The organism is Falsiruegeria litorea R37 (genome assembly GCF_900172225.1).
Classification (GTDB): Bacteria; Pseudomonadota; Alphaproteobacteria; order Rhodobacterales; family Rhodobacteraceae; genus Falsiruegeria; species Falsiruegeria litorea.
Genome location: NZ_FWFO01000004.1, coordinates 56,137 through 166,594, shown reverse-complemented (window position 1 = coordinate 166,594; position 110,458 = coordinate 56,137). Strand labels below are relative to the sequence as shown.

Below are 110,458 nucleotides of genomic sequence, written 5' to 3'. Positions count from 1 at the left end.
TGAACGCCAACTCGATCCCCATGATGAACAGACACAGTGCCACCACGACGGGTGGCAGCGGGTTGACCGCTTGGGGGTTGGGATTGCTGCTCATGATCGGGCCTCCTTTACGGGGGACTGTTGACGTCCTTTGGCCTCATGGGTAAGCGACATGGGCCTATTATTCCAGACGGGAGTTGTCTGACATGTCCGAGACCCAATTCACGCCGCGTGTGTTTTCCGGCATCCAGCCTTCGGGCGGTTTGACGCTGGGGAACTACCTGGGTGCGATCAAACGCTTTGTGGACATGCAAGGTGAAGAGTTCGAAACCGTCTATTGCATGGTCGACCTGCATGCGATCACGGCCAAGTTTCTGGAGCCCGAGACGCTGCGCAAGAACACGCGTGAGCTCTGCGCCGGGTTCATCGCCTCCGGTATCGACCCGGAAAAATCGATCCTGATCAACCAGAGCCAGGTGCCCGAACACGCGCAGCTGGGGTGGATCTTCAACTGCGTCGCCCGGATGGGCTGGATGCAGCGGATGACCCAGTTCAAGGACAAGGCAGGCAAGAACGCGCAGAACCAGTCGCTGGGGTTGTTTGCCTATCCTGCGCTGATGGCCGCCGACATCCTGATCTACCACGCCACCCATGTGCCGGTGGGCGAGGACCAGAAACAGCACGTCGAGCTAACCCGCGACATCGCAGCCAAGTTCAACCACGACTATGGCGTCGATTTCTTCCCAATGGCCGAGCCGGTGATCGAAGGTGCGGCAACGCGCGTGATGTCCCTGCGTGATGGGTCCAAGAAGATGTCGAAATCCGACCCGTCAGATGCCAGCCGCATCAACATGACCGATGACGCAGACGCCATCGCCAAGAAGATCCGTAAAGCCAAGACTGACCCTGATGCCCTGCCATCCGAAGCCAAAGGCCTGGAAGAGCGGCCCGAGGCGCGCAACCTGGTCAACATCTATGCCGCCTTGAGCGAGCAATCGGTGGACCAGGTGCTGACCGAGGTGGGCGGCAAGCAGTTTGGCGAGTTCAAGCCGATGCTGGCGGAATTGGCGGTCGACAAGCTGGCCCCGATTTCCAGCGAGATGGCGCGTCTGATGAACGAACAGGACGAGATTGACCGCATCCTGACCCGTGGCGCCGAGCGCGCGAGAGAGATCACGGCCCCGATCCTGCGCCAGACCTATGACATCGTTGGCATGGTCCCGCCTGTACAAATCTGATCCAACGCCAGCTGACAATCACCGGTCGACTTTCAAAGGTCGGCCGGTTTTCTTTTGCCCTGTCGTTATCACGATTGCATTGCAGCCCCCACACAGGTCTGGACTTCTGACCCATTCTCACCCAAGTTTCACAGTGAGAGAGGGAGACAATCATGGCAACCGGCACCAACATCCGCACCTATTTCGAAGGCACCTGGCATGATGGCAACGTCCCGATCATGCGCGCGGCCGACCATGGCGCCTGGTTGGGGTCAGGGGTGTTTGACGGCGCCCGGTTCTTTGACGGTCTGACCCCGGATCTGGACGCGCATTGCGCCCGTACCAACCGTTCAGCCGAAGCGTTGATGCTGACCCCCACAGTTTCGACCGAGGAGATGGTCGAGATCGCCCGCGAAGGGCTCAAGGCTTATGGCAAAGACACCGCCGTCTACATCCGCCCGATGTACTGGGGCATCGACGGCGACCCGACCGCGATTGTTCCGCAGCCCGACTCGACTGGTTTCGCGCTATGCCTGGAAGAGATCCCGATGGCCGCGCCCGAGGCCTCGGTCACGCTGACCACGACCCGCTTTCGTCGCCCCGTGCTGGAAGATGCCGTCGTCAATGCCAAGGCTGGATGCCTGTATCCCAACAACGCCCGGATGCTGAAAGAGGCACGCGCAAAAGGGTTCAACAACGCGCTGGTGGCCGACGCCATGGGCAATGTGGCCGAGACCGCCACCGCCAACATTTTCATGGTTCGTGATGGCGAGGTGTTCACGCCGATCGCCAACGGCACCTTTCTGGCCGGGATCACGCGCGCACGTCACATCAAGAACCTGCAGGCCGATGGCGTAAAGGTTCACGAGGCCGTCCTGTCGTTCCAGGATTTCCATGACGCGGACGAGATTTTCATGTCCGGCAACATGAACAAAGTGACGCCGGTGACGGCTCTGGACGATACGCAATTCCAGATTGGCCCTATCGCCCGCAAAGCACGTGCGCTTTATTGGGATTGGGCGGCGTCAGCCGGGTAAACCTCTGGACCGAATAAGAAACCCTGTTATTGCAAGCCCTCGTCCCGTAATGCATGATCCGGTGAAAGAGGATAATTGCCCATGCGTAAGTTTCTTGTCGTCCTGGATGACAGCCGTGAATGTCTGAATGCCATGCGTTTTGCTGCGATGCGCGCGTCGCACACCGGCGGCGGCGTGGCCGTTCTGTCGATCATTCCGCCGGACGAGTTCAACCACTGGATCGGCGTCGGTGAGGTGATGCGCGAAGAAGCCCGCGAACGCATTCACGCGCATTTCGAGGTGTTCGCCAAATGGATGCGCGACAAGCAGCATGTTGAGCCTGAGTTGATCATTCGCGAAGGCGAAGCGGTGAACGAAATCATCGCGCAGGTTCAGGAAGATTCCGAAATCGGCGTTCTGGTTCTGGGCGCAGGCACCGACAAAAAGGGGCCTGGCCCGCTGGTGTCACAGCTCAGCCGGTCGTCCGGATCACTGCCGATCCCGATCACCATCGTGCCCGGCGATCTGAGCAAGGAAAAACTTGAAGCGATCACCTGAGGGCGGGCTATGACGGGGCGCATTCAATTCTGGTTCGAATTCGCATCGACCTATTCCTATCTCAGCGCCATGCGGATCGAAGATGCCGCCGCGCGTCATGGGGTTGCCGTTGACTGGCAGCCCTTTTTGCTTGGGCCGATCTTTGCGGCGCAGGGCTGGGACAACTCTCCCTTCAACATCTATCCCGCCAAGGGTCGCTATATGTGGCGTGACATGGAGCGCCTATGTGCGGCGCGCGATTTGCCGTTTGTGCGGCCCGATCCTTTTCCGCAAAACGGGCTGATGGCAGCACGGTTGGCGCTGGTGGCAAAGCAGCAGGGTCGGATCGGGCCCTTTGTTCGAGCTGTTTATGCAGCGCAGTTCGGGCGGGGCTTGCCCATTTCGGACGCCGGGGTTCTGGCCGAATGCTGGTGCGCGGCTGGTTTGCAAGCAACCCTGATCCAGGACGCAAGCGCCCCCGAGACCAAAGCCGCGTTGCGCGCTCAATCCGACAAAGCGCAAAAGCTGGACCTGTTTGGTGCCCCAAGTTTTATCGCGGGGGACGAGCTTTTTTGGGGCGATGACCGATTGGACGAAGCGCTAATGCACGCCGCATCAATTTAGAACGGTTCCAATTATTGACTTCCCGCGCCCATGACCGCATATCAGATGCACGCATCATGGAGGCTGCTCATGTTCATTCAAACCGAATCGACGCCGAACCCGGCGACGTTGAAATTCCTGCCCGGCCAGACCGTGCTCGAAATGGGCACCGCAGACTTCCCCTCGGCCGAAGCGGCCACCAAATCCCCCCTCGCTGCGCGCATCTTTACCGTCAGCGGCGTGACCGGTGTGTTCTTTGGCAACGACTTTGTCACCGTCACCAAAGACGACGCGGTTGAATGGGATCATATCAAACCCGCCATCCTGGGTGCGGTGATGGAGCATTATCAATCCGGTCAGCCCGTGATGGCAGACGATGCCCAAGCGGCCTCGGGCCACGCAGAACACACCGGCGAAGACGGCGAAGTTGTCGACCAAATCAAGGAACTGCTCGACAGCCGTGTGCGCCCTGCGGTGGCACAAGACGGTGGCGACATCACGTTCCACGGCTTTGATCGCGGCGTGGTCTATCTGCATATGCAAGGCGCCTGCGCTGGTTGCCCCTCGTCAACCTTGACGCTGAAAATGGGCATCGAGAACCTGCTGCGCCACTACATCCCCGAGGTGACCGAGGTGCGCCCCGTTGCGGTCTGACCCGTGACCAGCTTGACGCATAACCCCAAGACACTGTCAGGGCGCTGCTATTGCGGCGCCCTTTGCATTCAGGCCCCTGCCCCTGCTCAGGTCGTTACCTACTGCCATTGCAGCGACTGCCGCCGCGTGACAGGCGGGCCGGTTGCGGCTTTTGCTGCCTTTGCGCCGGAAGTCATTGAAATCCTGCCGACTTGGCCAGATCCGGTTGAGATCAACCCCGGGATCAAACGCTGGTTCTGCCGTACCTGCGGCTCGGCCATGGCCGCGTGGTTCGATTACCTGCCAGACCAGATTTACGTACCGCTTGGCGTGATTGATCAGATCGAAGATCTGCAACCGGCATTGCACTGTCACGCGGATAATGCACCCCACTGGCTGCACCTGGACGATGGTTTGCCGCGTGACAATGGCTCGGGGCGGGATTATCTGCACGCCCAATCTGCCCCAGATACAGGACCCACCGAATCATGAGCACTCTCATTCTAGCGTTTGATACGTCGGGGCCGTTCTGCGCCGCGGCCTTACTGCGGGATGGCGATGTGCTTGTAGCGCGAAGCGAAGAAATGAAGCGCGGGCAGGCAGAACGCCTGATGCCACTGCTGGAGGAGGTCCTGGCCGAAGGTGGGGCCACGTGGCAGGACTTGACGGCTATCGGAGTGGGTACGGGCCCCGGGAATTTCACCGGCATCCGCATTTCGGTTTCGGCGGCACGGGGTTTGGCCCTGGGATTAAAAGTGCCTGCTGTCGGCGTGACCGGTTTCGAATCCCTTGATGCTATCGCACCAGAGGGCACCTTGCCGACGATTCCCGCCCCGCGCGATCACGTCTATGTCCGTCGCAACGGGCAAGAGGCAGAACTCTTGCCGCGGGCTGATCTGGAAGCAACTGCCAAGCTGTATCTCGTACCAAGCGGGTCGGAAACGGCCGTTTCCATCGCCCGAATTGCAGCGGATCGCTTTGCTCAGGCGAACACGCCACCCGCCCCTTTCTACCTTAGACCGGCTGACGCAGCCCCCTCTCGCGACGTGCCGCCTGTACTGCTGGACGAATGACGAACGCCCTGACCCCAGCTCAAATGGCCGTCACCCACAAGGCGGCGTTCACCCAGTCACGTCCTTGGAGTGAAACAGAATTTTCCGATCTTCTGTCCAACCGATTCACCTTTGCCATTGGCGACAAACGGTGTTTTGCCCTGATCCAGCTGATCGCCGGAGAGGCCGAGTTGCTGACCATCGCAACCCACCCCGGCCACCAACGTCAGGGTTTGGCAGCAATGGTCATGACGGCTTGGCATGAGCAAGCGATGCACCAGAACGCCGAACGTGCGTTTCTTGACGTGGCGGCCGATAACGCTCCGGCCATTGCGCTTTATCGCAAGTGCGGATATGCGCCCCACGGCCGCAGACACGGCTATTACAAGCGTTCCGCCAAGGAGAGTATCGACGCCATCGTGATGCAACGGGCCTTGCCCTAACGGAAACCCCGCGATTCTTGGACCATCCGGTCAAAAAGCGGTTGATTCTTTGGGCTGGCTCCGTCCTTAATTGCCGGTATCATTGCAATTCTGAACGAATGCACGGCCCCGGCACAGACTGGGCGTCCGAAACAAAAACCAACGGGAGTACAAAATGACCCTCATGAAATCGCTGATGGGAGCCGCAGCCTCGCTGGCGCTGACCGCAGGGGCCGCTCTGGCCGAACCCGCGCTGATCTTTGACCTGGGTGGCAAGTTCGACAAATCCTTTAACGAAGCGGCCCACAACGGCGCGTCTCGTTGGGCCGAAGAGACCGGCGGCAAGTACCGCGAAATCGAGCTGCAGTCCGAAGCGCAGCGCGAGCAGGCCCTGCGGCGCTTTGCCGAAGCTGGCGCCAACCCGGTGATCACCATGGGCTTTGCCATGGCCGACCCGCTGAGCGCTGTTGCGGCTGATTACCCCGACACCAAGTTCGTTGCGGTTGACGTCACTTGGCTGGATGCCCCGAACGTGCGTCAGATCGGTTTTGCTGAGCACGAAGGGTCGTACCTGGTTGGTATGATGGCCGCGATGGCTTCGAAATCCGGCACCGTGGGCTTCATCGGTGGCATGGATATCCCGCTGATCCGTCACTTTGGCTGCGGTTATGCCCAAGGCGCCAAGGCTGTGAACCCCGACGTCAACATCGTGGCCAACATGACCGGAACCACCCCGACCGCATGGAACGACCCGGTCAAGGGCTCGGAGCTGACCAAAGCGCAAATCGCGCAAGGTGCTGACGTGATCTATGCTGCTGCTGGTGGCACCGGCGTTGGTGTTCTGCAGACCGCAGCCGACGAAGGCATCCTGTCGATCGGCGTGGACAGCAACCAGAACCACCTGCACCCCGGCAAGGTCCTGACCTCGATGCTCAAGCGCGTGGACGTGGCCGTTTATGACGCGATGAAAGCAGGCGCGGACGTTGAAACCGGTGTCTTCACCATGGGTCTGGCCGAAGAAGGCGTCGGCGTTGCAATGGACGACAACAACGCCTCGCTGGTCAGCGATGACATGAAGGGCGCAGTTGAAACTGCACGTCAGGACATCATCGACGGCAAGACCACAGTTGTCAGCTATTACGAAAATGACAGCTGCCCTGCTGTAAGCTTCTAATCGCTTATCCGCGTGGGCCGGTGACACCACCGGCCCGCCTTTCACCTCCCCCGCGCGCCTATGGCGACAGATCGCCATTCCGTTCGCGCCCCTCTTCGGCCATCGAGGTTAAATCATGACCGTCCCAGCCATCGAGCTAAAAGGGATTTCCAAATCCTTTGGCCCCGTCCAGGCAAACAAGGACATCTCTATCAGCGTCGCCCCCGGTACGATCCATGGGATCATCGGTGAAAACGGTGCGGGCAAATCCACGCTGATGAGTATCCTTTACGGATTCTACAAAGCCGACAAAGGCGAGATCTGGATCAACGGTGCAAAGACCGAGATCCCGGACAGCCAAGCCGCCATCGCAGCAGGCATCGGCATGGTGTTCCAGCACTTCAAACTGGTCGAGAACTTTACCGTTCTGGAAAATATCATCCTGGGTGCCGAAGATGGCGGACTGCTCAAGCCGTCGCTGGCCAAGGCGCGGAAAACGCTCGAGGAGTTGGCAGCCGAGTATGAGCTGAACGTGGACCCCGACGCCGTGATCGAAGAGATCGGCGTCGGCATGCAGCAACGGGTCGAGATCCTGAAGGCGCTTTATCGTCAGGCGGATATCCTGATCCTGGACGAACCCACCGGCGTGCTGACACCCGCCGAAGCCGATCAGCTGTTTCGCATCCTGCACCGCCTCAAGGATGAGGGTAAAACCATCATCCTGATCACGCACAAACTGCGCGAAATCATGGAGGCGACCGATACCGTCAGCGTCATGCGGCGCGGGCAGATGACGGCAACGGTCAAGACATCCGAGACCAACCCGCAGCATCTGGCCGAGCTGATGGTGGGCCGCAAGGTTCTGCTGCAGGTGGACAAGGTGCCTGCACAAGTCGGCAAACCGATTCTGGAGATCGAGAACCTGCATGTCACCGACGAAAAAGGTGTCGAGCGGGTGAAAGGCATCAACCTACAGGTCCGCGCGGGTGAAATTCTTGGCATTGCGGGCGTTGCTGGAAACGGGCAGTCCGAACTGCTTGAGGTTCTGGGCGGCATGCGTCCGGGCACCGGCAGCATTCGGTTGAACGGCGAGCCACTGGCGCTCAGTGGTCCGGGGTCGGATGCGCGCACCCGTCGGGCACAGCACATCGCCCATGTCCCCGAAGACCGGCAACGCGAGGGTCTGATCATGGACTTTCACGCGTGGGAAAACGTGGCCTTTGGCTATCACCACGACCCGGCCTATCAGAACGGGATTTTCATGAACAATGCCGCCTTGCGCGCCGACACCGAGCGCAAGATCGAAAAGTTTGATGTGCGCCCGCCGGACGGCTGGCTTGCGGCCAAGAACTTCTCGGGCGGAAACCAGCAAAAGATCGTGGTCGCCCGCGAGATTGAACAGAACCCCGACCTGCTACTGGTTGGTCAACCGACCCGTGGCGTCGACATCGGCGCGATTGAATTCATTCACCAGCAGATCGTTGCCCTGCGCGATAAGGGCAAGGCGGTTCTGCTGGTGTCGGTGGAGCTGGAAGAGATCTTTTCCCTATCCGACCGCATCGCCGTCATGTTCGACGGCCACATCATGGGCGAACGCCTGCCCCATGAAACGGACGAAAAAGAACTGGGCCTGCTGATGGCAGGCGTTGATGGAAAGGCCGCATAAGATGGACAAGATGCCCAAATGGGCCGACGTGGTCCTTATTCCCGTCATCAGCCTGATCCTGGCCGCAATCCTGTCGGCCCTGGTGATTTTGGCCATCGGTGAAGACCCGGTTGAAGCGGTGAACCTGATGGTCACCGGCGCGCTCGGTTCGACCTATGGCTGGGGCTATACGCTCTATTATGCCACCAACTTCATGTTCACCGGGCTGGCGGTGGCCGTGGCGTTCCATGCACGCATGTTCAACATCGGCGGCGAAGGTCAGGCGATGCTGGGCGGGCTTGGTGTGGCCATGGTTTGCCTTTATGTGCCATGGCCACATTGGTCATTGGCGTTGCTCGCCGCTTGTGCCGGCGCGATGATCTTTGGCGCGGCCTGGGCTGCGATCCCAGCCTATCTGCAAGCCAAGCGCGGCAGCCACATCGTGATCACCACCATTATGTTCAACTTCATCGCCGCTGCGGTGCTCAACTACATGCTGGTCAACGTGATGCGCCCCGAAGGGTCGATGGACCCTGCCTCGGCTCGTTTCCCTGAAGCGGTCCACTTGCCCACGTTGCACGAGCTGCTGGCCCCCATCGGCATCAGCTTTTCCAAGGCGGCACCAGCCAACGTCTCGCTTCTGGTCGCCGTTCTGGCGTGTTTCATCGTCTGGGCACTGATCTGGCGCACCAAGCTGGGCTATGAGATCCGCGCCTACGGCCATTCGGAAACCGGCGCGCTGTATGCTGGCATCTCACCGGTCAAGATCACCATGATCGCCATGCTGATTTCGGGTGCCTTGGCGGGGCTGATGGCCACCAACAACGTCATGGGCGAAGCAGAGCGGCTGGTTCTGAACTCGACCGAGGGCGCGGGATTTATCGGTATCGCCGTGGCCCTGATGGGGCGCAGCCATCCGTTTGGTGTGTTCCTGGCCGCGATCCTGTTTGGGTTCCTGTATCAAGGGGGCGCAGAACTGGCTCTGTGGACGTCGATCCCGCGCGAATTGATCGTGGTAATCCAGGCCTTGGTGATCCTGTTCACCGGAGCACTGGACAACATGGTGCGTATGCCGCTTGAGAAACTCTTCCTGGCCCTGCGGAAAGGCAAAGCGTGATGGATTTCCTGACGATCATCCAAGTTCTCGATTCGACGGTTCGCTTGGCCACACCGTTGCTGCTGGCCTGTCTGGCGGGGCTCTATTCCGAACGCGCGGGCATTTTTGACATCGGGCTTGAGGGCAAGATGTTGATGGCCGCCTTCTTTTCGGCGGCTGTTGCGGCGGTAAGTGGATCTGTTTGGCTGGGTCTGCTGGCCGGTATCGCCGCGTCACTGGTGTTGAGCGGACTGCATGGCCTGGCTTCGATCACGTTCCGGGGCAATCAGTTGATTTCCGGTGTTGCAATCAACTTTCTGGCGGCAGGACTATCAGTTCTAATTGCACAAAGCTGGTTCAAGCAAGGTGGACGCACCCCATCCCTAAAGAATGAAGCTCGCTTCGAAGGCTTGGAATGGCCATTTGCTATCGGCCCAACTGATGCGGAGCTTGCTGAAAAGCCGGTATCCGAACTCATTGCCGCAGCGCCTCCGGTTCATCAAGTTTACTCTGAGTTTCTATCAGGGCACTCTTTGCTCGTGTACCTGGCCTTCCTGATGGTCCCCGCAACATGGTGGGTTCTTTATCGGACCCGCTTTGGCCTGCGCCTACGGGCCGTGGGTGAAAACCCTGCCGCTGTGGACACAGCCGGTGTTTCCGTAGTGGGACTGCGATATGCGGCTGTCGCCATCTGCGGTGTTCTGTGTGGCATTGCTGGAGCGTATCTGGCCACGGCGCTACAGGCGGGTTTCGTCAAGGACATGACGGCTGGACGCGGGTTCATCGCCCTGGCGGCGCTGATCTTTGCCAAATGGCGTCCGTGGCAGGCAATGTGGGCTTGTCTGCTTTTTGGTCTGCTCCAAGCCATTGCGCTGAGGTTCCAGAATATCGACCTGGGCGGCGTGGTGATTCCCGTGCAGGTGATGGATGCCCTGCCCTATATCCTGACCGTGGTGATCCTGGCCGGCTTTGTCGGCAAGGCCATTCCGCCGCGCGCGGGCGGCGAACCCTATGTAAAGGAACGCTGATAGGTCCAGTTGGCTGCGGCAAATCAGTCCTGATTTCTGCAAAGCAGCATGGGCGGTTGATTTCGCCCCTTGCCGCAGTCTAACAGTATTCATGCAGATTTACCTTCCCATAGCCGAAGTGTCCGTTAACGCCTTTCTTTTGTTGGGCCTTGGCGGCATGGTCGGAATCCTGTCGGGCATGTTTGGTGTCGGCGGCGGGTTCCTGATGACGCCATTGTTGTTCTTTATCGGTATTCCGCCCGCTGTTGCGGTTGCCACCGAGGCCAACCAGATCGTTGCCTCGTCTTTCTCGGGCGTACTTGCGCATTTCCGACGAAAGACCGTGGACTTGAAAATGGGAACGGTGCTTTTGGTCGGGGGCCTTACCGGGGCCGCCCTTGGTGTGGTGGTCTTCAACTACCTCAAAAGCCTCGGCCAGGTCGATCTGCTGGTCAAACTCTGCTACGTCGTCTTCCTTGGCATCATCGGCAGCCTGATGTTTGTCGAGAGCCTGAACGCGATCCGCAAGGCGCGCGGTGCCGCTGGAGGTGCTCCTGCAAAACGCCGTCAGCGCACATGGGTTCACGCGCTTCCGATGAAAATGCGCTTTCGCACTTCGGGCCTGTATATCTCGGTCATTCCACCGCTGATCGTCGGTGTCTTCGTCGGTATCCTGTCGGCCATCATGGGTGTTGGCGGTGGCTTTATCATGGTGCCTGCGATGATCTATCTGCTGGGAATGCCGACCAAGGTGGTTGTTGGGACGTCGCTGTTTCAGATCATCTTTGTGACCGGATTTACCACCATGCTGCACGCCACCACGAACTATACCGTGGACGTGGTTCTGGCGGTTCTGCTGCTCGTCGGCGGCGTGATCGGCGCCCAGATTGGCACAAGGATCGGCGTCAAGATGAAGGCCGAACAGCTGCGCGTGCTGCTGGCTCTGATGGTTCTTGTGGTCTGCGGCAAGCTGGCGCTGGATCTGCTTCTGCAACCCACCGAGCTTTACTCGCTCGGCGCAGCCGGAGGTCACTAAGCCATGTTCCGCATCTTTCTGACTCTGCTGTTCCTGATCCCGACACTGGCTTCTGCCGAAGAGGTTGTGCTGGGGCTGAGCAAAGACAACGTCGCCATCACCACCAGCTTTGACGGCTCGGAAATTCTGATCTTTGGCGCTGTCAAACGCGAAGCGCCCATCGATCAATCTTCGCCGCTTGAGGTGGTCATTACAGTCGCTGGTCCGTCCGAACCCGTCGTTGTGCGCCGCAAGGAAAACGTATTCGGGATCTGGGTGAACACCGATGCGGTCGAAGTTGACGCGGCCCCCAGCTTCTATGCCGTGGCAACGACCGGACCGATTGATCAGGTGCTGTCCAACACAGAAGACCTGCGCCAGAAGATCACCATCGACAACGCCATCCGCTCGGTCGGGGCACCTGCGAATATCACTGATGCCGAAAGCTTCACCGATGCCGTCATTCGCATCAAGCAAAGCCAAGGTTTGTATCAGACACTCGAAGGTCAGGTCGCTCTGGATCAGCAGACGCTGTTTCGCACGTCGATCGATATGCCCGCTGATCTGACCGAAGGCGACTATGCCACGCGCATCTTCCTAACGCGCGACGGACAGATTGTTGGCGACTACGAGACCTCGATCGCGGTTCAGAAAGTTGGGCTGGAACGCTTCCTGTTCAACATGTCGCGCGAACAACCCGTCTGGTATGGTCTGATGTCTCTGGCCATTGCCATCGCTGCAGGTTGGGGCGCATCTGCTGTCTTCCGCATCTTCCGCGCCGGATAAACCATGACGCGGCTGACGTCGTCAGCCGCGTCCGATATAGGGCATGGTGGTGGCCATCACCGTCATGAACTGTACATTCGCTTCGAGCGGCAGCTCGGCCATATGCATAACCGATTTCGCTGCATCTTCGACAGCCATGGTGGGATCGGGGTCTCGTCCTTCGGCTGCTGCCCTATCATTCAAGCCCTGCACCATCGCAGTTCTGGCATTTCCGATGTCAATCTGACCACAGGCGATCCCCAGGTCCCGGCCATCCAGAGACAGGCTCCGGGTAAGCCCCGTGATCGCATGTTTCGTTGCCGTGTAGTGAGCCGAGTTCGGCCGAGGGACATGCGCCGCGATCGAGCCATTGTTGATGATCCGACCACCTTGCGGATCTTGGTTCCGCATCGCTGAAAAGGCAGCACGGGCAGCCAGGAACATTCCGTTCAAGTTCACGTTGACGGTTTGATACCAATCATCCAACGCGATCTCGTCTATCGTTCCGCCAGGCGCGAAAACGCCCGCATTGTTGAACAGTACGTCCAAACGACCAACTCGGCCAACGAAAGCGTCAAACGCAGTTTGCACCGCTTTGGGGTCTGTCACATCCGCCGCCAAAGAGATCGCTTTGGGATTGTCGCCCGCCACCTCGGTCAAGGCGCCCTCTCGACGGGCCAACAAACCGACAGTCCAGCCGTGCTCCAAGAAAAGCTCTGCCGTTGCCCGTCCGATCCCGGAGCTTGCTCCGGTCACAATGATACTACTCATGTGCTCTCTGCCTCCAAGGTCAGGGCCGCTGCGGGTTTGGCACGCAGGTCGTCAACGCGCAGCGGATATGTCGGTTTGGACAAGCGATTGCGCACCACCCAGATCAACCGCTCCTGCGCCCGTGTGATCGCCACATAGGCCAGCCGTTTCCACAGGGGCTGTCCCGCCTCGACCCGGCCCATTCGGGCGGCCACATAGATGTCAGGGGCAAAGACTTGGACCGTGTCCCATTGCGAGCCTTGTGCTTTGTGTATGGTCACCGCTGCCCCGTGCAAGAACGTGGCCCCCATTCTCGCGGCGAACGGAATAAAGGGCTCTTCTTCGTCCGGTATCTCGATCTTGACAATAGATGCCGCGCTGACCTGCGGGTCTTCGGCCCCCATCACGTGAAGACGAGAAAACCCCGCCTTGCGGCCCGGCCCCAGATAGATCACCTGAGCGCCTTTGATCAGGCCGCGCGCTTCAAGATCTAGGCGCTTTTTACGATGCTTCAGCGGCAGTTCCAGTCCGTCGCAGATGAGCGGCTCTCCTTCCAGCAACTCTTCTTCGGGCGCGCCATGGACCGTGCGGAACGCATTGATCAGACGTATTCGGGTGGCATTGCGCCAAACCAGGACGGGACTACGCGCCATCAGATCAACTTCGACTCGTTGTCCCCACACGACTCGTTCATCGCGTTTGGCGGTGTCTTCGATCATCCGCTCGAAATCATGGAACTCAAGCTGGGGATCAGCCAGGGCATGGGCCAGATCAAGGATCGGGTTGTCGGCCTCTTGTCGGTGGATGCGCTGCAGCTCAAGCTTGCGCGGTTCGGACAGGCCATCAAAGACCATCGCGCCTGATTGGTTGACTGGGGCCAATTGGGCCGGATCGCCAAATAGAAGTAGGGTAGGAAAGATCTCTTTTAGATCCTCGAATTGCCGGTCGTCCAGCATCGAGGCCTCATCGACAAATCCGATATCGAGCGGCTCGTCCCGCCGTTTCCATCCGGTGATGAAATCCGACCCCCGCAGGCCTGCGGCGGCCAAGGCGCCAGGTATCGACTTGTTCTTTTCATAGAAGGCGGCCGCGCGCGCCAGTGCCTCGTCTGTCAGCCCCTCAACCTCGGGCTTTTCACCGTTTCCGGCCAGCCATTCGGCAATGCGTTCGTATTCGGGATCATAGACAGGCGTGTATAGAATGCGGTGGATGGTTGTTGCGGGCACGCCACGCAGGCGCAGGACACTGGCGGCCTTGTTCGTTGGGGCCAGGATCGCCAGCGTGCGCTTGTCACGGTTCTTGCGCCCTTCGTAGTCGCCCGACACCACCTGAACACCCGCAGTCTCAAGCGCCTTGTACAGTTCGGACAAAAGCAGGGTCTTTCCCGATCCCGCCTTTCCGATTACGGCCATCACCCCGGCCTCGCCCCCCGCAGGTGGCTTCAACAAAGCTTCGTCTTCAAGGTCGACACCTGAACTGCGCAGCAGGTCAGTTACGGCATCAAATGCAGCAGCTTGATCTTCGGAGAAAACAACGGGGGCTTGAGTCATATCGCGACCCTATAGACAGGCCTCAGGCACCACCAGATGCCCAAGGCGCTGTTTGTCGAATTTTATCCAGCCTTGGCGAAACGGGTGGTCTTGACCGTGCCAAACGCAGAGCTGAACCACAGACGCGACAGTTCGGGTGGGATACCTGCGCGCTTGGCCACCCGTTCACGGGCTTCAGGCGTGAATTCCCACAAGCCTACCGAAATTCGATCGCGCCCTGTCCCCTCCGAACCCAGAACTTCGGGAGAAGAACCAATCGCTTTGTAAATCCGAACCATCCGAGCATCGAACACGCCGGCAAAATGGCGAATACCAAATCCGGTCATGATCTCTCCGCCTCCTAACATCAACGCGGCCGCCACATTCGGGCTAGCATCACGCGCCAGACAGAACCGAGTGCATTCCCAAATCAGAGGGCTGCAAATCGGAGCCCCACCAGTGAGATGACCAAACACTTCGTTCACCATCACCGGCCCGGTGGTCGGCAAGAAACGCATGGATCCACCATGACGGCCATCCGCCTCTTCCCAAATGACATAGAGAGGGTTGAGATCATCGTATTGGTCCCGCTCTTCGCCGTTCTCGTCAACAGAAACTTCCCAGCCCAGGCGGGTCTTAAATTGGTCTGCCCGATCCCGGAACATGGAATTGGCAAGTTCGGGAAAACGATTCAATTCGTCTGCATAAATATAGCGCAACATCTGCTGGTCCCCTTTTTCGTCCGTCGCTGGAACAAAGGGAGTACAGAGCAATGGTTAATATCTGGTCAGGAAGACGAACGAGGGCTTAAACCACGATTAACCCTCGACTCATGGCAGTCGCTATCGCATGGGTTGTATTGAGCGCTCCGAGCTTGAACCGTGCGCTTTCGATGTAAACGCGCAGAGTGTGTTCCGAGATGGACAAGCTGTGCGCCACCTGAGCCCTGTTATACCCCATCGCAAGTAAGGTCATGGCGTCCACCTCGCGTGGGGAAAGCGCCCGCGCTTGTTCAGGTTTCCGGTCCGTTTCAAAGTCCAAGGCCTTGCGGTTGAAGTAGTGCGCAATCAACAAAAGATCCCTACCATAGGCTTCGGTGAACGCCGCCCATTCATCATCACGGCAATTGTGGTTTGCCGTGAACAGTGCGAACTGCCCGTTTGGCCCCCGGATCGGAATCGAATACCCTTGGTTTCCCACCCCGTGTTCCAAGGCGTCCGCCAACATCATCTTGGCCGCCTTGCCAGACCAGTCCATCCGCTTCCAGTCGACCGGATGAAACCGTTGGAAACAGCCTAAAATAACGGGGTCGATGCGATGATAGTTCTGCTCGACATAGCGCTGCACCCAAGTGTCTGGATAGGTGCCACACCCATATTGATCCCCTGCGCTATCCACCCAGTGATAGACGATGTGGCGGATATCCAAGGCATCCCTCAATGCCTCGGATATCGCCTGTAATTCCTCAAGCCCGTTGGTAGCGTCCAACGCCTCCAACACTTGATCCAAATTGGCCGTGTTCCCCATTCGCCTGCGCGCGTGCCTCTTCTTTCTGGGACGCGATTTCGGCGGCGGCAACCAGCGTGGTGTCATCCAGCTGCTCAGCCAATTTCCCCAACCCGTTCGCGGAAGCGAAAGTCTTGAGATCCGCCAGAACGTCCAAAATCCAGTCATTGTGCGCCATCAGAGTCTCTCCGAAACAGTTAACGAAAGGTTAACACAACTATAGCATGTGCGATTTGCGTTAGGAAATTCACTTCTTTCTACTCCCCATAAACAGCGAGGTCACAATTCTTAACCCACTGATACGTCAAAAGTAGCCATCCTACACAAAGAAGCCCACGAACCACAGTGGTGATTCGCGGGCCAGTTTGTCAGCTTGATTCTGCAGGTAAGGTTAATTGCCTGCTTCCAGAACCTCTTCCAAAGTGCGCAGACCGGTTTTGGGGGCCTGAACCAGCACAGACATATTGCCTGGCAGGTGCTCGTTGCGACGCATTTTCATGTGCGCTTCGGGCAGATCGTCCCAGGTGAACACTTCGGACATGCACGGATCCAGACGACGCTCGACCATCAGCTGGTTTGCCGAGGATGCTTGCTTGAGGTGGGCAAAGTGCGAGCCCTGCAAACGTTTCTGGTGCATCCACATGTAACGCACGTCCAAGGTCAGGTTGTAGCCGGTAGTACCCGCGCAGATCACAACCATACCGCCCTTCTTCACGACGAAGGTCGAGACCGGGAAGGTGCTTTCGCCGGGGTGTTCGAATACCATGTCGACGTTGTTGCCCTTGCCGGTGATTTCCCAGATGGCCGCGCCGAACTTGCGAGCCTCTTTGAACCATTCGGCATATTCCGGCGTGTTCACTGTGGGCAGCTGACCCCAGCAATTGAAGTCCTTGCGGTTCAGAACACCCTTGGCACCCAGACCCATCACAAAGTCACGCTTGCTTTCGTCCGAGATCACGCCGATCGCATTGGCACCGGCGGTGTTGATCAGCTGGATCGCATAGGAACCCAGACCACCCGACGCGCCCCAAACCAGAACGTTCTGGCCTGGCTTCAGATCGTGCGGCTCGTGGCCGAACAACATGCGATAGGCAGTTGCGAGCGTCAGGGTGTAGCAGGCAGCCTCTTCCCAAGTCAGGTGCTTGGGACGCGGCATCAACTGCTGAGCCTGAACGTTGGTGAACTGAGCGAACGAACCATTGGGGGTTTCATAGCCCCAGATACGCTGGCTGTTGGAATACATCGGGTCGCCGCCGTTGCAGTGCTCGTCGTCGCCGTCGTCCTGGTTGCAGTGGATGACAACCTCATCACCAACTTTCCAGCGGGTCACTTTCGAACCCACTGCCCAGACGATGCCCGCAGCATCAGAGCCGGCAATGTGGTAGGGTTGCTTGTGGACGTTGAACATGCTGATCGGAACACCCAGCGAGGCCCAGACACCGTTGTAGTTCACGCCAGCGGCCATAACCAGGACCAGCACCTCATGGCTGTCAAGCTCGGGCACGTCGACAACTTCGACCTGCATCGCCTTGTTTGGCTCGCCTTCACGCTCCTGACGGATTGCCCACGCGTACATCTTCTTGGGCACATAGCCCATGGGGGGGATTTCACCCACTTCGTAGAGGTCTTTTTCAGGCGCCTCGTACGACGCGACGCCGCCGTTAGTGTCCAAAGCCATATCGGCCTCCTTTTTCTTAAATCTCGCCGCAACGCAGAATCGCGGGCTTGGAGACTGGATACAAACGGCCACGCAACATTGCAACACCATTTAGGGCATTTTTGAAATTTTATGACCCCGCAGTCGCAGCATCAATTTCCGCACCTGCATCATCATCGGGCATTTTGGGCTTTAGTAGATGATCGACAGAAGCCGCATAATAACGCAGCAAGTCAGGCCGCTCCGGGCCAACGGCATATGCGTCACCTTGCTCGATCAGAATTCTTCGGTCTGTGAGTTGCGTCAAACCTTCTTCGATCAGTGACTTAACCACGGGCGAAGAACGTGCCGGGTTCCATTCTATCAACGCTTGTTCCAGTTCCATACGGGTCATCGGTCCGGCACCATTGATATGCCAAGATACAAAGGGAACCGGCAAAATGGGCACTGCCCCGCCAATCCTAGACATCAACTCTCGTGCCAAGGGAACCGTTAAATCGTCTTCAGTCGTGTTGTGAAAGGCCCGCAGAGACAGCGGCTCGCCGTATCTAACTGCGGCGTAGCCAAATCGCTTGTAGCGACCAGTGATCCGACGCCAGATTTGTTTCAGCACCCACCCCATTATGACGCCGATCCGGGCGCGGAAACGCCGCTCGGATCGGTTTGCGGCCGTGGTCAGGATCGTATCTTCGAGCACACGGTCATAATTCAAAGCCACTGGAACAAATACGACGTCGCGCTTTTCCGGGTCGCTCCCGTCAATAATGTACTTCAGTAACCCCAACTTTGGACGCCCAAGCGTCCCATTCAAACTCAACCCTCCTTCGGGGAACATGGCCTGGGTCACGCCGGCCTCAGTCGCGTGGCGCACGTAACAGGCCAGAACCTGGCGGTACAAATCGCTGCCCGACTTGCGGCGTATGAAATAAGCGCCCATAGCCCGGATCAAGCGACTGAGTGGCCAGACCCGCGCCCACTCTCCCACCGCATAGGACAAGGCAGATCGCTGCGCCGCAAGATATGTGATCAGCACGTAGTCCATATTACTGCGGTGGTTCATCACAAAGACGACCGTGGCGCTTGGGTCGATGCCCCTGACAGCAGCCTCGTTCTGATAGTCCAATCGCACATTGTAGAATGCGTTGCTCAGAAACCGAGCCAGTCGGATCGCAAAGCTGAAATATGTGAACGCGGAAAAGGATGGCACAATCTCGCGCGCATAGCGACGCGCCTGTTCAAAGGCCACCGCCTCAGGGATGCCTTCGGCAACTGCATGGTCGCGCACCGCCTGCCCCACCTGCGGGTCATAGATCAGGCGTTGGATCATGTCGTGACGTCGGGCCAATTTGAACGGCTGAATCGGGCGCTCCAGACGCTTGTTCAACCGAGCAACAGCACGCTCCAGGCGATGACGGAAAAACCACCGCACGGATGGGAACAGAAAATGCGAAGCAAAGGTGACCGCAGCGAACAACACGATCAGGACAAAAAGCCAAAGCGGGAGTTCTACAGTCTGCGTCATTTGCGCAACCTGCCACTAATTGGCCCGTGTCACAATCCATTCGCGTAACAACACCTCGCCGCAACGCAGCGAATTGACATGTGCTGAAAATTACGATTTAGAACTCATCGACGAAATATTATTGCCCACCCGACTCGCGAGGCCCACTATGACGCAGACGCAGAAAGATCGCCCCTGGCTCATCCGTACGTATGCCGGTCACTCCACGGCAAAAGCTTCGAATGCGCTGTACCGCAGCAACTTGGCCAAAGGCCAAACCGGTCTGTCCGTCGCCTTCGATCTACCGACACAAACGGGATATGACAGTGACCACGTTTTGGCACGGGGCGAAGTTGGCAAAGTGGGCGTACCGGTTTCTCATCTGGGTGACATGCGTACACTGTTTGACCAGATCCCTCTGGAACAGATGAACACGTCGATGACGATCAACGCCACGGCACCCTGGTTGCTGTCGTTGTACATTGCCGTAGCCGAGGAGCAGGGTGCTGACATCTCGAAACTGCAAGGCACCGTTCAAAACGACCTGATCAAGGAATACCTGAGCCGCGGTACCTATGTCTGCCCGCCCAAACCTTCGCTCAAGATGATCGCTGATGTGGCGGAATATTGCTACACCAACGTGCCCAAATGGAACCCGATGAACGTGTGTTCCTATCACCTGCAAGAAGCGGGCGCCACGCCCGAGCAGGAATTGGCCTTTGCCCTTGCCACGGCAATCGCCGTTCTGGACGAGCTGCGCCCGCGCGTTCCGGCCGAAGATTTCCCGGCGCTCTGTGGACGTATCTCGTTCTTTGTGAATGCAGGCATCCGGTTTGTGACCGAGATGTGCAAGATGCGCGCCTTTGTGGACCTGTGGGACGAAATCCTGGTCGAACGCTATGGTGTGACCGATCCTAAATCGCGCCGCTTCCGTTATGGCGTCCAAGTGAACTCGCTTGGTTTGACGGAACAGCAGCCGGAAAACAATGTCTACCGCATCCTGATCGAAATGCTGGCCGTGACCCTGTCGAAAAAGGCCCGTGCGCGTGCGGTTCAGCTGCCTGCATGGAACGAAGCGCTTGGCCTGCCGCGCCCGTGGGATCAGCAGTGGTCGATGCGGATGCAGCAGATTCTGGCTTATGAGACCGACTTGTTGGAATTCGACGATCTGTTCGATGGCAACCCAGCGGTCGACGCCAAGGTCGAGGAATTGAAAGACGGGGCACGGGCCGAACTGGCTAACCTGGACTCGATGGGTGGGGCCGTGGCCTCGATCGAATACATGAAGTCGCGTCTGGTGGATTCCAACGCCGAGCGTTTGAACCGCATCGAGCGCAATGAAACTGTGGTCGTCGGTGTAAACAAATGGACCCAGGGCGAGCCCTCGCCCCTGCAGACCGAAGACGGCGGTATCATGGTCGTTGATCCGGCGGTCGAACAAGAACAGATCGGTCGTCTGAACGAATGGCGCAGCCAACGTGATGACGCGGCGGTTACAGCCGCTTTGGCCGCGCTGCGTGAAGCAGCCCGCACCGGGGCCAATGTCATGGAGCCCTCGATTGCTGCAGCCAAAGCCGGTGTAACCACCGGTGAATGGGCCGAGGAAATGCGCAAAGCATACGGCACCTATCGTGGCCCGACCGGCGTATCCGGCTCGGTATCGAACAAAACCGAAGGTCTGGATGACATCCGCACACGTGTGGATGCGGTCAGCGATCAACTTGGGCGCCGGTTGAAATTTCTGGTCGGCAAGCCGGGCCTTGACGGTCACTCCAACGGCGCTGAGCAGATCGCATTCCGCGCACGTGACTGCGGCATGGACATCTCGTACGAGGGCATTCGCCTGACCCCTGAGGAGATCGTCACCGCAGCAATCGATGACGAAGCACATGTGATCGGCCTGTCGATCCTGTCCGGCAGCCATTTGCCGTTGGTCGAAGATGTTCTAATCAGAATGAAAGCCGTCGGCTTGCAGAACGTTCCACTTATTGTTGGCGGAATTATTCCAGATGAAGACGCGGAAAAGCTGAAATCAATGGGAGTATCGAAAGTCTATACACCCAAGGATTTCGAGCTAAACACGATAATGACCGATATTGTGTCGCTTGCAGATCCAAGGGATATTGCAGCCGAATAAATATCGATCTGAGATTGAAACAATCTCTGGAACTCCCTGAAAAAAACACTAAAGTGGCGTATTGGGCGCCACCTTTTTGGTGCTTGAATTGCAATGGGAGTCACAAAATGGGAATCAACCTAAGCGCTATGTCGCGCAAGGAACTGCTGGATCTGCAGTCCAACGTGGAAACAGCACTGAAAGACGCAGAACAGCGGGAACGCCGTGAAGCTTTGGAAGCTGCTGAAAAGGCGGCCGCCGAATTTGGTTTTTCGTTGGCTGAATTGTCGCCAGATGCGAAAAAGGGCGGCAAGTCAGGAAAAGCAGCTGCGAAATATCGCAACCCGGCAAATCCGGAACAAACCTGGTCAGGCCGCGGACGCAAACCGCAATGGATTCACGATGCTTTGACATCGGGCGCCGATATCTCGGACCTGGAAATCTGAAAATAGGCTTTCATCAATGACAATCCACATTGGCGCCAAATCCGGAGAAATTGCAGAAACAGTTCTTTTGCCCGGCGACCCTTATCGCGCAAAATGGGCGGCGGAAACGTTTCTGTCGGATGTAAAGCTGGTCAACGAAGTTCGCGGGATGTTGGGGTATACCGGAACTTGGAACGGCCAGCGGGTCACCATTCAGGGCAGCGGCATGGGCATGCCGTCCCTGTCGATCTACGTCAACGAGTTGATCCGGGACTATGGCGCCAGAACCCTGATCCGCATTGGGTCTTGCGGCGGGATGCAGGACAAAGTTGCGGTCAGGGATGTCATTCTGGCGATGACAGCCACAACGCTCAGCACACCATCGCGGGGTATTTTCAAAGAGGTGAACTTTGCGCCTTGTGCGGATTGGTCCTTGCTGAAGGCGGCCGCTGACGCCGCGCAAGCCAAGGGAACAACGACACATGTCGGGGGCATCTATTCCTCGGATGTGTTCTATGATGAACGGCCCGATCTCAACGAACAGATGGTGCGTCACGGCATTCTTGGCGTCGAGATGGAAGCGGCCGAGCTTTACAATCTGGCGGCCCGTCACGGCTGCCGGGCCTTGGCGGTTCTGACGGTGTCCGATCACCTGCTGACGGGAGAGGCGCTGCCCAGCGACCAGCGCGAGCGCAGCTTCGGCGAGATGGTCGAGATCGCGCTCGAAGCCGCGTTTTCCGAGGTGCCTTAACCCTCGGATTTCACCCGATACCCCGCGTGTGACATGCGTACACCAAGCGTGCACTACCCGTGCACGGGTGGATACACTTGTGATCAAACGTCAATGCCCCGGGCGAAAGTTACTTCTTCGCCCGGGGCATTAACATTCTGGCATTGGATTTTGCTGGGAAAATGGCACGAAACTGTGGCGCGCTTTGATGTGCATGGGATGGTCTTTCGTTGAATGCGTGGCGCTTTGACAGCTCGAAGCACTCCCGCCCGTCGTCGATTTTCTTGGCAGAGTAACCTCCTCCTGTTGGGCCCGGCGCCGCGCTTCGCACGGCGCTTGGCGTCCAGGTGCAACTTTCCTGCAATGCAGTATCCAGGTCTTTTCCTGGATTTGTTGCAGCGGTACATCTGCCACAGAACGCAACCGCGCCGCGCGAAGCGCGGCGCCCGGCCCAAGGCCGCCAGAGATTTCGGCGCAGCCGAAATCAGCGCGGGCGCGGGAGCACCTCCCTCTTTCTCCTCTGTCTGTGCTGATCCGTCCTCAACGTCCGTGACTGCCATCATATTGATTGGCAGCAGGGCTGCACCACGCGTCCAGTGTGCCATCTTCCGGGGCAAAGATCTCGACCAAAAGCGGGTGGCAGGCGGCCGTATCCGAGGAATGCTCGGACGAGCAATCCCCGCCGGGGCAGGCGCTGAGATTGCCCAGCAAGTCGATCTCGGCAAAAAACTCAAGATAGTCGCCCGGACGGACGGGTGAGGCTTTCATGAAGTACTGTCCCGTGTCGCGGGTAAATCCCGTACACATGAAAACGTTGAGCACATCATGCACCAGCGTCTCGGCCTCGTGCAGAGACACGCCCAGATGATCGGCCAACGACCGGGTCAAGTTCGAATGACAGCAGTGATGATACTGCGTGTCGGCCAGCAGGTTACCCGTATAAGGGTCACAGCGGGTGCCGATCACGTCGTGAACCGAACCGCCGAATTCATCAATTCCATACCAACTCAGTGTATCCTCGGTGATTGTCGCCATGGGGCGCATATGTGGAAAGCTGCTCCACATCCGTTCCCCGGTGGTGATATGGGTGCCGTGCAGCGCACGGGTTTTACCGGAATAGAACCGCTCGGTCACGTCACTCAGGCTGTGCAGGTTCAGGTCGCCCACCTGCGGCCCTTCGACCGAGGAGATACGAACAAAATGACCCGCGGGCGCGGTAAAGCACCGCGCATCGCGGGCGGGCACCAGCACCTCGTCGGTTTTGATCGCTGTCTCTCGGGCTGCGCGATAAAGATCCAGCGGCGGCTTGGGCAGCGTTTCGTTCGGATAGCAGATCACCGGGGCGATGGCGCGGCGAGCGGCGGCGTCTGTGGGGGCGTTTGTCATGTTGTCGTCTCCTCTTGCCTTACACATGGACACAAGAGGCCCGGCAGATGCAAGAGGTCAGCCGGAGCGGTTTGCGCCACAAAAGCGAGGCGGCTCTTCGCCTTGCACCATGGCTCCGCAAGAGGCGCAGCGCCAAATTCCCTCGGTCCGGCTCTGACGCCAGCGGCAATTGCGTGTCAGGCTTGACGTCTTCGCACGCCACGCAAAGTAGGCAAGCACCATAAGAGCGAGCAGAAGAAGCAGAACCGGCATGTCAGTGGCATAACCCATCCCGCATCCAACCGAAACACCCCAGCAACCGACGCGGCAGGCGGTGGCGCGCCGCGCGCCCGCGCGGCGCCGGGCCCAACGGGAGGAGGTTTTTCTGCCTAGAAAAATCGACGACAGGCGGGAGCCTTTCCTTAACCCCTCAACCCTGCTCTCAAACCGCGCTGGCGTTTTGAATCAGATCAGGCTGCTCTTCTCATGTCCATGGCATGGGGACCCACGCGGAATGGCTCTGCGTTCGCCAAAACTGCCATCAGGGCATGCAGAAAACACTAGCGCTCACCCGATGATCATATCACCGGCCAATCCCAGGGCGAAGCCGCAGACCGCGCCCAGGGCGGGCGACCAATCTCCATCCACATGCGCCTCGGGCGCGATGTCCTGAAACAGCAGATACAGGATGCCTCCAGCGGCGAAGATCATGATCGCGCCCAGGGTTTCCGGGTCCGTTGACAGAAAATGGAACCCCACAGCGGCGCACAGCGGTCCAAGGGCGGCGAGACCGATGAAAATCAACAAGATTTGCCAGCCCGGCGCCTGACCCCGGGACCAGATCTCTCGAAAGGCCGAAAATCCCTCAGGCAGGTTCTGCAGAAAGATCATCGCCGCGAGCAGCTTGGCCGTGGCCGCCTCGGTTGTCAGCAGCGCCCCAAGGGCCATGGCTTCGGGTAGGAAATCCAGCAGCATCGCGAGCAGCAGTGCCCCGCTGCCACCCGCGCGGGCCAGCAGTTTGTCGACAACGTAGAACCCAAAGCCGCCCGCCAGTAGCAGCGGAATGGCAACGGTCACCGGTAGTGCCTCGGCTCCGCGCGGCACCAGCACCAGTGCCACCGCTGACAACAGCGCGCCACCACCAAAGGCCGTAACAGAATGTATGAGACGGGATTGGATCCGTTTATCCCGCACATGTTCATAGCGCGCCAGCAACCCGCCCAGGGGCATGGCAAGACCGGCGAAAGTGGCCAGAAGCAAGGCATAGGTCAGATTGCTCATGCGCCGATCTAAATCGGAATTTCCCGATTTGCCAAGAACGCAGATCGGCGTGCTTGTCCGGTGCCGTCGCCTGCACGGCGCAGTCTTCGCCTATGGGGCTGTCCGCATCCAGACTGATGCGCTAGCATTTTCTTTGAGAGGAGTATGTCATGAATCCCAAGACTGCGGGGGACACGCCTCCGGGTGACCTGACGCCGCAACCGATACCCAAGGTCAACACGGTGACGGCGGATGATATCAGAGCCGCGCTCAAGTCCGGGTTTTCGGACTTTCTGGCACGCCCGATCCTGAGCGGTTGTTTCGGCGTGTTTTACGCAGCAATTGGCCTTCTGTTTGTTTGGTGTCTGGTCTGGCTAGATCAAACCTGGGTGATCATTCCTGCCATCGCAGGCTTTCCGCTGGTCGCGCCCTTTGCCGCCGCCGGACTGTATGAAATGTCCCGAAAGCAACAAAAGGGTGAGGATTTCGGTTGGGCAGACATCCTTACGGTCGTGGCCAATCAGAGAAAACGCGAGATGGGGTGGATGGCCTTTGTCACTCTGTTCATGTTCTGGATCTGGATCTATCAGATTCGACTGTGGCTGGCGGTCATCCTGAGAGATGCATCGTTTTCCGGGTTTGATGGCTTCCTGAACACCGTGTTTTTCACGCCCGAAGGCTGGGCTTTTCTTGCGGTTGGCACCTGCGCCGGGGCGCTGCTGTCGGCGGCCTTGTTCACTCTGACGGTTGTTGCCATGCCCATGCTGCTCGACCGGGACGTCGACTTCATCACGGCCATGTTGACGTCCATTCGCGTCGTCAAGGACAACCCTGTCGTCATGCTGGGATGGGCGGCGATCATTTCGGTCACGATGTTGGTGTCGCTGGTGCCCGCGTTTCTGGGCCTGATCTTCACCCTGCCGATCCTGGGTCACACTACATGGCATCTCTATCAACGGGCTGTCGAACCAGAAGACAGTTGATCAGACCTAAACGAAAAGGGCCGACCCAATGGGTCGGCCCTGTTAAATTCACTCAACTGCGGCCTTAGACGGCGCGGTCGACCATCATCTTCTTGATCTCGGCGATGGCCTTGGCCGGGTTCAGACCCTTGGGACAGGTTTTGGCGCAGTTCATGATGGTGTGGCAACGATAGAGCTTGAAGGGGTCCTCCAACTCGTCCAGACGCTCGCCCGTAGCCTCGTCCCGGCTGTCGATGATCCAGCGATACGCGTGCAGCAGCGCGGCCGGGCCAAGGTAGCGATCGCCGTTCCACCAGTAGGACGGGCAGGATGTCGAGCAGGATGCGCACATCACGCATTCATAGAGACCATCGAGTTTCTTGCGGTCGTCGATCGACTGCTTCCACTCTTTCGCCGGGCGGTTGGTCTTGGTTTCCAACCACGGCATGATCGAGGCGTGTTGCGCATAGAAATGCGTCAGGTCGGGGATCAGGTCCTTGACCACCGGCATGTGCGGCAGCGGGTAAATCTTCACGTCGCCTTTGATCTCGTCCATGCCGTAGATGCAGGCCAGCGTGTTGATGCCGTCGATATTCATGGCGCAGGATCCGCAGATGCCTTCGCGGCAGGACCGGCGGAAGGTCAGCGTCGGGTCGATCTCGTTCTTGATCTTGATCAGCGCGTCCAGAACCATCGGGCCGCATTGGTCCATGTCCAGGAAATAGGTATCCACGCGCGGGTTCTGACCATCATCGGGGTTCCAGCGGTAGATCTGGAACTTGCGGATGTTGGTCGCCCCTTCGGGTTTCGGCCAGGTCTTGCCCGTGGTGATGCGCGAATTCTTGGGGAGGGTCAGTTGTACCATTTCTCTCTCCTTAGAATGTCCGCGCCTTGGGCGCGATTTTCTTCAGGCTGATGCCGCCTTCGGCTTCGGTCGACAGCGGATCGGTGATCACCGGGCGATAGCTGAGATCGCATTTGGTGCCGGTCTCGTCGATGCGGCTGACGGTGTGGACGCGCCAGTTTTCATCGTCACGCTCGGTGTGATCTTCGTGAGCGTGAGCGCCGCGGCTTTCTTTGCGGGCCTCGGCGCTGACGATTGTGGCAAGCGCCGATGGCATCAGGTTGGTCAGTTCCAGCGTTTCCATCAGATCCGAGTTCCAGACCAGCGATTGGTCGGTGACCTGAACATCGCCCATCTTGCCAGCGATTTCGGTCATGGCCTCAACACCTTCGGCCATGGTCTTGGCGGTGCGGAACACAGCCGCGTCGCGCTGCATGGTTTTCTGCATCTCCAGACGCAGCTCTGCCGTCGGGATCGCGCCTTTGGTGTAGCGCAGGCTGTCGAAGCGTTCGAAGACCTTTTCGACCTTGTCAGCCGAAGCCTGAGGCACAGCAGTGTTCGGGTCGACCACTTCGCCGGCTTTAATGGCCGAGGCACGGCCAAAGACCACAAGGTCAATGAGCGAGTTCGAACCCAGGCGGTTGGCACCGTGCACCGAGGCACAGCCAGCTTCACCCACGGCCATCAGACCAGGGACAATCGCGGTTGGGTCTTCGGCGGTGGGGTTCAGAACCTCACCCCAATAGTTGGTCGGGATGCCGCCCATGTTGTAGTGAACCGTCGGCAGAACCGGGATCGGCTCCTTGGTCACGTCAACACCTGCAAAAATCTTGGCGCTTTCCGAAATACCCGGCAGGCGTTCGGCGAGAGCCTCGGCCGGCAGGTGAGACAGGTTCAGGTGGATGTGATCGCCCTCGCCGCCCACACCGCGACCTTCGCGGATTTCCATGGTCATGGAACGGCTGACATAGTCGCGCGGTGCCAGGTCCTTGTACTGGGGCGCGTAACGCTCCATGAACCGCTCACCTTCGGAGTTGGTCAGGTAACCGCCCTCACCCCGTGCGCCCTCGGTGATCAGGCAGCCCGAGCCATAGATGCCGGTGGGGTGGAACTGCACGAATTCCAGATCCTGCATCGGCAGGCCTGCGCGCATCACCATGCCACCGCCGTCGCCGGTGCAAGTGTGGGCCGAGGTGGCCGAGAAATAAGCACGGCCATAGCCGCCAGTGGCCAGAACGACCATCTTGGCGTTGAAGACATGCATGGTGCCGTCATCCAACTTCCAGCAGACGACACCCTGACATTGGCCGTCATCGCTCATCAGCAGGTCGATGGCGAAGTATTCGATATAGAACTCGGCGTTGTTTTTCAGCGACTGACCATAGAGCGTGTGCAGGATCGCATGGCCGGTCCGGTCGGCGGCGGCACAGGTGCGCTGCACGGCGGGGCCTTCGCCGAATTCGGTGGTGTGGCCACCAAACGGGCGCTGATAAATCTTGCCCTCTTCGGTGCGCGAGAACGGCACGCCGTAGTGTTCCAGTTCATAAACCGCCTTGGGAGCTTCACGCGCCAGATATTCCATCGCGTCGGTGTCGCCCAGCCAGTCCGAGCCTTTGACGGTGTCGTACATGTGCCACTGCCAGTGGTCGGGGCCCATGTTGGACAGCGAGGCGGCGATACCGCCCTGTGCCGCAACCGTGTGCGAGCGGGTCGGGAACACTTTGGTCACGCATGCGGTGCGCAGGCCCTGTTCGGCCATGCCAAGGGTTGCACGCAGACCTGCACCACCTGCGCCTACGACGACGACGTCGTAATCGTGGGTTTCATATTCATATGCTGCTGTCATTGTTCTTGTTCCTTACCGCGCGTCTCAGAGGGCCAGCTTCACAAGGGCAAACAGCCCCGCAACGATGAGCGTGTAGGCAAACGCCTTGGTGGCAACCAGGGTGAGCTTTTCTTTGACGCCGTGGATGTAATCTTCGATCGCCTCGTTCGCCTCGTGCATCAGCTGGGTCAGGCCGACGATCAGCGAAAGCGCGATGATGATCGCGGGGATCGGCTGGCTGTAGTATGCCAGCGCCTCTTCATAGGTGCCGCCCAGGCCCATGCCAAAGGTGATCAGGAACAGCGGTGTGATGACGACCATGATCATCGAACGCACCATCATCTGCCAGTGGCCTTGGGTGCCCGAGCCACCGGCCCCCAGTCCAACTGCACGTTTGCGGTCTGTCAGGTAACGCATGCCATGTCCTCCTTATACGACCAGGATGGTGATCACGGTCAGAACCGTGGCACCAATGAACATGGCGCGGCCCATGTTTTCGGATGTGTTGACGTCCAGGCAATAGCCGAAATCCCAGATCACGTGACGCAGGCGGCCCAGGGTGTGGTACCACAGCGCCCAGATTGCGCCGGTCAGGACCAACTTACCGAACCAGCTGCGCAGCAGGCCGTCGATGACAGCAAAGGCGCTTTCGGACGTTGCCAAGGCCAGCAGCCACCAGACCACGAGGGGGGCGAGCACCAAAAGAGCAAGGCCGGACATCCGCACCATGATCGATGATATGGAGGTCATCTGTGGGCGGTAGATCATAATATGTGGCGAGAGCGGGCGGTTGCCCCGATTGACATCGGCCATGGTGGCTCCTTTCCGGTTGGCTGCGCTTGGTTTTACCCTTTTTTGCCGGTCTGTCACGTAGAAGGGTCGTAAAAAGGCGCGGTTTTTTGGCGCGGCAGCGCAGAAATGCGAAATTGTGATCACGCCAAACCAGTGCGTGATCACAAAACCCCCGAAGTTACATGAATGTTAACGATATCGCAGGCATATGGATGTGATCACGAATCCTGAAATGCGGATTGGAACTGTTGATTGGCTTGAAATCCAAGCGCCCAACACAAGCGCGCAACAAAGGGGCCCCTCCCGCACCCGAGCGTTCCTGGCTTCGCCAGCACCGCTAGCGGCTTTGGGCCGAGCGCCGCGCGGAGCGCGGCGCGTGCCCACTTGGGGCACCTGTTGTGCCCCCCAACCGCCGAGCGCAGCGAGGCCCGGCCCAACGGGAGGAGGTGTTTCGTCAGAAACATCAACGACGGGCGGGAGGGGCCCCTGCTCCAACCTGACTTCAATCCAACACGGCTGTCTGTTGGGTCACTTCGCGCAAGAGCTTCTTTCGGATCCGCTCGGGGTAATCCAGAAACCCGGCGGCCGAGACCACAAAGGCGCCTTCACCTACAATGACGTTTTCAAAGAAATACGCCGTCAGATCCGGTTCGCTTTCCTCGATTGCGATAGCGTTCACCGTGATTCCCGCTGCGCGCAACTCAGGGTGGACAGTGGTGGGCTCGAGACCTTCATTGGAAAACCCATCGCCCGACAGGTCGATCAGGTGGCGTTTGCAGTCCGGCACCTGAGCAAAGGTGTCCATCGTCGCCTGTAACGCCTCGCCAATCGCGGTGGAAAAATTGCGCCAGACCCGGATGTCCTGTTCGACCGCCACGGCAAAAGCATCAATGGCGTCGAAACTGTCGATGCGGGTCCAGGGGATGGTCACCTGCTGACGCGATGCCCCGGTCCATTGCACCAGCATCAAACGGCTGTCACCGCGCACCAGCGCCTCGGAAATGATCGGGTCGCGCAGGGCGTGGGCCAACCCGTTCATCTGGATGCCGTATTCGCGACTGTCGACTGAACCGGACACATCCACGGCCAGCGCCAAGGCCAGGTCACAGGCATGGGTTGGCAGGGTCATGGCCGCAAAGGCCAAGGCAGAGATCGCGGTGCGCCACATGAGACCACCTTACGAGAGGCAGCCGCAAAGTCACGTCACGAACACATCATTTTTTGTCAGGACGATAGGCCAGGATTTCGTTGCGATAAGCACCGTCCTGAATACGAAAGAACGTGTGGCCGATCTCATCGAACCCCTGCCGGGCATAAAAGGCGCGGGCACCTGTGTTCTCGGCGTTCACCATCAACCAGGGGTTGGTTGCGCCCAGGTCGGTGCAAATCTCGAGCCCACATTGCAACAGGGCCTGGCCGATCCCCTGCCCGTGGTGGCGGGGTTGCAGATAGAGCGTGGCAATCTCGACGTCCGAACACCCCCGGACTTCGGCGGGTTTGTCCTCGCTGATGCGGATAAACCCGTCGATTCCCTGCCCGCGTTCCGAGACCACGATATGGTCCTTTGGGTCCGCGATCAGGGCGCCAAAGGCGTCGGGCGTCAGATGCTCGAACACGTAATCGGCAAAGAACCCGGACACACCGTCACGCAGATAGGTGCCGACCCAGACCTCGATGGCGATGGCCGCAAGGCTGGAGGCGTCCTCGGCCCGCGCCGGTCGCAAGCTCATTCGGGGGCCCAGGCGGTCAGGTTGTCGGCAAATTCGGTGCACATGGTGATTTCTCGGACTTGGGGATCGTAAAAGGCGTTGGGTTCGCCACATGGCAGGATTGAGACGGTCAGTTCTGCGGGCAGCCGAAAGTCCTGATTGAGCGCTTCGACCTCGGCTTCGATCACCTGGGCGGTGAAGTCGCCTCCGTCGGTGTCGATCTCGAACTGCCCAGACGGATGCTCTGGGCAGGATGATCTGTCAGGATCTCTTCCAACGCCACCCCCCAGCTGTGGTCCGCTTGATCGTATTCGTCAGGGCAATACTCGGCGCGGTCGGCGGGCAGGCCCAGATCGTCGGCCACGTCGGCGCGCTCATCGGGGTTGGCGCCAAAAAAGATGCAGACAAGATTGAAATAGCGCTGCAGGTCGGGGCCGTGGACGTCCCAATAGGCGGGCAATTCGTTTTCAGCTTCGCGCTGTTCGACCTCTCCCAGAAAACCGAAGGCAGTGCCATATGCCAGATCCACGGCACTTTCTTCTTCATAGAGCGCATCGATCAGAAAGACGGACAAGACGTCGGCCGCATCCTCTTCCTGACCAAAGATCGGCAGGTCGAGCATGTCGATCAGGGCGTGACCAAGCTCGTGATAGAAGATCCCCAAAAGATTGGCCTCGACATAGGCTTGCGTGGCCTCATCCGCGTCGAATGAGAATTCGGCGGTGGCGGGTGCGGTCAACCCAGCCAGCAGGCCAGTGGCCAGGACATAGGACTTGAAGCGTGTCATGGGGCGGACGCTATCACAGCGAAATTAGAATGACAGGGTTTCCATGGGCGCCCATTGGCTGAGCGCAGTCCAACTGTCGGGATCAAAGGCGAACCAGTGCCCGCCGCCGGTCTGGTCCCATGTCCGGTCGATGGGTTTGCCCGCAAGATCGCAATAAAGCAGCGTGCCGACACCGCCGTGACCGCAAAACAGGATGTGGTCATCGAGATGGCTGTTCACCGCACGCCGCACCTCGTCCGCGATGCGGGATTGGGCGTCGATGGCTCGCTCCCAGCCGCGGATGGATTGGTGCGGGGTCGCAAAGAAGGCATCTGCTGCGGTTTCGAACTCCGGTCCTGGCAAGAAGCCGGTGGCCGAGCGGTCGTTTTCGTGCATGCCAGGGCGAACAGTGACGGGCGTGCCAAAGCGTGCAGCCAAGGGCCATGCGGTCTCTAACGCCTTGCGTTCGGCGCTGGAGATGACCTGTATCGGGGATTGCGGCAGTCTAGCCGCAAGCGTCGCAGTCCGTTCCGCGCCTACCGGGGACAAGCCCCAGTCCGGCACGGGGATGGCGGGATCGATCACGACCTCCGCGTGGGTGAGGTAGATCGCGATCCGGCCAGCGTGGGTCATTGCGGCATCAGTGCCCAATAGTCGAGGTCCAGCAGGACGTCCGGCTTGTACTTGCCGTTTTCATCCTTGAGTTCAAACGGCTCACCGCCTTTGGTCGCGACCAGACGCAGGCGGATGGCGCCCACACCCGGTGCGGGCGTGTCGGCCTTGTCCAGCACTTCGGTCCAGGCTTTGACGGTGGTGCCCGCGAAACAGGGGTTGGCATGCGCGCCACCGTTAAGGCCCACGATCATCTGCGCGTTGGCCAGACCGTTGAACGACAGGGCACGCGCCATCGAAATGACATGCCCGCCGTAAATCAGCCGCCCGTCGGGACGGAAGGTCAGGTCGAAATGCACCTTGGCCGTGTTCTGCCACAGGCGCGTGGCGATCATGTGCTCGGCCTCTTCGATGGTGACGCCGTCGACGTGATCGATGGTTTCGCCAATCTCGTAGTCACCCCAGCGGTGAGGTTCACCGGCCAGATCGAAGTTGTAGTTGGAGAAATCCAGACCATCGGGGATGACCAGTTGCTCTGCCGGGACGACCTTGGTCAGGTCCGGCACAACCGTTTCCGGCGCGGGCGCATCGAGGTTGTTTTTGCGCACCATCACCCAACGGACGTATTCCATCACGACCTCATCGCGCTGGTTCAACCCACGGGTGCGGACATAGACAACGCCGGTCTTGCCGTTGGAGTTCTGCTTGAGGCCGATCACCTCAGATTCCGAACGCAGCGTATCGCCAGGATAAACCGGCAGCAGCCAGCGGCCTTCGGCATAACCAAGGTTGGCAACCGCGTTCAACGATACATCGGGGACGGTCTTGCCAAAGACGACGTGGAACGCAGCCAGATCGTCGATAGGGCTGGCGGGCAGACCACTGGCCGAGGCAAAGGCATCAGACGAATAGAGCGCGTGGCGCGCCGGGTAGAGCGCGTGATACAGCGCGCGTTCGCCGCCCGAGACGGTGCGTGGCACGGCGTGGGTCAGGATTTGACCGACAGAATAGTCTTCGAAAAAGCGGCCGGGGTTGGTTTTTGCCATCATTGCTGTCCTAGTTTCATGTCGGGCGCATAGTCGGCGTCGACCTCTTTGGTAACGGCCTGACCGCAGCGCATGACGTTGTTTGCCTGGTCAAATGCATAGGTGGGATCGCCATACAGCTCCCACCCCTTTGCAAGCGCCTCGCTGACCTTGTGGCAGAAGGCGGATGTGTCTTCCTCGGTCAGGAGGCGATAGAGTTTGGCCATGGTGTCAGCTCCTTAGCCGGGGAATGGGGATGGGCCAACCAGCCCGTGGATGTAGCCGATGATGGCCAGCAGCACGATGGATGCGACAAAGAACATAGCGTCCTTGGCCAGCGTGCCAGGTTCGCCCGGCGTCCAGTCGGGTTCGGATTTGTTGATCACGATCACCTCGACCACGGCCCATGCGAGCAAACCACCGAAGAGGATGATCGAGGCCAGATCACCGTTGACCAGCAAGTGCGCCAGCGCCCAGGCCTTGAAGCCCGCCAGCATCGGGTGCCGGACTTTGTTGAGCAGCAGACCCTTTTGGCCAGCGGGGCTCATCATCCAGATCGCGATCAGCACGAGCAGGTTGTTGATGTGCACCATGAAGCTGGGCGGTGCCCAGACATAGATGAAGTCGGTGGCGCGATAACCAATCACCATCAGCACGATCGAGACGACCAGCGCGAGGGCCACCATTCCACGTCCGGCATTGCCCATTGCGGCGCGCTGTTCGGGCATGACCCGCTTGAACAGATGTGGTGCCCACCAAAGGGCCACACCCAAAATCAACAATCCAAAACCCATTGCTTGCTCTCCCGGCTAGCTCGCGCTCTGTCAGGATGCCAGGGCTGCGATTGCTTCTGCTTTTGCCAGAATTTCGCGGGCGGTGGCAACGTGAAGGTTTTCCACGATCTTGCCGTCGACCACGGCGACGCCCTGGCCTGCGGCTTCGGTTTCTTCAAATGCGGTGATCTGGCGGCGGGCCAGGTCGATTTCTGCGTCCGAGGGCGCGAAGGCTTCGTTTGTCACGTCGACCTGTGCCGGGTGGATCAGGGTTTTGCCGTCAAAACCCATGTCGCGGCCCTGTTCGCACTCTGTCCGCAGGCCTTCGTCGTCCTTGAAGGCGTTGTAAACGCCATCAACGATGATCAGCCCTTCGGCCTTGGCCGCGAGCAGGCACAGACCCAGAGAGGTCTGCAGCGGCAGGCGGTCGGGACGGAATCGGGTTTGCAGCTCTTTCGCCAGATCGTTGGTGCCCATGACAAAGCCCTGCATCTGCGGGTGGGCCGCAATCGAGGGCGCGTTCAGCATGCCGCGCGGGGTTTCCATCATCGCCCAGATCGGCAGATCGCCGGTGACTGCGGCCAGCGCGTCCAGATCATCGGTCGAGCCGACCTTGGGCAGCAGCACCACATCGGCGTCCATGTCGGCCACGGCGGCAGCATCATCGCGACCCCAGGGTGTGTCGAACCCGTTGATGCGCACGATTTTGACGCGATCTCCATAGCCGCCTGCGGCCAAGGCCGCCTTGAGCGTCTCGCGCGCATTTTCTTTTTCATCGACCGACACGGCATCTTCGAGGTCAAAGATGATCGCGTCCACAGGCAGGGTTTTGGCCTTTTCCAAAGCGCGCTCTTTCGAGCCGGGAATGTAAAGGACCGAGCGGTAAGGGCGTTGGCGTGCGTCCATGGGGGAAACCTCATGCGAAATAATGTTGCGTGGAAAGGGGCATTTTTAGCCGGAAAGTTCAAGAGGGAATCGCCGCGATGCAGCATAATCACGCAGCGTATGCGTGTGTATACCACGGAAACACCCGGTGCGAACGGTCCGTTAACCTGTTTGCAGCACAGTTGTCGCAGGATTTCCTGCATCAGATCGGAGACGAAACGCCACAAGATCAGATCACCTGACGACAAGAGCGCCCCCTCCGACACTCGTCAAATCAAGGCCGCTTTGCCGCGGCACCGACGGGAGAAGGTCGACTTCGCAGCAAAGGGGAAATGTCATGATGAAGCAAATGTTCAAACTCACGATGGGGCTGGGTGTGATGGTACTGGCCGCCCAAACCGTGAACGCACAAGGCCAGAACTGTGCGCCGCGCCCTGCCGTATTGGAGCGCCTGACCGAGAAATATGGCGAAACACGTCAGAGCATCGGTTTGGCCGCCCAAGGATCGGTGGTCGAGGTGTTCGCCTCGCAAGAGACCGGCAGCTGGACGATCACGGTCACCATGCCCAATGGGCTGACCTGTCTGGTCGCATCGGGACAATCGTTCGAAACCCTGGCCGAGGCCCTGCCCGCCAAAGGGAACGACGCCTGATACCGATCGAGTGGTATCAGGCCAAGGGCCGCTTGCTCTCTCTTTCCCTCAGAGAGCAAGCGGCCTTTTTGTATCAATTCAATGCGTCCCAGATGAGTTTGCCGCCTGTGGCCGAGAGCAGCACATATGTGACGCCAAAAAACAGGCGTTCTGAGACCATATGATGCGCTTTGACGCCCAGCCACGCGCCCAACAGTGCGAAAGGGGCCAGCATCAGGTTGGCCAGCGTGGTTTGCATCGTGAACAGGCCAAGCCAAGCATAGGGGATGAACTTGGCGATATTGATGATCCAGAAAAGCAGAACCGTGGTGGCCTGAAACTGGGTCTTGGTCAGACGTTGGGACAACAGGTAGACAGCCGCCGGGGGCCCCCCTGCGTGGCTAACGAAGCTGGTGAAACCTGCGACGATCCCGGCCAGAACTCCGGCAGAGGCGGGCAAGCGGTGTAAGGCCTTTGGGGGCTTCATCATCTGCCAGGCGACAAAGGCGAGCGAGATGGCCCCGATGAGCAGCCGCAGCACGTCATCATTTGTGACCTGAAACAGCCAGATCCCCAGCACCACCCCCGGCACGCCACCCAAGATCAAAACGCGCGCATCCGGCCAGCTCCACCTGCGCCAATAAGGACGCAAAGTGGCCACGTCGATCAGCATCAAAAGCGGTAGCATCAGGGCCAGCGCCTGCGTCGGCGTCAGGATCAACGCCAGAATCGAAGAGGACGCAAAGGCCACGCCTGAGCCAAAGCCACCCTTGGAAATGCCCGCAAACACCGTTGCCGGGATCGCCACCGCGAAAAACAACAAATTGAATTCCAGCATCCCTGCAGCCCCGATCACCCTTATTCCATTGAACGTTAGCGCACTCGGACCGGGCACAACAGCCTGTATGCGATAGCATGCCGCGCCGCAGAACCCTTGCGCGGTGACGCATTAGCGACTAGCAAACGCGCGATTTTCATTCGGATCGGAGAACTTTCCAATGGCCAGACCCAAAATCGCACTTATTGGTGCAGGGAACATCGGCGGCACACTCGCGCATCTCGCAGCAGTCAAGGAATTGGGCGACGTTGTCCTCTTTGACATCGCAGACGGCCTGCCCCAGGGCAAGGCGCTGGACATCGCCGAATCCGGCCCGTCCGAGGGTTTCGACGCCGCAATGTCGGGCACCAGCGATTACGCTGACATCGCAGGCGCAGACGTCTGCATCGTGACCGCCGGTGTGGCCCGCAAGCCGGGCATGAGCCGCGACGACCTGCTGGGCATCAACCTGAAGGTCATGAAGTCGGTTGGTGAAGGCATCGCCGCCCACGCCCCCGACGCATTCGTCATCTGCATCACCAACCCGCTCGACGCGATGGTCTGGGCTCTGCGTGAATTCTCGGGCCTGCCCCACAACAAGGTCTGCGGCATGGCCGGCGTTCTGGATTCGGCACGTTTCGCGCACTTCCTGTCGGAAGAGTTCGGCGTTTCGATGCGTGACGTGACCGCGTTTGTTCTAGGCGGCCACGGCGACACCATGGTGCCTTCGGTTCGTTATTCGACCGTTGCCGGTATCCCACTGCCCGATCTGGTCGAGATGGGCTGGACCACACAGGACAAGCTGGACGCCATCGTGCAGCGCACCCGTGACGGCGGTGCCGAGATCGTTGGCCTGCTGAAAACCGGTTCGGCCTACTACGCGCCTGCCACTTCGGCGATCGAAATGGCCGAAGCCTATCTGAAAGACCAGAAGCGCGTTCTGCCGTGCGCCGCATATTGCGACGGCGAACTGGGCGTCAAAGGCCTGTATGTTGGTGTCCCGACGGTGATTGGCAAAGGCGGCGTCGAGCGCATCGTCGACATCAAGCTGAACAAAGACGAGCAGGCCGGTTTCGACAACTCGGTCAACGCTGTCAAAGGCCTGATCGAAGCCTGCAAAGGCATCGACGGCTCGCTGGCCTGATCCCAGCACCACGCGACATTTGCCAAGGCCGGGTGCTCTGCGCCCGGCCTTTTGCGTATCTTCGGCGCCCCAGCGGGCGTGTCAGGTGCGCGTGTCGTGGGCAAGCACTGGGCACGAAGCCGAGTAACCCGCTGTGTTTTACCCTTCGGGTTCCAACGCTTTGGCGGCTGAGTCGCGGCTGAGCTGATACCACCGCCGCCGCTCGCTGGGCAGTTCGGCCTCCCAATCTCCGAGCCGCTCGTCAAAGGCCATGATCCGCATGTCGATCCTGTCAGACAGCCCCAGCCGCCGCACCGCCCTGAGCGGGTGGATCGTGCCGTGGCAAATCAAGCCCAGACGATCCAGCCGTTGAATGTCGTCGGGGTGCAGCGTCTTTAACCTTTGATGCAGCTCGAACAGGGCGTCGACTTTGCCCTCGTGTTGGATCACATAATGCAACTGCTCGCCACGCGGTGTCCCCAGCAGATCGTGCCTCCCGCGTTTCGACATCTGATTGAAGTACAGACGCCGCAGTTTCATCACCCAATGCAGCCCGGTCAGACCATCATAGTGATACACATTTACATTCACCGCATAGATGGCCCGCGCCTTGCGCTCCATCCCTTTTGACGACCGGGGCGAATGAATGCCCGGCAGCAGCCCGACACCGGTCCGCATGATCGCCTTGCCGGAACTGTGGCCCGGCAGGCCGCGCCGCAAGAACGGCGAAACGCTGTCGTCCAAGATGCTGTCCTGCTCGGCCCAGCCCCGCGGCACCGGACGCCGAATGACCCCATCGAACAGCCGTTTCTGTGGCTGCGTTCGATCAAAGACACGTTCGGCATTTGGCACCGCAACATAGTCGACCTCGGTCGGGACCGCCCCAAGCAGGGTGGCAAGATCCAGTTCGCATTGCAAAAATTCATCCGCATCCAAATGAGCAAGCCAGTCGAGATCCGTTGTCTCGTAGATCCGCTGCGCGTTGAGGATCTGCCGTTTTTCAATCGCAACGGGCGGCGCGCCATCGACCATGTCCTGCCAATAGGCCTCGTCGCAGTTGATGATCTCGCATTGGGGGTGATCGCCAAACAGATCCCAGACTTCGGGGTTGGGCTGATCAAGGTAAAGTGTGACCCGGCTGGCCCCCAGAACGATATGATGCGCAACAAACGCCGCGATCAGGGGCGTCGGTTCAGCACAGGTGCACACCACGCCCCACGTGGGTCTTTCCGTGCCAGGTGACTTGAAAAACATGTGGGCTTGTCCAACAGAAACCGCGAAAAATACTTAAGCAATTGTTAGCCAACCGGTGCCTAAGATTCAACGATCAGGGGGCACACATTCAATTCAGGCATTTTCTTGTGGCGTTATCAACACTGTCGAAGCCGACTTATGACAGGTCGGTTTCAACACCTTTACGTCAAACTTATCGCGATTCGCAATATTGTGATCACAGCCCAGATGCGTGTGATCACAAACCGATAAAATCTTCGCGAAAAACCGCAAAACGTCAAAAAAGCCTTTAACCTATGGGCGTACACACCCCTATATCGTAGCAATCGTAGTCAGACGGGACAGTTTCAAATGAACATCCACGAATACCAGGCCAAGGCCCTTCTTCGCACTTATGGGGCCCCTGTATCGGACGGCCGCGTTGTGCTGAAAGCCGAAGACGCCAAAACCGCAGCCGGTGAACTGGACGGACCGCTTTGGGTCGTCAAGGCACAGATCCACGCAGGTGGACGCGGCAAGGGCTCTTTCAAAGAGGCCGACGCCGGTGAAAAAGGCGGCGTGCGCTTGGCCAAATCGGTCGAGGAAGCGGCTGAAGAAGCCAAAAAGATGCTGGGCCGTACCCTGGTGACGCATCAGTCCGGCGCCGCCGGCAAACAGGTCAACCGCATCTACATCGAAGACGGCTCGGACATTGAGCGTGAGCTGTACCTGGCCCTGTTGGTGGATCGTCAGACCAGCCGCGTGTCGTTTGTCTGCTCGACCGAAGGCGGCATGGACATCGAAGAGGTGGCCGCAGCCACCCCGGAAAAGATCCTGTCGTTCTCCGTCGATCCCGCGACCGGGTATCAGGCGTACCACGGCCGCCGTATTGCGTTTTCTCTGGGCCTTGAGGGCGCACAGGTCAAAGAATGCGTGAAGCTGATGGGCATTCTCTACAAAGCCTTCATCGAAAAAGACATGGAGCAGCTGGAGATCAACCCGCTGATCGTCATGCCCGGCGGCAAGCTCAAGGTGCTCGACGCCAAAGTGGGCTTTGACAGCAACGCCGTGTATCGCCACCCCGACGTGGCCGAGCTGCGCGATGAGACCGAAGAAGACCCCAAAGAGCTGGAAGCGTCGAAATACGACCTGAACTACATCGCTCTGGACGGTGAGATCGGCTGCATGGTGAACGGTGCCGGTCTGGCGATGGCCACCATGGACATCATCAAGCTGTATGGGGCCGAGCCTGCCAACTTCCTCGACGTGGGCGGCGGCGCGACCAAAGAAAAGGTCACTGAGGCGTTCAAGATCATCACATCCGACCCGCAGGTCAAAGGCATCCTGGTCAACATCTTCGGCGGCATCATGCGCTGTGACGTCATCGCCGAGGGCGTTGTCGCCGCGGTGAAAGAGGTCGGCCTGAAGGTTCCGCTGGTTGTGCGCCTTGAGGGCACCAACGTGGAAGCCGGCAAAGAGATCATCAACACCTCGGGTCTTGATGTTATCGCAGCGGACAACCTCAGCGACGGCGCCGAAAAGATCGTTAAGGCGGTTAAAGGCTAACGGATGTCGCTGATCATGCCTAATGACTGGTTAGAGTGGCATTCCACGCGCAATGCGCAAGACAATGCTGTTCGTCTACTATTGGCATGTTCGGCGGTACTCCCGTCTGACAAGAATCTCGCACTTCTAGTTGAGGAGCAAGTTGTTTCCGACTTGGTATCCTTTGCCGTTCATGGGCGAAGAACTATGGAACGAAACGGGCAAAAGTCCGCGACCGTTGGAGACGACCCGACTTGGCCACCTTCAAGCGCTTCAAAACTTGATGGCAATAACCTTTGGCATGTTTTTGGAGTGATAATTCACGCCACAAAGATTCAGATCGTTTGGGAGAATGCAGATATGCAACCCAACCCTTTCAAAGGACGTGAGCCAAAATTTGCCGGCAGTGTTGAGGTCAGCTCAGACAGCGAGAACATGAAACTTTCGATAGGCTCGTTGGTCGCATCGTTTTTTGGAAACGTGCTCAACAAAACGAGCGAGAAAAAGCAAAAGGAAACTGTTTAATGGCAGTCCTCATCGACGAAAACACCAAAGTCATCTGTCAGGGCCTGACCGGCTCGCAGGGGACGTTCCACTCTGAACAGGCCATCGCTTATGGCACCAAAATGGTTGGCGGCGTGACGCCGGGCAAAGGCGGCTCCGAGCACCTTGGCCTGCCCGTCTTCAACTCGGTCCACGAAGCCAAGCACGTGACCGAAGCCAACGCATCCGTGATCTATGTGCCGCCGCCCTTCGCGGCCGACTCGATCCTCGAAGCAATTGATGCCGAGATGGAGCTGATCGTCTGCATCACCGAAGGTATCCCGGTTCTGGACATGATGAAGGTGCAGCGCGCCCTCGAAGGGTCCGCAAGCCGTCTGATCGGCCCGAACTGCCCCGGTGTCATCACGCCGGACGCCTGCAAGATCGGCATCATGCCCGGCCACATCCACCAGCGCGGCTCGGTCGGCGTTGTGTCGCGTTCGGGCACCCTGACGTATGAAGCGGTCAAGCAGACCTCGGACATCGGCCTGGGCCAGTCCACTGCTGTTGGCATCGGCGGCGACCCGATCAAGGGCACCGAGCACATCGACGTGCTGGACATGTTCCTGGACGATGATGAAACCCAGTCGATCATCATGATCGGTGAGATCGGTGGTTCCGCCGAAGAAGAAGCCGCCGAATTCCTGGCCGGTGAGCGCAAGAAAGGCCGCTGGAAGCCGACCGCTGGTTTCATCGCGGGCCGCACAGCCCCTCCGGGCCGCCGCATGGGTCACGCCGGTGCGATTGTTGCCGGTGGCAAAGGTGGTGCCGAGGACAAGATCGAAGCCATGAAATCGGCTGGCATCGTCGTGGCAGACAGCCCCGCCGGTCTGGGCGAGGCTGTGCTGAAGGCCATCGGCTAAATCAGGTATCGGCTCCGGCACAAACGCCGGGGCCGAATTTTCCAGAGGGGCGAGGCACATGACGTTCAACCAAGCCGTTAAAACATGTTTCTCTAAGTTCCTGACGTTCTCGGGGCGTGCGTCGCGGCCTGAGTATTGGTTTTTCTTCCTCTTCATCGTGATCTGGAACGTCATCGCCGGGGTCATCGACTGGCAGATGTTCACGCAAGTGATCGAAACCGAGGTGGATGGCGTCAAGACCATCACCGCCACCTCGAGCCAACCGGTGCAAAGCCTGGTTGGTCTTATCGTTTTCCTGCCCCACCTCGCCGTCGCCTGGCGGCGAATGCATGATACCGGTCGCAGCGGGATTTATGCCCTGCTCCCGATCCTGCTGATGGTGGGCGCTTTTGCCGTGCTGTTCTTTGGCATCGGCATCGCGTCGAGCTTTGCCTCTGGCGGCTCTCTCGACATTCTCTTTACCCGCGCCACGCTATTGGTGCTGGTTCCGACGATGCTTGTGCTCATCGTCTCTCCGCTGCTGGTCCTGTGGTGGCTCACCCGCCCCAGCCAGCCCGGCACAAACCAATACGGTCCCAACCCAACAGAGGTACAATCATGACCGAACATACACCCAATGACGTGTTCCACGCCTCAAGCTTCATGCAGGGGCACAATGCCGAGTATCTAGAGCAGCTGTACGCTCAATACGCCAATGACCCCAACGCGGTGGATGCCGCATGGGCCGAGTTTTTCCGTCAGATGGGTGACGCGGAGCTGGACGTAAAGGCCGAGGCCGCTGGCCCGTCCTGGGCGCGTCCCGATTGGCCGCCGATGCCGGATGGTGATCTGATGGGTGCGCTGACCGGGGAATGGCCTGCTGGCGAGACGCAGGCGGCCGGCAAGAAGATCAAAGACAAGGCCGAGAAAGCGGGCGTCGAGGTGAGCGACGACCAGATCAAGCGCGCGGTGCTGGATTCGATCCGGGCGCTGATGATCATCCGGGCCTATCGTATTCGCGGCCATCTGGTGGCCGATCTGGACCCGCTTGGCATGCGTTCGGGCACGCCGCATCCTGAGCTGGACCCCAAGACATACGGCTTTACCGACGCCGACATGGATCGCCCGATCTTTATCGACAACGTGCTGGGGCTTCAGGTCGCCTCGATGCGGCAGATCGTCGAGATCGTAAAGCGGACCTACTGTGGCACATTCGCGCTGCAATACATGCACATTTCTAACCCCGAAGAGGCCGCCTGGCTGAAAGAGCGGATCGAGGGGTTTGGCAAGGAAATCTCATTCACCCGCGAAGGGCGCAAGGCGATCCTGAACAAGATGGTCGAGGCCGAAGGGTTCGAGAAGTTCCTGCACGTCAAATATATGGGCACCAAACGCTTTGGCCTGGATGGTGGCGAAAGCCTGATCCCCGCGATGGAACAGATCATCAAGCGCGGCGGCGCATTGGGCCTGCAAGACATCGTGGTGGGCATGCCACACCGGGGCCGTCTGAACATCCTGGCCAACGTGATGGCCAAGCCCTATCGCGCCATCTTCAACGAGTTTCAGGGCGGCAGCTTCAAGCCCGAGGATGTTGATGGGTCGGGCGATGTGAAATATCACCTCGGCGCCTCCAGTGACCGGGAATTTGACGGCAACTCGGTGCACCTGTCGCTGACCGCCAACCCCTCGCACCTCGAGGCGGTGAACCCGGTGGTTCTGGGCAAGGTGCGCGCCAAGCAGGATCAGTTGAACGACACCGACCGCACCAAGGTCATGGCGATCCTCCTGCACGGCGATGCGGCCTTTGCCGGTCAGGGTGTTGTGGCCGAAGGGTTCGGCCTGTCGGGTCTGCGCGGTCACAAGACCGGCGGCACCATGCATATCGTGGTGAACAACCAGATCGGATTCACAACCGCGCCGCACTTTAGCCGTTCGTCCCCCTACCCCACCGACATCGCTCTGATGGTCGAGGCGCCGATTTTCCACGTCAACGGCGATGACCCCGAGGCGGTTGTACACGCGGCCAAGGTGGCGACAGAGTTCCGCCAGAAGTTCCACAAGGACGTGGTTATCGACATCTTCTGCTATCGCCGGTTTGGTCACAACGAGGGCGACGAGCCCATGTTCACCAACCCGATCATGTACAAGAAGATCAAAACCCACAAAACCACGCTGTCTCTGTACACCGAGCGTCTGGTCAAGGACGGGCTGATCCCCGAGGGCGAAATCGAGGACATGAAGGCCGCCTTCCAAGCGCATCTGAACGATGAGTTCGAGGCCGGGAAAGACTATAAGCCCAACAAGGCCGACTGGCTGGATGGGCGCTGGTCACATCTGGACAAGAACAAGGACGAATATGTTCGCGGCGAAACATCGATCACACCCGAAACGCTGGCCGAGGTCGGTGCCTCGCTGAGCAGCGTCCCCGATCGGTTTCCCATGCACAAGACCGTGGGCCGCTTGCTGGACGCCAAGAAAAAAATGTTTGAAAGCGGCGAGGGCTTTGACTGGGCAACCGGTGAGGCGCTGGCCTTTGGCTCGCTCTTGACCGAAGGCTACCCCGTGCGCTTGTCGGGTCAGGATGCAACGCGCGGCACCTTCTCGCAGCGCCATTCCGGTATCGTGAACCAGGAAACCGAGGAGCGGTACTATCCGCTCAACAACATCCGCGCCGGTCAATCCCAGTACGAGGTCATCGACTCGATGCTGTCGGAATATGCGGTGCTGGGCTTTGAATACGGCTATTCACTGGCCGAGCCCAACGCGCTGACCCTGTGGGAGGCGCAGTTTGGCGACTTTGCCAACGGTGCACAGATCATGTTCGACCAGTTCATCAGCTCGGGCGAGAGCAAATGGCTGCGGATGTCCGGTCTGGTCACCCTGCTGCCGCATGGGTTCGAAGGGCAAGGCCCCGAGCACAGCTCAGCGCGTCTGGAACGCTTCCTGCAGATGTGTGGTCAGGACAACTGGATCGTGGCGAACTGTACGACGCCTGCGAACTACTTCCACATTCTGCGCCGTCAGCTGCACCGCACCTTCCGCAAGCCGCTGATCCTGGTGACGCCCAAGTCGCTGCTGCGCCACAAGCTGGCCGTTAGCCGCGCCGAAGAATTCACCACCGGCTCTAGCTTCCACCGGGTGCTGTGGGACGACGCACAGCATGGCAATTCGGACACCAAACTGGTCTCGGACGACAAGATCAAGCGGGTCGTTCTGTGCTCGGGAAAGGTCTACTATGACCTGCTCGAGGAACGCGACGCGCGTGGGATCGATGACGTCTATATCCTGCGGATCGAACAGTATTATCCGTTCCCGGCACATTCGCTGATCAACGAGCTCGAGCGCTTCAAGGGTGCCGAGATGATCTGGTGTCAGGAAGAGCCCAAGAACCAGGGCGCCTGGTCCTTTATCGAGCCCAACATTGAATGGGTGCTGACCCGGATCAAAGCCAAGCACACACGGCCGCGCTATGTCGGTCGCGCCACATCGGCCTCGCCTGCGACAGGTCTGGCCAGCCAACACAAAGCACAACAAGAAGCGCTGGTGAACGAAGCGCTGAGCATCGAAGGAAACTAAAGCATGACAACCGAAGTTCGTGTCCCCACGCTTGGCGAATCCGTGACCGAGGCCACCGTGGCCACCTGGTTCAAGAAACCCGGCGACGCCATTGCCGTGGACGAGATGCTCTGTGAGCTGGAAACCGACAAGGTCACCGTCGAGGTGCCTGCCCCTGCCGCTGGCGTCATGGGCGAAATCGTGGCCGCCGAAGGCGCCACCGTTGGCGTCGACGCCCTGCTGGCGACTATCACCGAAGGCGAAGGTGCGGCCCCTGCCCCGGCAGCTGCTCCGGCAACTGCGCCCGCTGCATCAGGTGGCGACAGTGTTGACGTCATGGTGCCCACACTGGGTGAATCCGTGACCGAGGCGACTGTGTCGACCTGGTTCAAGGCCGTGGGTGACACCGTCGCGCAGGATGAGATGCTCTGCGAATTGGAAACCGACAAGGTGTCGGTCGAAGTTCCTGCCCCGGCATCTGGCGTTCTGGCCGAAATCACCGCGCCCGAAGGCACAACCGTGGATGCGTCCGCCAAGCTGGGTGTGATTTCCGCCTCGGGCGCAGTGGCTGCGGCCCCTGCTGCTCCAGCGGCGGCTCCGGCTGCGGCGTCAGGCAAAGACGTCGCGAACGCCCCATCTGCCGAGAAGGCAATGGCCGAAGCAGGCCTTAGCGCCGCTGCCGTCACAGGCACCGGTCGCGATGGTCGCATCATGAAGGACGACGTGGCCCGTGCCGTTGCTGCGGGGGCTACGGCCCCAGCGCCTGCGGCGGCTGTGCCCGCCCCCGCTGCCCAGGCCCCTCGCGCTCCGGTATCAGCGGATGATGCCGCGCGCGAAGAGCGGGTCAAGATGACCCGCCTGCGCCAGACCATCGCCAAGCGTCTGAAGGACAGCCAGAACACCGCCGCCATGCTGACCACCTATAACGAGGTGGACATGACCGAGGTGATGGCCCTGCGCAATCAGTACAAGGGCGAGTTCGAAAAGAAGCATGGCGTGCGTCTGGGCTTTATGTCGTTCTTCACCAAGGCCTGCTGTCACGCCCTGAAAGAAGTGCCCGAGGTCAACGCCGAGATCGACGGCACCGACATCGTCTACAAAAACTTTGTTCACATGGGCGTGGCCGCCGGCACCCCCACGGGTCTGGTGGTTCCGGTCATTCGCGACGCGGATGCGATGTCGTTTGCGGACATCGAAAAGGCGATCGCCGAAAAGGGCAAGCGCGCCCGTGACGGCAAGCTGTCGATGGCCGAGATGCAGGGCGGCACCTTCACAATCTCGAATGGTGGTGTCTATGGCTCGCTGATGTCCTCGCCGATCCTGAACCCGCCGCAGTCGGGCATCCTGGGTATGCACAAGATCCAGGACCGTCCGATGGCGATCAACGGTGAGGTGGTGATCCGCCCGATGATGTATCTGGCGCTGAGCTATGACCACCGCATCGTCGACGGGAAAGGCGCCGTGACCTTCCTGGTGCGCGTCAAAGAAGCGCTGGAAGATCCGCGTCGTCTGTTGATGGATCTGTAACTCGATGCCATTGCTTGCAGCCACTGACTTCGAGGATTTGCCTTCGGACGAAATCGATCGGTGGCTGCGTTTGCGCGAGCTGCTGGAACATCGAGTAGACGAAAGCGAGGACCACCAAAATGGCTACTCGCGCGCTACTCTTTTAGAATACACGCAACTAATCAACGCAATCGCAACCGAATTGGGACTTGGTACTATCGCCGAAGCACCAACGGGCAACATTCATGAAGTGATTGATGACTTCAGAGCTGAAGTCGCTGCAGTTGCTGCTAGGTTCAGCCTTAGGGCGAACAAACGAAAACTCGCTTCAGCCGCCTCCGTAACACTCTCTGGTGATGTCAAAGTCAGATTGAGTGAAGAAATCGCAAAGCTCAGAATTTTCGTACATGAAGCAGAACTTACTGAGCAAAAAAAATCTAAGATCCTCAATCGGCTTGATGACCTGCAAAAGGAGATTGATGAAGATCGAGTCAGGCTGAAATCAGTGATGACTGCACTTGCTCTTTGCGCGGCTGGAATTGGCGGTACTACTTCTTTCTTGGCAGATGCGCCTGAAGCGGCACAAACAATTGCAAACGTTTCGCAACTGGTCGGCTTACAGAAGCTAGCAAATGAAGAAAAAGCTGAAGTACTGAAGTTGCCGTCTGAACCTGCGGTCCCTTCGCTGCCCGCTCCACCTAAGCAATTGCCTAAGCCAGAATAAGAAGATCACCTGTTCCAACGATAGCAACGAACCTCATAATGACCCCCGAACTCCTAACCCTCACACTCGCCGCCCTGCTTTGGGGCGTGCAGTTCTTTCTCTACCTGGCCTCCGGCCACGGCTCGGTCGACCTGAACGCCGCCATGGGGCCTCGGGATGTGCCGTTTGATCGGCCACCGATCTGCGCGCGCATGCATCGGGCGCTGAGCAACCACACCGAGGGGTTGGTGCTTTTTGCCATTGCGGCAGTGGTGGTCACTGTCACCGATCAATCCACCGGTTTCACCGTCGCTTGCGCCTGGATCTATCTGGCCGCGCGGGTGCTTTATGTCCCGGCCTACGCATTCGGCTGGACGCCGGGGCGTACAATCATCTGGATGGCCGGTTTCTTTGCCACCATGGCAATGCTTGTGGCGGCCCTGATATGATCTTTCACCCTTTCCCAAATACTCCGGGGGAGGCCCAAAAGGCCGGGGGCAGCGCCCCCTCTTGCCCCTCGGCGCCTTTCGGTTTCTTGAGCCGGATCAAAGCGCCCATGCTTTGTATCGCTAAACCCTGTCGGAACGAATGAAAGGGACAAGACCGATGGCAACACATGTACTCTGGCAAGCTGACGTGGCTGATTTCGACGCCTGGCTGACCGTGTTTCGGCAGGACAAGGCCAATCGAAAGGCCGCAGGGATCACCGATCTGAATGTCTGGAGCGACCCGGACCAGAAAAACCACGCTGTGGCGCTGTTTGCGATCACGGACCTGGACAAAGCCCGCGCGTTCTTTGGCTCGGAAGAGCTGGCGATGCATCTTGAACGCGACGGGGTCACTCATATCTCGATCAAACTGTTGACCCCGGTCTGATCACTCATCCACTATCCCTGAACCCGCGCCTGGCAAGGCACATCCGGGGCCAAAAAAGGAAAACAGCCCATGTCCCAATATGACGTCATTATCATCGGCGCAGGCCCCGGCGGCTATGTCAGCGCCATCCGCTGTGCTCAGCTGGGCCTGAAAACCGCTGTGGTCGAAGGGCGCGAGACCCTGGGCGGCACGTGCCTGAACGTGGGTTGCATCCCGTCCAAGGCGCTGCTGCACGCGACCCATATGCTGCATGAGGCCGAGCACAACTTTGCGGACATGGGCCTTAAGGGCAAAACGCCGTCGGTCGATTGGGCGCAGATGAAAAGCTATAAATCGGACGTGGTTGGCCAGAACACCGGCGGCATCGAGTTCCTGTTCAAGAAGAACAAGATCGACTGGATCAAAGGTTGGGCCTCAATCCCAGCGGCGGGCAAGGTGCAGGTCGGTGATGACGTGCATGAGGCCAAGAACATCGTGATTGCGTCGGGCTCGGTGCCATCCTCGCTGCCCGGTGTCGAGATTGACGAAAAGATCGTCGTGACCTCGACCGGGGCGCTGGAGCTGCCGAAGGTTCCGAAAAAGATGGTCGTGATTGGCGCGGGTGTGATCGGGCTGGAGCTGGGCTCGGTTTACGCGCGTCTGGGGTCCGAGGTGACTGTGGTCGAATACATGGATGCGGTGTGCCCCGGTATGGACAAGGACGTGCAGCGCACGTTCAAGCGGATCCTGGAAAAGCAGGGGCTCAAGTTCATCATGGGCGCCGCTGTTCAGGGGGTCGAGACCACCAAATCCAAAGCCAAGGTCAATTACCAGCCCAAGAAGGGTGGCGATGAAGAGGTGATCGACGCCGATGTGGTTCTGGTCGCCACCGGCCGCAAACCCTATGCCGAGGGGCTGGGTCTGGATGCGCTTGGCGTCAAGATGACCGAGCGTGGACAGATCGCAACCGACGCGCAGTGGCGCACCAACGTGCCGGGCGTCTATGCCATCGGCGACGTGATCGAAGGCCCAATGCTGGCGCATAAGGCCGAGGACGAGGGCATGGCCGTCGCCGAGGTGATTGCGGGCAAACATGGCCACGTGAACTATGGCGTGATCCCCGGTGTCGTTTACACCACACCTGAGGTGGCCACCGTCGGCGCGACCGAGGATGCGCTGAAAGCTGAAGGTCGCAAGGTGAAGGTCGGCAAGTTTAACTTCATGGGCAACGCGCGTGCCAAAGCGGTGCATCAGGGCGAAGGCTTTGCCAAGATCATCGTGGACGCGGAAACCGACCGTGTGCTGGGCGCCGCCATCATCGGCCCTGCAGCGGGCGACATGATCCATGAGATCTGTGTTGCGATGGAATTTGGTGCATCCGCCGAGGATATCGCACTGACCTGCCACGCGCACCCGACCTACTCCGAGGCCGTGCGCGAAGCGGCCCTCGCTTGTGGCGACGGTCCGATCCACGCCTGATTTATTTGGCCCTGGCGGTTTCAGGTTGCCGGGGTCAGCCACGCGTTCAGATAGACCTCGAGCCTGTCTGAAAAGTTCTGTGCGCTGTGCAGGGCGCAGTATTTCAATGACATGGATTGAATCGCAAAGGCCTGCACGCCTTCGGCCAGCAGCTCGGGCGTGATGTCCGTGCGGGTATCGACGTTTTCCATCCAAGCCTCGACCATGCGGAAATATCTCTCAAAGCAGTATGCAATTGGGCCAATCTCGGCGACGGCAGCGGCGCCGGAATAGCGGATGATCAGATCGAAAACATAGCGTTCTGACGTCATGAACTGATGTACAGGCTCAAGCGCATTGATCAAATCGGGCACGGTTTTTGGTGTGCCATAGCTCTCGGCCTGGGTCAGACAGGTGTTCAGCTTTTCGCCAATCAGGATTTCCATCAGCGCGTCCTTGTCGCGGAAATGCGCAAAGAACGTGCCCTTGGCGACACCAGCGGCCTGAACAACCTCTTCGACCCTCAGGGCCTCATATCCACCCTTGGCGATCACCTCTTCAGACGCGGCGATCAGCTTGGCGCGGGTTTTCAGCGTTCGTTTTTGAATTGTCTTCTGCATAAGGCTGAATCGCATATTTTTTGACCATGGTCAAATTTATTATTGACCATGGTCACTTTTTAGCCCTATTTAGTGACCACGGTCATTTTTGGAGATTCCCGATGCAAACCAAGAAAATTCTCGTCCTTGACGGACATCCCGCCGAAAGCAGCTTGTCGCGCACATTTGCCCAAACCTATGGCGACGCCGCCCGCGACAAGGGGCATGATGTTCGCTTTGTTCATCTGAGCGACTTGGACTTTGACCACGATTTTGGTCAGGGCAATTATCACGACTTCAAACCGCTGGAGCCTGTTCTGGAACAGGTGTTGCAAGACATCGAATGGAGCGATCATCTGGTTCTGACAACGCCCATGTGGTGGGGCGGATTGCCCGCCAAGCTGAAAGGTCTGATTGATCGGATGTTCATTCCGGGCCGCACCTTTGACACCCGAAAAACCACGCTGGCCGGGTTGCCAGCCCCGATGCTGACCGGGCGCACGGCTCGGGTCATCCTGACGTCGGATACGCCGGGATGGTTCATGCGGTTGGTCTATCGTCAGGCGCTCATCCGACAGATGCGCGGTCAAATCCTGGGCTTCGTAGGCTTCAAGCCAACCCGGTTCACCTATTTTTCCGGGGCAAGCGCGCCGAAACCCGGTCGCGTGGACCGCTGGATATCGCAGGTGTCAAAGATCGGTGCGGCAGCGGTTTGACCGCTGCCTCTACCACATCGTCGCGGCAGCGCGCACGCCCCATTCGGCGTCATACCGCTCGCCGCCTTCTTCGCCATTGCTGACCTCGGCCAGGATCTGGCCGACGGTCGGCAATTCGGCGCTCTGGTCGCCATCCGTCCAGGTGCCCGCCCGCATAAGGGCGCGGGCACATTGCGTGTAGATCTCGGCGATCTCGATCACGATGACAGTGGCTGGGTGTTTGCCCCTCTGTTCGAACCGGCGACGCAGCCCCTCGTCCGCCGTCAACCTGGCTTTTCCATTCACGCGGACCACATTGTTCGATCCGGGAACGACAAACATCAATGCGACACGTGGATCGCGCACGATGTTGCGCAGGCTGTCGAGGCGGTTGTTGCCGCGCCAGTCTGGCATCGCCAGCGTGCCGGGGTCCAGCTCCAGCACCGCCGGGCCATCGTCGCCACGCGGGCTGCCATCGGTGCCTTCGGGGCCAACGGTGCTGAGCACGCATAGTTTCGAGGTCATGATCCACTTGCGATAAAGCGGGGTCATCCGCCGGGCCACCTTGCGTGTTGCGGCGGCACCCGGCGTGCCGTACAGCGCCTCTAGCTCGTTTATGTCGTCAATGTACTGCATCGGGATCAAACCCCACTTCGCGCATCAATTCATTCGATTTGGTCTCAATCGACGTCTCCAGGCGTTTCATGAAAGTATTCTTCGCGACGCCTGGTTCGATCGGATCAAGGAACTCAACGATTGCCAGCCCTGGCTTGCGCAGGATGCCGGTGCGGGGCCAAAAGACACCCACATTGGCGGCGACGGGCACACAAGGATCACCTAGACCCTCGTACAGGACGGCAGTGCCAACTTTATACGGTTTCTGTGCACCCGGGGCGACGCGGGTGCCCTGCGGGTAGATCACCAGCTGTCCGGGTTCTTCGAACTCGGCCGCCACATCCTTGACCATCTTGGAGATCGCCGCGCCCTTTTTGCCGCGGTTGACCGGGATACAGCCCAGGCGTTTGGCATAAAGGCCTATCACAGGCGTCCAGAGCAGCTCGCGCTTCATGATGAACTTGCCGTGGGGAATGGCGTTGAAAATAAGCAGGATATCAAAGAACGACTGATGCTTGGCCGCGATCAGCACTTGCTCGGTGGGCGGGGTGCCGCGCACCTGGGACCGGATTCCGACCATCCAGCGCGCCATCCAGATCGTGGTGCGGGCATAGGTCTTGCACGCATTCAGCGCGCCCCGTTTCGAGATGATGGCGTAGGGCAGAAACAGGATGCCCAGGATCACCATCCACGCATAGATCACGATCATGAAAATCAGCGAACGTAGCCATTGAAACGCTGTGGCCATCAGGTCAGCTCCTTGAGTGTTCTACGGGCCGCAGCCCAGGTGGCGGCAAAAGCAACAGCCGCGCCCATGATCGGGATAGCAAGTGGCAGCAACCAGCTTGCGCCCTGAAAGCCCAGACCGGTCAGGAAACCGCCCTCTTGCGAAGCTTCCGGGAGGAGCAATACGCCACCCATCCCAAGTAACACACCCACGCCCGCGCCGAGCAGCGTGCGCAAGGTAAAGCGCCGTACAAAAGCGCCAGCGATGAACCGGTCCTGAGCGCCCACAAGGCGCAACACCTCGATCACCTGGGCATTGGCTGCCAATGCGGCGTTGGCCGCCAAGGTGATCATCGCGGCCGTTGCACCACCGATCAGCAGAATCGACACCAGCGCAAGCCGACGAAGAGAATTGGCCGCAGCGACAAGCGGGTCGCGCCAACGCGTGTGGTCATCCAGAACCGCACCCGGCACCTCGGCGCTGAGCCGCAGGCGCAGACCGGCCTGATCATAGCCGTCATCGTTTTCCGTCACCTCGATCAGTTGCGGCACCGGCAGGGTATCGATCGGCAGGTTCGGTCCGAACCAGGGGGACAGCAGCGCGGTTTGCTCTTCGATGGTCAACGCGCGGGCCTCGGCCACGCCGGGGGTTTGCCGCAGGATCTTGAGCGCCATCATCGTCTGATCCGCCATCTGGTCGGCAGGTGCATTGATCCGCAAGGTGGCCGAGCGGGCAAGTTCGTCCGCCCACCGGTCCGCCAATCGGCCAGAGGCCAACGACAAGGCCAAAGCAAAGACCGCCAAAAACGCCATAGCACCAGAGACGAACAGGGTCAGCCGCGCAGTAAAGCCGGTTGGGGGGACGACTCGGTCGGCCTGTTTGTCACCCAACACCAGGCTGCGAATGGTTCCAGCACTCATAGGTCTGCTCCTGCCAATTGCAGGCGGCGGTTCGAAATCCGCAACACGCGAGCTTGCACCTGAGATTTGGCGGCGCGGATCAAAGCCAGGTCATGGCTTGCGATCAGCACCGTTTTGCCCATGCGATTGAGTTCCACGAGCAGTTTCAGAAGCCGCTGCGACATCTCCCAATCGACGTTGCCCGTGGGTTCGTCCGCGATCACCACGTCTGGGGACATGATCACCGCACGCGCCAGCGCCGCACGCTGGCGTTCACCGCCCGACAGCTCGGGCGGTAGTGCATCGGCACGTGGCGCCAGCCCCACCCATTTCATCAATTCGCGCAGGTTTTCCTCTTCCCCGTTCAGGTCTTTACCAGAAACCAACAAAGGCAGGGCGATGTTGTCAGCCAGCGGCAAGTGATCCAGAAAGCGGCAGTCCTGATGCACAACACCGATCCGGCGACGCATGATCGCCATCTGGTCGCGATCCAGTTTGCGCATATCCTGATCAAAGACGCGAACCTGCCCTGCGGTGGGCTGCAGCGCGCCATAACACAACTTGAGCAGCGTGGTTTTCCCCGCCCCTGAAGGGCCCGTCAGAAAATGGAATGACCCCGGCGCCAATTGGACCGAGACGTCGCCCAGCAACTCGCCACCGCCATAGCTGTAGCCGACATTATCCAGCTCGATCAAAATTGCCCCCTGACGCTTATGGGGGTTCTTGTGCCTCAGCCTGCGGACAGTTTCAATGCCCCGAACCGAGTCCGCAAGGTGACACTTGGTTTGAACTGCACAGAACGCCCTTTCCGAAAAATACTTAACGGCATATGATCGCTTCAAAAATAACGACTGACCAGCCATGGTCCGGGAGGCAGCATGCGTCTTACATGTCCGAACTGCGGTGCCCAGTATGAGGTGCCCACCGAGGTGATCCCTACGGAAGGCCGAGATGTGCAGTGTTCCAACTGCGGTGACACTTGGTTTCAAACGCATCCCGACGCGGAACCGATTGAAGTCGAGCCGCAGCCACAAATCCCTGATCCAGAACCTGACGACCTGCGCGCGGCTCTGACCGGACAGGAACGATCAGAGCCCGCTCCGGAGCCTGAACCTGAACTGGATTACACTGACGAGATGTATGACGACGAACAAGACGACGTCGTCTACGAAGATGATCCAATGCCTCCCCCCACCGAGGAACAGGGGCGCGGCGTTGATCCGGCTGTCGCCAACATCCTAAAGGAAGAAGCCGCACGTGAGGCCGAGTTGCGGGCAACCGAGACTTTGGAAAGCCAGCCCGATCTTGGCCTCGATGATTTGCCTGCTGACGAGTCCACTCGCCGTGCCAAAGAGGCGCGCGACCGTATGGCTGTCATGAAGGGCGAAGATCCAACCAAAACCGATATGCCAACAGATGGCTCACGTCGCGGATTGCTGCCAGACATCGAAGAAATCAATTCGACGCTACGCAGTGGCGAACAGGCGGATGGCGCAGGTGCCACCACGGCTGTTGCACCCGGCCCGGCCAAACGCAAGCGCAAGGGCGGGTTCATGCGCGGGTTGACCGTGGCGATTCTGTTCGGTGCGCTGCTGGCGTTGATTTATGTGAATGCCCCGCAGATCGCCCAAAGCGTGCCGCAGGCCGATCCGATGCTCAGTGCCTATGTGGCTTTGGTGGATCAGGCGCGCGTGTGGCTGGATGCGCAGGTCGCGGGACTGGCCGCGCAGCAATAAATCGTTGATCAGAACCGTTCGAGCAGACGCTTGAGGTATTCCAACTCGGCCTCGGGGCGCTCGCCCTCGCCTGCGCGGCGGCGGATTTCGTCCAGAAGCTCGCGCGCCCGACGATAAACGTCGTCGCCTTGCAGCATGTTGTCTTCGCTGGAAATGGATCCGGTCGAGCCCTGTTGACGGCCCAGGGGGTCGCGGTTCTGGGCGCGCATGTCACCCTCTTCACTGCCTTGGCCCGGCTGCGACTGGTTCTGCTGCGCCATAGCCTCACCCAAAGAACGCATGCCCTCGCGCAAGGCCTCCATCGCTTCGGATTGTTGATCGATCGCCTCGGCCATGTCGTTCTGGCGCAAGGCGTCTTCGGCGTTTTCCATGGCCTCGCCAGCACGCCCCAGCGAGTCGCGTGCAGCGTCTCCTTCGGGCGTGCCCGCGCCCGGTAGGTTGTCCTGCTGTCGCTGCAATTCGTTGCGCAGGGCCTGTTGTCGATCAGCCAAAGTGCCCTGATCCCCGGCCCCCGGCTGCCCCTGTTGCGCCTGACGGTCGCCGTTGCCTTGGCCCTGCCCCTGCTGGCCCTCGTGGCTTTGCCCGCGACCCTGACCACCGTTGCGGCCCTCGTTCTGCTGGCTCTGGCCAGACTGACCGCCCTGGTTGAACTGTTCCTGAAGGTCACGGAAAGCCTGATCGCTGAGGCCCTGTTGATTGCGCAGCGTTTCGGCAAGCCCTTCCATCGCCTGCTGACCCTCGGATTGGCCCTGACCCTGCTGCCCTTGCGCCATCTGCATGTTTTCCATCATCTCCTGGAACTCACGCAGGGCTTGCTCGGCCTCGGCCATACGGCCTTGTTCCATCAACTCCTGGATGCGGTCCATCATGCGCTGGAGATCGTCCTGGTTCAGCGTCATCTGGTTTTCGGCGTTCTGCTGATCCTGCGGCGATTGCTCACCGTTGTTCTGGGCCTGGCGTTGCAACTGTTGCAGATATTGTTCGGTTGCCTCGCGCAGCTCTTGCATCAGCTCGGCAATCTCCTCATCCGAGGCACCGTTTTTCATCGCCTCTGCAAGCCGTTCACGGGCTTCGCGCAGCCGTTCCAGGGCGTCGCCCAAGGTGCCGTCTTCGATCATCAACGCCACATCCCAGAGCGACTGGGCAATCTCGTCACGCTGTTCGGGGCGCAGGCCAAATTCGGTGAACGTCTCAAGCCGCCGCAGGGTGAAGCGCAAGCGCAGGTAGACAGTTTCCGAACGAAACACATCTTCGGGGCGGTGCGAAATGGCGCGCAAAAGCTGGGACACGCGTTTGGCGTTGTCGCGTGTCCAAAGCAGATCGCGCCGTTGTTCGATGATCGCCGCAGCCAGCGGATCAAAGAAGCGTCTGCCCGGCAACGAGGCGCCATATGGCATCGCCTCGCCGGTGTTTCCCTTGGCGTCTTCGGCTGTCAGTGTGATGGACACGGGCAGGTTTGCCCAAGGGTGGGTCGAAAAATCCTCAAGAAAGTCCTCGGTGAACATGCGCCGGTCGCCCGCGATCGGCATCGGCAGGTCAACAACCAGCGTCTCGCGTTGTTCCGGGTCACCTGTCAGACCATAGCGGCGGTCCACGCCTGCCAGATCAAGCTCGATCCGGGCCTTGCCGGACACAACGCCGTAATCATCGCTGGCGGTGAACGGCAGGCTCATCTGACCGCCCGCCTCGGCCTCGATCACGCCCGCGACGGATATTTGCGGCGCTTGATCGGTGATCATCTGAATCGCCCAGGCCTTGCCGCCCGGCCCATCGATTTGAACCGAACCGGATTTCGCAACGATCAGGTCGTGGGACACAGCGTCGCCCTCTCCCTCAACCGGGGCGCTGGTGATCGTCTCGGCCAAGCCAAGCGCGCCAACCTCGCCATAGAAACGCAGGGTGATCCGACTGCCTTCAGGCACCTGCAGCGTGTCCTGGTCCAAATCATTGAGATAAAGTGATGGCAAACCGGTGTAGCGAGGCGGCTCTACCCAGCCCTCCCACGAGGGTCCATTCGCCAACGCCGCGCCACCTGGGGCAAGTTCAGTCACGGATTTGACATGCCAGACCGAGCCGAAAAGCACGCCGACCGACGCAAGCAACAGCGCTGCATACCGCAGGGCAAAGGGATCGCGGGCCGCGAGATTGAGGTTCGGTTTTACCGGTTCTGCTTGCGCGGCCCGTTCCGACATGCGTCGCTGATGTGCCTGCCAAAGCGCCACCGAGGCCGGGTCTGACGCGCCAATGGTTTGCGCATCGGTCAGCGCCTGGATCGGTCGGCCCGGAAGCGATTCATCAAGCCGTGCCAGAGCGTCCCGTCGTGTAGGCCAGTGAAACCGGCGTGCGCCCCAGGCCAATGCGACGGCGGCGCTGAGCACGGCACCAGCACCAGCGGTCCAGACAGCTTCGATCGGAACCAGATCATGCAGCCCCAGCAACAACGCCGCGAGCGCTGTCATCACAACAGAAAACATTGGCCAGAACGCCCGGACCCCCTGTTCGGCAATCATGCCAAGATGCGTCGCCAACAGGGACAGTCGCGGGATAGGCAGATGCATGGACGGTTTGGCGGTCAACAGATCACTCCCCACGGGGTCGCATGAAGCGGCCCACGCGGGAACGCGTCAGAGCCACTCTGGTATGGTATCGCGGTTTATGATTTCGTCAAAGGTTGGACGTGGGCGAATAACCGCGAATTGATCACCATTCACCAAAACTTCCGGAATCAGGGGGCGGGTGTTGTATTCGCTGGACATGACCGCGCCATAGGCACCCGCACTGCGGAACGCGATCAGATCGCCGGATTTCAGGGGCGGCATGTTGCGTTGTTTGGCAAAGGTATCACCGGATTCGCAGACGGGGCCGACGATGTCATAGGGCTGCATCTCGGTTCCCGGCGCGGGTTCGTTCACGGCGACGATGTCGTGGTGCGCCTCATACATGGCGGGGCGGATCAGATCGTTCATGGCCGCATCCACGATCAGGAAATCACGGCCCTCGCCCGACTTCACATAGATCACGTCCGACACCAGCAAACCGGCGTTGCCCGCGATCAGACGGCCGGGCTCGATCTCAATCTCGCAGCCCAGATGACCTAGGATGTCCTTGATCAACTTCCCATATTCCACCGGCAGCGGCGGCGCCTCGTTCGAGCGGGTGTAGGGGATGCCCAAACCGCCCCCCAGATCGAGGCGGCGGATGTTGTGCCCCTCGCTGCGCAGCTGCTCGGTCAGTTCAGCCACTTTCTCGTAGGCCAGGCGAAAAGGCTCCAGTTCGGTCAGCTGCGAGCCGATGTGGACGTCGATGCCAATCACCTCAAGCCCCGGCAGGGATGCGGCGTGGGCATAAACCTCGGACGCGCGCGAGATCGGGATGCCGAACTTGTTCTCGGACTTGCCGGTGGCGATCTTTGCGTGGGTCTTGGCGTCTACATCCGGGTTCACGCGGATGGTGATCGGGGCCACCACGCCCAGATCCAGAGCAACAGCATTGATCACCGCCATCTCGGGCTCGGATTCGACATTGAACTGACGAATGCCATCAGTCAGAGCCGTACGGATTTCGCGGGCGGTCTTGCCGACACCGGAAAAGACGATCTTTTCGCCCGGCACGCCTGCGGCGCGGGCGCGGCGGTATTCTCCCTCGGACACCACATCCATCCCGGCCCCCGCCTGCGCCAGCGTGCGCAGGATCGCCTGATTGCTGGCCGCCTTCATCGCGTAGCACACAAGGTGTTCCGTTCCTTCCAGCGCGTCATCGAACAGCTGGAAATGGCGCAGCAACGTGGCCGTGGAATAGACATAGAACGGGGTGCCGACGCTTGCGGCAATCTCGGCTACGGGAACATCCTCGGCGTAAAGCGCGCCGTCGCGATAGAGAAAGTGGTCCATGGGATCGCGAGTAGACCAAAACGGGGTTTGTGATCAATTGCAAACATACATTGTGGCGGTTTCGCGATGGCAGAGGCCCCCTCAATCGATCAACGTCAGGCCGACACGGATACCGACGTCAATCGTGCGCGCGTCGACCGCATTGCTGTGGCGATTTGCAGATCGGGCAAAGGCCCCGCTGGCATGCGAAGCCCCACCCCGCACAACACGGTCACAGGACGCGCCGCCCTGCTCATTCGCTGAAGGATAGCCTTGGAACTGAGCATAGGCGTTGGCTTCATAGCAGTCTTGAACCCATTCGCTTGCATTCCCGTGCATATCGAACAATCCAAAAGCGTTTGCAGGGTAGCGCCCTACGGGTTTGGCCCAGCGTTTGCGGAACGGATCAGGTGTTGGCCCGTCAGGTTGCGGGGGATACGGCATCGCTTTGTCAATGTTTGCTTCTTTGTCCGTAAGTGTTTCGCCTGTGTGGAACGGGGTTGCCGTTCCCGCGCGGGCTGCATATTCCCATTCCGCTTCGGTCAGCAGCCGGTAAAGTTTGCCGGTTTCCCTTCTCAGCCACGATATGAACTGCTGCGCATCGTTCCAACTGACATGAAGGACGGGATCCTGGGGGTGGCGCCCTCCGACCTCACTGGGTTTGTACGTACAGATCCCTGATCGATGGCAGGCGTTCCACTGTTTGACGGTGACTTCATGAGCTGCCACCGCAAATTTGTTGCCGATTGTTACATCTGTTTGGGGGCCTTCGTCCTGCCCGCGCAGTGTTTCTTGCAGGGGGGATCCCATACGAAAGCTGCCAAGGGGGATCTCCACCATAACAGGGCATATTTCGCAGTCCTGAAACGGTGCCGATGTGTCAGCGGATACAGCCAAAGGCGCGCCGACTGTGCCAAGGAGCAATACGATTTTCAACATCGCAACCTGGAACCTGATTGAACCCACTGTGTGCCCCACTTTTTCGACCAGATACATCAAGCGAAGATCGCAGAAACACCTTTGCAGGCAAGCAGGCTCACTAAGTGTTGACCGGGTTCAGGGCAGGTCCGTCAAAATCCCAGATACAGATTGAACGGCCCGCGGTGGAGACCCACGCTGCCACCGACGTAAGAGCTGCTGCCCCCAAGGCCCACATGGGCGTTCAGGGACGGCTGCACGGGTTCACCGTCCGCACCGCATCCTGCCAGCACTGCAAGACAGACAACAGCAAGAGAGGTGCGGATCAGGGTCATGACAGGGTCGCTTTCCAACGTTCGATCTGGGCGCGCACCTGCGCAGGCGCGGTGCCACCATAGGACATGCGCGAGTTTACCGAATTATCGACGCCAAGAACACCAAAGACATCATCCGTGATATCCGCGTGCACCAATTGCATGTCTGCCAGCGTCAGATCCGGCAGATCGCAGCCCTTGCCCTCGGCCATGGCCACCAGCGATCCGGTGACGTGGTGGGCGTCGCGGAACGGCAGACCCAGCACCCGCACCAGCCAATCGGCCAGATCGGTCGCAGTCGAAAAGCCCGAGCCTGCGGCAGCGGCCAGGCTCTCGCGGTTGGCGGTCATGTCCTTGACCATGCCTTCCATCGCCGCCAGCGCCAGCATCCAGTTGTCGGCAGCGTCAAAGACCTGCTCCTTATCTTCCTGCATGTCTTTGGAATAGGCCAGCGGCAGGCCCTTCATCACCATCATCAGCGCAGTATTGGCGCCATAGATGCGGCCCACCTTGGCGCGGATCAGTTCAGCCGCATCGGGGTTCTTCTTCTGCGGCATGATCGACGATCCGGTCGAGAAGCGGTCCGACAGGGTGACAAAGCGGAACTGGGCAGAGGACCAGATCACCAGCTCTTCGGCGAAACGCGACAGGTGCACGGCGCAGATCGAGGCGGTCGACAGGAATTCCAGCGCGAAGTCACGGTCAGATACGGCGTCCAGCGAGTTGGCCGCGGGGCGGTCAAAACCAAGCGCCTCGGCCGTCATATGCCGATCAATGGGGAAGGATGTGCCCGCCAGAGCCGCGGCACCCAAGGGCGATTCGTTCATGCGCGCACGGGCATCGCGCACACGGGACAGGTCACGACCAAACATCTCGACATAGGCCATCATGTGGTGACCCCAGGTGACGGGCTGCGCAGTTTGCAGGTGCGTGAAGCCCGGCATTACCCAATCAGCACCCGCCTCGGCCTGCGCCAAAAGCGCGCGGATCAAGGCCAACAGGCCGCTTTCTGCGGCGTCCAGCTGGTCGCGGACCCAAAGTTTGAAATCGGTCGCAACCTGGTCATTTCGGCTGCGGCCCGTGTGCAGGCGGCCCGCAGGCTCGCCGATCACTTCTTTCAGCCGCGCTTCGACGTTCATGTGGATGTCTTCAAGCGCGGTGGAAAATGCAAACGTTCCGCCCTCGATCTCTGACAATACGGTGAGCAGCCCTTCACGAATGGCCTCGGCATCACTATCCGTTATGACGCCTGTTGCGGCCAACATCGCCGCATGGGCCCGCGAGCCAGCAATGTCTTGGGCTGCCATCCGCTGATCGTACCCGATCGAGGCGTTGATCGCCTCCATGATCGCGTCCGGTCCGGCGGCAAAGCGGCCGCCCCACATCTGGTTCGAGGTCTTGTCGGTCATCTGGAAACCCTTCGGAGGGGATATGAAGAAACTGTTGCTGGCCCTCGTCTATACCGCCCTTGCCGTGGGCGCAAATCCATCCGGCACCATCGCCGCTGAACTGGATCGGCCCGCGTTGGAAGCACTGCGGGAAGGGAGTATGAAAAAGCTCATTATCCTGCCCAATCCCTTGCCCGTTTCGGACAAGGCTTTTGACCTTGAAGACGGCAAAGGGCAAAAAACGCTGGCCGACTATAAGGGCAAATATGTGCTGGTGAACTTCTGGGCCACCTGGTGCGCGCCCTGCCGCAAGGAAATGCCGCAGTTCTCGGAACTTCAGGCCGAATTTGGCGGTGACGATTTTGAAGTGCTGACAATTGCCACCGGGCGCAACTCTCCTTCTGGGATCCAGAAGTTCTTTGACGACATCAAGGTGACCAACCTGCCGCGTCATCAGGATCTGGGCATGTCCCTTTCGCGGGAGATGCGGGTGCTTGGCCTTCCTGTCACGGTCATTCTGAACCCCGAGGGCCAGGAAATCGCCCGTTTGTTGGGTGATGCCCAATGGAATTCCGAGAGCGCCAAATCCATCATCAAAGCGCTTATCGCCACGACCTCCTGATACGCCAACCGAATTTGCATGTAGTGATTTCGGGGCGCGCGGCGCTGTCTCGCGCTCTGGGGCGTTTTCTGCAAAGTGAAGATGCCCCAACAGGGTGCACGCCAAGCGTGATATATTGAGCATGCCTGCCAGATGAGCAGGCGCTGACTTGGAAGGAAGGAGAGAACCATGAAACCCGTGGTGCTTCTGATTGGTCGGCTGCCTCAGGTGATTGGCAACGTCGCCCAACAACTACAACATTTACCCATCGAATGGCTCGGGGCCCATGATCAGGCCGAGGTTATCCACCAGCTTGAAGCTGAACCCCGGATAACATGCGTCGTCATGGGCGCAGGGTTGGACGATTCCGTGCGCGGCGCGCTGATCGGCGTGATCGCCAGTCGACGCCCGGATGTGTCTATCCACCTGAAAGATCGCAGTTCAGGGTCCGAAGGATTGGTGCCCTTTGTCGAGCGTGTTGTGCGGCCCATGGTTCTGGAACAGTTGCAACCTGGCTGACGCCACGCCACCTTTGACAGAAGCGTCCAGCTTGCGCAGATTTTGATGCAGGAGGACCCATGCCACTCGATATTCTGCTGATCCTTGTGGTCGTCGGCATCGCATCCATTGCTGTCATGCTGCATCTGAGCGGCAAATCGAAACGTGCCCGGCTGACATCGAACAACGCAGGCATGGCCTGGGTACGGCATTTCCCCGACGATCAAGTCACGAATGTGATGGTGGCAAAGGATGGACATGCCGCACTGGTGACAACATCTGCTGGGATGGGACTTATCTGGTCATTTGGTGCGGATACGGTGGCGCGTCACTTAGTTGATGTTAGCCTGGATGAAACAAAACACGGCCTGCGCTTCAAGTTCTCTGATTTCACCGCCCCAAGCGTCCGCGTGGCGCTGGCCCCCGAAGAGCGCCAAACTTGGTGCAAAACGATTCAAGCGACATGACAGATACCCTTTCTTTTCCCGACCCCACCCAACTGGCGGTGCCGTTCTTTGTCGCTGCAATTCTGGCCGAGTTCATCTGGATCGCGATCAAAGGAAAAGGGGGACGGTACGAGACACGAGATGCCGTGACCTCTTTGATCATGGGCGCAGGCAGTGTCGCGTCTGGACTGCTGTTGGGCTTTATTGCCTATGGGTTTCTCATGTTCCTCTGGGCTCTGACGCCTCTGGATCTGGGCACATCGATCGGCGTGTTCATCTTGTGCTTTGTACTGGACGATTTGCGGTACTATTGGGTGCACAGGTTCGGGCATCGCATTCGCTGGGTCTGGGCCAGTCACGTGAACCATCATTCCAGCCAGCACTATAACCTCACGACTGCCCTGAGACAGACGTGGACCGGCACTTTCACCTTCATGATGATCGTACGCGCGCCGCTGATCCTGTTGGGATTCCATCCGGCAATCGTATTGTTTTGCGGCGGGCTGAACCTGATCTATCAGTTCTGGATTCACACCGAAGCGATCGGCAAGATGCCACGCTGGTTCGAGGCTGTCATGAACACCCCCAGCCATCACCGTGTACACCATGGCCGCAATCCTCGCTATCTGGACTGCAACTATGCCGGCGTCTTCATCATCTGGGACAAGATGTTCGGCACCTTCGTTCCCGAACAAGACAGTGAAAAGGTCGACTATGGCCTGGTACACAACCTAGGCAGTTTCAACCCGCTACGGGTCGCCTTTCATGAGTGGATCGGTATCTTCCAGGATGTGATCCAACCCGGCCTGACCCTGCACCAGCGTTTAAGGTATGCATTTGGCCCACCGGGTTACAGCCACGATGGCAGCCGCGACACCTCGGAGGCCATCAAAGCCAAGCATCTGGCGCGCAATCCCCAGGATCGTGGGTCGCCTGGCTTTACGCAATAGGGGCAGTTTGGTGTCAAAGTGATCATCGCTTGATGCCAAATTGAATTGAAATGTCACGGTTCAAATCATGTGCAGGAACATCAAGACACCTGCATTTTTCCAAGAAATGTCAAAGCTCTGAATTTCTGTGAGATTTACCCGCCCGACCTGACCCTGGCCGGTGAATACTGAGGATTGGTCGTTGAATGCGGTCAATCCCTCACAAATTTCCTCAAATTGCTTGTTTAACCGATGCTTCACGATTTTGGCGAAGTCTTGTCCCGTTCATCCGCACCCGGCGACAAGGGGACAAGAAATGCTGCAACGCCGAAAGATGATGGCCAACGCCCAGGGGCAAATCGACAATCCGCTGGACGCTGCTGTCCGCAAGCGGGACCGCTCAGCGGTTCAGATGGCGACCGAGGCCGTCAAGCACAATCAATGCATGCTGGCGTTTCAGCCTGTAATGCAGGCACAACCGCCCCATCAACGCGCCTTTTACGAAGGTTTCATTCGCGTTCTTGATGAAACCGGGCGCGTGATACCCGCACGGGAGTTCATGCCCGCGGTCGAAAACACCGAGATCGGGCGCGAGCTGGATTGCAATGCACTGCAAATTGGCTTGCGTACCCTTACTCGGAATCCGACGATCCGCTTGTCGATCAACATGTCCGCTCGATCCATCGGCTTCAAGAAATGGACTCAGATCCTCCATCGATTTTTGAAAAAGGATCCCACATTGGGCGAACGGTTGATCCTTGAAATCAACGAAACTTCGGTCATGACCGTGCCTGAATTGGTGATCGACTTCATGGACCAGTTACAGGAACACGGGATCGCCTTTGCCCTGGACGACTTTGGCGCGGGCAACATCGCCATGCGGCTGTTCCGCGAATTTTTCTTTGACGCCGCCAAGATTGACGGCCAGTTCATTCGCGGGATCAATAAAAACCCTGACAACCAGGCCGTCGTCCGAGCCCTGATCGCGATTGCCCGCGAATTCGACATGTTCACCATCGCCGAATCGGTCGAAACGGTTGAAGAGGCCGAATTCCTGGTCGAGCACGGGGTCGACTGTTTGCAGGGCTTTCTGTTCGGTGCTCCAACTGTAAAACCGGACTGGGCTCAACCAGAACAAGAAAAATCAACGGCCTGAGTTCAAAAATTGCGCTAACATCCTCTCACGCGACACATGAGACAAGCTGTCTGTTGCTGCAACTGCAGCATTCCGCTATGTCAGCATTGCGAGAGCGAGAGATGCGCGGTGTCTAACTGGGGTCGACTCTGATGACCTGAGCCGTCACATTTCTCGAAAGATATGACGGCAAAGGATTGGATCACATGACCAACGTAGTAATCGCTTCGGCAGCACGGACCGGTGTTGGCAGCTTTGGCGGGTCGTTCGCGAACACCCCCGCACATGACCTGGGCGCCGCAGTACTGGAGGCCGTCGTCGAACGCGCCGGTATCGAAAAGGGCGAGGTCAGCGAGACCATCCTGGGTCAGGTATTGACTGCAGCCCAAGGCCAAAACCCCGCCCGTCAGGCGCACATCAACGCTGGCCTGCCGCAGGAAAGCGCTGCTTGGGGCATCAACCAGGTTTGTGGCTCGGGCCTGCGTGCCGTTGCCCTGGGTGCTCAGCACATCCAACTGGGCGATGCGGACATCGTTGCAGCAGGTGGTCAGGAAAACATGACCCTGTCGCCCCATGCCGCCACTTTGCGTGCCGGCCACAAGATGGGTGACATGAAATACATCGACACCATGATCCGCGACGGTCTGTGGGATGCCTTCAACGGTTATCACATGGGTCAAACCGCTGAAAACGTTGCCGAGAAATGGCAAATCTCCCGCGAGATGCAGGACGAATTTGCTGTCGCCTCTCAGAACAAGGCCGAAGCCGCGCAAAAGGCCGGCAAGTTTGCGGACGAAATCGCCCCCTTCACCATCAAGACCCGCAAGGGCGACATCGTGATGGACAAGGACGAATACATCCGTCACGGCGCCACCATGGAAGCCATGCAGAAACTGCGTCCGGCCTTTACCAAGGACGGTTCGGTCACAGCCGCCAACGCATCCGGCCTGAACGACGGTGCAGCCGCGACCCTGCTGATGTCAGCCGACAACGCCGAAAAGCGCGGCATCGAGCCGCTGGCGCGCATCGTGTCCTATGCCACAGCCGGTCTGGACCCGAAGATCATGGGCGTCGGCCCGATCTATGCCTCGCGCAAGGCGCTGGAAAAAGCAGGTTGGAAACCCGAAGATCTGGACCTGGTCGAAGCAAACGAAGCCTTTGCCGCACAAGCCTGCGCCGTGAACAAGGACATGGGCTGGGATCCGTCGATCGTGAACGTGAACGGCGGCGCCATCGCCATCGGTCACCCGATCGGTGCTTCGGGCTGCCGCGTTCTGAACACACTGCTCTTTGAAATGAAGCGCCGCGACGCCAAGAAAGGCCTCGCCACCCTGTGTATCGGTGGCGGTATGGGCGTTGCCCTGTGCGTGGAGCGCGACTAAGCCTCGGCGCATCCAACATAGAGAGGGCGCCCGCTGCGGCGCCCTTTTCTTTTAACCCCAGTCACTTACCCCGAATGCGACAAAATTTTCCACCTGTCATGAAAATTTCATCGCGAAAGAATATTGCGCATCCCGAGCGCAATGGGTAACAGCATTACAACGCCAAATTCAATTGGAGGATTCCTCAATGGCAAGAACAGCACTCGTCACCGGCGGCTCGCGCGGCATCGGCGCAGCAATTTCCAAGCGCCTGAAAGCCGATGGTTACAACGTCGCCGCGACCTATGCAGGTAACGACGAAGCCGCCGCACAGTTCACCGAAGAAACCGGCATCGCCACCTACAAGTGGAACGTTGCCAGCTACGAGGAATCGGCAGCGGGCATCGCCAAGGTCGAAGCCGAAGTAGGCCCGATCGACATCGTCGTCGCCAACGCAGGCATCACCCGCGACGCACCCTTCCACAAGATGACCCCCGAGCAGTGGCACCAGGTGATCGACACCAACCTGACCGGCGTGTTCAACACCGTGCACCCGATCTGGCCCGGCATGCGCGAGCGCAACTTCGGCCGCATCGTCGTCATCAGCTCGATCAACGGTCAGAAAGGTCAGTTCGCTCAGGTGAACTATGCCGCGACCAAAGCGGGCGATCTGGGCATCGTCAAATCGCTGGCCCAGGAAGGTGCGCGCGCAGGCATCACCGCCAACGCCATCTGCCCCGGCTACATCGGCACCGACATGGTTATGGCCGTTCCCGAAAAGGTCCGCGAATCGATCATCGCACAGATCCCGGCAGGCCGCCTGGGCGAGCCGGACGAGATCGCACGCTGCGTATCGTTCCTGGTTGCGGACGACGCGGGCTTCGTCAACGGCTCGACCATCTCGGCCAACGGCGCACAGTTCTTCGTCTAAGCCTAAACGACAGACAAACAGCAAGGGCCGGTCCATCAGGACCGGCCCTTTTTTAATCCCGTAAGAACGCGCGCGCTGCGCTCAGCGGGAACCGAACAGCCAGTTGAACACCGACTTGATGGCTTTGGACCGCTCTGCATGTGCACGCTGGAATGCACGTTGGGCGGCGGGGTTTGTCGTCATCTCGATCATCTCTTTGCCCTTTCTCAGATCAGTTTACCTTGACTTGCACCCAATATGTGCGACCAAATGAAAAGGTACAAACGAGACTTTTTCTGCCTTCAGTTAAGAATAATTGATCCGAATATGAGTGACCGCCTACCCCCTCTGACTGCTTTGCGCGCCTTTGACGCTGCCGCCCGTCACATGTCTTTTGCCCACGCGGCGAAAGAGCTGAATGTCACACCTGCCGCCTTGTCGTTTCAAATCAAATCGCTGGAAGAGCACCTAGGTCAGCCGCTGTTCAAGCGCCTGAACCGCGCGGTGGAACTAACAGAGGCCGGGCGGGCTCTGGCACCGGGTGCGGCGGATGGCTTTCAGACGCTAACCGAGGCATGGCGCGCCGCACGCAGGCTGCAGGACAACACCTCGCTGACGGTCACCGCGGGGCCAGCGTTGACTGCCAAATGGCTTGCGCCCCGGCTGTATGATTTCGCCCGGCAACATCCTGACATTGACCTCAGCTTTTCCGCTACTCTGCGCATGGTCGATCTGCGACGCGATGACGTGGATGTGGCGATCCGGTTCGGCTATGGCCCGGACGAGGGGTTGTATTCGGTCCAGGTGCGCAAGGAATGGTTGACCCCCGTGATGTCCCCCGAAGTGGCCGAGCAGTTTCCAACCCCCGAAAGCCTGACAAAAGCCCCTTTGATCTTTGACGATTCCATTGCCTTTCTGCGCCCTCCCTGTGACTGGGCCACTTGGTTTCGCGCTGTCGGCGTGCAGCACAACCCCGAGCACGGCACGCATTTTTCCAACGCCGATCACGCGGTGGATGCCGCTGTGGCGGGGGTTGGCGCCGTTCTTGGGCGGCGTGCGATGATCATCAAGGACCTGCAAGAGGGACGGCTGGTGGCCCCCTTCAAAACCGCAATCGAAAGCACAGGCCGCTTTCGGTTCCTCTGCCTGCCCGGTGTCGAGGAAAGGCCGCAGGTCAAGGCATTTCGCGACTGGTTCGTGAGCGAGATTGACAAGACCGCCCACATCTCGGACGAATTTGATATTATTCCGGTCGAGGACGTTTCCCCAGCATGAGCAAATCCCAAGCCACCGCCATCGGCTTTATCGCAGTCCTTCTGTGGGCGCTTCTGGCGTTGTTAACGGTCGGGTCCGCGCCCACGCCACCGTTGTTGTTGAACGCGATCTGTTTCACCATCGGCGGGACACTGGGGTTGATATGGACCGCCGCCAGCGGCGGCCTTGGGCAACTGTGTGCGATTCCGGCCAAAGTTTACGTCTTCGGAACCATCGGTCTGTTTGGCTATCACGCACTCTATTTTTCGGCCCTCAGACTGGCGCCTGCGGCCGAGGCCGGGTTGATTGCCTATCTTTGGCCGCTGCTCATCGTGCTTTTCTCGGGATTGCTTCCCGGCGAAAAGCTGAAAGTGGGCCACCTGATCGGGGCTTGTTTCGGTTTTTCCGGCGCAGCATTGATCATCCTTGGTGGCGGCAGTGGCGGATTTCAGGCCGAGTTTCTACCCGGATACATGCTTGCGTTGCTGTGCGCGCTGACATGGTCAGGTTACTCGGTCCTGTCGCGCCGAATGGGCGAGGTACCGACCAGCTCGGTTGCGGTGTTCTGCGTCGCCACGGCTGTCGCATCATGGGGCCTGCATTTCGCGGTTGAAGAAACCGTTTGGCCGCAAGGCACATGGGGCTGGGCCTCGACGCTTGGCTTGGGCCTGGGCCCTGTCGGGCTGGCGTTTTACGTCTGGGACATCGGGGTAAAGCGCGGGGACATTCAGATGCTCGGCACCAGCTCCTACGCGGCGCCCCTGTTGTCGACCCTGGTTTTGGTGGTGGCCGGGATCGCCGCGCCCACGTGGGCTCTGGCGATCGCGGCCTTGTTGATCACGGGCGGTGCAGTGATTGCGGCCCGCAGCAGCATGTCAAGTTAGACTGACAGGCGCTCAATCTCTTCCTTTAGTTTGAGTTTTTGTTTTTTCAGATTTGCCAGATGCAGCCCGTCGATACCGGGTGATCGCTGTGCCTCTTCCACTTCAAGACTGAGATGCTCGTGCTTCTTTTTCAGCTCCGTCAGGTGCGAGCTCAGGCTCATGGCAATCCTCCTTCTCAATTGTATGCCGGACGAGTTGAGCACAAGAAAATCGGTCTGTCACGCTGCAGGTGCATGAAACTGTCATCAATCTGACATATCGGCCAACAACCGCTTACCTTGGGTCAGGCCACTTCAAGGGTGCCCCATCACGCAAAACCGCCCGGATTTCCGCGACATAGCTTTCGACGTCAGCCGTGTGGCGGTCGCCTTGGTGCAAAATTTTCGGGGCATGTAGCCGAAAGGGGGATTTTCCCTCTTTCCGCGCGCGGAGAATCACCAGATCCGGCGCGCGGCCCGGTCGGGCAGCCAAAGGCAGCACCTCAAGCGCGCCCAAACGCCCCTCGCAGGCGGTGATCAGTTCCGGCAGGCGGTCGGTACGTTGGATGATGTGCAGGTACCCCTTGGGCAGCAAGCGGCGCGCAGCAACCTCGACCCAAGTGGCAAGGGGTGTGTCCCCTCCCAGGGCAACACTGCGCCCCAAATCACGCGCCTGGCTGTGCGCGCCGCTGCGATAGTAGGGCGGGTTGGCAATAACATGATCAAAGCGCCGTTGACGCAACGCATCCGGCAATGCGCTCAGGTCGGCACAGGTAACGTCGAGCAGAAGGTCATTTTGAACTGCATTCCGGCGTGCCAGATCGGCGTATTCTGGCTGCAACTCCACTCCGTGCGCCTGCATCCCTGCGACTCGCGTCAGCAGCGACAATATGGCCGCCCCTGCCCCACAGCCCAACTCTAGCACCGACTGGCCCGCGCGGGCTGGCACAACTGAGGCAAGTAGAACCGGATCAACGCCCGCACGATAGCCACTACGGGGCTGCAAAAGGCTCAAACGCCCCCCTAGAAAGGCATTCTCTGTCAACTGCTCGTCAGAAAACACGGGCCTATTTGCCCAAGGGGATTTCGTTGTCGCGCATCACCCGCACGGCGTAATCATAGTCCTCTTCCCGCACCATCATACGACGGGGGAAGATTCCGATGCCTCCTTCGAGGATGCTCATATTTACGTCCATCTGAAAGCAGTCTATATCCTCGCCCTCAAGAAGGGCGGAGGCAAAGGCCATGATGGTCGGATCGGTACTGCGCAATAGTTCCTTCATGACGTCGGATGTAAGGGCAAGGTGGGGCATATGTCGAGCCTTGTAGCAGGAGTGTGATGAATATCAGCACCGTCTCGAAACCTCATGAGCAACTGGCCACAACGCTGGCTGGTGAAATGGCTGCGGTCAACGAGTTGATCCAGACCCGGATGGCGTCGGAACATGCCCCTCGCATTCCCGAAGTGACAGCGCATCTGGTTAGCGCTGGCGGCAAGCGGTTGCGCCCTATGCTGACACTGGCTGCAGCGCGCCTGTGCGGCTATGAGGGCGAGCACCATCTGCGACTGGCCGCGACAGTAGAGTTCATCCACACCGCAACCCTGCTGCACGATGACGTGGTGGATGAGAGCGCACAACGCCGAGGCCGTCCCACTGCCAACCTGCTGTGGGACAACAAAAGCTCGGTTCTGGTGGGCGACTACCTGTTTTCGCGCAGCTTCCAGCTGATGGTGGAAACCGGCTCGTTGCAGGTTCTGGACATCCTCGCCAATGCTTCGGCCACGATTGCCGAGGGCGAAGTGCTGCAGATGACTGCGGCCACCGATCTGAAAACGGATGAAAGCATCTATTTGCAGGTTGTGCGCGGCAAGACGGCAGCACTGTTTTCGGCAGCAACCCAAGTGGGCGGCGTGATTGCGAACGCGTCAGACGAGCAGGTGCAGGCGCTCTATGACTATGGCGACGCGCTTGGCATAGCTTTTCAGATCGCGGATGACCTACTGGATTACCAGGGCGACAGCAAAGCCACAGGCAAAAACGTCGGCGACGATTTCCGCGAGCGCAAACTGACGCTGCCGGTGATCAAGGCCGTGGCTCAGGCCACTGCTGATGAACGTACGTTCTGGGAGCGCACCATCGAAAAGGGCCGTCAGGAAGAGGGCGATCTGGAACACGCGATGGCGCTTATGGCCAAATATGGCACGCTGGACGCTACACGCGATGACGCCAATGGTTGGGCAGCCAAGGCCAAGGCAGCGCTGGATGTACTGCCCGACCATGAGATCCGCACCATGCTGCGCGATCTGGCCGATTACGTGGTGTCGCGCCTCAACTGAGTTGCGTTGCGACGCACCACCAATCAGGGTGCTCGGCGCCGATCACATAGGCCGCGAAATGCGCGGCCTTTATCGTTGGATAAAGCGCAACGCAGGTTGACCCCGAGCCTGACATCCGCGCCAACAGAACATTGCGCGTGTTGCGCAGGTCGGACAGGACGCGCTCGACCTCGGGCGCGACATGCATGGCAGGTGGCTCCAGGTCGTTGCGCTGGTCCAACAGCCAATCAGCGCAGTCCTCGACCCCCGCAAATTCGGGCACGCGATCCGGCATTGGCGCATTGTCGCGGCTCTCAAGGCCCGAGAACACTCCACCCGTGGGAACGGCGACGCCCGGATTGACCAGCAGCGCTGGAAGCGTGGGCAAGTTCATTGGTGTGATCCGCTCGCCGATGCTCTGCATTCGCGCGGCACGTGCATGCATGCAAACAGGAACATCTGCACCCAATGAGAGCGGTAACCCATCGGGGATGTTTCCCCCCTGATCCGCCAGCAGGCGCAATGCCATGGCGGCGTCCGAGGAACCACCGCCGATGCCCGCGCCATGCGGCAAGGCCTTGTGCAAATCCACCTGGCCAGTCCATCCAGCGCCTTCAAGCGCGCGCCAGACCAGATTGCGGTCATCCGTTGGAACCCCGTCCGAGAACGGGCCATCCACAGCCAAAGACAACGCCCCGCCCGGGGTCAGTCGCAGGCGATCACCGAAATCGGCGAAGACAACGATGGAATCCAGCAGGTGATAGCCATCATCGCGACGGCCGGTCACGTGAAGCGATAGATTGACCTTGGCCGGCGCCAGCGCCTCAGCCGTCATTGGCCACCTGCAGCGGTGCAGCGCCCTCTTCGGCCAGAACCTCGTCCAAGCCCACCTCCATCTTGCGACGGATGCGTTCAGGATCGGCCTCGCTGTCGGTGTCCTCGGGGTCGATGAAGGACAGTGCTCGGCTCCACTGGAACTCGGCCTCGCGGGTGCGGCCCACCGCCCAATAGACATCACCCAGATGATCGTTGACCACCGGATCGATCGGCATTAGCTCGACCGCGCGCTCCATGTGGCCCACTGCCTCTTCATAACGGCCCAAACGGAACAAAACCCAACCCAGGCTGTCGACGATATAGCCACTGTCAGGGCGCGCAGCGACCGCGCGTTCAATCATCGACAGCGCCTCATCCAGCTTTTCCTGCTTCTCGACCAGAGAATAACCCAGGTAGTTGAGAACCTGCGGCTGATCTGGTTCCAGCTCCAGCGCAGTACGGAAATCAGCCTCGGCCTGGGGCCACTGCTTCAGGCGCTCATGGCTGATCCCACGGGCATAGAGGATAAACCAGCGGTTGGTTGCCTCCTCTTCGGTGTAATCCAGTGCCTTATCATAGGCCTTTACCGCTGCGGAATAATCCTCTTGCTGGCGCAACAGGTCGCCAAGAGCGGAATGAACTGAAGGAAGTTCCGGGTATTCTCGAGTCAGCTGTTCCAGAACTTCGATGGCTGCGTCGGGCTTGGCTGAACGGCGCAACGCCTCCGCCCGCCCCAGCTCGGCTGCAAAGTGATCGGGGTTATCCTCGGGGATGCTCTTGTAGGTATCGACCGACAGATCATATTGGCCCAGGTTTTCCAACAAACCCGCGCTAAGAAGCAAAGCATCATTGTGGTCGGGGCGAAGATACCCGGCCATCCGAGAATAAATTAGGGCATAATCATCCGATGCCTCGCCGCTGAGCGCTGCGCCTATGGTAAAGAAAACTTCTGCCATGCCATCCCGCACACTGCGAACCTGAATAAACGGCAGGGTTTCTCCAGCCGCCAACCGGTCAGCGACCTCGGTCAGGCCTGGGTCGAAACGACCCGCAAAGACATCGGCCATCAATTCAAGCGCCTCGTCGTTACGCCCCAGCTGCGACAAGATCTCGACATGGGCCAAAATCGCTCGGCGGGTGAGCCTCGCTTGCTCACCACCGTCGCCCGCAAAGATCGCATCCGCACCTTCGAAATCGCCGACCGATGCCAGCGCCATCGCCTTGTGATAAAGTGCGAACCCCCGCAAACCGGCCTCATCCCCCAAGGTATCGAACTGCGCCAGCGCTTTGCCGACCGATCCTGCACCCATGTGGGCCCAGCCAATCAACAACCCGTCCACCAAAAGGCTAACGGTTTGCTCGCCTTCGGTTCGACTGATCAGCTCATCATAGGCTTCTTCGGTGATCAGGTTGGCGACAATGGCCATAGAGGCCATCTGACTGCCCAGCCCCAACGCCTCGAGTGTTTGGGCCACGGGCAAAGCACGATCCACCTGCCCCAAGGCCAGTTGCGACAGAATCACGTTTTCCATCAGGACGGGGTTTTTGGGATCCCTCATCAGAGCTTGGGTATAGTACCGCGCCGAGGCCGCAAAATCGCTGTCATAGATGGCCTGCCGTCCGGCCAGATATGATCCGGCCCCGGTTTCTGCCTGCGCAATGGTCGGGATGGTCAGCGATACGGCCAATGCGACGGCTGCCGCAGTACGAACGAAGGAAAACACCAAAGACCTGCCTTTTTCTCATGAGCTTGCGCTAAAGCTAGGCCGTCATGCGCCCAGAGGCAATCCTACAGCGCTTCACATGGCAGACAGTGACGAGTTTTTGCCCATCGTTCTCTATACTCGATACCGTCCGAGGGCGCCAACTGCCGCGCGCAGCGCGGCCCGGCCCAACGGGAGGAGGTTTTTCGGCAGAAAAATTGACGACCGGCGGGAGCGCCCCGCCTATCTGAGCACCCAACGTGAATGGCGTTGCACACCAAACTCTGGGTCGGGCGCGTCCGGCAAAACGGCCAACATCTCGATCGAATGCCCGTCCGGGTCTTTGAAATACAGCGACAACGCAGGCATCCAGCCGATCACCACCGGCTCTTGCACTGGTTCGCCATCGAAACCCAAGGGTTGGATATCTTGTGCCTGCAACCGATCACATCCCGCCAGAACTGCGGCCTCTGTGCAGCGAAATGCGAAATGCAGCGTCATGTTCAGCGGACCCGCCCCACTCTGCCACAGGCCCAGCATGCCCTGTTCCTTGCTGCCGACCCAAAAGAATGCGACCCGACGCTCGGGCAGAACACGGGCCAGCTCTAGTCCGATCTTATCTCGGTAAAAAGCAACAGACCGCTCCAGGTCCCGTACCGGAAGATGGGTTTCGTAAACGCCAAGTATGCCCGCTGCCATCCTCTGCCTCCTTGCAATTCTGACAATATAAAAGGTAGGTTAGGACCTCGACCATGGTTGAGATCAAGCAAAAACGCCGGGTGCTGATGCACCCGGCGTTTCAATCGTTTCGGCGTCAAACAGATCACATGTTGGGATAGTTCGGGCCGTCGCCGCCCTGCGGCGTGACCCAGGTGATGTTCTGGCTGGGATCTTTGATGTCACAGGTCTTGCAGTGAACACAGTTCTGGAAGTTCACCACAAACTCGGGCTTGCCGTCTTTTTCGACCACTTCGTAGACACCCGCCGGGCAATAGCGCTGCGCCGGTTCATCGAACTGGGGCAGGTTCACATTGATCGGCAGGTTGGGATCGGCGAGGCGCAGGTGGCAAGGCTGGCTTTCTTCGTGGTTGGTCGCCGCAAAGGACACGTTGGTCAAGCGGTCAAACGACAGCTTTCCATCGGGTTTGGGGTAGTCGATCGGCTGGTAGTCCGCTGCCTTGCCGGTCGAATCTGCGTCGTTTTTGCCGTGGCTGACAGTACCAAACAGCGAGAAGCCAAAGGTGTTGGTCCACATGTCCAGACCACCCAGCATCAGCGACGCGGTCAGGCCCCACTTGGACCAGATCGGCTTGACGTTGCGAACCTTTTTCAGGTCCTGGCCGATGGGGCCGGTGCGCACTTCGACTTCGTAGTCGGACAGCTCATCACCCGAACGGTCCGCCTTGATCGCGTCATAGGCGGCTTCGGCCGCGGCCTTGCCCGACAGCATTGCGTTGTGGTTGCCCTTGATGCGCGGCACGTTGACCATGCCGACCGAGCAGCCCAGCAGTGCCACACCAGGCGCAACCATCTTGGGCATCGACTGATAGCCGCCCTCGGTGATCGCACGCGCGCCATAGGCCACGCGCTTGCCGCCTTTGAGCAGGTCGGCAACAACGGGGTGGTGCTTGAAGCGCTGGAATTCCATGTAGGGGAACAGGTGCGGGTTCTTGTAGTTCAGGTGCACCACAAAGCCCACGTAAACCTGGTTGTTGTCCAGGTGGTAGATGAACGAGCCGCCCCCCGCGTTCGAACCCAAAGGCCAGCCCATGGTGTGGGTGACTGTGCCTTCTTTGTGCTTGGCCGGGTCGACTTCCCATATCTCTTTCATGCCAACACCGAATTTCTGCGGCTCTTTGCCGGCCTGCAGGTCGTATTTGGCGATGACTTCCTTGGCCAGCGAGCCACGGACACCTTCGGACAGGAAGACGTATTTGCCGTGCAGCTCCATCCCTGGCTCGGTGTCGGGACCATAGGTGCCGTCCTGCTCCAGACCAAAGACACCAGCAACGACGCCTTTGACTTCGCCGTTGTCGCCATAGACCAGTTCGGAACAGGCCATGCCGGGGAAGATTTCGACACCCAGCTCTTCGGCTTGCTCGGCCATCCAGCGGCAGACGTTGCCCATCGACACGATGTAGTTGCCGTGGTTGTTCATCAGCGGCGGCATGGGGAAGTTGGGGATGCGGATCTGACCCGCCTCGCCCAACATGTAAAAGTTGTCTTCTTTGACCGGAACGGAGACAGGTGCGCCCTTTTCCTTCCAGTCCGGGATCAGCGCGTCCAGGCCGCAGGGGTCCAGAACCGCGCCGGACAGGATGTGCGCGCCAACTTCCGAGCCCTTTTCCAGAACGACGACGTTCAGGTCTTCGTCCAGCTGTTTCAGACGAATGGCCGCCGACAGACCCGCAGGGCCTGCGCCGACGATCACTACGTCGTATTCCATCGCTTCGCGTTCAATCTCGGCCATTTGGTGGCGCTCCTTGGCTATCTTTTCGCTAGTGGCCCCGTTGGGCGCAATTTTGTTTCGTGGCTGATTACCCTTTGGGGGCCCCTAAGGTCAAATAAAACTGAGCGTCACATGCTGCGTCGCGGCAATCATGTGTCCGGCGTGTCGCCCATAAGGTACCTTGGGCCGCTTCCGCCCTTTTTTGCCCGATCTTCGGGGTTGTAGAGCTTGCAGTTGGGCAAACTGAGGCAACCGCAGCCGATGCAGCCGTCCAGATTGTCGCGCAACCGCAGCAAAGTGCTGATTCGCTCGTCCAGCAGTTTGCGCAGCCCTTTGCTGATCCGGGTCCAGTCCGCCTTGGTCGGGGTCCGGTTGCCGGGCAACCCGCTCAACACCTCGCGGATTTCGGGCAGGGACAGGCCAAACTGCTGCGCGATCATCACAAAACTCAGCCGCCGGATATCGGCCCGCTGATAGCGTCGTTGCCCACCCGGGTTGCGCCAGGGCGAGATCAGGCCCTGATCTTCGTAATACCGGATTGCCGAAACGGCCAATCCAGTTCGCTCCGCCAACGCCCCGATGGGCAGTCCGTCAGAAAAGGGCATGGCACCTCGCAAAAAATATCTTGACCTAAAGTTAGGTTTAGAAATTACGCTACCTGAGGATGAACCCAAACGCAAAGGAATTGAGCAGATGACCGCCACCTTGGAACACACCAATTTCACTGTTGCAGACCCGCACGCCACCGCCGCCTGGATGCACAAGGTGTTTGGCTGGCACACCCGTTGGGAGGGCGAGGCAATCTCTGGCGGCTACACCGTCCATGTCGGCAATGCAGAGACTTATCTGGCGCTCTACCGTCCACCTGCGACACAGACGCCGCAAAAGCTGGATCAGGAGACCTATGATTTTATCGGAGGCCTCAACCACGTTGCCGTGGTCGTCGAAGACTTTGAAGCCACCGAAGCGCTGGTGAAAGAGGCGGGTTTCACCCCCGGTGAACACCATGATTACGAGCCCGGGCGCCGGTTCTACTTCCACGACGACAACAACATAGAATTCGAGGTGGTGCACTATGATTGAACTGCTTTGGTTGAACGTCCCCCCGGATCGCTGGCGAAAAGACGCGCAGGGAAAACGTCTTTTCAGGCCCCGCCCCCCTGACGCAAAACACCGTTAAACGGCGATTTGCACGGCCCGACCAACGACACCTCTTGCAATCTGCCCCCGGTTTGGGTCAGGTATCCTTCAACCCAAACAGTCGCCCCGGCGCATTTTTCGCGGCGGGGCGACAGATATTTTAAGTGGACCGGTTGCAAATGGAAAAGATCCCAATGACCCCGTCGGGGTTTGCAGCGCTCGAAGCCGAGTTGAAGCACCTGAAATCCGTTGAACGCCCCGCCATCATCGAGGCCATTGCCTCGGCGCGCGAATTGGGCGACCTGAAAGAAAACGCCGAGTACCATTCGGCCCGCGAAAAGCAGGGCTTTATCGAAGGCCGCATCAAAGAGCTGGAAGGTGTTCTGTCCCTGGCCGAGGTCATCGATCCGGCCAAACTGTCCGGCACCATCAAGTTTGGCGCCAAGGTCACGCTGGTGGACGAAGACACCGACGAGGAAAAGACCTGGATGATTGTTGGCGAGCATGAGGCCAACATCGAAAAGGGTCTGTTGAACATAAAATCGCCGATTGCCCGTGCACTTATCGGCAAGGACGAAGGCGACAGCGTTGAGGTTCGCACCCCAGGTGGTGTACGATCCTACGAGGTTTTGAATATCGAGTTTTCCTGACGGATTGACGCCCATGTCCGGCCCTTCGCCCGACCAACATTCTGCACAGACCACGCCGATTGGGATTTATGACAAACCCAAGCAGGCGGCGATCACGGGTATCGAAGTGGCAGCCATTGCGCTCAGCGTGCTGTGGCTTGGCGGAGCGATTGCGTTCTTTGTCTTTGGCCCACCGGTCGCGGAACAAATGGGCGGTATCGGCTATCTGGTGGCGATGCTGGCGGTGTTCATGCCGGTGGCGATGATCTGGGTTGCGGCCACAGCAGCCCGCTCTAGCCGCGTCATGCGCGAGGAAAGCCAACGCCTGCAGGCCGCAATAGACGCGATTCGTCATGCCTATGTCACGCAACAACAGCGGGCGTCGGTCGGGCAAGAACCTTCGGTGGCCAAAAAGCTGGATGAAATTGCCGAAACGGCCCGCAAAACGGAAACCACTCTGGCGACCTTTTCGACCAAGCGCCGCGACAGTGTGCGCCCTGCCCCTGCCGAGACTGAGGCGACGGTGACAGATGCCGCCGATCAGGGCTCGCTCGAACTGGGCACCCCGGCGGAGGCCCTGTCCCCGCCCCTGCCGCAGGATGATTTCATCCGCGCTCTGAATTTCCCGGAAACCGCCGAAGACATCGAAGGGTTTGCCGCCCTGCGTCGTGCGCTCAAGGATCGCAAGGCGGCGCAGCTGATCCAAGCAGCGCAGGATGTGCTGACGCTGTTGTCTCAGGACGGCATTTACATGGACGATCTGCGCCCCGACATGTCCCGCCCCGAGGTCTGGCGTCAGTTTGCTCATGGTGCACGCGGACGTGCAGTGGCCGCCCTGGGTGGCGTGCGCGATCGGTCGTCGCTGGCGCTGACGGCAGGCCGGATGAAACAGGACCCGATCTTTCGCGACGCAGCGCATCACTTCCTGCGCAAGTTCGACCAGATGTTCACGGAATTCGAGGCCGTGGCAGATGACGCCGAAATCTCGGCTCTCAGCGAAACACGCACGGCCCGCGCCTTCATGTTGTTGGGTCGCGTAGCCGGAACGTTCGACTGATCGCAGATGCTGCGGCAGGCGCCCGCCGCCGCGCGCAGCGCGGCGGCCCGGCCCAACAGGAGGAGGTTTTCGTTAGAAAATCGACGACGGGCGGGAGCACCCCCCGGGTTCAGGGCACCTTCGCCATCCGATACGCGGTATTGAAGCCAAAAAGATGCCTCAGCGGCCCCAGATCCTCTTGCTTTGTCACCACATACCCCATCCGTTCGTAAAGCGCCTGCGCCTTTGGGTTGGCGTCGATCACATCCAACTCGACCCTAGACAACCCCAATGTCTGGGCTTGTTCATGCCCCGCCTCAAGTAGTGCAGTCCCGACACCCAATCCCCGTGCGCCTTCTGCGACGAAAATTCCGTCCAGCACAAACCCCAACTTGCCGGAAAATGCCTGCCAAAAGAGATCGGTCACGTGTTGGCATCGTTCCGTCTCTTCAAACCCCAGTTCGATCTGAACCGACATCTGTCACAGACCGAAGCTGGCGTAAGGGATGAAGCGCACCGGATCACCGGGCTGAATGTGACGCTCGCCATCCTCGATCTCGATCAGCCCTTCGGCCCAACTCAGACCACTGATGCGCCCCGAACCTTCGGATTTGAAGGCCTCGACCTGGCTGTCACGGATGCGGCCACGCAGATATTCGCGACGGCCAGGCTTTTTGTGCTTCTCGAACGCCGCAGGCAAAATGAAACCCTGCGGCGCTTCCCAACCTGATCCGGCCAAAAGCCCCATCGCAGGACGCGCAAAAACCAGCGTACAGACCATCGCCGCAACCGGGTTTCCTGGCAGGCCAAAGACCGGCGTGCCTTGCCAAAGCCCCAAAGCCATCGGGCGGCCCGGCTTGACCGCGATCCGCCACTCCTGCATCGCGCCTGCCTCGGACAGCAGAGCTGAAACGTGATCCTCATCTCCAGCCGAAGCCCCACCACTTGTCAGGATCACATCCGCTTTCTCAGCTGCATCATCCAAAGCAGCCCTCAAGGCATCGCGATCATCTGCGATCCGCCCCATGTCGATGGGCATGGCACCGAACCGCTGCACCATCGCCAACAGCATGGGCCTGTTGGCATCAAAGATCTGCCCCTCTCGCGCCGTCTGCCCCGGCTCGACCAGTTCATCCCCGGTCGAGATCACGGCAACCCTCAGCGGTTTGCGCACCGACAGCTGTGCAATGCCCACAGCAGAGGTCAGCGCCAGATCAGCGGGCGTTAGCACCCGCCCCGCCTTAAGCGCGACGTCGCCTGCAACCACGTCTTCTCCTGCCTTGCGCGCGTTGGCACCATGTTTCAGCGGGCCGCGAAATGCGATCTGACCATCACCCAGGGTCACATCCTCTTCCAGGATCACGGTATCGACACCATCCGGCAGGGCTGCGCCGGTCAACACCCGAATGGCCGTGCCCGGCGGCACCGCCCCGGCATAGGGAACGCCGGCCGCTGCCCGCCCTTGCAGCAGAGGCAGAACATGTGAACCTTCGGCCACAGCGCCAGCAAACCCATACCCGTCAACGGCTGAATTTGCCTGCGGTGGATTGGACCGCACCGCCACGACATCCTGCTCCAGGACGCGCCCCAGAGCGTCGCCAAGCGCGACCTCTTCCACCGCTGTCACCGGCGTCAAACGCTTTTCCAGCAAGGCCAGCGCCTCGTCTACAGGGGTCCAATTTACACCGGCAGGCAGGGCAAAACAGTCATTCCGCAAGGGCGGAGGGCTCAGGTCAGTCATCGGTAACAGCGCCAGTTCATTCAAACGATCCGTGTGGCCGATCCCGAAAATCCAGGCCTCTTCGTGGGCCGCAGCGGGGATCTGCGTCATCAATGTGTCGAACTCCTCGTCCCCAAGCAAGGAGATCGCCCGGCTCAATAGCCGCACCTGTACCCGGTCGCGTATTTCATCGGTTGGGGCAGCCGCCATCGCCTGTTTGACCGCCGGTTCGATCAGTCCAGGCCAAACCTCGGCCAGAACCACATTTGCATCAGCGCCGGACTCAAAGGGCCGGACCGCCACGTCCCCCCGCCGCCGTAACCGTGTCAGAACCGGTAGGCCCATCAACACCTGGCTACCCACGGTGGGCTTGAAGAACAGCTGAAAACAGCTCGATGCCGCCCTGGCCTCCAGGTCTGCCACCCGGCGTTCGGCGACCTGATCATAGACGACACCCTGCTTCTTGTAGGGAATATCTGGCCAACCGTCGGGATTTGGCTTGCCCCAGAACGGCCCCGGCCCGTCGAACAGGCGGTTCATTTCTTCCGCAACCTCGAACCGATTGTTATTGCCCGCCTCGTCGTCCCTGATCCGCGCCTCGAGCCAATCCCAGAGCGCAAAGGGATCGCCCGAACCGGTGATGTGGCGCGCAAATCCCTGCGGATAGCCAAAAGGAAAATCGAACCCCACAAACACCCGACGCCCGGCTTCGCGCTCGGCGTTCAGGAACTCAGCCAACCATGCTTCAGCCTCAATCCGGCTGCGGCAATAGACCGGTTCATCGGGTTGCCCGGCCCGTGCAATCCCAATCCAGATCGCGTCTTTCGAAGGTTTTGCAGGGCGGCGTTTGCCAGCAGACCAATCGACCATCAGAACCGTGTCAAACGGCTTCACAACCCAACCTCTTCTGCGATGAAATCAGCGATCGCGGCGGTATCGTTCAAATCGAAAACAGGTCGATCCAGATCCAGGAGCGTGTCGCTGGCCACCGCCTTGATGGCCGGATCACCGGGCGCGATCAGATCGTTTTTTGCGCTCGCACGATAGGCCTCGATCTTTGGATGGGGCTCGCGCTTGTATCCTTCGACCAGCACCAGATCGACCGGGGTGAGCCGTTCCAGAAGCTCGGACAACGGCGGCTCGGCTGCATCGCGCAATTCTTGCATGATCGCCACCCGCACGGATGAGGCCAGCACCACCTCTTGCGCGCCTGCCAACCGGTGGCGATGGCTGTCGGTGCCCGGATGGTCCACATCTGCGGAATGGTGCGAGTGCTTGATCGTCGACACCCGCAGGCCCCGTGCTGTGAACTCGGCCACCAGCCGCTCCATCAGCCCGGTCTTACCGGCGTTCTTCCATCCTGTAACGCCATAGATCTTCATAGCATCGTCTCGGCCTGTGCCAGATCCTCGGGTGTGTTGATGTTGAAAAAGGCGTTGTCGTCAAAGGGCGCCGAGGCCGCACCGTGTTTGTCGGTCCACAGCACCACCTTGCGCAGCCCATCCTCAAGCGCTGCACGCAGATCGGCCCGCAGGTTGACGGGCCAGAGACCAAAGGTTGGATGCCGGTTCATCCGCCCCTCTTCCTGGGTGGCGGCCAGGGCAATCGGGGTATTGGCCCTATCTGCGGCACGGGCCAGACGTTCGGTCAGGTCCTGCGGGAAAAACGGCGTGTCGGCGGCGGCGGTGACGATGTGGCTGAAGCCCTGGTCCGCCGCGTATTCCATCCCTGCCAACACCCCGGCCAAAGGCCCCGGATAGTCGGCCAGGCTGTCGGGCACCACCGGCAGGCCGTATTCGGCAAACCGCTGCGGATCGCCATTGGCATTCAGCACCAGCCGATCCACCTGCGGCCCCAGCCGGTCAATCACCCGATCCAGCAGGCTGCGCCCACCCAGGATCAACGCACCCTTGTCGCCGCCTCCCATACGTCGGGCTTGGCCACCAGCCAGGATCACTCCGAGAGGTTTGGTCATTTGTTTGTCTCCGCCACATCAAATGGTCGCGCCATCAGGAAATTGAGGCCAATGAATACGCCCAAGAAAGCAACCGCCCCAAGACCCATAAAAAACACGACGAACAGCAACATCAGTCCGAGCAATCCAGCATACATCCCTCGTAATTTCTGAAGCCGAACGACCTGCTCTGGCGAGCTGTTGACAACGCCGCCAAAGAGCACCCTGCGCGTTATGCCACGGTTCCACGGGGCCGCGCCGATCTCGCACAAAAACGGATGAAGATGGCGGACAGTGAACCAAAGACCGAAAATGCCCAGAATGAAGGGCGGCGCGAGAACCGTCAGAGCGAGAACGTGCAGATCATTCATTACCGTTCCGCACTCTTGCGACGAAGTTTCTTGTCTTCGACCGGGACGCTGGCCGGATCAGCGTCACGCACCAGACGGTCCTCGCCGGATAGACATACAAACCGCTGCCCACGCATGCGACCGATCAGGGTCAGGCCAACCTCACGCGCGATCTCGACGCCCCAGGCGGTAAAGCCGGACCGCGATGCCAGCACCGGAATGCCCATCATTGCCGTTTTGATCACCATCTCGGATGTCAGCCGTCCGGTGGTGTAGAGGATCTTGTCATGTGCCCCCTCACCCGTCGACAGCATCCACCCCGCGATTTTGTCGACCGCGTTGTGACGGCCCACGTCTTCCATGTAGACCAGCGGGCGGTTCTCGTGGCACAGCACGGTGCCGTGGATCGCCCCCGCCTCCAGGTACAGTGACGGAGTGCGGTTGATCTTGGCGGACAGGTCATAAAGCCACGAAGTGCGGACCTGTACCGCAGGCAGGCGGACATCCTCGAGCCCCTCCATCATGTCGCCAAAGACGGTGCCGACAGCACAGCCAGAAGTACGGGTCTTTTTCTTGAGCTTTTCCTCGTATGAGGTTTCACGCTCGGTGCGCACGACAACGGTTTCCAGATCCTCGTCGTAATCGGTGCCCGTGATCCGATCATCAGGCAGCAACATGCCCTGATTGCGCAGAAAGCCAAGCGCCAGATACTCGGGATAATCCCCGATGGTCATCGCGGTGACGATTTCCTGACTGTTGAGGAAGATCGTAAGGGGGCGCTCCTCGACCACAGAAATCTGGGTGGCTTGCCCGTTCTGGTCGAACCCTTCGACCGCGCGGGTCAGCCGCGCCGCGCCCGGATCGGGGGCGATGATATAGTCCGACAGATCATCCCGAATAGCCAATTGCAACCCCTTCCAAGGCCCGTTACCAGTTTCGGGCTTAACTTAGGATTTCCCAATGGCATTCACCACATCGAATTCCTTTTATTGGAAAGGCTTTCGCGACGGCTCCCCCTTTGTGTTGGTGGCGATCCCATTTGGCACCCTTTTTGGCGTGCTAGCAACCGAGGCAGGGTTGGACATCGTGCAGACCATGACCTTTACGGCCACGGTGTTTGCAGGGGCGGCGCAGTTCACCGCGCTGCAACTGCTCCAAGAGGAGACGCCTACGCTGATCGTGCTCGCCTCGGCGCTGGCGGTGAATTTGCGGGTGGCGATGTATTCAGCGGCGCTGACGCCCTATCTGGGCGGCGCGCCTCTCTGGCAGCGGGCGGTGGCGGCCTATTTTGTGGTGGACCAATCCTATGCCTGCTCGACGGTGCAGTTCGAGAAAGAGCCAGACATGACGGTGCCGCAGCGGATGGCGTACTTCTTTGGATCGATCTCTCCCATCGCGCCGCTTTGGTATCTGTGCACTTATCTGGGTGCCGTGCTGGGGACGCAGATCCCCGACAGCTGGGCGTTGGACTTTGCACTGCCGATCACATTTCTGGCGATGCTTGGGCCGATGTTGCGAACCCTGCCCCATGTGATCGCCGCACTGGTGGCGATCATCGTGGCGCTGATGACCACGGCAGTGCCCTATAATCTGGGACTGCTGATCGCCGGATGTATCGGCATGATGGCGGGCGCACAGGCCGAGGTCATGCTGGAGCGCAGAAAGGTGCAGGCATGAACAGCATCGACCCCACCACCATGTGGATCATCATCGTCGGCATGGCCATAGGCAGCTTTGTCCTGCGCTTTGTCTTTATCGGTTTCGTGGGCGATCGGACTATGCCGCCCTGGCTACTGCGCCATCTGCGTTATACGGCAGTGGCTATCCTACCTGCGCTGATCGCGCCGCTGGTGGTGTGGCCTGCGGCCACCGGCGGGCAGCCCGATGTGCCGCGAACCAGCGCGGCGGCGGTGGCTCTGGTTGTGGGGCTTGTGACGAAGAATGTAATTGCCGCGATCTTTTCAGGCGCAGCTACGCTTTATGGGGTGTTGTATCTGCTGGGCTGAAACGACCCCGACTGATTTTTCAGCGCCCGAAGCACTCCCGCCGGTCGGCCGTGCATCAAAGATGCCCGCCTCCCGTTGGGCCGAGCCTCGCTCCGCTCGGCGGGTGGTGCTTGGCCCAACCGTTTCACCAAGAGATACTAGTGTTTGGTCTTTGCATACACCCCCGCCGCAAGCGCAACCGCACCGCGCAACGCGCGGTGCGCGGCCCAAGCCCGCCAGCGTCTCCTGCGAAGCAGGGGGCAGCGCGGGCGCGGGAGCCCTCCGATTCTGGAATGAGACGTTTGAAATGAAAAAAGCGTTAGCCGCCTGCAGCAGCCTGCGCGTTCAACCTGGCATTGTTTTCTGCCAGGCCTTTTTGCAGGTCCGCATCATCATTCTCGTAATACCGCTCGGTTTTCACGCCCGGCATCTGTTCGAACTGAGCCGACAGACTGGTAGGCTGAAACCCCGACTTGATGCCCTCGAACCCCGGGACCTGCTGCAGCAGTTGCGAGGTTGCGCTGGCACAGAAGGCACCAGGCACCGGCCCCATCTGCCTGGCCAGTTGATAGGCAACCTCGGCCTGCTCCGGTGTCACCTCGATCTCTTGTACCACCACATGGTGGGTCGAGCGCGCGTGGGAGGCGCGATATGCCTGCTCCACCGCAGGGGTGATGCCATAAAGAACATCGTTACGCTCAGGCACGATGTCGGCCCGGAACGAGCCCGCGGGATCGAAAATGATCCGTTCCCGCGCATTGATCATCAGCGAGGTATGCCCCCCGCTGCCAGTGCGGTTGTTGATCATGGTGTAAAGCGTCAGCGTCGCAGGACCGGCATCGCGGTAAGATACCGCAGCGATTTGCGTATCAGTTGCCTGCGGGCCGCGCGTCGAGGCGCAGCCAGCCAGCCCAAGCGCAAGTGCGCCGACCAGGAGAAGACGAAACACGCTTTACTCCGCGATCAAATCAGGACGCGAATACAGCGAGAAACAGCAGGATGCCAAAGATGACAACGCAGGACCAAGTGCAAAACTTGATGAACGCGTTGTACATTGCGGTTTGATCGGTGATGTCCATTTCGCCGTGCTTGTGGTCCGCCATGGGTCTTTTCCTATTCGTCAGAATTTTCCGTTGGATACTGGATTTGAAAGCGCCTGTCACCACGTCATTCGCGCGCAGGGCCAATCGCATCCAGAACAGTGCACTGGGAATAACCAAACCCCCATCGCCACGGCAGGCCCGAACACGGCCCACCTCCGAACCGCACGGCGAGATACATCGCCTCGGCAATCGCCTCATAAGCCGTCTCGACCGCCTCGGGCTGCACGTCATAATGCGCAGCCACCTCCTCGACCCGCAGCGCGCCGGTGCGTTTTACACAATTTTCCAAGGTCTTGTCCGCCGTCAGACGGGCATCATAACTGTCTTCTGCGGTCTCTGCCCCACCTGCATTGTGATAAGCCCGGTCGTGAATGACACAGCAGTTTTCCCAAGGTGGGATCTGATCATGAGCCTCGGCAAAATCGGGGAAACTCCGCGCCACCACTCGCCAGCTGTAGGACAATCCGCCCGAACAGCCGTCGGTTTCAAATTCGCTCAGCTCTGCGCCCCTGCGAATCGACATCAGCGCGTTGTGCGCAGGCAGTTCAAAAGCGCGCGTGACACCGCTCTCTTGCGAGACGACAGGAAGCGGCAAACCGATCAAGGCGACGATCAGGGCGTTACGGGCTGTTGTCACGATAATCCCCATCCGACAGATCAAGCCCCAGTTCCTCAGTCATCCACAACAGCATGCGTTCGGTTGGGGTCAGACCGGCGCGAAACTCCAGCACCTGGCGCGCAAGGGCGGGTTCATCCGTGATCAACCCGTCTACCCCCAGCGAAATCATCTTGGACATCTGCAATGGATCGTTGACGGTCCAGACATACAGATCCTTACCTGCTGCCTCCGTTGAATTGACCAGAGCCACATTGGCCATGCCCGCGTTGACGGCCAGGAAATCGCCATCCAGGGCAGTCAAATCGCCTACTGCAGTAGCAGCCAAAACGCCCGCACGCCACTCGGGCCGCAGTGTGCGCATCTTTTGCACCGCAGGGTATTTCAAAGACATGGTGGCAATCTGGTCCTGCATCCCCAACTCTTCGACGATCGCGACAACGCGATTTTCCAGATCCACGTCGTGGCCATAGTATTTGAGCTCAATCAGAACCTTCGACTTGCCACGCGCCGCTTGCAAAACTTCACGCAGGGCCGGCGGGCGTTCGTCCGAATAGGCCGGGTCAAACCAACTGCCTATGTCGATCTTGGCCAGATCCTCCATCGTGGCATCCCAGATCGTCAGATTGACCCCGGCCAGTTTCATAAAGTCGCTGTCGTGCATGACCACGACCTCTCCGTCGGCTGTCTCTTGCACGTCGATCTCGACCCAATCGGCCTTGTCCCCGATGGCCTTGACGACCGAGGCCATGGTGTTCTCGGGTCGGGATCCAGCCGCGCCGCGGTGCGCAATGATCTCGACCTCATCATCAGCCTCGACCGCTTCGAGCAAACCATTGCCCATCCAGACACCACCGACCAGCGCCACAGCGCCAACCGCAACAGTCAGGGCAAGCCGGGCACTCAGGTTGCCGCCGCCCGAGGTGGTCGGCGCCTGCAAGCGCTTGCCCTCAAAGAACCCGTCCAGAAGCACGGCCAACGCTCCAAGAGACACGGCCGACAGGATCAGTCCCGCCAGCCCCCACAGCAACACAATGGCCATGGAAAACGTGAGAGCGGATTTCAAATGCCCCTCGGTGACCGGGATCAGGTTGATGCACAGTCCCGCCACAACAGCGACGCCAAAGGAAATTGCCAGCCGCACGACCACCCAGATCACCAGTTCGATCTTCAAGCCTGTCTGCTTGCCTTGCATCCGGGACGTGCTGGCGGCAAAGGCATCGCGGGGGCGTACATCCTCGAACAGGACAAGATGCAAGGCCAAGGCCCAACTGGACAGGCGCAGCAACAGGACGATGGCCAACGCCAGCAGGATCACCGCAACAACCCCAACCGCCACCCTGAACGAGGGCGGCGTATAGGTCAGGTAGTAGTTGATGTCATAATCCCCGGTAACCCACAGCATGATGACACCGGCCACCAACGCAAAGGGCGCAACCAGCAACAGCACGCGCAGAACAAACAACAGACCAAAGATCAGCAAGTCCTTGACATGGCTAACGACAAAACCAAATGCCGCAAGCGAGGTCCGCAACCTGTCGGTGCCGTCATAACGCAGGCTGGTGCTCATGACCGAAAAACTGAGCACTTCGACCGCCAGAAGTATGCTCAGAACCGCAAGCGTGGCCAGAAAGCCAACCGGGGTCAGGATGAAATAGGCGATATCCTGATCCGTCAGCGCCGGTTGATCGGACAGGGACACAGCCAAGTTTATAGTCGCAGCCATGCCGGGCGCAATCAGCGCATAGGCCAACAGCCGCAACGCCATGTAGAGCGGGACAAAAACACGACGTCTGGCCCAGGCCTGCGCATAAGCCTCAGTCACTGTGGAATAATGTGACACGAAATTCTCCCCTTCAATGCACGCATTGAACGATGAGAGACGGATCATGGCAAGGGGTGGTTATGGCAGAACTGACCGCTGCTCGATTGAGTTTCGCAACCAATGCTGGGATGCCTTGGAAATTTCTCTCTGCCAGGGCCTCGACTGCATGCCACGTTTCGTTATGCGGTGGCGCGCCTCGCGTCAGCGAGGCGCGCGGCCCAACGGGAGACGGGCATCTTTGATGCATGATCGACCGGCGGGAGCGCTCCGGTCGCCCAAAACATCACAGGTCTAAGGATCAGATTCGCGTCACGACTCGTCTGACGTTTCAAGATCCGCAGCCAAACGAAACCCGATCCGCGTAGCAGGCGTGTCCTCTTTTGGCTTGGGCAAGGCCCGCAGCATCACGTTCAGTTGGCTGACATGCTGCACCAGCTGTGTGCGCACACCGTTGGAATCCGTTCCATAAAACGTCACGATATCGGGATCGAAATACCCCATCCCCTCAATCCGCAGCACTCCGGCGTCGCCCCCAGTGAACCCCATGGCAACCTCGTGCTCGGCATCGAGCTGCTCTTCGAAACTGCGGATGTAAAGGATCAGCCGTTCATAGGCCCAGCGCGACGGGCTTTTGGCCTCGACAGGTTTTTGCATCTGGGCAGGCACCGGACCCAGCTTGGGTTGACGTTCAGGGTCTGCATGGACCTCGTGATGACGCGGCAAAGCCGCTGCTTCTGCCGCTTCGGCCGCCGTTTCGATCTTGTCGTCCATGCTGTTGTCCCTGAATTTAGTCTTTGCGCTGATACAGCCAGGCCCCGTCCTCACGACGGGTCCGGATCACCTCTCCGATATGGTAGAGATGGTTCACATGCGCAACGGCTTCGACCAGGGCCAGCCCATATTCACCCTCACCAATGGTGCGTTTGAACAAAGGGGCAAAGCATTCGGATGCCGGTTTGGGGGTGTCCAGATGGTTCAGCAGCCGTTTGAGAGCGCCATGATGATTGTCGATCAACTGACGCATCCGGATCGGCAGACCAGTGAATGGGAGTTTGTGACCGCCCAGCGCCAGATGATCTTCGCGCGCCAGTGGTGCCAAACGCTCGCACGCCTCCAGCCACTCCGCCAGCGGATCAGCCAGCGGTTCAGTGGCATAGACGCCAATGTTGGGGCTGATCGAAGACAGAATCTGATCGCCGGTGATCACCAGATTGTCGTCACGGCTCCAGAACGTGGCATGTTCAGGCGCGTGGCCATTGCCCATGTGCACATCCCAATCGCGCCCGCCCATGCGGAACACGTCACCCTGCTTGATCCGCCGAAAGCCCAATGGCATCGGGTACACCATATCCGAGAAATTGAACGGGCGATCCGCCATCCGCTTGGCCAGAATGTCCGCATTCATACCCGCCGAACGGTAATAGTTCAGCGTCTCTTCCGGCCAGTTTTCCTGAACATCCAGCGTCAGCATGCGCGAGAACAGCCAAGCCGTGCGCGTTGTGACCAGTTCGGCCCCATGCTCGGATTGAAACCAGCCCGCCAGCCCCATGTGATCGGGGTGATGGTGGGTCACCACCACGCGGGACACAGGCTTGCCACCCAACGGTCCCGCCATCAACTGCTCCCAGATGGCGCGCGATTTCTTGGATGCAAAACCAGTGTCGATCACGGTCCAGCTGTCACCTTCGTCCAGAGCGTAGACGTTGACGTGGTCCAGTTTCATCGGCAGCGGCAGGCGCATCCACAGCACGCCCTCGGCCACTTCGATGGCCTCACCCGGTGCGGGCGGGGTGTCCCAAGGGTATCGCATCGCCAGCGTCTGCGCCCCGTCCATCAGGCGACCAGCTCGTCGATGGTCAGACCATAGACGTCTGCCGAGCCGTTCTGCGCCTGCGCCAGCAGGCCAGCGTGTTCGGGCAGCAGTGCATTGATGTAGAAGCGTGCCAGTTTCTCACGCGGGCCAGCCGGGTCGGCCATAGCGGCCACCAGGTGATAGTGGCCACCCAGCACACGCGCAAAGGCCTGCAGGTAGGGAACTGCGCCAGCGAAACGCTCGTTCAAGTCACCTTGCGCCACCAGCCATTCAGTTGCCTCGCGCAGGGTTTCCGTGGCTTCCCATACCGGACCGGCGAGTTCCGGTACCGTGGCCCGGGCGCGTTCGGCGTGATCTTCGATCTCATCCAGCAACTTGGCCGCGGCCTCTCCGCCGTCCATCATCTTGCGTGCCACAAGGTCCATGGCCTGAATGCCATTTGTACCCTCGTAGATCGCGGTCACGCGGACATCGCGATAAAACTGCGCAGCACCTGTCTCTTCGATAAAGCCCATGCCACCGTGCACCTGCACACCGGTCTCGGCCACGCGCATCCCCGTCTCGGTGCCAAAGGCCTTGGCAATCGGGGTCAGGAACGCCGCACGCGCCGCCCATTCTGCATCATCTGTGGCGGTCTGCATGTCGATGGCCGCGGCACAGTTGAGCAAGATCGCCCGCGACGCAAAGACATCGGCCTTCATGCTCATCAGCATGCGGCGCACATCGGCGTGGTCCACGATTGTGCCGCTCGGTGTCTTGCCCTGCTTGCGCTCCAGCGCATAGGCCAGCGCGTGCTGATAGGCACCTTCAGCTACTCCAACACCTTGGCCGCCAACACCCAAGCGCGCATTGTTCATCATGGTGAACATCGCGGCCATGCCGCCGTGTTCCTTGCCGACAAGCCAGCCCTTGGCACCATCAAACTGCATCACGCAAGTTGGCGAGCCATGCAGACCCATCTTGTGCTCCAGGCTTACCACCTTGAGGCTGTTGGCCACGCCCGCCTCGCCATTGTCGTCGGGCAGGTGCTTGGGCACGATGAACAGGCTGATGCCCTTGGTGCCGGGCACCCCATCGGGCAGACGCGCCAGAACCAGGTGGCAAACATTGCCTGCAAAATCGTTGTCGCCCCAGGAAATATAGATCTTCTGCCCGGTCACCGCAAAGCTGCCATCGCCATTGTCCACGGCTTTGGAGCTGAGCGCCCCCACGTCCGACCCGGCCTGAGGTTCGGTCAGGTTCATTGTGCCCGACCATTCACCCGACATCAGCTTAGGCAGAAACAGTTCCTTGATGGCATCACTGGCATGATGTTCCATGGCTTCGATCTGCCCCTGGCTCATCAGCGGCGCAAGTTGCAGCGACAGGCAGGCCGCGCTCATCATCTCATTCACGGCGGTGGTCACGGTCATCGGCAGGCCCATGCCGCCGTATTCCGGATCACCGCTCATCCCGATCCAACCCCCTTCGGAAATGGCTTTCCAGCCATCTGAATACCCTGGCGACGTGCGTACAACCCCGTTCTCCAGACGCGCAGGCTCCAGATCGCCGGGACGCTGCAGGGGCGACATCACCTCTTCACACATCTTGCCGGCCTCGGTCAAAATCGCATCGACCACATCGTCGGAGGCCTCGGAAAACTTTTCGGTCCCCGCGATCTGATCAAAGCCTGCTACATGGCGGAGCAAGAACTGGTAGTCGGTGACTGGTGCGCGATAGGGCATTGGTTCCCTCGGATGTTTGGGCGGTGCATGGCCTTGGCATCCAAGGCAGGCATCGGTAAAGACAGGGTTTGGACGATTACCTATCCAGAGCCCCCTTGCAAGCAACCAAAACGCCGCGTCACCGACCATGTATCGTAAGGACACATCCTATCTGACTGCCACGCACGCCGACATCGCAACGGCGGCGGGCTTGCTGCGCGCGGGCGCCTTGGTCGCCTTTCCGACCGAAACGGTGTACGGCCTGGGCGGGGATGCCCGCAACGACAAGGCGGTCGCAGGGATCTACGAGGCCAAAGGGCGGCCAAGCTTCAACCCGCTGATTGCCCATGTTGCCAGCATAGAAGCGGCAAAGCGCTACGTGGTTTGGACAGACGAGGCAGATCGCCTGGCACAAGCCTTCTGGCCGGGGCCTTTGACGTTGGTTTTGCCGCTCAGGCCTGATCACGACATTTCCCCACTGGTGACGGCGGGGCTGGACACGCTGGCGGTTCGGGTTCCCGCACATGAGACCGCGCGCGCGCTGTTGAGCGCATTCGATGGGCCGGTCGCGGCGCCTTCGGCCAACCCCTCGGGCCGGATCAGCCCAACGACAGCCGGGCATGTGCACGCGGGCTTGGATGGCCGGATTGCCGCCGTTCTGGATGACGGCCCCTGTGGGGTCGGCTTGGAATCCACGATTATCGGCTTGAAGGGCACCCCCACCCTGCTGCGCCCTGGTGGGTTGTCGGCCGATCTGGTCGAGGCTTGCCTTGGTCAAATGATCGGGACCTACAAACAAGGCGATGCCCTGTCCGCGCCCGGACAACTCTTGTCCCATTACGCGCCCGACTCCAGCGTACGATTAAATGTTGAGACCCCGATGGGCGACGAAGTGTTGTTGGGGTTTGGCCCGGTCGAATGCGATCTAAACCTGTCGCTTTCGGGTGATATGACCGAAGCGGCGGCAAACTTGTTTTCAGCCCTTCACCAGCTTGATGCCACAGGGCGGCCAATTGCGATATCTCCGATTCCGGAAAAAGGGTTGGGATTGGCCATCAACGACCGCTTGCGCCGCGCGGCAGCACCCAGAGGGGCCTGATCAGGCGTGCCCTGCACTGGCCGATAGGTTCAAAGGATCAATGCCCAACGATTTCAGCGCCGCTTCCCATTTGCCGCTGTCATCCAGATCGAACACCAGCCCCAGATCCGCATCCGCCGTCAGCCAGCCGTTTGCCGCGATCTCGTCCTCTAGCTGGCCGGGCCCCCAGCCCGAATAGCCGAGCATGAGCAACCCGCGCTCTGGTCCGTTGCCCTGCGCGATGTCTTCCAGGACATCCAGCGTCGCCGACATGCTGAACCCATCGCCGATTTCCAGCGAATGCAAGTTGGCTTCATAATCCGAGGAATGCAGGACAAACCCGCGCCCGGTTTCGACCGGTCCGCCAAATCGCACAGGCCGCTCCCCGATCCGGCGCGAGACACAGTCGATGTCCAATTGATCAAGCAAAGCGGCCAACGGCAGATCTGCGGGTTTATTGACGATCAACCCCATGGCTCCGTCCTTGCCATGGCTGCACAGAAACACCACCGAATGAGCAAAGCGCGGATCGCCCATGCCAGGCATTGCGATCAACAGCTTACCGGTTAGATCCAACATAGGGGTCTTCAGTCTCCTTCTCATTCAAGAATGGCCACCCCGCGCGCCCGGTGCAAGGGTCCCGACCACAAAGTGCGGAAATAATCGCCTCTGACCCGAACGTGACTTGGATTTCATCCCCAAAACGCGCATCTAAAGATCATGCTTAGATCTGTTGCCTTGGCCATTGGCCTTACCGTTCCATCCCTTGCCGCTGCACAGGTCAGCGGACTGGGGGAGATTGTTCAGCTCGACATTCTCGATGGCGGCCTGACCAAACAGGGCACCTATCAGGGGGCAATCCGGCTGACCTTGGCTGATGGGTGGAAAACCTATTGGCGTGCGCCCGGCGATGCAGGCATTCCCCCGCAATTCGATTGGCGTGGCTCGCGCAATGTGGGCGAGGTATCATTCACCTGGCCCTCGCCAACCGTCTTTGACCAGAACGGTATCCGCACCATCGGGTATGAAAAACAAATGGTGCTTCCGGTCGAGATCACCCCCAAACGCGCGGACAAACCTGTGCAACTCAAGGGAAAGATGTCCTTTGGCGTCTGCAGCGACGTCTGTGTGCCCGGACAATTGAAATTCAACCACGAGCTGGACAGCGACGCGGGTCGCAACCCCACCATCGCTGCAGCCTTGGCCGCACGGCCCTATTCCGCGCGCGAAGCCGGGGTGAAATCGGCCACCTGCCGTCTGTCCCCCACCAAGGACGGAATGCGGATAGAGGCCACAGTGCGTGTCCCTTCGACCGGCGGGACAGAGATGATGATCATCGAGCCTGGCGATCCATCGCTTTGGGCAACCGAGCCTGAAACCAAACGGCAGGGCAATGTGATCACCTCGACTGCCGAATTGATCAGCGACAGCGGCAACGCATTTGCCATCGACCGGTCCGAAATCCGGTTGACGGTTTTGGGTGGCTCGCACAGTGTCGACATTCAGGGCTGTACCCCGGGCTGATTCATGAACACTCCTACTCCCAAGCTGGGCGCATTGGCCGTTGTGATCCACGACGGCCACGTTCTTTTGGCACAACGCAAGAAACAACCTGACGCAGGCCTTTGGGGGTTTCCCGGCGGGCACGTGGAATGGGGCGAAACCGCCCTCACCGCCGCCGTGCGCGAATTGCGTGAGGAAACCGGGGTCGAAGCTACAGCGGCAGAGTATCTGACAAATTTCGATCTGATCCGTCAGGACGATTCAGGCCAGACTGTCACACACTATCTGCTGGTTGGTGTGCTGTGCGCCTATGTCAGCGGCACCCCCCGTGTCGTCGAGGAAATCGCGGATGTGAAATGGGTGCCGATCGAAACTGTTGCCGCAGGCGATCTGCCCATGAGCGCGCGCGTCGCAGACCTTTTGAGCCTGGCACTTAAGCGCGCGACGTAGCCCCACTGCGCGCAAAGACGATCAGCCCCAACAGCATCATCAGGATCAGGATTGCCAGAGCACCTGCAAAGAACAGGACAAATCCGGCCTGCAGGACAGATAGCGCGCTCAGCATCGGGACCAGGGCCGCGACCTGGGCAGGCAGGGCCCCGTTGATCAACGGCCAGACCATGGTCGCCCCCAGCCATCCCAGCATCGCAATCCATGCCAGATAGATCACGCCCCGTATCCGACGATCCGGCCCGCGCATCGCCCGCCGCATGGCGGTCAACGGGCGCGCAACGTCATTCTGGATTGCAACCAGTGCGGGCACGACCAGCAGCACCAGAAACATGCCAAAACCCAGGCCATAAACCAGCGTGATTACGGTAGGCTTTAGGAACTGTGCCTGTTGCGATTGCTCATACAACAGTGGTGCCAGACCCAGGACCGTGGTCAGCGTCGTCAGCATCACCGGGCGCAATCGATCCGCTGCGCCGTCGATGATTGATGGGATCAACCCGCGCTCTTTTGCGTATTCATCGATAGTCGTGACCAGGACGATCGAGTCATTGATGATGATCCCGGTCATCCCCAGCAGGCCCACAACCGTGAACATGCTCAGCGGCACCTCCCAGATGTAGTGACCCCAGATCGTCCCCACCAGCCCGAACGGGATGATTGCCATAACCACCATCGGCCGGGTCCAACTGGCAAAGACCCAAGCCAGAACCAGATAGATACCCGTCAAACACAGGATCAACCCGGTGCGCGCGTCATTTAGGAACTCGTCCTCTTGCTCGCTCAGGCCCGACATGCGCCATTCGACCTGACGCTCGCTGGCAATCTTGGGCAGGATCTCCTCGGCCAGGGCGCGCGAAATCTCTTCGGCGCGGGTGGGGTCATCCTCGGAAATGTCGCCAGTGACGGAAATCACGCGCACACCATTTTCGCGCCGCACAGTTGAGAAGCCAGTTCGTTGATCGACGCTGACGATATCCGCCAGCGGTACATAAACGCCCTGAGGCGTACGCATCAGGGTGCGTTCCAGAAAATCAGCGGTCAGTTCGCCCTCGGGCAGTTCGACCCGAATTTCGGCGCTGCGGGGTCCATCGGGATAGGTTGCCGCCTCAATCCCGTTGAGCCGCGAGCGCAGCGCGCGCCCCAGTGTTTCGATGGTAAAGCCCAAGGCCTGTCCCTGCGCGGTCAGATCCAAGACAACCTCTTCCTTGTCATAGGCCAGGTTGTCTTCGACGGCGGACACCTCAGGGTACCGCAACAGCGCGGTTTGCAGATCTTCGGACGCCTGTTTCAGCGTTGTGACCTCGGCGCCATAAAACTGCACGTCCAGCGCGTCCCCACCTGGACCCGAGCGCCAACTGCGGAAACTGATTGCTTCGACCAGCGGATGTCGAACCACCCTGTCTTGCAGTTCGCCGACGAAGGCAAAGCTGGAATAAGGACGCAAGTCAGCGTCGATGAGTTCGATCGAAATGCCACCCAGCAGATCTTTGTCTTTGGTGTCGACGCCCGACAGGCCGCGCCCGGCGTTGCCTCCGATTTCGCCCAAAACATAGTCGAGTGGATTGCGGCCATAGCGCTCTTCGTATTCCTGCCCCAACTCTTCGGTCGCGCGCTGCATCTCGCGCATCATCGCCAGCGTGTCGGCCCGGGTGGCGCCTTCGACCATGGCAAAGTTGCCAGTGACAGAACCCCGTTCAGGAGCGTTGAAAAACCGCCACTTCACGTCGCCCTGAATGAACATTGCGGCTTGGCTGGCAAGAAAGACCAGCGCTCCGGCCAGAACCACATAGCGGCCCCAAACAACCCATCCCATGAAGGGGCGGAACAGATGATCCCGCATCCAGCGGAAACCGCGATTCACGACCCGGTTGGGGAAATCGTACCAATGTTCTTTGGCCGAATGTGCAATCGCATGGCTCATGTGGTTCGGCAGGATCAGAAAGCATTCCACTAGCGAGGCGGCCAAAACCGCGATCACAGTGAATGGGATATCCCGGATCAACTCGCCGAAACGGCCCCCGACAGCGATCAGGCCAAAAAAGGCAATGATCGTCGTCAATGTCGCAGCAAAGACCGGCATCGCCATGCGTCCTGCTGCGCGCTCTGCGGCAACCACGGGATGCTCGCCCAATCGCCGAGCGCGGAAATCGGCGTGTTCCCCAACAACGATGGCGTCGTCGACAACAATGCCCAATGTAATGATCAAGCCAAAGAGCGAGACCATGTTGATGGTCAAGCCACCCACATACATCAGCGCAATGGCGGCAAACATGGCGGCTGGAATGCCCGCAGCCACCCAGAACGCGATGCGGGCATTGAGGAAGAGAAACAGCAACAAGACCACAAGGCCCAAACCCATCAGGCCATTATCGACCAAGATATTTAAACGTCCCGAGATTGCCTCGGCCCGCGTGCGGATCAGTTCGACCGTGACGTCTTTGGGCAAGCTCAATTGCATCTCTGCAACAACGTCTTCGACCACGCCCTGGATGCGGATCGCGTCGCCTTGATCAGATCGGTCAATGCGCACCGACATGGCCGGGTTTTCACCGACGTAGTAGCTGCGCAGGCGATTTACGCCTTCGACCCGGATTGTCGCTACATCCCCAATGGTCAGCTTCGATCCATCTGGATTCGAACGCAAAACAATCCCTTCGATATCCTCGGGCGAGCGTTTGGCCACCCCCGTGCGTACCCGAGCGTTTGCACCCGCCACATCACCTGCCGGGTCAGCGTCGACTTCGGCCGCCACAGCCTGAGAGATGTCAGTCATACTGACATCGTTCGAAATCAGCTGAGCCGACGGCACTTCAACGATTGTTCGCGGTGCCGCCACGCCCCGGATTGTGGTGCGGGTCACGCCGACTTCGAACAGTCGGGCGACCAATTCGTCGGTGAACAGGCCGAGTTGTGCCGGATCAATCGGCCCGGTGATTACCACATCTGTCACCCGGTCACGCCAGGCCCCCCGGCGCACGCTGGGGTCTTCTGCGTCTTCGGGCAGGGTCGTTATCGCGTCAATCGCAGATTGTACGTCATCCTGCGCGCGCGCCATGTCCGAACCGGGTTCGAACTCCAGCCGCATGTAGGCGCGCCCCTCACTAGAGGTTGAGGTCGAGCTTTCGACGCCATCTACGGCCAGCAGAGTAGGTTCCAGAACCTGAACAATCGCGCTGTCCACATCCTCGGGGCCTGCGCCCTCCCACACGACGCGGACATCGACGTTTTCGACGATCACGTCAGGAAAAAACTGCGCCCGCATATTGGGCATGGCTGCAGCACCAAGAACCAGCATCACCAACAACAGCAAGTTGGCTACGGTCCTGTGGCGGGTGAAATAGCTGAACAAGCCGCTGGCAACTTGGGGGATCTCGCGGGCCATGACGGGTTATCCCCCCATCCGGGCTTCGATCCGTTCGACCAGGGCCGCGGGCACCTTGGCCTCGGCCAGACTGGCCAACACGCGTGCTTTCATCTCGTCCGGCATGCGCTGATTGCCTTCGACAAACGCCATCAGCTTGGCGCGGCGCTCGTCTGTCAACTCCAACATCGAGGCCGCAGGTTCAGCTTCGGCCTCCTGTCGCAAAGGTCGGACCCGAATACCTGCCCCCAAAAGCGGCGTTCGACCAACCACGACCTCGCGCCCTTCCAGGCCTTCGCCGCGCAGCAGCACATGGTCGCCCTGACGGCGGACCAATTGCACTTTGAGAGTATCCAAGCGATCATCGGCATCAACCACCAGCACCGTGCCATCCGCCGCATAAGACGAGGCAGGCAAACGGGCCACGTTGTCCAGCGGCGGTTCTTCAACGGAAACAGTGACGAAATCACCTGGCTTAAAGCCGAGTGCCGCATCAAGCCGCGCAAAGATCAAACGCCCCGACTGCCCTTCGCCCGCTGCGGCACTGTCACGGCTGATTGTGCCGCGAGCCAACAGGTTCGAACCCGCCGCATCAAGCGAAGCGATCACTTTAGCGGGGATCAGGCGTCCGTTGTTGTCCAGAAGGCGCGCATAATGCGCAGTCGAAACCCGGAACGCGACCTCCAGCGCTCGGGGGTCGACAAGTTCAGCCAGCTTTTCATTGGCAGAAACCAAGCGCCCTTCAACCAGGCTAACTCCAGACAGGGTGCCGTCAAACCTTGCCTTGATCGTAGTATCCGTCAAATCCCGCTGTGCCGCATCCAGCGCAATCTGCGCGCGCGCCAAGCGGGTCACGGTTTGATCAACCCGAGCCTCGGCCTGGGCTTCCGAAATTCGGCGCGCCAGAACCGCTTGTCGGGCAGACGCCGCTGCAAGCTCAGCCGTCTCAACTGCCGCAGCCGTGCCAACACCACGTTCAGCAAGATCTTGTTGCCGCTTCAATGCGCGGTCACGCAGCTCGGATTGGTCTATGGCGGCTTGCAATTCGTTTCGCGCCAATTCCAATGTCCGTTCGGCATCCCGCTCCTCGGCCTGGGCGTCCAACAAATCCGAGTCCGCGCGATCGAATGCCGATTGCGCGTCCGCGGGGTCGATGCGGATCAAGATCTGTCCCGCCTTAACAACACCGCCTTCTTCGACATTCTCGGCCAGTTCAACCACACGCCCCGCTGCAGCGGCGCGTAATTCCAGCGTGCGCCTGCTTTGGACCTGACCAAAAGCTTGCAACTCTGGCACAATGGTTTCGAACTCGGCTCGCTGCACGTTGACAGCAAAGACACGCTCACGCGCCTGTGGGGGCTTTTTGTCATCTGCCAGGCGGCTTTGAATAGCGCCCATCACCAACTGCCCTGCATATAGAAGCAGCGCCAGCGTCATCGATGCCAAAAACACCCCAACCAGGCTTTGTCGCAGAAAACGCATCTAATATACCCTGTCTCGGTCGCTTGTTGCTGCCATACCTTTAACCTAGCAACGCCATCGACATTGCCAAGCCACAAGGCAGTTATCCGGTGTTAAACGCGGGGTCAGTCTACTTCCGTCGCTGATGTTCGTCCAATCGCGGAAAAATCTCGACAAAGTTGCAAGGGCGGTGACGGTAATCCAGCTGTTTGACCAGAATCTCGTCCCACGCATCCTTGCAGGCGCCGGGACTGCCGGGCAGCGCAAACAGATAGGTGCCACCCGCAACCCCGCCCGTGGCGCGCGATTGCACAGCGGATGTTCCAATCTTTTGCATCGACACGATGGTAAACACGGTCCCAAAGGCGTCGATTTCCTTTTCATAAACGTCGCGATGCGCTTCGACAGTCACATCTCGACCGGTCAAGCCGGTGCCACCAGTGGAAATCACGACGTCAATCTCGGGGTTCGCTACCCAGGCGCGCAACTGATCGGCGATCTCGACACGCTCATCCGGCAGGATCTTGCGGTCGGCCAGCACATGGCCCGCGTCAGCGATGCGGTCAACCAGCACCTGGCCCGAGCGGTCCTGGTCCAGCGAACGGCTGTCCGAAACGGTGAGCACCGCAATCCGGGTGGCGATGAAATCCTTGGTTTCGTCGATGCGCGACATTCATGGGCCTTTCGGTGATCGGGGGCTCAGCTGCCCATCAGCTTTGCCTTGAGCTCCAACAGGTCGGCCCAAGCTTGGCGCTTGGCCTGCGGTTGGCGCAACAGGTAGGCAGGGTGAAACATAGGGATGGTCGGCAGGTTGAGTGCCGCGTCCCATTTGCCACGAATTCGGGTGATCCCGCGTTTGCCCAGCATCGCGTGACAGCTGATGTTGCCCATCAGGACCAACACGTCGGGCTTCACCAGCTCTACGTGCCGTTCCAGAAACGGTTTCAGCATACCGATCTCTTCAGGGCGTGGATCGCGGTTCTGCGGCGGGCGCCAGGGCAGGACGTTGGTGATATAGACCGAGCTTTCACGGCTCAGGTCGATGGCCTCGAGCATCCGATCCAGCAATTGCCCGGCACGCCCCACAAAAGGGCGCCCTTCGCGGTCTTCGTCACGCCCTGGTGCTTCGCCGATGATCATCACACGCGCCTCTGGATTGCCGTCGGCAAACACCAGATTGCGCGCGCCTTTCTTGAGCTCGCAGTGTTCAAACGCCCCCATCGCCGCTTGCAACTGCTCCAATGACATCGCCGCCTTGGCTGCTTGGCGGGCTAGATCGGCTGGATCGATTTCCTTGGGTTTGACAGGCGCGACCTGCTCGGCCTTGGCTTTCTTGGACTTGGCCGATTTGTCGGGCAGCCCATATCGATCCACCGGGGTGTCCCCGATGGTCTCAGATACGCCAAGCTCGACCTGCCATTCCAGCAGCGCCCTTGCGGTGTGATAATCCAAAGCCGATTCCATGGCGCACAGTCTAGTCGTAACAATGGCGAGGGAAAGCCGATAACCACTTGTCACCGCGTCGCCCGTGTCGGACCATAACGGCCATGTTGCGTTTCCTGTTTCTTTGTCTGGCTCTGGTCCTTGGTACTGCGGTCGATGCTCAGTTGAGCAATCCCCTGGGCAGCACCCGGTCCGAATGCCCCATCGGCACCCAACAATGCGGCTTTCGAAACTGCTGCCGCGCAGGCACCACATGCAGCTGGGACGGACATTGCATTCCTCTTGGTGGAACCTATTGCGGCGGCGGGCGGTCTTGCCCAGTGGGTCAGTTTTGCATCGACGGAGGACTGCGCTGCTCAGCTCACGGATCTAAGCAATGCGGCAATGGTAAGGTCTGCCCACCTGGCACGGTCTGCACAGCCAGCGGCGATTGCCGCAGAACAACGGATCAAGAACAGCTTCTGGTTCCGGGCGCAGATCCGACCACGGGCTGCTTACCCGGCGGCGGCTGCTCCAACCCGGGTTGGTTTCAGTGCTCCGAAACCGACAGTGAATGCCGCCCCGGCTTCAAATGTTCCAAGGGGCGCGGCTGCGTTCCGATCAAGGCGGTCGACTGCGGCTATGGCAAATGGTGCAAACCGGGAGAGCAGTGTCTGCCAGAAGGTGGATGTGCGCCAGAATAGCGCCCGCTTGCATATTGCCCCGAGCGGGTGACCTTTCTATAAGCGCTCAAAATGTCAGATCGGAGTCCGGCCCATGAGTTTTGCGCACCGTCACCTTCTTGGCATCGAACAGCTTTCCCAAAGTGACATCACCGCGATCCTGGACCTGGCCGAGACCTATGTGGATCTGAACCGGCAATCCAGCAAACACGCCGATGTGCTGGCCGGGCTGACGCAGATCAACATGTTCTTTGAAAACTCGACCCGCACACAGGCCAGTTTCGAGATTGCCGGCAAGCGCCTGGGCGCGGATGTGATGAACATGGCGATGCAGGCCAGTTCGATCAAAAAGGGCGAAACGCTGATCGACACCGCCATGACGCTGAATGCTATGCACCCCGATCTGCTGGTGGTGCGTCACCCGCATTCGGGTGCGGTGGATCTGCTGGCGCAGAAAGTGAACTGCGCCGTTCTGAACGCGGGCGACGGCAAGCACGAGCACCCCACCCAGGCGTTGCTCGATGCGCTGACCATCCGCCGCGCCAAGGGGCGCCTGCACCGGCTGAACATCGCGATCTGTGGCGACGTTGCGCATTCGCGCGTGGCCCGGTCAAACCTGATCCTGCTGGGCAAGATGGAAAACCGCATTCGCCTGATCGGCCCGCCGACGCTGGTGCCGGGTCAATTTGCCGAGTTTGGCGCCGAGATCTATGACGACATGCGCGAGGGCCTAAGGGACGTCGACGTGGTCATGATGCTGCGGCTTCAGCGCGAGCGGATGGATGGCGGCTTTATCCCGTCCGAACGCGAATATTACCACCGCTACGGATTGGACGCCGAAAAGCTCGGCCTCGCCAAGCCCGATGCCATCGTCATGCACCCCGGCCCGATGAACCGCGGTGTCGAGATCGACGGAACGTTGGCGGACGACATCAACCGCTCGGTCATTCAAGAGCAGGTCGAGATGGGCGTCGCCGTGCGCATGGCCGCGATGGAGCTGCTGGCCCGCAACCTGACTGCCGCCGCATGAGAAACCCACTGCATATCCGCAAAGGCGAACAGCGCGTTCTGCGCCTGTTTTCCTTGGACATGCGCCCGGAAGAGGCCCGGTTTCTGCAAGAACCCGGAGCCGCGGCGCAGGTTTTGGGGCTTGCCGCAGTGGATGACGAACAGGTCGAGGTATTTCCGGTTTCCGACCTCGAAGAGGTGGGGCTTTACGGCTACCTCTCCGATGGGTGCGGGGTGGACCCGGCGCAGCTCGACAAGTTAGCTTTGGACGCGGCTCAGGGCTGGGTTCTGTTAGTGCGTAGCAAGGCGTTTGAGGGCAAAGAAGGCGCGCTGAGCCCGGATGAAGGTATCTCGCTGATCGGCATCTACACCGAGGATGGCACCGATTGGTCTGCTGCTCCGATTCAGACGGAAAGCGCCGCACCCTATTCTGCTGCCCCGCCCGCCAGCGACGCCGAGGCGCGCCGCACTCGACAGATCGTTTTGACTTTTGTGGTGGGCCTCACACTAGTGATCACGCTGGTTCTGCTCAAGGTGCTGCTATGACCGAGTTTCCCGCCGACCGCAGCGCCTATATCCGCAGCCACACCTGGATGGCCGCCGCCGCCATGGGCGGCGCGATGCTGGTGCTTTGGCTGATCGGCAACCCTTACGTCTGGACCGGCGCGCCTGCGGGGTTGGCCGCCATCGTTTTGCGCGGCTGGTATCTGGCGTCCGAAGAGCTGGGATATGTCTGGTCCATCGACGGCAGCGATCTGGTCGGGCCCGGCCCGCGCCGTGTGGCGCTGAGAAACATCGAAAAGATCAACACGATGGGCAGCTATGTGCAAATCGTGACCAAGACGGGCGACAAGCACCTCATCAAATACCAAGCCGACCCCGCAGCCACCAAGGCCGCCATCGAAAGGGCCATTCCATGAGCGACACACTCTTTTCCAACGCACGCCTGATCGACCCCGAAGCAGGCACGGATACCCTTGGCTGGCTGCACGTGCGTGACGGGCGGATTATGGCAACCGGCGAAAGGACGCCGGAGGCATCGGATGCCGAGACTGTGGATTGTGGCGGCAAATGTCTGGCCCCCGGAATTATCGACATCGGGGTCAAGGTCTGTGAGCCGGGTGAGCGGCATAAGGAAAGCTATAAATCCGCAGGCCGCGCAGCGGCTGCGGGTGGCGTGACCACCATGGTCACGCGCCCCGATACCACCCCCGCCATCGACACGCCCGAGTCATTGGAATTTGTCACCCGCCGTGCACAGGCCGACACGCCGGTGAACGTGCTGCCCATGGCTGCCCTCACCAAAGGGCGCGAAGGGCGCGAGATGACCGAGATCGGGTTCCTGCAAGACGCGGGCGCCGTGGCCTTTACCGATTGCGACCACGTGATCAGCGACACCAAGGTGTTTACCCGCGCGCTGACCTATGCCCGGTCCTGCGGCGCTCTGGTCATGGCGCATCCGCAGGAGCCGATCCTGAGCAAGGGAGCTGCAGCCACCAGCGGCAAATTTGCCGCGCTCTATGGCCTGCCCGCCGCGTCCCCCATGGCCGAGCGGATGGGGCTCGACCGCGACATCGCCTTGTTGGAAATGACCGGTGCCAAATACCACGCCGACCAGATCACCACAGCCCGCGCCTTGCCCGCGCTGGAACGCGCAAAAGCCAACGGCCTGGACATCTCGGCCGGAACTTCGGTCCACCATCTGACGCTGAACGAACTGGACGTCGCGGACTATCGCACCTTCTTCAAGGTCAAGCCGCCGTTGCGGTCCGAAGACGACCGCCTGGCGGTGATCGAAGCGGTCCGCACAGGGCTGATCGACATCATCAGTTCGATGCACACACCGCAGGACGAAGAAAGCAAGCGCCTGCCGTTTGAAGAGGCCGCCGCTGGTGCCGTTGCGTTGGAAACTTTCCTGCCTGCCGCCTTGCGTCTAGTGCACGCCGAATATCTGGACCTGCCGACCCTGTTCCGGGCGATGTCCCTGAACCCGGCCAAGCGGTTGGGGCTGGACGCTGGCCGACTAAGTGCCGGTGCGCCTGCCGATCTGGTGCTTTTCGACCCCGATGTGCCCTTTGTGCTGGACCGCGCGACGCTGTTGTCGAAATCGCAGAACACTCCGTTTGACGGCCAGCGGATGCAAGGTAGGGTGCTGGCAACCTTTGTTGGTGGTCACGAAGTTTTCCGGAGGACCTGATGCCCCCTTTTGATACCCCCACGTTCGGCCTGCTTTTGTGGGCCGCGATCGGTTACGGCCTGGGGTCGATCCCCTTTGGCATGATCTGGGCGCGCGTGATGGGCCTTGGCAACCTGCGTGACATCGGATCAGGCAACATCGGCGCTACCAACGTTCTGCGCACCGGCAACAAGACGGCGGCGGCGTTAACCCTGCTGTTCGACGGCGGCAAAGGTGTGGTGGCCGTTCTGCTTGCGCGCGCCATGGCTGGCGAAGATGCCGTACAAATAGCGGCGCTGGCAGCCTTTGTCGGCCACTGCTATCCGGTCTGGCTGGCGTTCAAAGGCGGCAAAGGCGTGGCGACCTTTCTGGGACTGTGGCTGGCGCTCGCCTGGCCCGTTGGTATTGCCTGCTGCCTGACATGGCTTGCCGCGGCCGCCATCACCCGCATCTCGTCGATGGCGGCACTGGTTGCCGCAGCAAGCTCGACTATCTGGGCCGTCCTTCTGGGCCACGGCACCGCTCTACTGCTCGGCGTTCTGCTGACTTCCCTCGTCTATTGGCGCCACCGCGCCAACATTGCCCGAATCAAATCCGGCACCGAGCCCAAGATCGGGCAAAAATCCTGAACGATCTGCTGCCAGAAGCCTTGCGCCGCTTGGTCGAATGGCCCGAAGGCACAGTACGCGGCACCTCGGGCGGGCGCAGCTATATGGTGTCCAAGACCTGTTTTTCAGGGGGCCGTGCGATCAAGCTGGTCGCAACCGAGTTGGGCGGCACCAACTACATCAGCTTGAATGTCTATGATTTGCAACGGGGACCGCTGCTGAAACCCTGTGAAATGCCTGCGCAAAAAGTCATCGCTTTCCTCGCTGACTTGTGTGCGCAAAAGTGAATTTACTGATCTGTAAACCCACATTTTTGCACAGTCAGTTTTCGCCCCTGCACAATCAAATTGAGTTGCTTTGAACGTGATCAAATCCTGTCCCATTTCGGTGTCGTGACGGAATTACACGTCATCCAACATCGAAATATCAGGCCCTTGCCCAAACTGATCGGCTTGGCTTGAAACTGTGAGGAAAGACTCATGAACAAAGTAAAATCCCTGATCGGCGGCATCGCTCTGTCCGTAACTCTGGCTGGTGCAACTCTGGCCGCTGGTGTCGACGTCAACGCAAGCAACACTGGCCTGGCACTTCAAGGTTTCGACCCGGTTGCTTACTTCACCGTCGGTGAGCCTACCAAGGGCGACTATCGCCTGACCTCGGTCTACAACGACGCAACCTACTGGTTCTCGTCCGAGGAAAACAAAGCCGCGTTCGAAGCGAACCCCGAGGCCTACGCGCCGGCCTACGGCGGCTTTTGCGCGTTCGGCACTGCCATGGGCTTCAAGTTCGACGGCGACCCGAACTACTGGAAGATCGTTGATGACAAGCTGTACCTGAACCTGTCGGCTCAGATCCAGGAACGCTGGAGCGAAGACGTCCCGGGTTTCATCGTGTCGGCCGACACCAACTGGACCGATATCGAAGACAAGACCCCAGAAGAGCTGCAAGCACAGTAATCACGGGCATCCCGACAAACCGGCAGCGCAGCGCGTTGCCGGTTTTTTCTTGCCTGGCACATTTTTGTCAGTTATTTCTGTCATTACAGAATCTCTAAGCGAGTCGTACGATGAACCTGACCCCGGCCATGCAGAACTTTATCCTTCACTGGGGTGAGATGGGATCAAGGTGGGGTGTCAATCGCTCGGTCGCTCAGATCCACGCGCTTCTCCATATCGCGCCGGACCCGATGACGGCCGAAGAGATCTGCGAGACGCTCGATCTGGCGCGCTCCAACGTGTCAAACGGGCTGAAAGAGCTGCAGGCCTGGAAGCTGGTGAAGTCCAGCCGTCAGTTGGGTGACCGGCGTGATCACTTCACCTCTGTCCGCGACATGTTCGATCTGGTCGACACCGTGATCCAAGGCCGTCGCGAGCGTGAATTTGCCCCAACCCTGGCCGCCCTGAAAGAGGTCGAAAGAGAGGCCGCAGTCGATGGCACGCCCGAAGTGGTCAAATCCCGCATGACCGAGACCCTGCGCGTGATGCAGATGTTTGACGATTGGTACGCCGACTTCTCGCGCCTGCCCCGCAGCGTGCATCTTGCCGTGTTGAAACTCGGCTCGAAATTGACCCGGTTTCTGCCCAAAGGATCATAGTTCCAAAAAATTTTGCCAGGAAATTTCTCAAATGACAGAAATAACCAGAAATACTGAATTCAATTCGGATATCATCATCAGCCTCGTCACGGCACCATTTGCCACGCTTCTTGTCACGCTTGGATTTTACATCGCGGCGATCACGGTGGCCGCAGTTGTCGAGCTGTTCGTTGACGTACCCAAATACCTTTCTGACATCGTCGAATTCTTTGGAGCAGCTTCATTCGTTACGGTTTTTGCGATTCCATTTGGATTTGTTCAATTCGTTCTGATCGGTGGCTGGGTGCTGCGACGCTACCTTGCAGCCCACACGCCCAATCCCGTTGTGATTGCTGTTTTGGCGTTGGCGGCAAATTCGATGGCCTTCGGACTGTTGTATGGGCTGTCCACCTTGGCCACCCTCGACGGTTTCAGCGTTTTCATGAAGTTGTTTTTGTTCATGGGTGCGATCTTTGCCCCGGTTTGGGGCTGCGTCGCGGGGTTGCTTATCCGTCATCGACAAACGCAAAGGAACCAAAGCCATGTGTGAGCCACACGCCAAGGAAACACCGCCACCGGGCGTGAACTGGAAAGATCTGACACCAGTCAACCGCCGTCAGACACTGATCGAACTCACCCTTCCCTTGCCTTGGTTGGTGTTGTCGTGGTGGCTCTATGCATCAACGCTCTGGCCTGTGGGCGCTTTGGGCAGCTTCATGTACTTCCTCTGCGCCCTGCGCCTGAACCATGAGGCGATCCATGGCAATCTGGGCCTGCCGCGTCGCTGGGATATCGTGATCCTTCACGTCCTGAGTGGCGCCATGTGCGGCTGCAACTGTTCCGTGGCCTGGAGCCATATGCAGCACCATCGCCATGCCATGGGGCCAAAGGATCACGAAGGGAAATGCGGCGAGATGAGTGCGCGGCAAGTGTTGCTTTACGGCCCGCGTTTCCCGTTTGATTTGATCCGCGCGGCCTGGAGCCATGGCGGCACGAAATGGCGGCGCCGGTTGCTGGTCGATGGGGTGGCCGTTGCCTTGGTGGTCAGCGCCATCGTTGCCTCGGGGCTGCGGTTTCTGATGCTACATCTGGCGGCGATGATCTTGGCGCAATGCCTGACCGCGTTCTTCGCTGTTTGGATCACCCATCATGGCACCGCACACAGCGGATTGGCCGGGCGCAGCCAGCGCGGGCCACTGGCCCGCTTGGCTTATCTGATGTTCTATCACCGTGAACACCATCTGTTTCCCAGCGTTCCCGTCAGCCGCCTGCCAGAGCTGGCGGAACGGCTGGACACTCAGGTGCCCGGCTACGCAAGAAGTCGTCAATCGGTTGTACCCTGGCTAGATCCAAAGACTATGGCCAAGCCGGGAAATGCGCGTCGGGTTCGGTCCGCGCCAAGCGGTTGAAGCTGTTGGTGAAATGACAATGCGCGATCTCAGCCACGATGGCCACCAGCTGCGCATTGTCGAACCCGTCGTCGCGTGCCTGCGCCAGTTCGACATCGGGCAACGCTCCGCCGGTTTCGACCAACCTTCGGGTCAGCCGCTGCAATTTGGCCGCACGGCTGTCATCCTCGAGCAGCCCTCCCCGCGCAATCCGTTCGATCATCGCCATATCCACCTCGCGCGCCTGCGCCATGCCCAGATGAGCTGGCACTCAGTAGTGGCAACCGTTCTGCACTGCCATGTCCACGCAGATCACCTCGCGGTCTTCGGCGGACAGGCCGCTTTGATCCAGCGCCGCCCAGAGAGACAGGACCCCATCCAGCACCGCCGGATTATGCGCCATTGCATCCGAGATATTCAGCTTTCCACCCCAAACCTTGGCAACCCGCCTCTGCACCGCAGCCTGTTCAGGGCTATCGGTGTCAACCGACGGGATACGCTGGGTCAATAGGCGTACTCGTCATAGATCTTGCTCAAGTCCCCGCCCCAATCGCCATTGTAACGGTCGAGCAGTTCATCTGCCGGCGTCTTGCCGGTTTCGATGCTGTCTTTCAGAGCGTTGAGAAAATGCGTCTCGTCCGGAACCATGCCACCTGCGCCGGGTTTGGCGCGGGCTTTCAGACCGGCCTCAGAGATGGCCACGACCTCACGCGCCAGGTCGTGCATGTTGATGTCACCAACCTGCGCCTGCAGCGCCTGTTCAGATGCCGCAACCCGCAAAGCTTCGCGCGTTTCCGCGTCCCAACCCTTAACCAGATCCCAAGCCGCGTCGAGCGACGACTGGTCGTACATCAGGCCAACCCAGAA

General features: G+C 59.6%; 125 protein-coding genes (2 of these 125 running past the window's edge). 60 read left to right on the top strand and 65 right to left on the bottom strand.

The window, feature by feature from the left end; genetic code table 11:
* Window positions 1-94: the beginning of a rhomboid family intramembrane serine protease gene (locus TRL7639_RS18935; protein ID WP_085797444.1), read on the bottom strand. The gene continues 593 nt to the left of window position 1, outside the view; 94 of the gene's 687 nt are visible here — the first part of the coding sequence; its start codon is at window positions 92-94; its stop codon lies beyond the left edge, outside the window.
* A gap of 91 nt (window positions 95-185) precedes the next feature.
* Here TRL7639_RS18935 and trpS point away from each other — a divergent pair, with 91 nt between their 5' ends.
* The 14 genes from trpS (at window position 186) to TRL7639_RS18865 (ending at window position 12,161) form a co-directional block, all read left to right on the top strand.
* Complete coding sequence (trpS, locus tag TRL7639_RS18930) at window positions 186-1,217, top strand: tryptophan--tRNA ligase (RefSeq protein WP_085797443.1); 1,032 nt, start codon at window positions 186-188, stop codon at window positions 1,215-1,217.
* A 152-nt stretch (window positions 1,218-1,369) separates the two neighbouring features.
* Complete coding sequence (locus tag TRL7639_RS18925) at window positions 1,370-2,233, top strand: branched-chain amino acid aminotransferase (protein WP_085797442.1); 864 nt, start codon at window positions 1,370-1,372, stop codon at window positions 2,231-2,233.
* Between the two features lie 81 nt (window positions 2,234-2,314).
* The gene (locus tag TRL7639_RS18920) at window positions 2,315-2,770 is read left to right on the top strand and encodes a universal stress protein (protein ID WP_085797441.1); all 456 of its coding nucleotides are present in this window, start codon (window positions 2,315-2,317) and stop codon (window positions 2,768-2,770) included.
* A gap of 9 nt (window positions 2,771-2,779) precedes the next feature.
* The gene (locus TRL7639_RS18915; RefSeq protein WP_085797440.1) at window positions 2,780-3,373 is read left to right on the top strand and encodes a 2-hydroxychromene-2-carboxylate isomerase; all 594 of its coding nucleotides are present in this window, start codon (window positions 2,780-2,782) and stop codon (window positions 3,371-3,373) included.
* 69 nt (window positions 3,374-3,442) lie between these two features.
* A complete protein-coding gene (locus tag TRL7639_RS18910) occupies window positions 3,443-4,006 on the top strand; it encodes a NifU family protein (RefSeq protein WP_085797439.1) in 564 nt (187 codons plus the stop codon).
* A 3-nt stretch (window positions 4,007-4,009) separates the two neighbouring features.
* Window positions 4,010-4,477: a GFA family protein gene (locus tag TRL7639_RS18905; RefSeq protein ID WP_235820456.1), complete on the top strand. Its 468-nt coding sequence runs from the start codon at window positions 4,010-4,012 to the stop codon at window positions 4,475-4,477.
* Window positions 4,474-5,058: a tRNA (adenosine(37)-N6)-threonylcarbamoyltransferase complex dimerization subunit type 1 TsaB gene (tsaB, locus tag TRL7639_RS18900; protein ID WP_085797438.1), complete on the top strand. Its 585-nt coding sequence runs from the start codon at window positions 4,474-4,476 to the stop codon at window positions 5,056-5,058. The genes TRL7639_RS18905 and tsaB overlap by 4 nt, the downstream gene beginning before the upstream one ends.
* A 23-nt stretch (window positions 5,059-5,081) precedes the next feature.
* Window positions 5,082-5,480 carry a GNAT family N-acetyltransferase gene (locus TRL7639_RS18895; protein ID WP_085797618.1) on the top strand — a complete coding sequence of 133 codons (399 nt, stop codon included), beginning with the start codon at window positions 5,082-5,084 and terminating at the stop codon, window positions 5,478-5,480.
* Window positions 5,481-5,634: 154 nt separating this feature from the next.
* Window positions 5,635-6,633, top strand: coding sequence for a BMP family lipoprotein (locus TRL7639_RS18890; RefSeq protein ID WP_085797437.1), 999 nt, complete (start codon window positions 5,635-5,637; stop codon window positions 6,631-6,633).
* Between the two features lie 115 nt (window positions 6,634-6,748).
* Window positions 6,749-8,278 carry an ABC transporter ATP-binding protein gene (locus tag TRL7639_RS18885; RefSeq protein ID WP_085797436.1) on the top strand — a complete coding sequence of 510 codons (1,530 nt, stop codon included), beginning with the start codon at window positions 6,749-6,751 and terminating at the stop codon, window positions 8,276-8,278.
* A gap of 1 nt (window position 8,279) precedes the next feature.
* On the top strand, window positions 8,280-9,374 hold the full coding sequence (locus TRL7639_RS18880) for an ABC transporter permease (protein WP_085797435.1): 1,095 nt from the start codon (window positions 8,280-8,282) through the stop codon (window positions 9,372-9,374).
* Window positions 9,374-10,381 (top strand): ABC transporter permease, encoded by a 1,008-nt coding sequence (locus tag TRL7639_RS18875; RefSeq protein WP_085797434.1) that lies wholly within the window; start codon window positions 9,374-9,376, stop codon window positions 10,379-10,381. Before TRL7639_RS18880 ends, TRL7639_RS18875 begins: the two co-directional genes overlap by 1 nt.
* Window positions 10,382-10,472: 91 nt before the next feature.
* A complete protein-coding gene (locus tag TRL7639_RS18870) occupies window positions 10,473-11,396 on the top strand; it encodes a sulfite exporter TauE/SafE family protein (RefSeq protein WP_085797433.1) in 924 nt (307 codons plus the stop codon).
* A gap of 3 nt (window positions 11,397-11,399) precedes the next feature.
* Window positions 11,400-12,161 carry a TIGR02186 family protein gene (locus TRL7639_RS18865; protein ID WP_085797432.1) on the top strand — a complete coding sequence of 254 codons (762 nt, stop codon included), beginning with the start codon at window positions 11,400-11,402 and terminating at the stop codon, window positions 12,159-12,161.
* Window positions 12,162-12,182: 21 nt separating this feature from the next.
* On the opposite strand, the gene TRL7639_RS18860 is transcribed toward TRL7639_RS18865, so the two are convergent.
* From TRL7639_RS18860 to TRL7639_RS18835, 7 genes are all read right to left on the bottom strand, one after another.
* Window positions 12,183-12,911, bottom strand: coding sequence for an SDR family oxidoreductase (locus TRL7639_RS18860; RefSeq protein WP_085797431.1), 729 nt, complete (start codon window positions 12,909-12,911; stop codon window positions 12,183-12,185).
* Window positions 12,908-14,440: an ATP-dependent DNA helicase gene (locus tag TRL7639_RS18855; protein ID WP_085797430.1), complete on the bottom strand. Its 1,533-nt coding sequence runs from the start codon at window positions 14,438-14,440 to the stop codon at window positions 12,908-12,910. The genes TRL7639_RS18860 and TRL7639_RS18855 overlap by 4 nt, the downstream gene beginning before the upstream one ends.
* Window positions 14,441-14,502: 62 nt before the next feature.
* Window positions 14,503-15,141, bottom strand: a complete 639-nt coding sequence (locus TRL7639_RS18850; protein ID WP_085797429.1) for an acyl-homoserine-lactone synthase — start codon at window positions 15,139-15,141, stop codon at window positions 14,503-14,505.
* A gap of 85 nt (window positions 15,142-15,226) precedes the next feature.
* Window positions 15,227-15,946 carry a helix-turn-helix transcriptional regulator gene (locus TRL7639_RS18845; RefSeq protein WP_085797428.1) on the bottom strand — a complete coding sequence of 240 codons (720 nt, stop codon included), beginning with the start codon at window positions 15,944-15,946 and terminating at the stop codon, window positions 15,227-15,229.
* Entirely contained in the window at window positions 15,885-16,103 is a 219-nt protein-coding gene (locus TRL7639_RS22840) for a hypothetical protein (protein WP_110647187.1), read from the bottom strand. The genes TRL7639_RS18845 and TRL7639_RS22840 overlap by 62 nt, the downstream gene beginning before the upstream one ends.
* A gap of 213 nt (window positions 16,104-16,316) precedes the next feature.
* The gene (gene ccrA, locus TRL7639_RS18840; RefSeq protein ID WP_085797427.1) at window positions 16,317-17,603 is read right to left on the bottom strand and encodes a crotonyl-CoA carboxylase/reductase; all 1,287 of its coding nucleotides are present in this window, start codon (window positions 17,601-17,603) and stop codon (window positions 16,317-16,319) included.
* A gap of 109 nt (window positions 17,604-17,712) precedes the next feature.
* Complete coding sequence (locus TRL7639_RS18835; RefSeq protein WP_085797426.1) at window positions 17,713-19,104, bottom strand: 1-acyl-sn-glycerol-3-phosphate acyltransferase; 1,392 nt, start codon at window positions 19,102-19,104, stop codon at window positions 17,713-17,715.
* Window positions 19,105-19,225: 121 nt separating this feature from the next.
* Between TRL7639_RS18835 and TRL7639_RS18830 the strand changes: the two genes are divergently transcribed.
* From TRL7639_RS18830 to deoD, 3 genes are all read left to right on the top strand, one after another.
* Window positions 19,226-21,220 carry an ethylmalonyl-CoA mutase gene (locus TRL7639_RS18830; protein WP_268875841.1) on the top strand — a complete coding sequence of 665 codons (1,995 nt, stop codon included), beginning with the start codon at window positions 19,226-19,228 and terminating at the stop codon, window positions 21,218-21,220.
* Between the two features lie 107 nt (window positions 21,221-21,327).
* Window positions 21,328-21,645: an H-NS histone family protein gene (locus tag TRL7639_RS18825; RefSeq protein WP_085797425.1), complete on the top strand. Its 318-nt coding sequence runs from the start codon at window positions 21,328-21,330 to the stop codon at window positions 21,643-21,645.
* A gap of 16 nt (window positions 21,646-21,661) precedes the next feature.
* The gene (gene deoD / locus TRL7639_RS18820) at window positions 21,662-22,375 is read left to right on the top strand and encodes a purine-nucleoside phosphorylase (RefSeq protein WP_085797424.1); all 714 of its coding nucleotides are present in this window, start codon (window positions 21,662-21,664) and stop codon (window positions 22,373-22,375) included.
* Between the two features lie 519 nt (window positions 22,376-22,894).
* Here the strand turns inward: deoD and TRL7639_RS18815 are convergent.
* Together TRL7639_RS18815 and TRL7639_RS18805 are read right to left on the bottom strand one after the other, a co-directional pair.
* A complete protein-coding gene (locus TRL7639_RS18815; protein ID WP_085797423.1) occupies window positions 22,895-23,740 on the bottom strand; it encodes an urea carboxylase-associated family protein in 846 nt (281 codons plus the stop codon).
* 546 nt (window positions 23,741-24,286) lie between these two features.
* Window positions 24,287-25,000, bottom strand: coding sequence for a ZIP family metal transporter (locus tag TRL7639_RS18805; RefSeq protein ID WP_085797422.1), 714 nt, complete (start codon window positions 24,998-25,000; stop codon window positions 24,287-24,289).
* A gap of 149 nt (window positions 25,001-25,149) precedes the next feature.
* Here TRL7639_RS18805 and TRL7639_RS18800 point away from each other — a divergent pair, with 149 nt between their 5' ends.
* A complete protein-coding gene (locus tag TRL7639_RS18800; protein ID WP_085797421.1) occupies window positions 25,150-25,962 on the top strand; it encodes a DUF2189 domain-containing protein in 813 nt (270 codons plus the stop codon).
* A 64-nt stretch (window positions 25,963-26,026) separates the two neighbouring features.
* Here the strand turns inward: TRL7639_RS18800 and TRL7639_RS18795 are convergent, their stop codons facing one another.
* The 13 genes from TRL7639_RS18795 to TRL7639_RS18735 all read right to left on the bottom strand — a co-directional run bounded on the left by TRL7639_RS18795 (window position 26,027) and on the right by TRL7639_RS18735 (window position 35,193).
* Window positions 26,027-26,806 (bottom strand): succinate dehydrogenase iron-sulfur subunit, encoded by a 780-nt coding sequence (locus TRL7639_RS18795; RefSeq protein ID WP_085797420.1) that lies wholly within the window; start codon window positions 26,804-26,806, stop codon window positions 26,027-26,029.
* 10 nt (window positions 26,807-26,816) lie between these two features.
* Complete coding sequence (gene sdhA / locus TRL7639_RS18790) at window positions 26,817-28,631, bottom strand: succinate dehydrogenase flavoprotein subunit (RefSeq protein ID WP_085797419.1); 1,815 nt, start codon at window positions 28,629-28,631, stop codon at window positions 26,817-26,819.
* 24 nt (window positions 28,632-28,655) lie between these two features.
* On the bottom strand, window positions 28,656-29,027 hold the full coding sequence (locus tag TRL7639_RS18785) for a succinate dehydrogenase, hydrophobic membrane anchor protein (protein ID WP_085797418.1): 372 nt from the start codon (window positions 29,025-29,027) through the stop codon (window positions 28,656-28,658).
* 12 nt (window positions 29,028-29,039) lie between these two features.
* Window positions 29,040-29,423 (bottom strand): succinate dehydrogenase, cytochrome b556 subunit, encoded by a 384-nt coding sequence (gene sdhC / locus TRL7639_RS18780; protein WP_085797417.1) that lies wholly within the window; start codon window positions 29,421-29,423, stop codon window positions 29,040-29,042.
* Between the two features lie 481 nt (window positions 29,424-29,904).
* A complete protein-coding gene (locus TRL7639_RS18770) occupies window positions 29,905-30,570 on the bottom strand; it encodes a DUF1194 domain-containing protein (RefSeq protein ID WP_085797415.1) in 666 nt (221 codons plus the stop codon).
* A gap of 46 nt (window positions 30,571-30,616) precedes the next feature.
* On the bottom strand, window positions 30,617-31,132 hold the full coding sequence (locus tag TRL7639_RS18765) for a GNAT family N-acetyltransferase (protein ID WP_085797414.1): 516 nt from the start codon (window positions 31,130-31,132) through the stop codon (window positions 30,617-30,619).
* Window positions 31,129-31,299: a DUF4344 domain-containing metallopeptidase gene (locus TRL7639_RS23140; protein WP_165759851.1), complete on the bottom strand. Its 171-nt coding sequence runs from the start codon at window positions 31,297-31,299 to the stop codon at window positions 31,129-31,131. Before TRL7639_RS23140 ends, TRL7639_RS18765 begins: the two co-directional genes overlap by 4 nt.
* Entirely contained in the window at window positions 31,296-31,898 is a 603-nt protein-coding gene (locus TRL7639_RS18760) for a DUF4344 domain-containing metallopeptidase (RefSeq protein ID WP_110647184.1), read from the bottom strand. The genes TRL7639_RS23140 and TRL7639_RS18760 overlap by 4 nt, the downstream gene beginning before the upstream one ends.
* A 24-nt stretch (window positions 31,899-31,922) precedes the next feature.
* Window positions 31,923-32,510, bottom strand: a complete 588-nt coding sequence (locus TRL7639_RS18755; protein ID WP_085797413.1) for a histidine phosphatase family protein — start codon at window positions 32,508-32,510, stop codon at window positions 31,923-31,925.
* A complete protein-coding gene (locus TRL7639_RS18750) occupies window positions 32,507-33,535 on the bottom strand; it encodes a MaoC family dehydratase (RefSeq protein ID WP_085797615.1) in 1,029 nt (342 codons plus the stop codon). The genes TRL7639_RS18755 and TRL7639_RS18750 overlap by 4 nt, the downstream gene beginning before the upstream one ends.
* Window positions 33,535-33,741, bottom strand: a complete 207-nt coding sequence (locus TRL7639_RS18745; protein ID WP_085797412.1) for a DUF1737 domain-containing protein — start codon at window positions 33,739-33,741, stop codon at window positions 33,535-33,537. Before TRL7639_RS18745 ends, TRL7639_RS18750 begins: the two co-directional genes overlap by 1 nt.
* A gap of 12 nt (window positions 33,742-33,753) precedes the next feature.
* The gene (locus TRL7639_RS18740; RefSeq protein WP_085797411.1) at window positions 33,754-34,308 is read right to left on the bottom strand and encodes an NnrU family protein; all 555 of its coding nucleotides are present in this window, start codon (window positions 34,306-34,308) and stop codon (window positions 33,754-33,756) included.
* Window positions 34,309-34,338: 30 nt separating this feature from the next.
* Window positions 34,339-35,193 carry an HpcH/HpaI aldolase/citrate lyase family protein gene (locus tag TRL7639_RS18735; protein ID WP_085797410.1) on the bottom strand — a complete coding sequence of 285 codons (855 nt, stop codon included), beginning with the start codon at window positions 35,191-35,193 and terminating at the stop codon, window positions 34,339-34,341.
* A 316-nt stretch (window positions 35,194-35,509) separates the two neighbouring features.
* Here TRL7639_RS18735 and TRL7639_RS18730 point away from each other — a divergent pair, with 316 nt between their 5' ends.
* A complete protein-coding gene (locus TRL7639_RS18730; RefSeq protein WP_085797409.1) occupies window positions 35,510-35,824 on the top strand; it encodes a hypothetical protein in 315 nt (104 codons plus the stop codon).
* A gap of 73 nt (window positions 35,825-35,897) precedes the next feature.
* Here the strand turns inward: TRL7639_RS18730 and TRL7639_RS18725 are convergent, their stop codons facing one another.
* A complete protein-coding gene (locus TRL7639_RS18725) occupies window positions 35,898-36,641 on the bottom strand; it encodes a sulfite exporter TauE/SafE family protein (protein WP_085797408.1) in 744 nt (247 codons plus the stop codon).
* 160 nt (window positions 36,642-36,801) lie between these two features.
* Here TRL7639_RS18725 and mdh point away from each other — a divergent pair, with 160 nt between their 5' ends.
* Entirely contained in the window at window positions 36,802-37,764 is a 963-nt protein-coding gene (gene mdh / locus TRL7639_RS18720; RefSeq protein WP_085797407.1) for a malate dehydrogenase, read from the top strand.
* Window positions 37,765-37,902: 138 nt separating this feature from the next.
* On the opposite strand, the gene TRL7639_RS18715 is transcribed toward mdh, so the two are convergent.
* Entirely contained in the window at window positions 37,903-38,997 is a 1,095-nt protein-coding gene (locus TRL7639_RS18715; protein WP_085797406.1) for a glycosyltransferase family 2 protein, read from the bottom strand.
* 330 nt (window positions 38,998-39,327) lie between these two features.
* On the opposite strand from TRL7639_RS18715, the gene sucC reads away from it, so the two are divergent.
* The 10 genes from sucC to lpdA all read left to right on the top strand — a co-directional run bounded on the left by sucC (window position 39,328) and on the right by lpdA (window position 49,983).
* Window positions 39,328-40,521, top strand: a complete 1,194-nt coding sequence (gene sucC, locus TRL7639_RS18710; RefSeq protein ID WP_085797405.1) for an ADP-forming succinate--CoA ligase subunit beta — start codon at window positions 39,328-39,330, stop codon at window positions 40,519-40,521.
* A gap of 3 nt (window positions 40,522-40,524) precedes the next feature.
* Entirely contained in the window at window positions 40,525-41,025 is a 501-nt protein-coding gene (locus tag TRL7639_RS22920; RefSeq protein ID WP_133057678.1) for a hypothetical protein, read from the top strand.
* Window positions 41,025-41,906, top strand: a complete 882-nt coding sequence (gene sucD / locus TRL7639_RS18700) for a succinate--CoA ligase subunit alpha (protein ID WP_085797403.1) — start codon at window positions 41,025-41,027, stop codon at window positions 41,904-41,906. Before TRL7639_RS22920 ends, sucD begins: the two co-directional genes overlap by 1 nt.
* 58 nt (window positions 41,907-41,964) lie before the next feature.
* Window positions 41,965-42,507, top strand: coding sequence for a DUF805 domain-containing protein (locus TRL7639_RS18695; RefSeq protein ID WP_085797402.1), 543 nt, complete (start codon window positions 41,965-41,967; stop codon window positions 42,505-42,507).
* Complete coding sequence (locus TRL7639_RS18690) at window positions 42,504-45,461, top strand: 2-oxoglutarate dehydrogenase E1 component (protein WP_085797401.1); 2,958 nt, start codon at window positions 42,504-42,506, stop codon at window positions 45,459-45,461. The genes TRL7639_RS18695 and TRL7639_RS18690 overlap by 4 nt, the downstream gene beginning before the upstream one ends.
* A gap of 3 nt (window positions 45,462-45,464) precedes the next feature.
* On the top strand, window positions 45,465-46,967 hold the full coding sequence (odhB, locus tag TRL7639_RS18685; RefSeq protein ID WP_085797400.1) for a 2-oxoglutarate dehydrogenase complex dihydrolipoyllysine-residue succinyltransferase: 1,503 nt from the start codon (window positions 45,465-45,467) through the stop codon (window positions 46,965-46,967).
* Window positions 46,968-46,971: 4 nt separating this feature from the next.
* On the top strand, window positions 46,972-47,670 hold the full coding sequence (locus tag TRL7639_RS18680) for a hypothetical protein (RefSeq protein ID WP_085797399.1): 699 nt from the start codon (window positions 46,972-46,974) through the stop codon (window positions 47,668-47,670).
* A gap of 38 nt (window positions 47,671-47,708) precedes the next feature.
* A complete protein-coding gene (locus TRL7639_RS18675) occupies window positions 47,709-48,098 on the top strand; it encodes an MAPEG family protein (RefSeq protein ID WP_085797398.1) in 390 nt (129 codons plus the stop codon).
* Window positions 48,099-48,255: 157 nt separating this feature from the next.
* Window positions 48,256-48,525 (top strand): hypothetical protein, encoded by a 270-nt coding sequence (locus TRL7639_RS18670; RefSeq protein ID WP_085797397.1) that lies wholly within the window; start codon window positions 48,256-48,258, stop codon window positions 48,523-48,525.
* A gap of 69 nt (window positions 48,526-48,594) precedes the next feature.
* Window positions 48,595-49,983 carry a dihydrolipoyl dehydrogenase gene (lpdA, locus tag TRL7639_RS18665; RefSeq protein ID WP_085797396.1) on the top strand — a complete coding sequence of 463 codons (1,389 nt, stop codon included), beginning with the start codon at window positions 48,595-48,597 and terminating at the stop codon, window positions 49,981-49,983.
* A gap of 20 nt (window positions 49,984-50,003) precedes the next feature.
* Here lpdA and TRL7639_RS18660 read toward each other — a convergent pair whose 3' ends face one another.
* The gene (locus tag TRL7639_RS18660) at window positions 50,004-50,582 is read right to left on the bottom strand and encodes a TetR/AcrR family transcriptional regulator (protein ID WP_085797395.1); all 579 of its coding nucleotides are present in this window, start codon (window positions 50,580-50,582) and stop codon (window positions 50,004-50,006) included.
* A gap of 101 nt (window positions 50,583-50,683) precedes the next feature.
* Between TRL7639_RS18660 and TRL7639_RS18655 the strand changes: the two genes are divergently transcribed.
* On the top strand, window positions 50,684-51,277 hold the full coding sequence (locus TRL7639_RS18655) for an NAD(P)H-dependent oxidoreductase (RefSeq protein WP_085797394.1): 594 nt from the start codon (window positions 50,684-50,686) through the stop codon (window positions 51,275-51,277).
* A gap of 9 nt (window positions 51,278-51,286) precedes the next feature.
* On the opposite strand, the gene TRL7639_RS18650 is transcribed toward TRL7639_RS18655, so the two are convergent.
* From TRL7639_RS18650 to TRL7639_RS18635, 4 genes are read right to left on the bottom strand one after another with little or no spacing between them, the layout of a single operon-like run.
* The gene (locus tag TRL7639_RS18650) at window positions 51,287-51,892 is read right to left on the bottom strand and encodes a pyridoxamine 5'-phosphate oxidase family protein (protein WP_085797614.1); all 606 of its coding nucleotides are present in this window, start codon (window positions 51,890-51,892) and stop codon (window positions 51,287-51,289) included.
* Window positions 51,879-52,619: a lysophospholipid acyltransferase family protein gene (locus TRL7639_RS18645; RefSeq protein WP_085797393.1), complete on the bottom strand. Its 741-nt coding sequence runs from the start codon at window positions 52,617-52,619 to the stop codon at window positions 51,879-51,881. Before TRL7639_RS18645 ends, TRL7639_RS18650 begins: the two co-directional genes overlap by 14 nt.
* Window positions 52,619-53,518: a cell division protein FtsX gene (locus tag TRL7639_RS18640; protein ID WP_085797392.1), complete on the bottom strand. Its 900-nt coding sequence runs from the start codon at window positions 53,516-53,518 to the stop codon at window positions 52,619-52,621. Before TRL7639_RS18640 ends, TRL7639_RS18645 begins: the two co-directional genes overlap by 1 nt.
* The gene (locus TRL7639_RS18635) at window positions 53,515-54,192 is read right to left on the bottom strand and encodes a cell division ATP-binding protein FtsE (RefSeq protein ID WP_085797391.1); all 678 of its coding nucleotides are present in this window, start codon (window positions 54,190-54,192) and stop codon (window positions 53,515-53,517) included. The genes TRL7639_RS18640 and TRL7639_RS18635 overlap by 4 nt, the downstream gene beginning before the upstream one ends.
* 183 nt (window positions 54,193-54,375) lie before the next feature.
* Here TRL7639_RS18635 and TRL7639_RS18630 point away from each other — a divergent pair, with 183 nt between their 5' ends.
* Entirely contained in the window at window positions 54,376-55,233 is an 858-nt protein-coding gene (locus TRL7639_RS18630) for a zinc-ribbon domain-containing protein (RefSeq protein WP_085797390.1), read from the top strand.
* Between the two features lie 8 nt (window positions 55,234-55,241).
* Here TRL7639_RS18630 and TRL7639_RS18625 read toward each other — a convergent pair whose 3' ends face one another.
* The 5 genes from TRL7639_RS18625 to argH form a co-directional block, all read right to left on the bottom strand.
* Window positions 55,242-57,791: a TIGR02302 family protein gene (locus tag TRL7639_RS18625; protein ID WP_085797389.1), complete on the bottom strand. Its 2,550-nt coding sequence runs from the start codon at window positions 57,789-57,791 to the stop codon at window positions 55,242-55,244.
* 66 nt (window positions 57,792-57,857) lie between these two features.
* Window positions 57,858-59,123 (bottom strand): diaminopimelate decarboxylase, encoded by a 1,266-nt coding sequence (gene lysA / locus TRL7639_RS18620; protein ID WP_085797388.1) that lies wholly within the window; start codon window positions 59,121-59,123, stop codon window positions 57,858-57,860.
* 81 nt (window positions 59,124-59,204) lie between these two features.
* Window positions 59,205-60,041, bottom strand: a complete 837-nt coding sequence (locus tag TRL7639_RS18615) for a formylglycine-generating enzyme family protein (protein WP_503089930.1) — start codon at window positions 60,039-60,041, stop codon at window positions 59,205-59,207.
* A 131-nt stretch (window positions 60,042-60,172) separates the two neighbouring features.
* Window positions 60,173-60,355, bottom strand: a complete 183-nt coding sequence (locus TRL7639_RS18610) for a hypothetical protein (RefSeq protein WP_085797386.1) — start codon at window positions 60,353-60,355, stop codon at window positions 60,173-60,175.
* Window positions 60,352-61,743, bottom strand: coding sequence for an argininosuccinate lyase (argH, locus tag TRL7639_RS18605; RefSeq protein ID WP_085797385.1), 1,392 nt, complete (start codon window positions 61,741-61,743; stop codon window positions 60,352-60,354). Before argH ends, TRL7639_RS18610 begins: the two co-directional genes overlap by 4 nt.
* A gap of 22 nt (window positions 61,744-61,765) precedes the next feature.
* Between argH and TRL7639_RS18600 the strand changes: the two genes are divergently transcribed.
* The 9 genes from TRL7639_RS18600 to yddG all read left to right on the top strand — a co-directional run bounded on the left by TRL7639_RS18600 (window position 61,766) and on the right by yddG (window position 69,740).
* Window positions 61,766-62,344 (top strand): TlpA disulfide reductase family protein, encoded by a 579-nt coding sequence (locus TRL7639_RS18600; RefSeq protein WP_085797384.1) that lies wholly within the window; start codon window positions 61,766-61,768, stop codon window positions 62,342-62,344.
* Between the two features lie 168 nt (window positions 62,345-62,512).
* A complete protein-coding gene (locus TRL7639_RS18595) occupies window positions 62,513-62,842 on the top strand; it encodes a hypothetical protein (protein WP_085797383.1) in 330 nt (109 codons plus the stop codon).
* Between the two features lie 59 nt (window positions 62,843-62,901).
* Window positions 62,902-63,288 (top strand): hypothetical protein, encoded by a 387-nt coding sequence (locus TRL7639_RS18590; protein ID WP_085797382.1) that lies wholly within the window; start codon window positions 62,902-62,904, stop codon window positions 63,286-63,288.
* Window positions 63,285-64,217, top strand: coding sequence for a sterol desaturase family protein (locus tag TRL7639_RS18585; protein WP_085797381.1), 933 nt, complete (start codon window positions 63,285-63,287; stop codon window positions 64,215-64,217). The genes TRL7639_RS18590 and TRL7639_RS18585 overlap by 4 nt, the downstream gene beginning before the upstream one ends.
* Before the next feature lie 295 nt (window positions 64,218-64,512).
* Complete coding sequence (locus TRL7639_RS18575) at window positions 64,513-65,352, top strand: EAL domain-containing protein (protein WP_085797379.1); 840 nt, start codon at window positions 64,513-64,515, stop codon at window positions 65,350-65,352.
* Window positions 65,353-65,537: 185 nt separating this feature from the next.
* Window positions 65,538-66,713 (top strand): acetyl-CoA C-acetyltransferase, encoded by a 1,176-nt coding sequence (locus TRL7639_RS18570; RefSeq protein WP_085797378.1) that lies wholly within the window; start codon window positions 65,538-65,540, stop codon window positions 66,711-66,713.
* A 187-nt stretch (window positions 66,714-66,900) separates the two neighbouring features.
* Window positions 66,901-67,623, top strand: coding sequence for an acetoacetyl-CoA reductase (phbB, locus tag TRL7639_RS18565; RefSeq protein WP_085797377.1), 723 nt, complete (start codon window positions 66,901-66,903; stop codon window positions 67,621-67,623).
* A gap of 306 nt (window positions 67,624-67,929) precedes the next feature.
* Complete coding sequence (locus tag TRL7639_RS18560) at window positions 67,930-68,877, top strand: transcriptional regulator GcvA (RefSeq protein WP_085797376.1); 948 nt, start codon at window positions 67,930-67,932, stop codon at window positions 68,875-68,877.
* Entirely contained in the window at window positions 68,874-69,740 is an 867-nt protein-coding gene (gene yddG / locus TRL7639_RS18555; RefSeq protein ID WP_085797375.1) for an aromatic amino acid exporter YddG, read from the top strand. Before TRL7639_RS18560 ends, yddG begins: the two co-directional genes overlap by 4 nt.
* On the opposite strand, the gene TRL7639_RS18550 is transcribed toward yddG, so the two are convergent.
* The 3 genes from TRL7639_RS18550 to TRL7639_RS18540 form a co-directional block, all read right to left on the bottom strand.
* Complete coding sequence (locus TRL7639_RS18550) at window positions 69,737-69,901, bottom strand: YdcH family protein (RefSeq protein WP_085797374.1); 165 nt, start codon at window positions 69,899-69,901, stop codon at window positions 69,737-69,739. The two genes, yddG and TRL7639_RS18550, sit on opposite strands and share 4 nt — an antisense overlap.
* A 112-nt stretch (window positions 69,902-70,013) precedes the next feature.
* Entirely contained in the window at window positions 70,014-70,733 is a 720-nt protein-coding gene (locus TRL7639_RS18545; protein WP_235820455.1) for a tRNA1(Val) (adenine(37)-N6)-methyltransferase, read from the bottom strand.
* Between the two features lie 52 nt (window positions 70,734-70,785).
* On the bottom strand, window positions 70,786-71,001 hold the full coding sequence (locus TRL7639_RS18540) for a putative signal transducing protein (protein WP_085797613.1): 216 nt from the start codon (window positions 70,999-71,001) through the stop codon (window positions 70,786-70,788).
* Between the two features lie 56 nt (window positions 71,002-71,057).
* Here TRL7639_RS18540 and TRL7639_RS18535 point away from each other — a divergent pair, with 56 nt between their 5' ends.
* Complete coding sequence (locus TRL7639_RS18535; protein ID WP_085797372.1) at window positions 71,058-72,056, top strand: polyprenyl synthetase family protein; 999 nt, start codon at window positions 71,058-71,060, stop codon at window positions 72,054-72,056.
* On the opposite strand, the gene TRL7639_RS18530 is transcribed toward TRL7639_RS18535, so the two are convergent.
* The 5 genes from TRL7639_RS18530 to soxR form a co-directional block, all read right to left on the bottom strand.
* Complete coding sequence (locus TRL7639_RS18530) at window positions 72,049-72,870, bottom strand: 4-(cytidine 5'-diphospho)-2-C-methyl-D-erythritol kinase (protein ID WP_085797371.1); 822 nt, start codon at window positions 72,868-72,870, stop codon at window positions 72,049-72,051. The genes TRL7639_RS18535 and TRL7639_RS18530 overlap by 8 nt on opposite strands.
* Window positions 72,860-74,578: a tetratricopeptide repeat protein gene (locus TRL7639_RS18525; protein WP_110647183.1), complete on the bottom strand. Its 1,719-nt coding sequence runs from the start codon at window positions 74,576-74,578 to the stop codon at window positions 72,860-72,862. Before TRL7639_RS18525 ends, TRL7639_RS18530 begins: the two co-directional genes overlap by 11 nt.
* Before the next feature lie 219 nt (window positions 74,579-74,797).
* Window positions 74,798-75,253 (bottom strand): VOC family protein, encoded by a 456-nt coding sequence (locus TRL7639_RS18520; RefSeq protein WP_085797370.1) that lies wholly within the window; start codon window positions 75,251-75,253, stop codon window positions 74,798-74,800.
* Between the two features lie 124 nt (window positions 75,254-75,377).
* Window positions 75,378-77,024 (bottom strand): electron transfer flavoprotein-ubiquinone oxidoreductase, encoded by a 1,647-nt coding sequence (locus TRL7639_RS18515; protein ID WP_085797369.1) that lies wholly within the window; start codon window positions 77,022-77,024, stop codon window positions 75,378-75,380.
* 128 nt (window positions 77,025-77,152) lie between these two features.
* Window positions 77,153-77,608, bottom strand: coding sequence for a redox-sensitive transcriptional activator SoxR (gene soxR, locus TRL7639_RS18510; RefSeq protein WP_085797368.1), 456 nt, complete (start codon window positions 77,606-77,608; stop codon window positions 77,153-77,155).
* An 88-nt stretch (window positions 77,609-77,696) separates the two neighbouring features.
* On the opposite strand from soxR, the gene TRL7639_RS18505 reads away from it, so the two are divergent.
* The 3 genes from TRL7639_RS18505 to TRL7639_RS18495 all read left to right on the top strand — a co-directional run bounded on the left by TRL7639_RS18505 (window position 77,697) and on the right by TRL7639_RS18495 (window position 79,829).
* Entirely contained in the window at window positions 77,697-78,086 is a 390-nt protein-coding gene (locus TRL7639_RS18505) for a VOC family protein (protein WP_085797611.1), read from the top strand.
* A 236-nt stretch (window positions 78,087-78,322) separates the two neighbouring features.
* Window positions 78,323-78,793, top strand: a complete 471-nt coding sequence (gene greA / locus TRL7639_RS18500; protein WP_085797367.1) for a transcription elongation factor GreA — start codon at window positions 78,323-78,325, stop codon at window positions 78,791-78,793.
* A 13-nt stretch (window positions 78,794-78,806) separates the two neighbouring features.
* Window positions 78,807-79,829, top strand: a complete 1,023-nt coding sequence (locus TRL7639_RS18495; protein WP_085797366.1) for a hypothetical protein — start codon at window positions 78,807-78,809, stop codon at window positions 79,827-79,829.
* A gap of 109 nt (window positions 79,830-79,938) precedes the next feature.
* Here the strand turns inward: TRL7639_RS18495 and TRL7639_RS18490 are convergent, their stop codons facing one another.
* From TRL7639_RS18490 to TRL7639_RS18465, 6 genes are read right to left on the bottom strand one after another with little or no spacing between them, the layout of a single operon-like run.
* Window positions 79,939-80,235 (bottom strand): GNAT family N-acetyltransferase, encoded by a 297-nt coding sequence (locus TRL7639_RS18490; RefSeq protein ID WP_235820454.1) that lies wholly within the window; start codon window positions 80,233-80,235, stop codon window positions 79,939-79,941.
* Window positions 80,236-80,289: 54 nt separating this feature from the next.
* On the bottom strand, window positions 80,290-82,422 hold the full coding sequence (locus TRL7639_RS18485) for a molybdenum cofactor synthesis domain-containing protein (protein WP_207559695.1): 2,133 nt from the start codon (window positions 82,420-82,422) through the stop codon (window positions 80,290-80,292).
* Window positions 82,419-82,910 carry a molybdopterin-guanine dinucleotide biosynthesis protein B gene (gene mobB, locus TRL7639_RS18480; RefSeq protein ID WP_085797364.1) on the bottom strand — a complete coding sequence of 164 codons (492 nt, stop codon included), beginning with the start codon at window positions 82,908-82,910 and terminating at the stop codon, window positions 82,419-82,421. Before mobB ends, TRL7639_RS18485 begins: the two co-directional genes overlap by 4 nt.
* Window positions 82,907-83,503 carry a molybdenum cofactor guanylyltransferase MobA gene (gene mobA, locus TRL7639_RS18475; protein WP_085797363.1) on the bottom strand — a complete coding sequence of 199 codons (597 nt, stop codon included), beginning with the start codon at window positions 83,501-83,503 and terminating at the stop codon, window positions 82,907-82,909. Before mobA ends, mobB begins: the two co-directional genes overlap by 4 nt.
* On the bottom strand, window positions 83,500-83,853 hold the full coding sequence (locus TRL7639_RS18470; protein ID WP_085797362.1) for a hypothetical protein: 354 nt from the start codon (window positions 83,851-83,853) through the stop codon (window positions 83,500-83,502). The genes mobA and TRL7639_RS18470 overlap by 4 nt, the downstream gene beginning before the upstream one ends.
* Window positions 83,853-84,743, bottom strand: a complete 891-nt coding sequence (locus TRL7639_RS18465; RefSeq protein ID WP_085797361.1) for a formate dehydrogenase accessory sulfurtransferase FdhD — start codon at window positions 84,741-84,743, stop codon at window positions 83,853-83,855. Before TRL7639_RS18465 ends, TRL7639_RS18470 begins: the two co-directional genes overlap by 1 nt.
* Window positions 84,744-84,792: 49 nt before the next feature.
* Between TRL7639_RS18465 and TRL7639_RS18460 the strand changes: the two genes are divergently transcribed.
* Together TRL7639_RS18460 and TRL7639_RS18455 are read left to right on the top strand one after the other, a co-directional pair.
* The gene (locus tag TRL7639_RS18460) at window positions 84,793-85,509 is read left to right on the top strand and encodes an AzlC family ABC transporter permease (protein WP_085797360.1); all 717 of its coding nucleotides are present in this window, start codon (window positions 84,793-84,795) and stop codon (window positions 85,507-85,509) included.
* Window positions 85,506-85,838 (top strand): AzlD domain-containing protein, encoded by a 333-nt coding sequence (locus TRL7639_RS18455; protein ID WP_085797359.1) that lies wholly within the window; start codon window positions 85,506-85,508, stop codon window positions 85,836-85,838. Before TRL7639_RS18460 ends, TRL7639_RS18455 begins: the two co-directional genes overlap by 4 nt.
* A gap of 298 nt (window positions 85,839-86,136) precedes the next feature.
* Here TRL7639_RS18455 and TRL7639_RS18450 read toward each other — a convergent pair whose 3' ends face one another.
* The 7 genes from TRL7639_RS18450 to TRL7639_RS18420 form a co-directional block, all read right to left on the bottom strand.
* Window positions 86,137-86,766, bottom strand: a complete 630-nt coding sequence (locus TRL7639_RS18450; protein WP_085797358.1) for a hypothetical protein — start codon at window positions 86,764-86,766, stop codon at window positions 86,137-86,139.
* A 19-nt stretch (window positions 86,767-86,785) separates the two neighbouring features.
* Entirely contained in the window at window positions 86,786-86,920 is a 135-nt protein-coding gene (locus TRL7639_RS18445) for an aa3-type cytochrome c oxidase subunit IV (RefSeq protein ID WP_085797357.1), read from the bottom strand.
* Between the two features lie 64 nt (window positions 86,921-86,984).
* A complete protein-coding gene (locus TRL7639_RS18440) occupies window positions 86,985-87,557 on the bottom strand; it encodes a hypothetical protein (protein ID WP_235820453.1) in 573 nt (190 codons plus the stop codon).
* Window positions 87,541-89,379 (bottom strand): glycerophosphodiester phosphodiesterase, encoded by a 1,839-nt coding sequence (locus TRL7639_RS18435; RefSeq protein WP_085797609.1) that lies wholly within the window; start codon window positions 89,377-89,379, stop codon window positions 87,541-87,543. Before TRL7639_RS18435 ends, TRL7639_RS18440 begins: the two co-directional genes overlap by 17 nt.
* Before the next feature lie 291 nt (window positions 89,380-89,670).
* Window positions 89,671-90,132, bottom strand: a complete 462-nt coding sequence (locus TRL7639_RS18430) for a DUF6173 family protein (protein ID WP_085797355.1) — start codon at window positions 90,130-90,132, stop codon at window positions 89,671-89,673.
* A gap of 16 nt (window positions 90,133-90,148) precedes the next feature.
* Complete coding sequence (locus tag TRL7639_RS18425; protein ID WP_085797354.1) at window positions 90,149-91,195, bottom strand: MBL fold metallo-hydrolase; 1,047 nt, start codon at window positions 91,193-91,195, stop codon at window positions 90,149-90,151.
* Window positions 91,195-92,898: an acyl-CoA dehydrogenase gene (locus TRL7639_RS18420; protein WP_085797353.1), complete on the bottom strand. Its 1,704-nt coding sequence runs from the start codon at window positions 92,896-92,898 to the stop codon at window positions 91,195-91,197. The genes TRL7639_RS18425 and TRL7639_RS18420 overlap by 1 nt, the downstream gene beginning before the upstream one ends.
* 127 nt (window positions 92,899-93,025) lie before the next feature.
* Here TRL7639_RS18420 and TRL7639_RS18415 point away from each other — a divergent pair, with 127 nt between their 5' ends.
* On the top strand, window positions 93,026-93,976 hold the full coding sequence (locus TRL7639_RS18415) for an L-threonylcarbamoyladenylate synthase (RefSeq protein WP_085797352.1): 951 nt from the start codon (window positions 93,026-93,028) through the stop codon (window positions 93,974-93,976).
* Here TRL7639_RS18415 and TRL7639_RS18410 read toward each other — a convergent pair whose 3' ends face one another.
* Window positions 93,977-94,531, bottom strand: a complete 555-nt coding sequence (locus tag TRL7639_RS18410) for a YqgE/AlgH family protein (RefSeq protein ID WP_085797608.1) — start codon at window positions 94,529-94,531, stop codon at window positions 93,977-93,979. It lies immediately after the preceding gene.
* Between the two features lie 144 nt (window positions 94,532-94,675).
* Between TRL7639_RS18410 and TRL7639_RS18405 the strand changes: the two genes are divergently transcribed.
* Entirely contained in the window at window positions 94,676-95,479 is an 804-nt protein-coding gene (locus TRL7639_RS18405; protein WP_085797351.1) for a protein-disulfide reductase DsbD domain-containing protein, read from the top strand.
* A 3-nt stretch (window positions 95,480-95,482) separates the two neighbouring features.
* Complete coding sequence (locus TRL7639_RS18400; RefSeq protein ID WP_085797350.1) at window positions 95,483-95,908, top strand: NUDIX hydrolase; 426 nt, start codon at window positions 95,483-95,485, stop codon at window positions 95,906-95,908.
* On the opposite strand, the gene TRL7639_RS18395 is transcribed toward TRL7639_RS18400, so the two are convergent.
* The 5 genes from TRL7639_RS18395 to TRL7639_RS23135 form a co-directional block, all read right to left on the bottom strand.
* Window positions 95,892-99,293 (bottom strand): efflux RND transporter permease subunit, encoded by a 3,402-nt coding sequence (locus tag TRL7639_RS18395; RefSeq protein ID WP_085797349.1) that lies wholly within the window; start codon window positions 99,291-99,293, stop codon window positions 95,892-95,894. The two genes, TRL7639_RS18400 and TRL7639_RS18395, sit on opposite strands and share 17 nt — an antisense overlap.
* Window positions 99,294-99,299: 6 nt before the next feature.
* A complete protein-coding gene (locus TRL7639_RS18390; RefSeq protein ID WP_085797348.1) occupies window positions 99,300-100,754 on the bottom strand; it encodes an efflux RND transporter periplasmic adaptor subunit in 1,455 nt (484 codons plus the stop codon).
* Window positions 100,755-100,863: 109 nt separating this feature from the next.
* A complete protein-coding gene (gene moaB / locus TRL7639_RS18385) occupies window positions 100,864-101,406 on the bottom strand; it encodes a molybdenum cofactor biosynthesis protein B (protein ID WP_085797347.1) in 543 nt (180 codons plus the stop codon).
* 26 nt (window positions 101,407-101,432) lie between these two features.
* Window positions 101,433-102,197, bottom strand: a complete 765-nt coding sequence (locus TRL7639_RS18380; protein WP_085797346.1) for a uracil-DNA glycosylase — start codon at window positions 102,195-102,197, stop codon at window positions 101,433-101,435.
* Window positions 102,198-102,247: 50 nt separating this feature from the next.
* Window positions 102,248-102,448, bottom strand: a complete 201-nt coding sequence (locus tag TRL7639_RS23135; RefSeq protein WP_165759849.1) for a hypothetical protein — start codon at window positions 102,446-102,448, stop codon at window positions 102,248-102,250.
* 484 nt (window positions 102,449-102,932) lie between these two features.
* On the opposite strand from TRL7639_RS23135, the gene TRL7639_RS18370 reads away from it, so the two are divergent.
* The 10 genes from TRL7639_RS18370 to TRL7639_RS18325 all read left to right on the top strand — a co-directional run bounded on the left by TRL7639_RS18370 (window position 102,933) and on the right by TRL7639_RS18325 (window position 109,612).
* Window positions 102,933-103,868, top strand: coding sequence for an aspartate carbamoyltransferase catalytic subunit (locus tag TRL7639_RS18370; RefSeq protein WP_085797344.1), 936 nt, complete (start codon window positions 102,933-102,935; stop codon window positions 103,866-103,868).
* Entirely contained in the window at window positions 103,865-104,392 is a 528-nt protein-coding gene (locus TRL7639_RS18365) for a hypothetical protein (RefSeq protein WP_085797343.1), read from the top strand. Before TRL7639_RS18370 ends, TRL7639_RS18365 begins: the two co-directional genes overlap by 4 nt.
* Window positions 104,389-104,766, top strand: coding sequence for a hypothetical protein (locus tag TRL7639_RS18360; RefSeq protein WP_085797342.1), 378 nt, complete (start codon window positions 104,389-104,391; stop codon window positions 104,764-104,766). The genes TRL7639_RS18365 and TRL7639_RS18360 overlap by 4 nt, the downstream gene beginning before the upstream one ends.
* Window positions 104,763-106,043 carry a dihydroorotase gene (gene pyrC, locus TRL7639_RS18355; protein ID WP_085797341.1) on the top strand — a complete coding sequence of 427 codons (1,281 nt, stop codon included), beginning with the start codon at window positions 104,763-104,765 and terminating at the stop codon, window positions 106,041-106,043. Before TRL7639_RS18360 ends, pyrC begins: the two co-directional genes overlap by 4 nt.
* Window positions 106,043-106,651: a glycerol-3-phosphate 1-O-acyltransferase PlsY gene (plsY, locus tag TRL7639_RS18350; RefSeq protein WP_085797340.1), complete on the top strand. Its 609-nt coding sequence runs from the start codon at window positions 106,043-106,045 to the stop codon at window positions 106,649-106,651. Before pyrC ends, plsY begins: the two co-directional genes overlap by 1 nt.
* Window positions 106,652-106,671: 20 nt before the next feature.
* A complete protein-coding gene (locus TRL7639_RS18345; RefSeq protein WP_085797339.1) occupies window positions 106,672-106,917 on the top strand; it encodes a hypothetical protein in 246 nt (81 codons plus the stop codon).
* Between the two features lie 192 nt (window positions 106,918-107,109).
* The gene (locus tag TRL7639_RS18340; protein ID WP_085797338.1) at window positions 107,110-107,586 is read left to right on the top strand and encodes a YHS domain-containing (seleno)protein; all 477 of its coding nucleotides are present in this window, start codon (window positions 107,110-107,112) and stop codon (window positions 107,584-107,586) included.
* Between the two features lie 110 nt (window positions 107,587-107,696).
* Entirely contained in the window at window positions 107,697-108,224 is a 528-nt protein-coding gene (locus tag TRL7639_RS18335) for a GbsR/MarR family transcriptional regulator (RefSeq protein ID WP_085797337.1), read from the top strand.
* Between the two features lie 31 nt (window positions 108,225-108,255).
* Entirely contained in the window at window positions 108,256-108,753 is a 498-nt protein-coding gene (locus TRL7639_RS18330) for a hypothetical protein (RefSeq protein ID WP_085797336.1), read from the top strand.
* Window positions 108,746-109,612 (top strand): fatty acid desaturase, encoded by an 867-nt coding sequence (locus TRL7639_RS18325; protein WP_085797335.1) that lies wholly within the window; start codon window positions 108,746-108,748, stop codon window positions 109,610-109,612. Before TRL7639_RS18330 ends, TRL7639_RS18325 begins: the two co-directional genes overlap by 8 nt.
* Here TRL7639_RS18325 and TRL7639_RS18320 read toward each other — a convergent pair.
* The 3 genes in view from TRL7639_RS18320 to TRL7639_RS18310 are tightly spaced (each overlapping or abutting the next) and all read right to left on the bottom strand, a layout consistent with a single transcriptional unit that may run on beyond the window.
* Window positions 109,560-109,862 carry a carboxymuconolactone decarboxylase family protein gene (locus TRL7639_RS18320; RefSeq protein WP_133057677.1) on the bottom strand — a complete coding sequence of 101 codons (303 nt, stop codon included), beginning with the start codon at window positions 109,860-109,862 and terminating at the stop codon, window positions 109,560-109,562. The two genes, TRL7639_RS18325 and TRL7639_RS18320, sit on opposite strands and share 53 nt — an antisense overlap.
* Window positions 109,863-110,099 (bottom strand): carboxymuconolactone decarboxylase family protein, encoded by a 237-nt coding sequence (locus tag TRL7639_RS18315; protein WP_085797333.1) that lies wholly within the window; start codon window positions 110,097-110,099, stop codon window positions 109,863-109,865.
* Window positions 110,096-110,458: the end of a glutamate--cysteine ligase gene (locus TRL7639_RS18310; RefSeq protein ID WP_085797332.1), read on the bottom strand. It continues 1,008 nt past the right edge of the window; the window shows 363 of its 1,371 coding nt (coding positions 1,009-1,371); its start codon lies off the right edge, out of view — the gene reads right to left on this strand; it ends in the stop codon at window positions 110,096-110,098. The genes TRL7639_RS18315 and TRL7639_RS18310 overlap by 4 nt, the downstream gene beginning before the upstream one ends.

Coding starts and splice junctions, on each gene's coding strand:
- trpS (WP_085797443.1), top strand. CDS start 186: ATGTCCGAGACCCAATTCACGCCGCGTGTGTTTTCCGGCATCCAGCCT.
- TRL7639_RS18925 (WP_085797442.1), top strand. CDS start 1,370: ATGGCAACCGGCACCAACATCCGCACCTATTTCGAAGGCACCTGGCAT.
- TRL7639_RS18920 (WP_085797441.1), top strand. CDS start 2,315: ATGCGTAAGTTTCTTGTCGTCCTGGATGACAGCCGTGAATGTCTGAAT.
- TRL7639_RS18915 (WP_085797440.1), top strand. CDS start 2,780: ATGACGGGGCGCATTCAATTCTGGTTCGAATTCGCATCGACCTATTCC.
- TRL7639_RS18910 (WP_085797439.1), top strand. CDS start 3,443: ATGTTCATTCAAACCGAATCGACGCCGAACCCGGCGACGTTGAAATTC.
- tsaB (WP_085797438.1), top strand. CDS start 4,474: ATGAGCACTCTCATTCTAGCGTTTGATACGTCGGGGCCGTTCTGCGCC.
- TRL7639_RS18895 (WP_085797618.1), top strand. CDS start 5,082: ATGGCCGTCACCCACAAGGCGGCGTTCACCCAGTCACGTCCTTGGAGT.
- TRL7639_RS18890 (WP_085797437.1), top strand. CDS start 5,635: ATGACCCTCATGAAATCGCTGATGGGAGCCGCAGCCTCGCTGGCGCTG.
- TRL7639_RS18885 (WP_085797436.1), top strand. CDS start 6,749: ATGACCGTCCCAGCCATCGAGCTAAAAGGGATTTCCAAATCCTTTGGC.
- TRL7639_RS18880 (WP_085797435.1), top strand. CDS start 8,280: ATGGACAAGATGCCCAAATGGGCCGACGTGGTCCTTATTCCCGTCATC.
- TRL7639_RS18875 (WP_085797434.1), top strand. CDS start 9,374: ATGGATTTCCTGACGATCATCCAAGTTCTCGATTCGACGGTTCGCTTG.
- TRL7639_RS18870 (WP_085797433.1), top strand. CDS start 10,473: ATGCAGATTTACCTTCCCATAGCCGAAGTGTCCGTTAACGCCTTTCTT.
- TRL7639_RS18865 (WP_085797432.1), top strand. CDS start 11,400: ATGTTCCGCATCTTTCTGACTCTGCTGTTCCTGATCCCGACACTGGCT.
- TRL7639_RS18860 (WP_085797431.1), bottom strand. CDS start 12,911: ATGAGTAGTATCATTGTGACCGGAGCAAGCTCCGGGATCGGACGGGCA.
- TRL7639_RS18855 (WP_085797430.1), bottom strand. CDS start 14,440: ATGACTCAAGCCCCCGTTGTTTTCTCCGAAGATCAAGCTGCTGCATTT.
- TRL7639_RS18850 (WP_085797429.1), bottom strand. CDS start 15,141: ATGTTGCGCTATATTTATGCAGACGAATTGAATCGTTTTCCCGAACTT.
- TRL7639_RS18845 (WP_085797428.1), bottom strand. CDS start 15,946: ATGGGGAACACGGCCAATTTGGATCAAGTGTTGGAGGCGTTGGACGCT.
- TRL7639_RS22840 (WP_110647187.1), bottom strand. CDS start 16,103: ATGGCGCACAATGACTGGATTTTGGACGTTCTGGCGGATCTCAAGACT.
- ccrA (WP_085797427.1), bottom strand. CDS start 17,603: ATGGCTTTGGACACTAACGGCGGCGTCGCGTCGTACGAGGCGCCTGAA.
- TRL7639_RS18835 (WP_085797426.1), bottom strand. CDS start 19,104: ATGACGCAGACTGTAGAACTCCCGCTTTGGCTTTTTGTCCTGATCGTG.
- TRL7639_RS18825 (WP_085797425.1), top strand. CDS start 21,328: ATGGGAATCAACCTAAGCGCTATGTCGCGCAAGGAACTGCTGGATCTG.
- deoD (WP_085797424.1), top strand. CDS start 21,662: ATGACAATCCACATTGGCGCCAAATCCGGAGAAATTGCAGAAACAGTT.
- TRL7639_RS18815 (WP_085797423.1), bottom strand. CDS start 23,740: ATGACAAACGCCCCCACAGACGCCGCCGCTCGCCGCGCCATCGCCCCG.
- TRL7639_RS18805 (WP_085797422.1), bottom strand. CDS start 25,000: ATGAGCAATCTGACCTATGCCTTGCTTCTGGCCACTTTCGCCGGTCTT.
- TRL7639_RS18800 (WP_085797421.1), top strand. CDS start 25,150: ATGAATCCCAAGACTGCGGGGGACACGCCTCCGGGTGACCTGACGCCG.
- TRL7639_RS18795 (WP_085797420.1), bottom strand. CDS start 26,806: ATGGTACAACTGACCCTCCCCAAGAATTCGCGCATCACCACGGGCAAG.
- sdhA (WP_085797419.1), bottom strand. CDS start 28,631: ATGACAGCAGCATATGAATATGAAACCCACGATTACGACGTCGTCGTC.
- TRL7639_RS18785 (WP_085797418.1), bottom strand. CDS start 29,027: ATGCGTTACCTGACAGACCGCAAACGTGCAGTTGGACTGGGGGCCGGT.
- sdhC (WP_085797417.1), bottom strand. CDS start 29,423: ATGGCCGATGTCAATCGGGGCAACCGCCCGCTCTCGCCACATATTATG.
- TRL7639_RS18770 (WP_085797415.1), bottom strand. CDS start 30,570: ATGTGGCGCACCGCGATCTCTGCCTTGGCCTTTGCGGCCATGACCCTG.
- TRL7639_RS18765 (WP_085797414.1), bottom strand. CDS start 31,132: ATGAGCTTGCGACCGGCGCGGGCCGAGGACGCCTCCAGCCTTGCGGCC.
- TRL7639_RS18760 (WP_110647184.1), bottom strand. CDS start 31,898: ATGACACGCTTCAAGTCCTATGTCCTGGCCACTGGCCTGCTGGCTGGG.
- TRL7639_RS18755 (WP_085797413.1), bottom strand. CDS start 32,510: ATGACCCACGCTGGCCGGATCGCGATCTACCTCACCCACGCGGAGGTC.
- TRL7639_RS18750 (WP_085797615.1), bottom strand. CDS start 33,535: ATGGCAAAAACCAACCCCGGCCGCTTTTTCGAAGACTATTCTGTCGGT.
- TRL7639_RS18745 (WP_085797412.1), bottom strand. CDS start 33,741: ATGGCCAAACTCTATCGCCTCCTGACCGAGGAAGACACATCCGCCTTC.
- TRL7639_RS18740 (WP_085797411.1), bottom strand. CDS start 34,308: ATGGGTTTTGGATTGTTGATTTTGGGTGTGGCCCTTTGGTGGGCACCA.
- TRL7639_RS18735 (WP_085797410.1), bottom strand. CDS start 35,193: ATGGACGCACGCCAACGCCCTTACCGCTCGGTCCTTTACATTCCCGGC.
- TRL7639_RS18730 (WP_085797409.1), top strand. CDS start 35,510: ATGATGAAGCAAATGTTCAAACTCACGATGGGGCTGGGTGTGATGGTA.
- TRL7639_RS18725 (WP_085797408.1), bottom strand. CDS start 36,641: ATGCTGGAATTCAATTTGTTGTTTTTCGCGGTGGCGATCCCGGCAACG.
- mdh (WP_085797407.1), top strand. CDS start 36,802: ATGGCCAGACCCAAAATCGCACTTATTGGTGCAGGGAACATCGGCGGC.
- TRL7639_RS18715 (WP_085797406.1), bottom strand. CDS start 38,997: ATGTTTTTCAAGTCACCTGGCACGGAAAGACCCACGTGGGGCGTGGTG.
- sucC (WP_085797405.1), top strand. CDS start 39,328: ATGAACATCCACGAATACCAGGCCAAGGCCCTTCTTCGCACTTATGGG.
- TRL7639_RS22920 (WP_133057678.1), top strand. CDS start 40,525: ATGTCGCTGATCATGCCTAATGACTGGTTAGAGTGGCATTCCACGCGC.
- sucD (WP_085797403.1), top strand. CDS start 41,025: ATGGCAGTCCTCATCGACGAAAACACCAAAGTCATCTGTCAGGGCCTG.
- TRL7639_RS18695 (WP_085797402.1), top strand. CDS start 41,965: ATGACGTTCAACCAAGCCGTTAAAACATGTTTCTCTAAGTTCCTGACG.
- TRL7639_RS18690 (WP_085797401.1), top strand. CDS start 42,504: ATGACCGAACATACACCCAATGACGTGTTCCACGCCTCAAGCTTCATG.
- odhB (WP_085797400.1), top strand. CDS start 45,465: ATGACAACCGAAGTTCGTGTCCCCACGCTTGGCGAATCCGTGACCGAG.
- TRL7639_RS18680 (WP_085797399.1), top strand. CDS start 46,972: ATGCCATTGCTTGCAGCCACTGACTTCGAGGATTTGCCTTCGGACGAA.
- TRL7639_RS18675 (WP_085797398.1), top strand. CDS start 47,709: ATGACCCCCGAACTCCTAACCCTCACACTCGCCGCCCTGCTTTGGGGC.
- TRL7639_RS18670 (WP_085797397.1), top strand. CDS start 48,256: ATGGCAACACATGTACTCTGGCAAGCTGACGTGGCTGATTTCGACGCC.
- lpdA (WP_085797396.1), top strand. CDS start 48,595: ATGTCCCAATATGACGTCATTATCATCGGCGCAGGCCCCGGCGGCTAT.
- TRL7639_RS18660 (WP_085797395.1), bottom strand. CDS start 50,582: ATGCAGAAGACAATTCAAAAACGAACGCTGAAAACCCGCGCCAAGCTG.
- TRL7639_RS18655 (WP_085797394.1), top strand. CDS start 50,684: ATGCAAACCAAGAAAATTCTCGTCCTTGACGGACATCCCGCCGAAAGC.
- TRL7639_RS18650 (WP_085797614.1), bottom strand. CDS start 51,892: ATGCAGTACATTGACGACATAAACGAGCTAGAGGCGCTGTACGGCACG.
- TRL7639_RS18645 (WP_085797393.1), bottom strand. CDS start 52,619: ATGGCCACAGCGTTTCAATGGCTACGTTCGCTGATTTTCATGATCGTG.
- TRL7639_RS18640 (WP_085797392.1), bottom strand. CDS start 53,518: ATGAGTGCTGGAACCATTCGCAGCCTGGTGTTGGGTGACAAACAGGCC.
- TRL7639_RS18630 (WP_085797390.1), top strand. CDS start 54,376: ATGCGTCTTACATGTCCGAACTGCGGTGCCCAGTATGAGGTGCCCACC.
- TRL7639_RS18625 (WP_085797389.1), bottom strand. CDS start 57,791: ATGCATCTGCCTATCCCGCGACTGTCCCTGTTGGCGACGCATCTTGGC.
- lysA (WP_085797388.1), bottom strand. CDS start 59,123: ATGGACCACTTTCTCTATCGCGACGGCGCGCTTTACGCCGAGGATGTT.
- TRL7639_RS18615 (WP_503089930.1), bottom strand. CDS start 60,041: ATGTTGAAAATCGTATTGCTCCTTGGCACAGTCGGCGCGCCTTTGGCT.
- TRL7639_RS18610 (WP_085797386.1), bottom strand. CDS start 60,355: ATGACCCTGATCCGCACCTCTCTTGCTGTTGTCTGTCTTGCAGTGCTG.
- argH (WP_085797385.1), bottom strand. CDS start 61,743: ATGACCGACAAGACCTCGAACCAGATGTGGGGCGGCCGCTTTGCCGCC.
- TRL7639_RS18600 (WP_085797384.1), top strand. CDS start 61,766: ATGAAGAAACTGTTGCTGGCCCTCGTCTATACCGCCCTTGCCGTGGGC.
- TRL7639_RS18595 (WP_085797383.1), top strand. CDS start 62,513: ATGAAACCCGTGGTGCTTCTGATTGGTCGGCTGCCTCAGGTGATTGGC.
- TRL7639_RS18590 (WP_085797382.1), top strand. CDS start 62,902: ATGCCACTCGATATTCTGCTGATCCTTGTGGTCGTCGGCATCGCATCC.
- TRL7639_RS18585 (WP_085797381.1), top strand. CDS start 63,285: ATGACAGATACCCTTTCTTTTCCCGACCCCACCCAACTGGCGGTGCCG.
- TRL7639_RS18575 (WP_085797379.1), top strand. CDS start 64,513: ATGCTGCAACGCCGAAAGATGATGGCCAACGCCCAGGGGCAAATCGAC.
- TRL7639_RS18570 (WP_085797378.1), top strand. CDS start 65,538: ATGACCAACGTAGTAATCGCTTCGGCAGCACGGACCGGTGTTGGCAGC.
- phbB (WP_085797377.1), top strand. CDS start 66,901: ATGGCAAGAACAGCACTCGTCACCGGCGGCTCGCGCGGCATCGGCGCA.
- TRL7639_RS18560 (WP_085797376.1), top strand. CDS start 67,930: ATGAGTGACCGCCTACCCCCTCTGACTGCTTTGCGCGCCTTTGACGCT.
- yddG (WP_085797375.1), top strand. CDS start 68,874: ATGAGCAAATCCCAAGCCACCGCCATCGGCTTTATCGCAGTCCTTCTG.
- TRL7639_RS18550 (WP_085797374.1), bottom strand. CDS start 69,901: ATGAGCCTGAGCTCGCACCTGACGGAGCTGAAAAAGAAGCACGAGCAT.
- TRL7639_RS18540 (WP_085797613.1), bottom strand. CDS start 71,001: ATGAAGGAACTATTGCGCAGTACCGATCCGACCATCATGGCCTTTGCC.
- TRL7639_RS18535 (WP_085797372.1), top strand. CDS start 71,058: ATGAATATCAGCACCGTCTCGAAACCTCATGAGCAACTGGCCACAACG.
- TRL7639_RS18530 (WP_085797371.1), bottom strand. CDS start 72,870: ATGACGGCTGAGGCGCTGGCGCCGGCCAAGGTCAATCTATCGCTTCAC.
- TRL7639_RS18520 (WP_085797370.1), bottom strand. CDS start 75,253: ATGGCAGCGGGCATACTTGGCGTTTACGAAACCCATCTTCCGGTACGG.
- TRL7639_RS18515 (WP_085797369.1), bottom strand. CDS start 77,024: ATGGCCGAGATTGAACGCGAAGCGATGGAATACGACGTAGTGATCGTC.
- soxR (WP_085797368.1), bottom strand. CDS start 77,608: ATGCCCTTTTCTGACGGACTGCCCATCGGGGCGTTGGCGGAGCGAACT.
- TRL7639_RS18505 (WP_085797611.1), top strand. CDS start 77,697: ATGACCGCCACCTTGGAACACACCAATTTCACTGTTGCAGACCCGCAC.
- greA (WP_085797367.1), top strand. CDS start 78,323: ATGGAAAAGATCCCAATGACCCCGTCGGGGTTTGCAGCGCTCGAAGCC.
- TRL7639_RS18495 (WP_085797366.1), top strand. CDS start 78,807: ATGTCCGGCCCTTCGCCCGACCAACATTCTGCACAGACCACGCCGATT.
- mobB (WP_085797364.1), bottom strand. CDS start 82,910: ATGAAGATCTATGGCGTTACAGGATGGAAGAACGCCGGTAAGACCGGG.
- mobA (WP_085797363.1), bottom strand. CDS start 83,503: ATGACCAAACCTCTCGGAGTGATCCTGGCTGGTGGCCAAGCCCGACGT.
- TRL7639_RS18470 (WP_085797362.1), bottom strand. CDS start 83,853: ATGAATGATCTGCACGTTCTCGCTCTGACGGTTCTCGCGCCGCCCTTC.
- TRL7639_RS18460 (WP_085797360.1), top strand. CDS start 84,793: ATGGCATTCACCACATCGAATTCCTTTTATTGGAAAGGCTTTCGCGAC.
- TRL7639_RS18455 (WP_085797359.1), top strand. CDS start 85,506: ATGAACAGCATCGACCCCACCACCATGTGGATCATCATCGTCGGCATG.
- TRL7639_RS18445 (WP_085797357.1), bottom strand. CDS start 86,920: ATGGCGGACCACAAGCACGGCGAAATGGACATCACCGATCAAACCGCA.
- TRL7639_RS18430 (WP_085797355.1), bottom strand. CDS start 90,132: ATGGACGACAAGATCGAAACGGCGGCCGAAGCGGCAGAAGCAGCGGCT.
- TRL7639_RS18425 (WP_085797354.1), bottom strand. CDS start 91,195: ATGGACGGGGCGCAGACGCTGGCGATGCGATACCCTTGGGACACCCCG.
- TRL7639_RS18420 (WP_085797353.1), bottom strand. CDS start 92,898: ATGCCCTATCGCGCACCAGTCACCGACTACCAGTTCTTGCTCCGCCAT.
- TRL7639_RS18415 (WP_085797352.1), top strand. CDS start 93,026: ATGTATCGTAAGGACACATCCTATCTGACTGCCACGCACGCCGACATC.
- TRL7639_RS18405 (WP_085797351.1), top strand. CDS start 94,676: ATGCTTAGATCTGTTGCCTTGGCCATTGGCCTTACCGTTCCATCCCTT.
- TRL7639_RS18400 (WP_085797350.1), top strand. CDS start 95,483: ATGAACACTCCTACTCCCAAGCTGGGCGCATTGGCCGTTGTGATCCAC.
- TRL7639_RS18395 (WP_085797349.1), bottom strand. CDS start 99,293: ATGGCCCGCGAGATCCCCCAAGTTGCCAGCGGCTTGTTCAGCTATTTC.
- TRL7639_RS18390 (WP_085797348.1), bottom strand. CDS start 100,754: ATGCGTTTTCTGCGACAAAGCCTGGTTGGGGTGTTTTTGGCATCGATG.
- moaB (WP_085797347.1), bottom strand. CDS start 101,406: ATGTCGCGCATCGACGAAACCAAGGATTTCATCGCCACCCGGATTGCG.
- TRL7639_RS18380 (WP_085797346.1), bottom strand. CDS start 102,197: ATGGAATCGGCTTTGGATTATCACACCGCAAGGGCGCTGCTGGAATGG.
- TRL7639_RS23135 (WP_165759849.1), bottom strand. CDS start 102,448: ATGTCCGTCCCAGCTGCATGTGGTGCCTGCGCGGCAGCAGTTTCGAAA.
- TRL7639_RS18370 (WP_085797344.1), top strand. CDS start 102,933: ATGAGTTTTGCGCACCGTCACCTTCTTGGCATCGAACAGCTTTCCCAA.
- TRL7639_RS18365 (WP_085797343.1), top strand. CDS start 103,865: ATGAGAAACCCACTGCATATCCGCAAAGGCGAACAGCGCGTTCTGCGC.
- TRL7639_RS18360 (WP_085797342.1), top strand. CDS start 104,389: ATGACCGAGTTTCCCGCCGACCGCAGCGCCTATATCCGCAGCCACACC.
- pyrC (WP_085797341.1), top strand. CDS start 104,763: ATGAGCGACACACTCTTTTCCAACGCACGCCTGATCGACCCCGAAGCA.
- plsY (WP_085797340.1), top strand. CDS start 106,043: ATGCCCCCTTTTGATACCCCCACGTTCGGCCTGCTTTTGTGGGCCGCG.
- TRL7639_RS18340 (WP_085797338.1), top strand. CDS start 107,110: ATGAACAAAGTAAAATCCCTGATCGGCGGCATCGCTCTGTCCGTAACT.
- TRL7639_RS18335 (WP_085797337.1), top strand. CDS start 107,697: ATGAACCTGACCCCGGCCATGCAGAACTTTATCCTTCACTGGGGTGAG.
- TRL7639_RS18330 (WP_085797336.1), top strand. CDS start 108,256: ATGACAGAAATAACCAGAAATACTGAATTCAATTCGGATATCATCATC.
- TRL7639_RS18325 (WP_085797335.1), top strand. CDS start 108,746: ATGTGTGAGCCACACGCCAAGGAAACACCGCCACCGGGCGTGAACTGG.